The following is a 115,343-nucleotide window of genomic DNA, read 5'->3' as shown; positions in this document are numbered from 1 at the left end:
AAAGCCATGGGCACCAGCCCGACCGAGGCCTTCTACTCCCCGCTCACGCGCGCATGGGAGCTGTTTGCAGGCGGCCTGCTGGCGATCGCGTCGTCCCCATACACCAGGCCGCTCTTCGGCGCTGTCCCTGACGCGGGGCATCGATCACCCATTTCCGATCGGCTCGCGGCGTCGGGAATAGTCCTGTTGGCGGCGAGCCTGATCCTGATTTCGAGAAATACGCCATTTCCCGGGTGGGCAGCACTGCTGCCTGTCGCAGCGACCTGCATGCTCGTCGGCGCCGGGCCGTATAGCTGGGTCGCTCGACGCATTCTCTCGCATCCTTTCCTGGTTGGAATCGGGCTGATCAGCTACCCGCTCTATCTCTGGCATTGGCCTCTGCTCGTCCTGACTCGCGCCTGGATGGGCGAGGCAGGCTCCGCACCGCTTCGATCCGGCGTCATCGCGCTGAGCGCCGGTTTGGCCTGGATCACCTATCGATTTCTGGAACGTCCGATCCGGTTTGGGCAATCGCCCTTGCGGTCGGTCCCACTGCTCTGCGGTGCCTCGGCGACGCTCGCGGGAATCGGCGCCCTGACCATGACCTACGGCTGGACCTTCAAGCCGGGCGATCTGAACAGCTACGCAGCCTATTTCGATTCCTTCCGCACGGGCGTGTCGCCAGCTCGGGAAGAGCTGGTGGAAATCAATCAGAACCAATGCAACTTCTACAACTTCGAGAGTGCGCTTCCCACGCGCGTCCCTCGGGACGGCATCAGCCCGGACTGCTACACCAGCCACTCTCGCAGAGCGGTGCTGCTCTCATTCGGCGCATCTCTTCCATGGCTTACGGAAGACGCTTCCGTCCGATACGTCCCTGCTGCTCGTTTATGCGTCGGGGTGCCGTCCACACCGGATCGATCTGACCAGACTGACGACCGACTACTGCGAGATGTCCAACTCCTTTGCGCTGTCGACAATCAAAGAGGTCGTTCCTGATGTCGTGGTCATCTCATTCAACAATTCCTTCGATACGGAGTACCTGCGCGAGGTGTCTCGGGACATCAAACGGATCGGCGTGAAACGGGTGATCGTGCTCGGACTGGCGCCTCATTGGGAACCGTTCCTCTTCAAGGTGGTCATGCAGCACTATTGGCAGTTCACACCGGCACGAATCTCGACGCACCTCGACCAGCATGCGCTTGGCATCGACAAGGCATTTCGAGACGAGCTCCAGGCCAACGAACCGTTCGAGTACCAGAGCCTTCATGACTTCTTCTGCAATCGAGAAGGCTGCCTCATCTATCTCGATCGCAACCGGCGCGAGGGTCTCGTGAGCTTCGATAATGCGCACCTGCGACCGCTTGCGTCCCTCTACCTCGCCGAGCACCTGCTCACCCCGTTGATCCAACGCGACGTCCAGCCGAGGACGCGTGACGACGCGCAGCCGCACGGTGGCAGGACGGGGACTCTCGATGACCGGCCAGGAGTGCAGTGAAGATACGGCGCATTGCCGGGGGCGGATCACGAGACGTCCCGCGCAGCCCATCCACGTCCGCCTGCCATCGCCCGACCTGTCCGCTCAAAACCGCCCGCGGCTTGTTCACCGGCTCGATGCGATCGAGAATCTTGCCGAGATCGCGCCTCGCGGACGTCGTAGTCGGTCGGCAGATTGAGGCAGAGCTTCGGCGATGGATCGATGAATATGCATTGAATGCGCCGATCGTCGTTCGGAAAAAGCGGCTTGCGCCGGCCGTTCGTCACGTATAGATGGCGCCTGTCGCGAAAAGCGGTCGTTGCCTGCGGCCGAGTACAAGCCGTCCATCTGCCTTTCTGGCATGGACCGGCCCAGCGTCTCCCACACATCAATCGCCTGACGGATCGTCAGGCTCCAGCGAGCGGTCGCGCGTGTTTGCGCCATCGGCTCGCGTGGACCGGAGCGCGCCATGACCAGGGCTGTTGCCGTCATCTATCTCACCATCGTGCTCGATGCCGCCGGCATCGGGCTGATCTTTCCGATCCTGCCGGCGCTGCTGCACGACGTGACCCACACCGGCGACGTGGCGTTCCTTCTCGGCGTCATGACGGCGCTCTACGCCGCGATGCAGTTCATCTGCGCCCCGGTGCTGGGCTCGCTGAGCGATCGGCTCGGCCGGCGCCCGCTGCTGCTGGTCTCGCTGGCCGGCGCCATCGTCAACTACCTGTTCCTGGCCGCTGCGCCCGATCTCTGGATGCTCCTGCTCGGCCGCGCCATCGCCGGCGTCACCAGCGCCAACGTCTCGGTGGCCACGGCCTACATCACCGACGTCTCGCGCGAGGACGAGCGGGCCCGCCGCTTCGGCCTCCTCAATGCGATGTTCGGCATGGGATTCATCATCGGGCCCGTGCTCGGCGGCGCGCTCGGCGACCATTGGCTGCGGCTGCCGTTCGTCGTGGCGGCGACCTTGAACGGATGCAACGTCCTGCTGGCGTTGCTGATGCTGCCGGAATCGCGACCGCCGGACCCTGGCAAGATCGAGATCGCAGTTCTGAACCCGCTGCGGCCACTGCGCTGGGTGTTCGCCGTCAAGAGCCTGCTGCCGGTCGTTCTCCTCTTCTTCCTGTTCAGCGCGACCGGCGAGGCCTATGGCGTCTGCTGGGCGCTGTGGGGCGGCGACGCCTTCCACTGGAGCGGTCTTTGGATCGGCCTGTCGCTCGGCACCTTCGGGGTGTGCCAGATGCTGGCCCAAATATTCCTTCCCGGTCCGGCCGTGAGATTGCTGACCGAGCGCGGCGCCATCCTGACCGGAGTGACCTGTGTCTGCACGGCCCTCACCGCCATGGCGTTCGCCAACCAGAGCTGGATGGTGTTTGGCGCGATGCCGCTGTTCGCGCTCGGCGGCATGGGCATGCCGGCCCTGCAGTCGATCGCCACCCGGCAGGTGGACGCACATTTGCAGGGCCAGTTCCAGGGCGTGCTCGCCGCCACGGTCAGCCTCGCCTCGATCGTTGCGCCGCTCGGCTTCTCGAGCCTCTACTTCGCCGTCAGGGACGAATGGCCCGGGGCGATCTGGCTGTCGGTCGTCGCCATCTACGCGATCGCCATTCCCGTCGTCGTCACGCTGCGCCCGGCCAAGCCGGCGCCTGCGCCCTGATGCGTCGGAACCATCGCCGTCGCCGCCCGTTGGCCCGGATGCCTGAGATCGAACTCGCAAAGCCGCTCGTTCGAGCGATGCAGATCTATCGTCGCGTGGCCAGACACGATCTGGACCAGGGAGCGCGGCGCGCCCTGGCGCGGCATATCCGCGGACTGGCCGAACAAGGCGTGCATGATCCCGGCCGGCTGACCGTCTGCGGCCTCAGCTATCTGCGCAAGCTCGACCGACAACGCGACCGCGAGCGATCCTGACCTGTCGCGTCGGACACATGGCGATCGATCGTGAGCGGACCGCACCTCCGATCCGCCCGATCGCTTGGCTACATCACGCCTTTCAGTTCAGGCGAGTGCGACGGAGATGGCCGGGGCAAGCCCGGCCATGACGACGATGAAATGGCGGGCATGACTTAGATCGACTACGCGATGGCCTTCTCGCGCCCAATCAATCCTCTGCTGGTAGCGACCGCCTCAGTTCGCACTGATCGCGTGCAGATGCATCGCGAGCATCATCGGATCGTGGTGCGGCTCGGCGGAATAGGACGCATGGGCCGTTGCTTGGTCATGGTTCGCGCCGGCATCGGCGCCATTCAGCGCAGCAGCGTCGGCCTGGACATTCGCCAGCACCTGCGCGGCGCCGGCGGCATCACCCAGCTTGGTGAGGCTGGCGGCCGTCTCGGCGGCCACCGCGGAGGCGATCGCGACGGCCTGCTGCGGCGTCTGCACCGGTGCGGCGACCCCGGCGGCGTGCGGGATCTGGGCGAGCAGGGCCTGCGTGTCGGGAGTCGAGATATTGTAGCCGAGCGTCTCCAGCACCACGAGATCGATCGGCGACAGCGTCTGCGACGTGGTCGGATTGTAGAATTCGTTCAAGGGATCGCGGGCGCCCTGGATGCCGGTGTTGAGGAAGTCGGCCGGGTCCGACATCTGGCCGTAATCGGCGATCTTGGTGAGCCCGCCGTCGAGCGAGAAATACGCGGGAGGCGCCGAGCTGATGCTGTTGTTGATCAGATGCTGCCCCGGCTTGGTGAAGTCGAACAGGTCGAAGATGTCGAGATTGCCCGGCGACGGCACCCGTCCCAGCGCATGCGACAGTTCGTGCAGCGCGACGCCGACCAGCGACTGCGTCGGGATGTCGGTGTTGAAGACGGCGAAGCCGTCCTCAGTCGTCGTGCTGTTTGGATCGATGAGCCCGAGCACCTTGGCCTGAGCATTGGCGACGAACACCTGGGAATGGCCCTGCACTGCCCGCCCCGTCGGCAGGTTGTCGAACACCGTGTCGCCGGCCGCCGCGTGGTCCTGCAGATCGGTTCGGAGCTGCGCGTAGCTGGTGAGCACGCCATTGGAGACATTGGCGCCAGCCCCGCCGCCGGTGCCGGCGAAATCGATCGCGAGGTTGACCGTGGCCTGATCGGTGATCGCCGAGGACAGGATCGCCGCCGCCTGCTCGACGCCGGCGCGGAAGCTTTCGGGCGCGGCCGCGGCGGCGGCATCGAAGGTGAGGTTGAAGGTGAGCCCGCCGGTGTGAACCGAGACGGTCTCGGAGCCGTCGGCGTGTACCACCGGATCCGACACCGCGCCGGGCGGCAGCACGACAGGCGAGGCAGCCGCAGCCATATTGGTCGTCGTGTTCTTCGCCGCCGCGGCCGGATCGGGCATCATGAGGCCATCTGAGCTCAGCCCGAGCTGGTCATGGGTCAGCGTGTTCATCAGACGGACTCCTTGATCATGGCCCCCCGCGTCTCCAGCTGCGAGGCGTTCGCAGGCTGCGACCATCATCGGCAAGTGAGTGAAAAGTCTGACGCTGCCGGACCCACTTCGGGGCAGCCGTGCCACGGTTTGGATGCGGCCGGGCGGGCCCGCCATGCTCCTGCCGCGCTGGTCTCGCGCGACGAATGACGGCAATCTGCGGCAGGCGTCCGCGACGGATGCAGCCAACATCATTCAGATCGAGAGCCTCCCATGAAGATGCGCCCGCTCGGCCGTTCCGGCCTCAACGTTCCGCCCCTCTGCTTCGGCTGCAACGTGTTCGGCTGGACGGTGGACGAGGCGGCCTCGTTCCGCCTGCTCGACAAGGTGCTGGAGTCCGGCATCAACTTCCTCGACACGGCGGACGTCTATTCGCGCTGGGTGCCCGGCCACAGCGGCGGCGAGTCCGAGACCATCATCGGCAAATGGATGAAGCTGCGCGGCAATCGCGATCGTGTCATCCTCGCCACCAAGGTCGGCATGGACATGGGCGACGGCAAGGTCGGGCTGAAGGCCGACTACATCGCGCGCGCGGTGGAGGACAGCCTGCGCCGGCTGCAGACCGACGTGATCGATCTCTATCAATCGCACAAGGACGACGAGACGACGCCGCAGGAGGAGACGCTGGCGGCCTATGACAGGCTGATCAAGGCCGGCAAGGTGCGGGTCATCGGCGCCTCGAACTTCTCGGCGGAGCGGCTGCAGGCCGCGCTCGAGCTGTCGGCGAAGAGCGGCTTGCCGCGCTATGAGAGCCTGCAGCCGGAATACAGCCTCGCCGAGCGCGCATCCTACGAAGGCGCGCTGCAACGCGTCTGCGAGAACTACGGCGTCGGCGTCATCACCTTCTTCTCGCTGGCCGCCGGCTTCCTCACCGGCAAGTATCGCTCGGAGGCCGATTTCGGCAAGAGCCCGCGCGGACAGCGCGGCATCCCGAAATACATGAACGAACGCGGCATGCGCATCCTCGCCGCGCTGGACGCGGTCGCAAGGGAGACCGGAGCGCAGCAGGCCTCGATCGCGCTGGCGTGGCTGCTGGCCAAGCCCTCGGTGACGGCGCCGATCGCCAGCGCCACCAGGCCCGAGCACGTCGACACGCTGGTGGCGGCGACGGAGCTCGCGCTGACCGCGGACCAGGTCGCGCGGCTCGACGCGGCGAGCGCGTGAGCGCCGGCGCGCGGCGCCACCATTCAGCGCCAGGCGTGCGACGTTTCGACACGCACGCAGGACGGTCGTTCTCCACCGAACACGGCCTGTGATCGAGGATTCGGCGCGCTCAGCGCCGGTCCCCGATCGCAACACTCGATCACGCTCCTGCACCGCATTTTCAGCACAGCGGTGAAGCGGGCCGGGCGACTTTGCAGCATCTCGCGGATCGCCACCTCACGGCCAAACTTCGGCCGGGATCGAACTGCTAAGTCCACTGTCAATTTAGAATGTATCGAGGAAGCGTTCGGTGAATCGTGTCGCGCGCGTAACTGTTGGCGCATTCCTATTTGCATGTGTTCTGTCATCCCTCGTGGCGCTGTCTGGCAGCGCCCGAGCGCAGCAATTGCCGCAGCGCCCGCCCACCGGCGGCGCCGTCGGTACGCTGCCGGACCGCGAGGCGCTGAACTCCGGCACCGTCACCGTGATCACCGCGCCGATCGGCGGGCCGATGTCGGTCATGGGCTCCGACATGGCCGCGGTGCTCGACGAGGGCGAGAGCCTGCGCGTGCTGCCGATCCTCGGCAGGGGCTCGGCGCAGAACCTCATCGACATCATCATGTTGAAGAACATCGACATGGGCTTCGTCACCACCGACGCGCTGGAATTCGTGAAGACGGAATACAACATTCCAGACATCGCCCAGCGCGTGCGCTACATCGCGCAGCTCTTCCACAACGACGTCCACATCGTCGCGCGGCGCGAGATCCGCTCGCTGGAGGATCTCAATGGACGGCGGGTGTTCGCCGAGCGCTCGATCGGCCTGCCGGCGGCGCGCACGATCTTCCGCCGGCTCGGCATTCGCGCCGACATCGACTCCCAGACCGATCCGACCGGCGGGCTGCAGAAGCTGATCGACGGCCAGGGCGATGCCTGGATCGCATCGGTGTCGAAGGACGCGCCGATCATCAAGGGCATCAAGAACGAGGGCGGCCGGCTGCACCTCTTGACGGTCCCCTATGACCACGCGCTGCAGGACATCTATCTGCCGTCGTCGTTCTCGTCCGAGGAATATCCGAACCTGGTGCCGCCGGGCACCAAGGTCGAGACCGTCGCCGCCTCGACCGTGCTGATGGTCTACAATTGGCCGGAGAACAGCGAGCGCTATCGCCGTACGGCGCGGTTCGTCGACGCGCTGTTCGGCAAGATCCAGGTGCTGCAATCGCCGCCACGGCATCCGAAATGGCGCGACACCGTGCTGTCGGCGCCGGTGCAGGGCCTGGTCCGCTTCAAGGCGGCGCAGGAATGGCTCGATGGCGCCCGCGCGATGCAGTCGCCGGGCCAGGATGCCAACCCGGCCGAATTCCGCAAGTTTCTCGACGAGCGCAAGGCGCAGGCGCGGATGTCGCCGGACGAGGCCGCGCGACTCTACAGCGACTTCCTGAAGTGGCAGCGGAGCAGGGAGCCGCGCTGAGCGCGGGCCGCCGGAAACGACGTCCCGGCATCAAGCGCGCGGCGGCGATCCCGCCTGCTCGGCCGTGCGCCGGACGGCCGGCAATGTCGCATCCGCAGCGTCGCCTTGCGAAGGCGCGGCGCGCGCGAAGCTGAGCTCGACCGTGGTGCCGCCGCCCGGCGTCTCGCGCAGCGCGACGCGGCCCTGATGCGTCGCCATGACCTGCGACACGATCGAAAGCCCGAGCCCCATGCCTTCGCCGCGGGCGTGGCCGCGCTCGAACGGCTGCAGCAGGCGTTCGGGCTGATCGGATTGCAGGCCGGGCCCCGAATCGATCACGCGCAGGCGCGCCGCGGCGTCGACCTCGACGAGGATCGGACCGCCCGCGCCGGCATGCGCGACCGCATTCCTGATCAGGTTGGAGAGCGCGACCGCGATCGCCGGCTCCGAGCCGCGGATCCGGACCGGCGCATCGCAGCCGGCGAAGCCGATCTCGAGCCCGGAGTGCAGCGCCATCGGCACATGCTCGGCGGTGACGCGCCGCGCCAACGCGACCAGGTCGATCTCGCCCAGCTCGTCCGGCTCCAGCGAAATCCGCGCCAGTTGCAGCAGCATGGTGACGATCGACGACAGCTTCTGGTTCTCGCCGACCAGTTTCGCGCGCAGGCCGGCATCCGGCACCGCCTCCAGCATGGTGCGGGCGTTGGTCAGCGGGGTCCGCAGCTCGTGGGCGGCATTGGACAGGAAGTTGCGCTGCGCCTCGGCGGCGTGGTCGATGCGCGACAAGGCGCGGTTGAAGGCGGTGACCAGCGGCAGCAATTCGGCCGGCGCGTCCCGCTCGGGCAGCCTTCGGCCGTCGGGCACGCCGTCGATCATCTCGGCCGCGCGTGCGACCGCACGCACCGGGCGGGCGATCAGCGTCGGCACGAACAACAGCGCCGCCAGCACCGTCGCGACCAGGACCAGGATGATCGGAAGCGCGACGATGGTCGCGTCGGTCAAGGTGCCCGTCATCAGCTGCGTCGACGTGTAGGCGACGCCGCCGGTCTCGATCAAGACCTCGCCGACCGGCGTATTGCGGACCGCCATCATCCGTTTCAGGCGCCGGGTCTCGCCGTCGATCGCATAGGCCAGGAAGCTGGTGCCGTTCTGCGACGACGGACCCTTGTGCGGCCGCCATTTCGGAATCGGCCCATAGCTCACCTCACCGCTCTTGTCGGAGACGACGTACCAGAACGTCGGGAAGTCCTGCATGATCGTGTCGAGGCGGGGCGTCTGCTTCACGAGCAATTGGCCGCCAGCATCGCGAGCCACGGCCTCCTTCAGCGCATCGGCGACGTCGGCCGCACCCCAGGTGCCGTCATCGTCGCCGCCGAAGCGGATCAGCAAGGCAGCGGCGCAGATCAGCATGATGGTGGTGACGACCGCAATCAGCGTCGCGGAGAGCAGCGTGATGGAGCGGCGGATACGGCTGAGCTTCTGCCACCTCACCTGCGTCACTCGCCGCTCAGGAGATAGCCGAGGCCGCGCACCGGCCTGATCGTGGCCCTGCAATTGGCTTCGCGCAGGCGGCGGCGCAGCCGTGACACATGGGCCTCGATCGCGTTCGACTGGATCTCGTCCTCGAAGCCGTAGGCCGCGGTCTCCAAGGTCTCGCGCAGCACCACCCGCCCGCTGCGGCGAACCAGCGCCTCGAGGATCGCCAGTTCGCGCCTGGGCACCACGATCGGCGCCTGGTCGACGCAGACGGCGCGATTGACGATGTCGAAGCCCAGATTGGCGATCGAGACCATCGCGCCGCGGTCGAGAAACAGCCGGCGCAGCACCGCCCTCGCCCGTGCCACCAGCTCGATCGGCTCGAACGGCTTGGCGACGTAGTCGTCCGCGCCCTCGTCGAGCGCACGCGCGATGTCGGCGGGATCGTCGAGCGCCGTCAGCACCACGGTCGCGGGGCTCGGCTTCTGCTGCCGCAGGTCCGGCAATAGCGCCAGCCCGTCGCCGTCCGGAAGTCCGCGGTCAATCACCACGAGCTCGAAATTGCGCACCGCGATCGCCGCCCGCGCCTCGTCGAGCGTCGTGACGATGTCCGACGAGCCGAACGCCGTCGCGAGTGCATCCCGCAGCCAGAGCCCGAGCTGGGGATCATCCTCAACGACCAGAACGCGCACGCCATCCTCCCGCAACATCGACAATCGGCTGTTCCTATCATTACAGACGGATTACAATAGGATTACGTCGGCGGCGTTCTGGTACCGTTGTTTTTCAGCGCTCAATCAAAGTCGACCCGTTCTGCCAGGGCTGATCGAGCGTCCGTCGCGATATCTCAGATTGTAAGCTGAACGGCTTCTCGGCCGGCGCGATTGCAGTGGTATGACGTGCCATGCCGCGATGATCCGATTTTCGACGTCAGCCTTTCGTAATCGTCTCGGCCTAGACTGGCATTCAAATACGCGCCGAGGATTCGCCCGCATGAAGCCTGCCGCATGATCGACCGGACACACCGGGCGATCCGCCATTCTTTGTCGGCCGCGGCTGCCGATCGCGCGTCACATCCGTCGCCTCATCATTGATCAACATCGACATGTTCCATGACTTTGCGTTCTCGACCGTCGCCGAACGGTCGGATTGTCATCCGGCGGCCTGGCGCCGTCCGTTCCTGCGTTGGCTCGACGGCATCGAGGCCGGCTGGGCCGTGCCGCTGCTGCTGGTGTGCTTCGTGGCCGTGTGGACGGCCTATCTCTCGATCGCCTATGCCGGCGCTGGCCTGCATCCCGACGTGATCGAGACTTGGACATTCGGACGGCAGTTCGCCTGGGGCTACGACAAGCATCCGCCGCTGATGGGCTGGATCGCCGGCGCCTGGACCGCTCTCTTCCCTCTTTCCGACTGGTCGTTCCACCTGATGGCGATGACCAATGCGGCGTTGGCGCTGTGGTTCGTCGACCTGATTTCGCGCCGCTTCGTCGCCGGGGACAAGCGGGTGATCGTGCTGCTGCTACTGATGCTGACGCCGGCCTATCAGTTTCACGCGCAGCGCTTCAACGCGAACTCGGTGCAATTGGCGACGTGGCCGCTCGCCACCTACTGCTTCCTGCGCGCGTTCGAAACGCGAACGCTGCCCTGGGCAGCGGCCGCCGGCCTGACGGCCGCGCTCACACTGCTCGGCAAGTACTACTCGATCTTTCTGGTGATGAGCTTCGCATTCGCCGCCATGGCGCATCCGCAGCGACGCGCCTATTTCACCTCGGCGTCGCCATGGATCTCCGCGGCCGCAGGCCTCGCCGCGCTGTCGATGCATCTTGACTGGCTTGTCGGACATGACGCGGCGCCCATCCAGCACGCGCTGATGCACGCGCGCTCCACCCTGGCGACGTCGTCGCGGGATGCCCTGTTCTTCGTGCTGGGGCTCGCGGCCGCGATGGCCGTGCCGGCTGCCACCTGGCTGATCGTCGCCGGCGCCAGGATCAGGTCTTTCACCACGGAGATGGCCGCGCTGAACGGCGGCCTCCGGCTGTTGTCCTATATCGCCATCGGCACGGTCGGTCTGCCCGTCATCAACGCGCTGATCATGGGTACCGACCTGCCGTCGTTATGGGCACTGCAGGGACTGTTCCTGTTCGTCGTGGTGATCGTCTGCGGCGCAAGCTATCCGATCGCGCGCTTCCACACCGTCAACATCGCGGTGCTGACGGCCGGAATCGCCGTCCTGGCCGCGATCGTCGCGGCGCCGCTGCACGCCTTCTACCGCAACCGGCACGGCTATGAGGAAGGCCGCACCTTCTACCAGCAGACCGCGCGGGAAGCCACGCGGCAATGGCGGGAGCTGACGGGGACACCGCTCGCGCATGTCGGCGGCACCGAGAGCCTTGCGCTCGCGACCGCCTTCTACAGCGCTGATCATCCCGCTTACGGTCTGCCCATCTCAACCCACAAGGCCGGCGCGGACTCTGGCAGCGAAGGCTGGATTTCGCTGTGCTTCCGCGACCAGGCGGATTGCATCGGCGCCGCGGAAGCGGCGGCCGCCCGATCCGGCAACTACGTCAAGCGCGAGTTCGCGGTGCAGGCGCGGCTGCTCGGCTGGACAGGATGCACACGAACGGTGGTGGCATTCCTGGTGACGCGGCCGAACGAACCATAGGGTTGAGGCAACGCTGGACGCGGCAGCCTCGTCAGCTGATCGGAACATTCGGATCGAGGACAAGGTCCCGCGTCGGCGGGACCTTGTCCTCGGGCGGCGGTCTCAGTCGTTGTCCCAGGATCCGTCGGAATAGCCGTCCCGGTAGCCGGACAAATAGCCGTCGCCATAGTTGCCGTAGTCCGCGTCGTACTCATAGACGCGGTGACGACGATAGACGACCCGCGGCGGCGGATAGTCCTCGTAGCCGTAGACATAAGTGGGCGCGGAACGGGCGGTTGCCGCAGAACCGATCAGGGCTCCGATCGCCAGACCTCCGACGACGCCGGCGGCGACCGCCGCTCCGCGATTCCCGCCAGCGTTGGCCGGCGTGGCGATCGTGCCTGCGATGGTCGAGGCCATGATCATAAGCGCGCAAATTCGTTTCATTGGGTTCTCCTTGCGATCGGCTCAGCCATCGCTGCGGGAGACTCGTGGCTGCGGCTTACCGCATCATTACAGACGGCGGATGGCAGATGCACAACGAACATGTGAGCGCGAGCACCGCCGCGAGCTCGATCATGGCAGGCCGTTCGGACGTGTGGGGCTGGGACACAAACCGAACGGCCTGCTCACTGGACTCCGACGACGTTCGAAGCCATGCGGCGCCAGATCATGATGGAAGGTGCCGCAGGTGGGACGGAGCCGACCTGATCAGGCCGGGCTTTCGGGTCTGCGGCGGCGCTCCAATGTCCTTCCGATCGAACGCCACATCGAGAGACGGCGAGCAATGGCTCATCATGACACGCTGTCGATGGCAAAACCGATGTGACCTCGATCAAGGACGCGTTGAAGCTAGCGTCACGGCCTTACCGCAGGATTACAGTACGACGCGGATGATCCGGGCATCTCACCATTGCATGGCCGGGAAAAATTCCAAGGCCGGCCGTGCTGATGACCTCCGTGCTGAACACAGCGCGCGCGAGCAGCGGGATTCGATGTGATGGAAGACAACGGGCCCTACAGCGCGCTGCGGTGCTTCACGTTCCGACGGCGCAACGGCGATGTAGTTCCGTATGAGCGGCGGCGATTCAGAGCGTCCGGTGCGCGCGCTCACCGCGGCGTCGGAGATATCGCGCCCGCCTCATGCATGCCCAGGAAACTCCGCAGTTCCGCCGGCGTGCGCGCGACGCGACGAGCGTTGCGCAGATCGCTCAGCTTCTTTCCCGCGCGACGCGACGCAAAATCAGCAGGCATCGCGCTGGAATTGTTGTGCGGCTCCGCCGCCATCTGCTAGGGAGTGCGGCATCGCGCGATCAGCCGGTTGGGAGAGTGGGTGTCTCTGACACGCGAACGAATCGAAGGGCTCGCGCCTGATCAGGCCTCACTCGCCGCAGCGCTGAAGCTCGTGAAGCCTGCCAACTGGCCAATGCTGGCTGCGAGCAGCGATGCCGAGGTGCTGTGGGGCGAATGCCAGGGCTCCGGCGCGACGCCGTATCGCGTGGTCGCCGCGGCCGACGGCAGCGGCTACAAATGCACCTGCCCGAGCCGCAAGTTTCCCTGCAAGCACGTGCTGGCGGTGCTGTGGCAGCGGGTCGACAAGCCCGAGCGGTTCGAGACCACCAGCCCGCCGCAATGGGTCGAGGATTGGAGCGCGCGGCGGCGCGGCTCGAGCGGCCGCGCGCCGGGCAAGCCCAAGCCGGAGGGCAACGATGCGGGCACGCCACCGTCGCTCGATGCTGCCCTGGCAGAGGCCGCGACGATTGCTCCCGCCGACCCAAAGGCTGCTGCGCGCGCCGAGGCGCAGCGAGAGCGGATCAGGGCCGAGCGCGAGGCGGCGATCCTCGCCGGACTCGACGAGCTGGAGCGCTGGATCGCGGATCAGCTCAACCAGGGACTTGCTGATTTCGCCGCCCGCGCCGCGTCCGCCGCGCGCACGCTGTCGACGCGACTGGTCGACGCCAAGGCCGGCGGCCTCGCTGCGCGGCTCGACCAGCTCTCATCCGAACTGTTTCGCGTCGGAGAGGATCGCCGCGCCGATCTCGCCATCGAGCAGCTCGGCACCATGTCCCTGATCGCCTCGGCCTACCGGCATCAGGACCGGCTGCCGGCACCGCTGCGCGAGGATGTCCGACGCGCGGTCGGCTGGTCGCTGCGCCGCGAGGAGCTGCTGGCGGACGCCACGGCCCCGCGCGCGAGCAACGTGTGGATCGTTGCCGCCAACCTGTCCGAAGTGCAGCCGGACAAGCTGCGCAGGCTGGAGACGTGGCTCGTCAACACGGGCGATGACCCCGGCCAGCCGCGCGCCGCGGTGCTGATCGATTTCGTGCCGGTGTCCGGCGGCGGCGCCGGATTTCCGTTCGCGCCGGGGGAGATCATCGACGGCGAGGTCGTGTTCTATCCGTCGGCCGCGCCGTTGCGCGGGCTGCTGGCGAGCCGCAAGACGGCGGCGACCGCGACCTGGCCGCGGCCATCGCCGGGGCTCGCCCCAGCGCTGCAGGACTACACGGCGCGGCTCGCCGCGCTGCCGTGGCTCGATCGCTGGCCGCTGCTGCTCGCGGGCGTCACGCTTCACACCGCGGGAAAGGGTGCGCTCGTCATCGCCGACGAGGCCGGAGCTGCGATCGCGGTAGAGCGCGGCCAGTTCGACCAACTGACGCCGCTGCTCGGCCTCGAGGACCTGTCGCTGCTGTGTCTGTGGGACGGCCGCATTGCGCAGGTGCTGGCCGCCGAAACGGCGCTCGGCCGCTGGCATCACGAGAGCTGACGATGGCGAGCGCGATCGATCCCCAGAGCCATGCCCGCCTGCGCCAATCCTTCCTGCTCGGCCTGGCGCGGCAGCCCTTGATGACGCCGCCGGCGCTGGCCGAACTGTTGCCACACGGACGCGAGCCTGCGCTGCCACTCCTTGCGCTGGCCGCGCAATGGCAGCGCTTCGCCGGCGCGACGGCGCCTGTCGCCGATCCCGTCCCGGACGCCGCCCTGCGGCTGCACCAGGACGCGCGGCCCATCCTGCCCGAGGCGGCGCGGCGCGCGCTCAAGGCATTGGCGCGCAGCGTCGAGAAGTCGCTGGCGTCGAGCGCCTTGCCGCTCGCGCTGCGCCGTATCCAGACCGCCGGCTGCCGGCTGCATCCGTTCGATCTGCCGGATTTCGTGCCGCACATCAAAGCCAATGCCGAGGACCAGGGCCTCGCCGAGCGCGCTTATCTGGCGCTGATCGCCTCCGACGCCGATGACGATGCCACCAAGGGCCTGTTCTTCGAACGCATCACCATGGAGAACTGGACCACCTTCCCGAAGACGCAGCGCCGCGCCTTCGTGGCGGAGCAGCGCCGCAACAATCCCGCCGACGGCCGCGCGCTGATCGAATCGGTCTGGAAGAGCGAGCCCGCGCCGGTCCGCGCTGCGCTGCTCGATGCACTGATGGTCGGCCTCGGCCCCGATGATCGGCCGTTTCTGGAGAGCCTGAGCGCCGATCGCGCCGACAGCGTCAAGCAGATCGCCGCACAGCTCCTGACCCGGATCGCCGAACGCACCGAGCACGGCGCCCGGCTGACCGAGGCCGCGCGATGCTTCCAGCGCGCGGGCTCGTTGCTGGCCAAGATCGGCCTCGGCGCGGCGTCGACAGTGACCTTCAAGCTGCCGGCCGACGGCCTGAAATGGCAGGAGGCCGAGGCGTTGCGCGAGCGGCTGTTCGGCGGGCTGCGGCTCGCCGCGCTCGCCACGGCGGTCGGCGCGCCGCCCGAGGCGCTGATCGCTTCACTGCCGCCGTCCGAGCACCGCGTGCTCACGCTGCTGATGGATGCCGCCGCGGCCGAGGGCGATGACGACACCGTGCTGCGCATCATCGGCGCGCGCCTCTGCGGCGGTGACGCACTGCACGGATATGCGCTGATGTCCTTGGCGGCGAAGGCCCGCCAGCCACTCGCGCCGCAGGTCGCCGAACGCGTGCTCGCATCGCCGGCCTGGCAGAAGGCGATCCAGGACCTCGCCGACGCGACGACGCCGGCGGCGCAGAAGGACGACGGCCGGCTGGTGCTCATGGCTGCGCTGATGCCGCGCGCGACGATGCCCGCCTTCGTCGCCACGCTCACCCCGGTGTCCCCCGCGACCGCGCGCGCGGCCAAGGATTTCACCGACCTCGTTCTCGCGTTGCCGACGTAACGCACCATCAAACAGTCCGGAGCACGCCCATGACAAACGCTGATGCTAGCCCAAGCGACGGCCAGTTGCGCCGCTCCGCGGAAGCATTGCATGCCCACGAGCTCGAGGCGTTGGCGCAGGAGGACACGCGGGCGCGGCCGGCGCAATGGCGGCTGTCGCCACAGGCGGTCGTGACCTATCTGATGGGCGGCCGCACCAAATCGGGCGTCGAGATCACGCCGAAATATATCGGCAACCGCCGGCTGATCGAGACCGCGGTGGCGACGCTCGCGACCGACCGCGCGCTGTTGATCCTCGGCGTGCCCGGCACGGCGAAGTCGTGGGTCTCCGAACATCTCGCCGCCGCGATCTCCGGCTCGTCCGAGCTGATCGTGCAATGCACGGCCGGCACCGACGAGAACCAGATCCGCTACGGCTGGAACTACGCGCTGCTGCTCGCCAAGGGCCCCTCGCGCGAGGCCATGGTGGCGACGCCCTTGATGCGCGCGATGGAAGCGGGGCGGATCGTACGCTTCGAGGAGCTGACCCGCATGCCGTCGGACGTGCAGGACACGCTGATCACGGTGCTGTCGGAGAAGCTGATGCCGATCGCGGAGATCAACGACGCCGTTCACGCCCGGCGCGGTTTCAACATGATCGCGACGGCGAATGCGCGCGACAAGGGCGTCAACGAATTGTCCTCGGCGCTGAAGCGGCGCTTCAACGTCGTGGTGCTGCCGCTGCCGGCCGACCTCGATGAGGAGGTGAGGATCGTCACCAAGCGCGTCGGCGAAATCGGCGGCGGCCTCGAGCTGCCGAAGATCGCGCCGGCCAACCAGGAGATCATGCGCATCGTCACGGTGTTCCGTGAGCTGCGCGACGGCCAGACGCTCGACGGCCGGCTCAAGCTGAAGTCGCCGTCGGGCTCGCTGTCGACGGCGGAAGCCATCGCGGTGACCATCGGCGCCTGGGCGGAAGCCGGCCATTTCGGCTCCGGCGTGATCGATGCGCAGAGCATGGCGGCGAACCTCGTCGGCGCCATCGTCAAGGATCCGGTGCAGGACAAGGTCGTGCTGCAGGAATATCTCGAAACGGTGGTGCGCGAGCGCAAGCCGTGGGCCGATCTGTACGGCGCGATCCGCGACGTGATCTGACATGGCCGCGCCGCAACCCGATCGCCTGCATCTGCTCGGCATCCGGCATCACGGGCCGGGATCGGCGCGCGCCGTGCTATCAGCGCTCGACGCGGCCGATCCGGCCGTGGTGTTGATCGAAGGGCCGCCGGATGCCGATGAGCTGATCGCGTTCGCCGCCTCGCCCGCGATGGTGCCGCCGATCGCGCTGCTGGTCCACGCCCAGGACGATGCCGCCAATGCGAGCTTCTTTCCGTTCGCGCTGTTCTCGCCCGAATGGCAGGCGATCCGCTGGGCGCTGGCGAGGGGACGGCCGGTCCGCTTCATCGACCTGCCGGCGTCCTACCGCCTCGCCGAACGGGCCAAGCTGAAGCAGCCGGAGGGCAATGAAAGCGAGGCCGCGCCGGAGGACGCCGATGCGCCTGCGCCAGATGAGCCGGACACGGTCGATCCTGAGCTGGCGCAGATCCGGCGCGATCCGCTGGCCTATCTCGCCACCCTTGCCGGCTATGACGACAGCGAGTCCTGGTGGAATGCGATCGTCGAACAGGGGGCGCATGGTCCGGAGATCTTTGCCGCGCTGGAAGCCGCGATCGCGGCGTTGCGAGAAAAGATCGATCCGCTGCCCTACCAGCCTGCCGATGAAGCCCGGCGCGAGCTGCGCCGCGAAGCGCATATGCGCTTGGAAATCGCGGCGGCGCTCGGCGAGCAGGACGGGGCCGTCGCCGTCATCTGCGGCGCCTGGCACGTGCCGGCGCTGCGGCGGAAAGTGGCGCTGAAGGATGATCGCGCGCTGCTGAAGGGGCTGCCGCAGGTCAAGGTCACCGCCACCTGGGTGCCGTGGACGGAGACGCGCCTCGCGGCCGCGTCCGGCTATGGCGCCGGCGTAATTTCGCCGGGCTGGTACGCGCATCTTTGGCAGGGACTGCAGCACGGCCAGGCCGCCGCGCTCGACGCCACCGGCTTCACGACCCGCTGGCAGGCCCGTGTCGCGGAGCTGCTGCGGCGGCACGGGCGGCCGGCATCGACGGCATCTGTCATCGAGGCGTCCCGGCTCGCGATCACGCTGGCCGCGTTGCGCGACGTCGCTTTGCCGGGATTGGCCGAGATGCGCGAGGCGAGCCTTGCAACGCTCTGCGAGGGCGAGACGGCGCCGTTCCGCCTGATCGAGCAGCAGCTCATCATCGGGCAACGTGTCGGCGAGATCGACGACAGCGTGCCGCAGATGCCGCTCGCCGCCGATCTCGCGCGCTGGCAGCGCAAGCTGAAGCTGAAGCCCGAGGCGCTCGACACCGACATCGCGCTCGACCTGCGCAGCGAGGCAGGGCTTGCCAAGTCGCAGCTCCTACACCGGCTGGGCCTGATTCAGGTGCCGTGGGGACGGTTGCAGGGATCGGGACAGAGCCGCGGCACCTTTCGCGAGAACTGGCGCCTGCGCTGGGAGCCGGAATTCTCGGTGCGTCTGGTCGAGGCGCTGGTGCACGGCACCACCGTCGCGCAGGCTGCGGGCAATGCCGCCGTCACCAACGCACAGGCGGCGACCTCGTTGAACACCGTCGCGGCCATCGTGCGCGGCTGTCTCGAAGCGGGTCTGAGCGAGGCGGCCGAGACGACGATCGTGCTGCTGCAGCAGCGCTCGGCCGCGACAAGCGACGTTGCCGATCTCACCGAGGCCGTGCCGCCGCTCGCCGAGATCCTGCGCTACGGCACCGCGCGGGCGCTGCCGACCGAGGCGCTACGCCTGCTGGTGACCAGCCTCGTCGAGGCGATCTGTGCCGGCCTCGTCTATGCCTGCCGCAGCCTGCAGGCCGACGTCGCCGCCGATCTCCGCGGCAGGCTGGCGCGGCTCGACGTCGCGATCGGACTGATCGAGGATCGCGGCCTGCGCGACGGCTGGAGCCGCGCGCTGTTGCACGTCGCCGCCGATGCGGCGGCGCATCCGCTGTTGAAGGGCCTGGCGAACCGCGTGCTGTACGATCAGGGCATCGTGTCACCGGAGCAGACCGCGCTGGCACTGTCGCGCGCGCTGTCCCGCAGCGTGCCGACCCTGGAGGCCGGCGACTGGCTCGACGGGTTTCTCGGCCAGAGCGGCCAGGTGCTGCTGCACGACCAGATGCTGCGCCGGATCATCGACGGCTGGCTTGCTGCGATCGACGACGAGGCGTTCAACAACCTGCTGCCGGTGATGCGCCGTGCCTTCGCGAGCTTCGACCGCAACGAGCGGCGGCGCCTGCTGGACGAACTGGCCAGGCAGCGGCCGCTGGCCGTCGGCTCCACCTCCGACGCCAGCCCGCTGCTGCCGCCCGCGCCGCTGCCGGCCACCGCCGCCTGCTTCGACGCGGCCCTGCCCTTGCTGCTGACCATCCTCGGCGCCGACCGGCCGATCAAGGAGGCCAATCGATGAGCGACGACGCTGATGCCGAGCGCAACCGCCGCTGGCGCCTCGTGCTTGGCGGCGACGACCAGGCCGGCCTGTCCGATCGCGATCGGCGCCTCGATGCGGCGCTGGCCGGACTCTATGACGCCGGCTCCGGCGGCAAGCGCGGCGGCGGCCGACGCGGCGGTCTCGGCGGCTCGGCGCCGCGCGTCGCGAGCTGGCTCGGCGACATCAGGGAGTTCTTTCCGGCACCGGTCGTGCAGGTGATCCAGAAGGACGCGTTCGAGCGGCTCGGCCTGAAGGAGATGCTGCTGCAGCCCGAATTCCTCGCAGCCCTCGAAGCCGACGTGCATCTCGTCGCCGATCTGATGGCTCTGCGCTCGGTGATGCCGGAGAAGACCAAGTCGACGGCGCGCCAAGTCGTCGCCAAGGTCGTCAAGGAGCTGATGGAAAAGCTCGATGCCCGCACCACCGAGACGATCCGCGGTGCGGTAGACCGCCGCCGCCGCACCCGCCGACCGCGCGCCGGCGACATCGACTGGCCGCGCACGATCGGCAAGAACCTGCGCCACTGGCAGGCCGAGCATCGCACCATCGTGCCGGAGACATTGATCGGGCACGCGCGCGCCGCGCGCCGGACCAATCTGGAGGAGGTGATCCTGTGCGTCGACCAGTCGGGCTCGATGGGCACCTCCGTCGTCTACTCCTCGATCTTCGCCGCGGTGCTGGCCTCGATCCCGGCGATCGCGATGAAGCTCGTGGTGTTCGACACCAACATCATCGACCTCACCGAGGAGCTGGCCGATCCGGTCGAGGTGCTGTTCTCGGTGCAGCTCGGCGGCGGCACCGACATCAACCAGGCGCTGGCCTATTGCGAGCGCCTGGTGCGCGAGCCGGCGCGGACGCACATGGTGCTGATCAGCGACCTCATCGAGGGCGGCATCGCCGAGCAGATGCTGGCGCGCGCCAAGGCGCTGGTCTCGTCGGGCGTCAACCTGATCGTGCTGCTCGCGCTCAACGACGACGGCCGCCCAGCCTACGACGCCAAGCACGCCGCGATCCTGGCCGCGCTCGGCTGTCCGGTGTTCGCCTGCACGCCGCATCAGTTTCCGGAGCTGATGGCAACGGCGCTGAAGCGCCAGGACATCTGGTCGTGGGCCGCAGCACAGGACATCAAGCTGGTGCGGCCGGAGGACGTCAATCAGGCCATGTGAATGAAGCGTCTCGTTCTGTCATGCATCCTGCTGCTCGGGCGCTACGCTGTTCTGCCGGTCGTCGCGCTGGCCGGCGGATTGCTGTTCATCTGGCTGATCGCGCTGGACGACTACACGAGAGTTGCGCTCATCACCGCCCCCATCATGTTCTGCGTGGTCGCGGCCGCCGTCGCGCTGGCGCTCGGAATTCTTTTCGTGCCGGCCCGGCGCGAGCGGAGCAACGTCCTGGACGAAGCAATGGCGCCCGCGCTCTGGCGGATCTGGCAGGAGCTCGATCCAGCCTTCGCCAAGCCGACGCGCACGCTGCGGTTCGACGCCGAGTTCAATGCGTCGATCAGCGAAGCGCGCGGCTATGCCGGCATCTTCCGCCAGCACGTCACGATGACCGTCGGACTGCCGCTGCTGATGATCCTCGACGAGCGGGCAATCCGCGCCACCATCGCCCACGAGGTTGCCCATGCCGAGCTGCGTCACATCACCGGGGCCGGCAATCTGTTCGACTTTCTGCGCGCCTGCGAGAACGTTCTGCATTATGCGAACCCCGATCGCACCGTCACCGGCCGGATTGCAGCAGGGCTGCTGCGTGCCGTGCTTGGATGGGTCAACAGCGAGTATCTCGCACTCTCACGTCAGAATGAGCTGGCCGCCGACCGGCGCGCGGCCGCGCTTATGGGACCATCCGAGATGGCGCGATCGCTCGTGCTGATCGCCGGTGGCGTGGCGCGACTGCGCGAGCTGGTGTTCTCTCCCTTGGAGACCGACATGCTCGGCGCCATCAGCCTGCCGGCGACGCCGCTGCAGCGCATGTCGACCCATCTCGTCGACATCCGCGACCATGATGCGCTCACCGCTGCTGCGGCCAAGACGATCGAGGAGGAGTCCATGGAGGCCCCGAACTCGACCCACCCGCCGCTCCGTGCGAGCCTTGCCAATCTCGGCTGTGCCACGCTCCCCGCAGTCGATCCGATCGAGGCCCCGGCCATCGAGCGACTGCTCTCACCGGATGCGGCGCGCGACCTTTCGGCCCAACTCGACGCCGAGTGGCGCAAATTGGCACAGACCAGGGTCCGTCTTGGAGGCTGATATTCAGCATACCTGCCGGCGACGCCTGCCCCCGTGGAACTCGGCGCGCATCTATGCTAAGGTGCTGCCGTGCACGATCTCCGGGAGCCTTCGGTGCGACGCGCGCAGGTCAAGGTCGATGTCCAGGCCGACGAGCCGGACTGGGCACCTGCGCGACAGGACTTATGGCAGCGCATTGCCGCGCATGATTTCGAGCCGGATACGCCGTTCAACTTCACCCAGCGATTGGCGCGCGACCATGGCTGGAGCCTCGATGAGGCCCGGGCCGCGATCGAGGCCTATCGCCGCTTCTGCTTTCTCGCGATGGTTTCGCCGACGCCGGTGACGCCCAGCGAGGTGGTTGACGAGGTCTGGCACCAGCATCTGATCTATTCGCGCGACTATTGGGTGATCTGGTGCGGCGAACGGCTCCAGGCCCCGCTGCATCATGATCCGACGCCCGGCGGACCGCAGGCGCAGATGACCTACCGCCGGCAATATGCCGAGACGCTGGCACTGCATGAACGCTTCTTCGGTCCGCCCAGCCCCGATCTGTGGCCTGCGACACACATCCGCTTCGCCGGACCGCGCTATCACGTCACCGACCTCACCCATTGGCTCATTCTGCCCCGGCCCCGCGCATGGCTGCGGCGGCTGTTCAGGAGATGAATATGGCGCTCAATCCGTTCGACTGGACGGCCGGCCCATTCCTACTCGTCTACATCGTTCTCGGCGCCATCATTTTCCTCAAGGCCTTCGCCCTACGCGGCACGATCGGCCCGGCCGCGGCCAAGCCCCAGCCGCCTTTGAACGAGCTCGAGCTGGCCTATCTCGCCGGCGGCGCGCCACGTTTCGGCGATACCGTGCTGCTCGGCTTCGCTGCGAACGGCGCAGCAACCTTCACCGCCCGCGATCACAAGATAACAGTGACTGATCAGACGTCGCTGGCGGCGCTGATGGACCGTCCGCCGCGGCTCGCATTCCGCCCGGAGATGACACGGCAGGAATTCCAGCAGGCGCTTGCGCCACTTACGGCCCGCATTCAGGCGCGGCTGGAGGCTCTCGGCTATGCACCGACCGACAGCCAGATGGTGGCATTCCGCAAGGCCGTGTTGCCGTTCGTCGGCGCGCTCATCCTGTTCGGACTGATCAAGGTCCTCGTCGGCGCTTCGCGGCAACACGACGTAGGCTTTCTAATACTACTACTCGGTCTTACGGCGCTGGGCGCGGCGATGATCGCAAAGGCGCCCTCCCGCACATACGCCGGCAACGAGGTGCTGCGGAGCTATCAGGCGACGCATGCGCGCGCAGCCCGCGCCCCGCGCGAGCATGAATTGCTACTGGCCGTCGCACTGACCGGCGCGGCGGTGCTGTCCGGCACCGCCTACGCTTCGGTGCTGGCAACATCCAAGGCGCTGAGCAGCAGCGGCGGTGGTTGCGGCGGTGGCGGTTGCGGAGGAGGAGGAGGTGGTGGTGGTGGCGGCGGCTGCGGCGGCTGCAGCTGACAATCAATCGCTCTTCGCCGGTGTCACCGCCGTAGACTTTCCTGTTCGCATCCGACGCGGCATCATGCGCGTCATGAACGACGAAGCACGGCGCGGCATCGGCCATTCGACCAATCTCGTGGGACGTCCCTCGGAATGGCTGGCGAGCTGCGCCTTCAACGACAGCGCGGCGCCGCTGCACATCTGGGGCGTCACCGAGATGAACCCCAGCCTGTTCACGATGCTCGCACAGGCGGAGCATCTCAACGAGGCCGGCCAGGCCTTCTCGGCCTACATGATGGCGATGTTCGGCCTCGATCCCGAGCAACGCGCCACGACGTCCGGCGGCCAGCGGCGTTTCCGCTCGTCCTTCCTGCGGCTGATCCAGGGCTGGGGCTTCGACAGCAACGGCCCGGAGGGCGCCGTGCTCAAGGGCTGGGTCGAGAGCCGGTTCGGCCTCGGTCCGTCCTACCACAAGGAGATCATCGAACGCGTGGCAAGCCGGGCCTGGACGACCTATGTCCAGGAGAAGATGTCGAGCCGCTTCCACAACAATGCGATCTGGGTGCAGCTCGATCTGCTGTTCGAATTCTGCCAATGGGCGATCCGCCGCTTCGCCTTTCCAGGCGAGACGCATCTGACGCTGCATCGCGGCGTCAATTCGTTCGACGAGCATTGGATCGTGGCGCGAACAACGCGGCGCGAGGCGGTGGTCCGGCTCAACAACCTCGTCTCGTTCTCCTCCGACCGCGACACTGCGGGCTGCTTCGGCGACATGATCCTCACCGCGCGGATTCCCGTCAGCAAGATCGTGTTCTTCAACGGCCTGCTGTCGTCACATGCGCTGAAGGGCGAAGGCGAATACCTCGTGATCGGCGGCGACTACCGCGTGAGCGTCGACTATGTGTGAGCGGATCACAGCATGACCGCACCCGACGTCGAGGAACGCGCGCTCGCGGCCTATCTCGGCTTTGCCATCGGCGACGCACTCGGCGCCACCGTCGAGTTCATGACCCGAGGCGAGATCGTCGCGCAATACGGCGTGCATCGCGACATCATCGGCGGCGGCTGGCTCAAGCTCAGGCCGGGGGAGGTCACCGACGACACCGAGATGTCGCTGGCGCTGGGACGCTCGCTGATCCGCAAGCGCGGCTTCGACGCGCGCGACGTCTGCGAGGAGTTTGCCGCCTGGCTCCGGACCGGGCCGGCCGATGTCGGCAACACCTGCCGCCGCGGCATCCGCCGCTACGTCATGCACGGCACGGTCGAAGGCGTCTACGCCGAAGGCGACGCCGGCAATGGCGCGGCGATGCGCGTGCTGCCGGTGGCGCTCGCGACGCTCGAGGCACCGGACAACGCCGAGACGTGGACGCTGGCGCAGGCACGCGCCACGCACCATCATCCGCTGTCGGACGGCGCCTGCATCGCGCTGGTGCGCATGACTCACGCCTTGCTGCTGGGGGAGGGCCAGGACGCCGTCCGCCGCGAAGCCGATGCTCTGATCGGCAAGCACCGCGCCTTCAGCTTCGTCCCCTATCCGGGGCGGAGCTCGGCCTTCGTCGTCGACACCATGCAGACCGTGCTGCACCACTATCTTGCCGCCAACTCGTTCACCGAATGCCTTGTGCAGACCGTCAACCAGGGCGGCGATGCCGACACGACCGGTGCGCTCGCGGGCATGCTGGCCGGCGCCACCTATGGGCTGGCGGCGATTCCTGCGTGCTGGCGCGACAGGCTCGACCGCGACGTGGCGGCGGACATTGAGGTGCAGGTGCCGCGGCTACTGGCGATTGCGCGCGCGATTCGGGCCTGATGTCTTGGAGCAATGGCATCCAGACGTCGCAAAGTGTGCCGGCCGTGGCGGATCGGCTCCGACCGATCGTCGTCTCAGCCACGGCCCTCAACCATTCTGCGCCAACACCTCGCGCAGCGCGTCCGTCAGCCGCGCGAGCTCCGTCTCCGAGCCGATGGTGATACGCAGATAGTCCGCGATCCGCGGGGCGGTGAAATGGCGGACGAGCACGGCGCGCTGGCGCAACGCTGCGGACAGCGCCTGGCCGGAATGGTCCGGATGCCGGGCGAAGACGAAATTGGCGCTGGACGGCAGCACCTCGAAGCCGAGACGAACCAGCGCGGCGGTGAGGTCCGCGCGGTTCTTCATGATGACCGAGCGCGCCTGCTGGAAATGGGCGTCGTCCTCGATCGAGGCGATCGCGCCGGCCTGGGCGGGGCGGCCGAGCGGGTAGGAGTTGAAGCTGTCCTTGACCCGCGTCAGGCCTTCGATCAGCGCGGCGTCGCCGATCGCGTAGCCGACGCGGAGTCCTGCGAGCGCGCGCGATTTCGACATCGTCTGCACCACCAGCAGGTTGGGATGCTCGGAGATCAAGGGGATCGCGGTCTCGGCGCCGAAATCGACATAGGCCTCGTCGATGACGACGGCCGCGTCGCTGCGGGCAGCAACCAGCCGTGCGATCTCGGCACGCGACAGCGCAATTCCGGTCGGTGCGTTCGGATTGGCGATGATCACCGGGCCGGGACGGCCGACATAATCGTCGATACGCACGCGCATCTCGGCATCGAGCGGAACGGTCGCGTAGTCGATTCCGAGCAGCCGGCAGTAGACCGGATAGAAGCTGTAGGTCACGTCAGGGAACAGAAGCGGCGCCGGCTGCTTCAGGAGCGCCGCGAAGGCATGCGCCAGCACCTCATCCGAACCGTTGCCGACGAACACCTGCTCGGGTGAGACCTTGTGATAGGCCGCGAGGGCCTCGCGCAGCCGCGTTGCCTGGGGATCGGGATAGAGGCGCAAGGTGTCGGCCGCGGCGGCCCGTATGGCCCCGATCGCCTTCGGCGAGGGCCCGAACGGACTCTCATTGGTGTTGAGCTTGACCAGGCCCGGGATCTGCGGCTGCTCGCCGGGCACATAGGGCGACAGCCGATGAACGAGCTCGGACCAGAAGCGACTCAAGATTGCTCTCCTGCGCACCCGAGATCCGCCGATCGACGCATCGATCGGAAGCGATGGACGTGCGAACTGAACGTGGTGTGGATCATCGGCAAATGGCGCGCCCGGAACGATTCGAACGTCCGACCCTCAGATTCGTAGTCTGATGCTCTATCCAGCTGAGCTACGGGCGCGTTTTTCGCATTTGGCAGGCTCCGGGCCAGTGGCCGGATCCCGGAAGGCCGGAGCGGCAAACGCCGGCAGGCCTCGCGAAGGGCCCCTGACTAACGGCTCGGAGACCGCTTGGCAAGGCTGGAGCGGGACATTTTGCGACCATTTTTCCGCAGACGCGCCGGCGCGGTTCGGCATGGCCGGAGCGGACGGGCTTCGTTCCGACACGCCAGGAGTTCCGGGCTCGACGCCTGCGGCATCGCCCGCCGGAATGGCAGGTGAGGCCGATCGGGTTCAGGCGCTGGCGCGCTCGGTCCAGAAGGTCTGCAACTCGACAGGACGGTCGGGGATCGTGATTCGGAAGGTCGCCCCCAGGGTCCCTTCGACCAGTTGGATGTCGCCATCATGGGCCCGGACCAATTCGGCCGCAATCGCAAGGCCCAGCCCCGAGCCGCCCGGACGACCGGCACCGCGGAAGGCCTCGAACAGGTGCTCCCGCACCTTCGCCGGGACACCGGGACCCGTGTCCGAGACCTCCAGGATCGCCACCCCGCCTTCGCGGCGGCCGGTGATGCGGATCTGGCGCACGCCGGCGTCCGCCGCGAGGCTGTCCAGGGCCTGGGCGGCATTGCGCACCAGGTTGAGCAGCACGCGGAACAGCTGGTCGGGATCGGCATCGATCTTCAGCCCGCGCTCGATCGCCGCGATCCAGGTGATCGAGGCATCCGGCGACAGGCCGGCGGTCTCTCGCACCTCGGCGACGACGGGCTCGACCACCACCATGCGGCGGTCCGGCGCCGGCTCCTGGACCTTGCCGTAGGACAGCGTCGACTGGCAGAACGCGATGGCGCGCTCCAGCGAGCGCATCAGCTTCGGCGCGAAGCGCTGCACCCGCGGATCCGGCACGCTGGCGAGCTGATCCGACAGCAGCTGCGACGAGGCCAAGAGGTTGCGCAGATCGTGGTTGATCTTGGACACGGCGAGGCCGAGCGCGGCGAGCCGGCTCTTCTGATGCAGCATCGAGACGAGGTCGCGCTGCATGTCGGCGAGCTCGCGCTCGGCGACGCCGATCTCGTCGGAACGCTGGCTCGGCACGATGATTCGCGCCACGCTCTCCGGATTTTCGTGGAAGCCGACGAGGCTCGCGGTGAGACGCCGCATCGGCCGCACGAACAGGAAATGCAGGGCAAGATAGACCAGCGCCGCGGTCAGCACCGCCAGCAGCAGCGACACGCCGAGCAGGTTGCGCGAGAACCGGTACATCGCCTTGCGCAGCGGCTTCTCGTCGGTGACGACCTCGATGAACTGGGCTCGGCCGGGCGCCGGTCCGATCACCCGCATGGTGTGGTCGCCGGTCTCCGTCATCATCGTCAGCGAGTTCACGATCGACGACCACGCCGTCATGTCGCGCATGTCGAAGTCGTGGTCGATCGAGGCGGGCAGGTCGGCGCTCGCGAGCAGACGGCGCTGCTGGCCCATCTTGATGGCGACGCCGCGCGCGTTGATGGAGGTGAGGATCTGCCGCGCCAGCGAATCCGGCACCATGCCGGACGGCGCGGCGTCGAGCACCAGGGCAGCGGTATTTGCGGCCGCCAGGCGGTCGTTGAGCCGGTTGGTCCAGAAATTGGCGATCGCCGGCACGTAGATCAGCACCTCCGCGATCATCACCAGCGGAATGGTCAACAGCAGCAGCTTTCCAGACAAGCCGAGCCGCCGCGACCGTTTCGGTCGCAGGCGCTCCAGGATTGGCTGGTTGTCGCTCTCGGTCACGTATCGCCCTTGTAAGAGACACCCCACCCTTACGGGACCGCAAGATGGGACTGCACCGGAGTCCGGTCAAATTACGGATCGCTCATGTTCCGGTTTCCAAATCGTTCATAATGGAACCCGAAACTGCACGATCTCTAACGTCTTCAACCCCGCCGCGCCGAAGCCATTCTTGCCTTCGTCGTGTGCGCAGGGTCTTGTGCGCAGGGACTTGCGTTCTCGTCCTGCCTCGTGTCGTTCGCGACGCTGACCCACGGCTGGTGACGAAGGTCTTGACGAGATCTCGGCGTCGTCGATCCCTGCACCGCCTATGACGTCTTGCCGCGATTGACGAAGGCAGGACGCTCCCTTATAAGCCGCGCCAACCGTCCGCGATGACCCGGCTCGCCCGGGAGCGGCTCGATTTCAGGGCCGGCAGCGGTCCATTTCGGGCCCGTAAACATCATCGGACATCAATCGACATTTCAAGCAGGCAAGTTGTCAACTGGCAAATTGCCCGTCAGCGGAGAACGACCCGTGAAGCGGACTTATCAACCCAGCAAACTGGTGCGCAAGCGCCGTCACGGCTTCCGCGCCCGTCTCGCCACCACCGGCGGCCGCAAGGTCCTTGCCGCGCGTCGCGCCCGGGGCCGCAAGCGTCTCAGCGCCTGAAGCCAGGGCGTCTGTCCCGGAGATTTCCATCATGGATCGGCTACGGCAGCGGGCGGACTTCCTCGCCGTTGCCGATGGCGTGCGGGCGAACAGCCCTGCCTTCGTCGTCCAGCGCCGGGAACGGCCGGACCGGGGCCCGGTCCGGATCGGCTTTACCGTCACCAAGAAGAATGGCACCGCCACGGAGCGTAATCGCATCCGTCGGCGGCTGCGCGAGCTTGTGAAACGGCTCGATCCCCTGTCGATGCGGCCGCACACTGACTACGTGCTGGTCGGCCGGCGGGATGCCTTGTCACGCGACTTCCAGACCATGCTCGCCGATCTCCAGGCGACGCTCCGCCGCCTCGACCGGCCGCAGGCCAAGCCGCAGCCGCGCAAGCCGTCGGATGCGGACAAGCCAAACGCTCCCGCACCGGACGCGCATTCCCGCAAACCGGATTGAACGACGAGACGATAAGAAAACGATGACCGACAATCGCAACACCATCCTCGCCGTCATTCTGTCCGGCCTCGTGCTGATCCTTTGGCAGGTCTTCTACAACGGACCGCAGATGGAGAAGCAGCGCGCGCAGGCCCAGATGCAGGCCGAGCTCGCGAAGAAGCAGGCGCCGGCAACGCAGCCTGACAGCGCCGCGCCGTCGGCCACCCCGCAGCCGGGTGCGGCCGCGACCGGCAGCCCGAGCGCGCCGGGCGGCGCCGTGACCAGCACCGGCGTGATGCCGCGCGACACCGCCATCGCCGCCACGCCGCGCGTCAAGATCGACACACCGCGGCTGACCGGCAGCATCTCGCTCAAGGGCGCACGCATCGACGACCTGGCCTTCGTGCAGTACCGCGAGACGGTCGATCCGAAATCGCCGGCGATCGTGCTGTTCTCCCCGTCCAACACCGCCGAGCCCTATTATGCCGAGTTCGGCTGGGTGAACGCCGCCGGCGCCAAGGTGCAGGTGCCCGACCAGAACACCGTCTGGCAGCAGGACGGCTCGAATGCGCTGACGCCGTCGACCCCGGTGAAGCTGACCACCACCAACGGCGACGGCCTGACTTTCCAGCGCACCATCAGCGTCGACGATCACTATCTCTTCACCATCAAGGACGACGTCACCAACGCCGGCAACGCACCGGTGACGCTGTATCCCTACGGCCTGATCTCGCGTCACGGCACGCCGCACGTGTCGGGCTATTACATCCTGCACGAAGGCCTGATCGGCTATCTCGGCGAGAAGGGCCTGCAGGAGTTCACCTACAAGAAGATGGACGACGAGAAGGCGGCGAAGTTCGACGTCACCAATGGCTGGCTCGGCATCACCGACAAATATTGGGCGGCGGCGCTGTTGCCGATGACCGATGCGCGGCTGCAGGCAAACTATTCGTCGAAGCTGGTCGACAACCAGCATCGCTACCAGACCGACTATGTCGAGACCCCGCAGACGGTGCCGGCCGGCGGCTCGGCCAGCGTCTCCACCCGGCTGTTCGCCGGCGCCAAGGAGGCCGGCGTGGTCGGCATCAACTTCCCGATCGGCGGCCTCGGCGGCTACAATCAGAAGCTCGCGCTGAACCATTTCGATCTCCTGATCGACTGGGGCTGGTTCTACTTCCTGACCAAGCCGATGTTCCTGGCGCTCGACTTCTTCTTCCGCTTCTTCGGCAATTTCGGCGTCTCGATCCTGCTGGTGACGGTGCTGGTGAAGGCCCTGTTCTTCCCGCTGGCCAACAAGTCCTATGCCTCGATGGCCAAGATGAAGGCGATCCAGCCGCAGCTCCAGGCGCTGAAAGAGCGCTATCCGGACGACCGGATGAAGCAGCAGCAGGAGATGATGGAGATCTACAAGAAGGAGAAGATCAACCCAGTCGCCGGCTGTCTCCCGGTCGTGCTGCAGATCCCGGTGTTCTTCTCGCTCTACAAGGTTCTCTTCGTCACGATCGAGATGCGGCACGCGCCGTTCATCAGCTGGATCAAGGACCTCTCGGCGCCGGATCCGACAAACCTGTTTACGCTGTTCGGCCTGATCCCGTTCGATCCGACCCAGCTGCCGCTGTTCGGCCACTACCTCGCGCTCGGCATCTGGCCGATCATCATGGGCATCACGATGTGGTTCCAGATGAAGCTGAACCCGACGCCGCCCGACCCGACCCAGGCGATGATCTTCAACTGGATGCCGCTGATCTTCACCTTCATGCTCGCGGGCTTCCCGGCCGGCCTCGTGATCTACTGGGCCTGGAACAACACGCTTTCGGTGCTGCAGCAGGGCTTCATCATGCGCCGCAATGGCGTGAAGGTGGAGTTGTTCGACAACATCCGCGGCACGTTCAAAAAAAAAGCGGCGTGACGAGTAAGGCGGCGTGAGCCGCTGAAGCAACCAACCATCTACCGTCATGGCCGGGCTTGTCCCGGCCATCCACGTTTTGATATCCCGCGCAATGGGCGTGGATGCCCGGGTCAAGCCCGGGCATGACGAAGAGCGAGGCCTTGTCATGACCACCAGCCACGACACCGACGAGCGCCTGATCGAAAAAGGCCGCAAGCTGTTCGCCCAATCGTGGCGCTTCACCCATGCATCTCCCTCGATCGAAAGCCTGCCGCCGATGGGGGCGATCGAGGTCGCCTTCGCTGGCCGCTCCAATGTCGGCAAGTCCAGCCTGATCAACGCGCTGACCGGCCAGAACGCGCTCGCGCGCACCTCGCATACGCCGGGCCGCACCCAGGAGCTGATCTTCTTCGAGGGGCCCGAGCATGCGCCGCTGCGGCTGGTCGACATGCCCGGCTATGGATATGCCGCCGCGGCGAAGACCAAGGTCGCGTCCTGGACCGAGCTGATCCACAAATTCCTGCTCGGCCGCGCCTCGCTCGCCCGCGTCTATGTGCTGATCGATGCCCGTCATGGGCTGAAGGAAGTCGATCAGGAGATCCTCAAGACGCTGGACCGGTCCGCCGTCAGCTATCAGCTCGTCCTCACCAAGGCCGACCAGATCAAGCCGGCTGAGCTCGCAAGCCGGATCGCCGAGACCGAGGCCGCGCTCGCCAAGCATCCGGCGGCGTTTCCTCAGGTGCTGGCGACGTCGTCGCGATCCGGCACCGGCATGCCGGAGCTGCGTGCCGCCATGGTGCGGCTGCTGGAAGAGCGCAGCACATGATGACGCCGTGGCGAATCCTGGTCGCAATGGCCGGGCTGATGGGCGCCGCCGGCGTCGCGCTGGCGGCCAAGGCCGCGCACGAGCCCGACGCAGCGCGGCTCGCGACCGCCTCCACCATGCTGCTGTTCCACGCCTGCGCCCTGCTCGGCACCATCGCGCTGGCAGAGCGCGGCGTGGTTCATCGGCGCATCGGCCTGGTCACGGCGATCGGCTTCGTGCTCGGCCCGGCCCTGTTCGCCAGCGACCTCCTGATGCGGCAGTTCACCGGCGACCGGCTGTTTCCGTTCGCGGCGCCGATCGGCGGTAGCTTGCAGATCGCGAGCTGGCTCGCACTCGCGGTCTGCGCGCTGTGGCCGCGGCGGGCGTGATCCGGCGCTTTGCGCCGCGGGCGGCAATCGGCTAGAACGCGGCGCGACGCCCCCGACAGCCGAGACCTCCCAGACATGACCGACGCGACCACCATCAGCCCGCTCGATCAGGCCCGCATCCTGTCCGAAGCGCTCCCGCACATGCAGGAGTACGACGACGAAACCATCGTCATCAAATATGGCGGCCACGCCATGGGCGACGAGGACACCGCAAAAGCGTTCGCGCGCGACATCGTGCTGCTGGAGCAGACCGCGATCAATCCGGTGGTGGTGCATGGCGGCGGCCCGCAGATCGCGACCATGCTCAAGCGCCTCGGCATCGTCTCCGAATTCGCCGCCGGCCTGCGCATCACGGACGCGGCGACGATCGAGATCGTCGAGATGGTGCTGGCCGGCTCGATCAACAAGCAGCTGGTCGGCTACATCAACGAGGCCGGCGGCAAGGCCGTCGGGCTGTGCGGCAAGGACGGCAACATGGTGCGCGCGGTCAAGGCGACCCGCACCATGGTCGATCCCGACAGTCACATCGAGAAGGTGGTCGATCTCGGCTTCGTCGGCGAGCCGGACAAGGTCGATCTGACGCTGCTGAATCAGCTGATCGGCTACGAGCTGATCCCGATCCTCGCACCGCTGGCGACCTCGAAGGAAGGCCAGACCTTCAACGTGAACGCCGATACGTTCGCCGGGGCCGTGGCCGGTGCGCTGAAGGCCAAGCGCCTCCTGCTGCTCACCGACGTGCCCGGCGTGCTCGACAAGTCGAAGAAGCTGATTCCGGAATTGTCGGTGAAGGACGCACGCAAGCTGATCGCCGACGGCACCATCTCCGGCGGCATGATCCCGAAGGTCGAGACCTGCATCTACGCACTCGAACAGGGCGTGCAGGGCGTCGTCATCCTGGACGGCAAGGTGCAGCATGCCGTGCTGCTCGAGCTGTTCACCAACCAGGGCACGGGCACGCTGATCCACAAGTGAGCACTTCCCGCCAACTCTCTCCGTCATGGCCGGGCGAAAGCGCGGAGCGCGTCTTCGCAATGCAGACAGCCCGGCCATCCACGTTGTTCGGCGAGTTCGGAGCGAGAAACATGGATGCCCGGGTCAAGCCCGGGCATGACGATGGGGAGAGAGCGGGGCGTATCAAACCCTTCCGGACTCGCGCTCCGCTCAGCCTCACTGTGATCCTTCTGGCCTTGTTCGCCTCCCTCACCCCCGCCCGCGCCGACCTCAAGCTCTGCAACCGAATGAGCTACGTCGTCGAGGCCGCAATCGGCATCGACGAGAAGGCGGCAACCGCGACCCGCGGCTGGTTCCGGCTCGATCCGGCGACCTGCCGCGTGGTGCTGCAGGGGACGATGACCGCCGACCGCATTCTCCTGCATGCACGCGCGCTCAGCCTCTACGGCGCGTCGCCGCTCGCCGAGAACGGCAACGATCAGCTGTGCGTGGCGGCGGACAATTTCGTCATCGCCGCCGCCCGCCAGTGCCGCACCGGTCAGACGCCGGCGGCGTTCACGCAGGTGACGCCGAGCAAGGCCGACGACGGCACCCTGATCGCCTATCTCGCCGAGAGCGCCGAATATGACGACGAGCAGGCGCGGCTCGCCGGCATCCAGCGGCTGCTCGGCATCGCCGGCTATGACGCCTCGCCGATCGACGGCGTCGACGGGCCGAAGACGCAAGCCGCGCTCGCGGCGTTCCTGAAAAGCCGCGGGCTGTCATCCGACGTCGTGTCGCAGCCGAATTTCTTCGCGACCATGGTGGACGCGGTGCAGACGCCCTCACCCACCGGGCTGACCTGGTGCAACGACACCCCGCACAAGGTCATGGCGGCGGTCGGCACCGACGACGGCCGCACCGTGGTCAGCCGCGGCTGGTACCGCATCGATGCCGGCAAATGCCTGCATCCCGACATCACCGGGCAGCCGAAGAAGGTCTACAGCTTCGCCGAGGCGGTCGACGATGAGAACCGCACCATCAAACTGAAGAACAAGCCGCTGAACTGGGGCGGGCTGGTGCAGCTCTGCACCCGCGAGAACAAGTTCGAGACATCAGAGCAGGGCGACTGCCCGAGCCGCGGCTTCACCGCCACCGGATTCACCGCCGTCGACATCACCCGCGGCGGCAAGACGCTGCGCTTCGGGTTGCCGTGATGGGCATAGCGATGTTGCCCACGTTGCCACCACACCCACAGCTGTCATCCCGGCGAACGCCGGGATCCATAACCACCGGCCGAGGTTTGGGCCATCGGCATCAGCCATCATGCCGCAAGATAGCTTCCGCGGTATGGGTCCCGGCGTTCGCCGGGACGACAGCGGAATATGCCGCCCTAGCCGGGCATGATGACCGAAGGCAGGATGGACCGACGCCCACATGACAAAATCCCCTCGCGCCTTCGATCACGTCGACACCTGGGTGTTCGACCTCGACAACACGCTGTATCCGCATCACGTCAATCTGTGGCAGCAGGTCGATGCCAGGATCGGCGAGTTCGTCTCCAACTGGCTCAAGGTCGATGCGGAGGAGGCGCGCCGCATCCAGAAGGACTACTACCGCCGCTACGGCACCACGATGCGCGGCATGATGACCGAGCACGGCGTGCACGCCGACGACTTCCTCGCCTACGTGCACAAGATCGACCACTCGCCGCTGGAGCCGAACCCGGCGATGGGCGCGGCGATCGAGAAGCTGCCGGGGCGCAAGCTGATCCTGACCAACGGCTCGCTCGACCACGTCGACGCGGTGCTGGCGCGGCTCGGCATTGCCGCGCATTTCCACGGCGTATTCGACATCATCGCCGCCGAGTTGACGCCGAAGCCGGCGCGCGAGACCTATGACAAATTCCTCAAGCTCCATGACGTCGATCCTGCCAGGGCCACGATGTTCGAGGATCTCGCCCGCAATCTCGTCGTCCCGCACGACCTCGGCATGACGACCGTGCTGGTCGTGCCCGACGGCACCAAGGAGGTGGTGCGCGAGGACTGGGAGCTGGCGGGGCGCGATGATCCGCATGTCGATCATGTCACGGACGATCTGACCGGGTTCTTGCAGCGGCTGGTGGGGTGAAACCCGCCACGCATTGAGCTGTCATTCCGGGGCGATGCGAAGCATCGAACCCGGAATCTCGAGATTCCGGGCCTGGTCCTTCGGACCATCCCGGAATGACGGAGCATGATAAGCCGCACCTCCCGCGCGGACGGCCCCCGCCACCGATGCGTCCTTGACTCTCCGGGTCCAAATCCCGAAAAAGCCGCCCTGCCCACCATGCTCGTACACGGCCGTCCCCGGCTTTCTGCCCAGGGACCAAGCGAGGATCGACCGATGTCACTGTCCGCCCTGGAATCCACCATCAACAGCGCCTTCGATGCCCGTGATGGCGTCTCGACCACGACCAAGGGCGAGGTCCGCGACGCCGTGGAGAGCGCGCTGGAACTGCTCGACAAGGGCGAGGCCCGGGTCGCTGAGCGCGGCACTGACGGCAAGTGGAGCGTCAACCAGTGGCTCAAGAAGGCCGTGCTGCTGTCGTTCCGCCTCAACGACATGAGCGTGATCCCCGGCGGCCCCGGCCAGGCGTCGTGGTGGGACAAGGTGCCGTCGAAGTTCGAGGGCTGGGGCGAGAACCGCTTTCGCGACGCCGGCTTCCGCGCCGTGCCCGGCGCGATCGTGCGCCGCTCGGCCTACATCGCCAGGAACGTCGTGCTGATGCCGTCCTTCGTCAATCTCGGCGCCTATGTCGACGAGGCGACCATGGTCGACACTTGGTCGACGGTCGGCTCCTGCGCCCAGATCGGCAAGCGCGTGCACATCTCCGGCGGCGTCGGCATCGGCGGCGTGCTTGAGCCGCTGCAGGCCGGCCCCGTGATCATCGAGGATGACTGCTTCATCGGCGCGCGCTCGGAGGTTGCCGAGGGCGTGGTCGTACGCAAGGGGGCGGTGCTGTCGATGGGCGTTTTCCTGGGCGCGTCGACCAAGATCGTCGACCGCGAGACGGGCGAGGTTTTCGTCGGCGAGGTGCCGGAATATGCCGTCGTGGTGCCGGGCGCGCTGCCGGGCAAGCCGATGAAGAACGGCCAGATCGGCCCCTCCACCGCCTGCGCCGTCATCGTCAAGCGCGTCGACGAGCGCACCCGCTCCAAGACCTCGATCAACGAGCTGTTGCGCGACTGATTGAACCGCGGCTGCGGCCGCGGCAACGAATCTCCGGGCCGGCCAAGCCATCGGTCCGGAGGACGTCCATGGACTGGACCTGGTTTCTGTTTCGCTTCCACGGCCGGATCAACCGCGCCAAGCTCTGGCTGTCGTTGCTGGTGGTGCTCTGCTGGATGGTCTTTGCCGCCGCGCTGGTGGCGGGCGCGAGCAGGCTGCTGGGCGGCCCGACGGCCTTCAGCTTCAATCTGACCGACATCTTCGCGGTCCTCGACCCGGACACCTTTCGCGGCTTGACCCGCGCCGATATCGTCCCCGCCACGTTCCACGTCATCCTCACCCCCGTGTTCGTCTGGGTGTTTGCCGCAGGCGCCATCAAGCGGCTGCATGACCGCGACAGGAGCGGCTGGTGGACGGTTCCGTTCTTCGTCGTGCCCGGGCTGGTCAACCAGTACGCGGAGCGCATTCCCGGGACGGTCATTCCAGCGATCGTGGGCGGCGCTGGTGCGCTGCTCTCGCTGTGGGCCTTCATCGAATTGTACTGCCTTGCCGGCGATCCCTGGACCAATCGCTTCGGGCCCAACCCGTTGCCGAAGGTCCGATCCAGCGAACGCTCCGGCCAGCCAAGACCGCCCGCGCCCGCCTGGAACCAGCACAAGGAGCTGGAGTTCACCCCGCACGTTGCGAGCCCGCCGCGAGGGGAAGCGGCAATCGGCAGCACTAGCCCGCCGGCAAAATAGCATGTTAAGCGAAAGGCATGACCGATGCCCTCGCCATCACCCGCGACCTGATCCGCTGCCCCTCCGTGACCCCGGCCGATGCCGGCGCGCTCGGCGTGCTCGAGGCCCTGCTGAAAGACGCGGGCTTCACGACGCATCGCGTGACGTTCTCCGAAGCAGGCACGGCCGACATCGACAACCTCTATGCCCGCATCGGCACCGACGGGCCGCACATCACCTTCGCCGGTCACACCGATGTCGTGCCGCCCGGTGATGAAGCGGCGTGGAGCCTGCCGGCGTTCTCGGGCGAGGTGAAGGACGGCTACATCTATGGCCGCGGCGCCGTTGACATGAAGGGCGGCATCGCCTGCAGCGTCGCGGCTGCGCTCGACTATCTGCGCGATCACAGCGGACAGCCGAAGGGCTCGATCTCGTTCCTGATCACCGGCGACGAGGAGGACGTCTCGATCAACGGCACCATCAAGCTGTTGAAGTGGGCGGCCGAGCGCGGCGAGCGGTTCGACCATTGCGTGCTCGGCGAGCCGTCCAATCAAGAGGTCATGGGCGACTGCATCAAGATCGGCCGCCGCGGCTCGCAGTCCGGCACCTTGATCGTCGAGGGCAAGCAGGGCCACGTCGCCTACCCGCACCGTGCCTCCAACCCGGTGCCGGACATCTCGCGCCTGATCGTGGCCTTGTCGGACGAACCGCTCGACAACGGCAGCGCGCAGTTCCAGCCGTCGAATCTCGAATTCACCACCGTCGATGTCGGCAACACCGCCAGCAACGTCATCCCGGGCCTGGCGCGGGCGAAATTCAACATCCGCTACAATGACTGCCATACGCCGGAGACGCTGCGCGCGCTGGTCGAAGAGCGGCTGACGAAGGCCTGCGGCAATCGCATCCGCGCCCGCATCGACTGGCTGCCGTCGAACTCCAACGTGTTCCTGACCAAGCCCGGACCGTTCACCGAGCTCGCCGTCGCCGCGATCGAGAGCGTGACGGGCCGCAAGCCGGAGCTGTCGACCACCGGCGGCACCTCGGACGCGCGTTTCATTTCGAGCTACTGCCCGGTGATCGAGTTCGGCCTGGTCGGCCAGACCATGCACCAGATCGACGAGCGCGCCTCGGTCGCCGACATCGCGACCTTGACGAAGATCTATCGCGGCATTCTCGATCGCTACTTCGCGTGACCCCCTCTCTGCGCATCATTGCGAACGCAGCGAAGGAATCCAGGACGTCTCCGCGGCAGCGATATCGAGTGGAGCGGCCGCAATTAGTAGTCGACCTTCACGAGGTAAAGCCCTTCCGGCGGCGCGACGACGCCGCAGGCGGCGCGGTTGCGCGCGGCGAGCGCGGCGGCCAGATCATCGGCGGTCCAGCGACCCTGCCCGACCCACACCAGTGAGCCGACCATCGAGCGGACCTGGCTATGCAGATAGGAGCGGGCGGAGGTGAGGATGGTGATCGCATCGCCGTCCCTCACGACGTCGAGCTGATCCAGCGTCTTCTCCGGCGATTTCGCCTGGCATTCGGTATCGCGGAACGTCGTGAAGTCGTGCTTGCCGATCAGCCGCTGCGCGGCTGCATGCATTGCATCGGAATCGAGCCGCTGCGGCACCCGCCAGACGCGGCCGACCTCCAGCGCGAGGTTGGAGCGGCGATTGACGATCCGGTAACGGTAGTGCCGCCTGCGCGCGGAGAACCGCGCTTCGAAGGTGTCGGGCACGATCTCGGCGGCGAGCACCGCGACCGGGTTCGGCCGCAGATGCGCGTTGAGCGCGTCGCGCAGCTTGTCCGGGCGGAACTCCTTGGCGATGTCGCAATGCGCAACCTGGCCGGTAGCGTGGACGCCGGCGTCGGTGCGGCCCGAGCCGTGCACACGCGTGGGCACGCCGCAGGTCGCCTGCACCGCCGCTTCGAGCGCGCCCTGCACCGACGGCAAGGTCTCCTGCAGCTGCCAGCCGCAGAACGGCGCGCCGTCATATTCGATGGTGAGCTTGTAGCGGGGCATTCGGTCTATTGCTGCCGTCATCGCCCGCACAGGCGGACGATCCAGTATTCGCCGACGTCTCGGCGCGACAATGCACGTCTCGGCGTACTGGATACCCCGCTTTCGCGGGGTATGACAGCGTTACGAAAAACGAGCACCGCGATTCAATGGGGTGCCGCGCAGGAAATCCGCGGCCTTCATCGGGCCCTTGCCGGCGCGCTGCAGCTCGGTGATGCGGATCGCGCCGTCGGCGCAGGCGATGGTGAGCTGCTCGTCGAGCACGGCGCCCGGCTCGCCCGCGCCGCTGGCGAGCGCGCAGCGCAGGAACTTCAAACGCACCGCCTCGCCATCGAGCGTGACCTCGCTCCAGGCGCCGGGGAACGGCGACAGGCCGTGGATGTGCCGCAGCACCGCATGCGCCGGCTTCGTCCAATCGATCCGCGCCTCCGCCTTCTCGATCTTGGCAGCGTAGGTGACGCCCCCCTCGGCCTGCTTCGTCAACGTCAGCCCGCCGCGCTCCAGCGCCGCCATCGCGCGCACCATCAGGTCGGCACCGATCCGCGAGAGGCGATCGTGCAGATCGGACGCCGTCATCGCGTCAGTGATGGGCAGACGCTCGGCCATCGCAACGTCGCCGGTGTCGAGACCGACATCCATCTTCATGACCATCACGCCGCTTTCAGCGTCCCCTGCCATGATGGCACGGTTGATCGGCGCGGCGCCGCGCCAGCGTGGCAGCAACGAGGCGTGGAGGTTGTAGCAGCCGAGTTTCGGTGCATCGAGAATCGCCTGCGGCAGGATCATGCCATAGGCGACAACAACGGCGGCATCGGCCTCATGGGCGCGGAACCCAGCCAGCGCGTCCTCGGTCTTCAGCGTCTTCGGCGTGAGCACGGGAATGCCGAGCCGGCGCGCCTCGGTCTCGATCGGCGTCGGCACCAGCGCCAGGCCGCGGCGGCCGCCGGGTTTGGGCGCGCGCGTATAGACCGCCGCGATCTCGTGGCCGTGGCCGGCGAGTTCGAGCAGGGTCGGCACGGCGAAATCCGGCGTGCCCATGAAGATCAGGCGAAGCGGCATCTGGTGGAAGATCCTGCATTGCCGAATCCTCCGCGTCATGGCCGGGCTTGTCCCGGTCATCCACGTCGAGCTGCCTGTAACGCGCGGCGCGACGTGGATGCCCGGGTCAAGCCCGGGCATGACGGAGGAGAGAGTTGATCGTTACTCGCTGGCGCGCTTGGCGGCCTTGGCGAACTTCTTCATCACGCGGTCGCGCTTGAGCTTCGACAGATAGTCGATGAACAGCACGCCGTTGAGATGGTCGATCTCGTGCTGGATGCAGGTGGCGTAGAGCCCCTCGGCATCCTCCTCGCGAACCAGCCCGTCGAGATCGGTGAAGCGCACGCGCACCCGCGCCGGCCGCTCGACCTCCTCGTAATATTCGGGGATCGACAGGCAGCCTTCCTCGTAGACCGACAGCTCGTCCGACTTGGCAACGATCTCCGGATTGATGAAGACGCGCGGCTCGCGCTTGCCTTCGCCGTTCGCGTCGGGCTTGGCCAGATCCATGGTGATGACGCGCAGCGGCTGCGCGACCTGAATCGCTGCGAGCCCGATGCCCGGCGCGTCGTACATGGTCTGAAACATGTCGTCGACCAGCTGCCGGATCTCCGGCGTGACCTTCTCGACCGGCTTGGACACCAGCCGCAACTGCCGGTCCGGCAGGATGATGATTTCTCTTAGGGACATGGCGCGCGATTTAAGCCGCGGAACCGGCGCGGTCAATGTGAGGGTGCGCGGTTAAGACTTCGCTAACCATGAATTTCAACGCCTCGTTAACCATGATTCTTAACCTGGCCTTAACCATAAATGTTCTCTCTTCGTTCGCGAGCTTGTGCGAATCGGATAGACGGGCGTGATGACCGCCGCCAGCCAGTCCCTCAATCCTGTCGTCATCATGATCGGCGACCTTCCGGTCCGCGCCAGCGATGCGCTGATCGGATTTGGCGTGCTGGTGGTGCTGCTGCTCGTGATGATCGTGGCGGCCGTGGTGCGTTCCGGCCGGCGCGGCGCCGAGCTCGCGGCCCAGCAGGCGATGCGCAGCGATGAGATCGAACATCGGTTCAGCGAGATGATCCGCGTCCAGAGCGAGGCCTCCGGCCGGGTCGACGCGATGGCGCAGCTGCTCGCCGGCCGGCAGGTTGATCTTGCCCGCAGCGTCAACGAGCGGCTCGATGCGGTGACTCATCGCGTCGGACAGTCGATGGAGCAGAGTACGCGCCACACCATGGATAGTCTGCGCGTGCTGCACGAGCGGCTCGGCATCATCGACAATGCCCACCGTGATCTCAGCGAGCTGACGACCCAGGTCACGACCCTGCGCGACGTCCTCGCCAACAAGCAGTCGCGCGGCGCGTTCGGCCAGGCGCGGATGGAGGCGATCGTGCAGGACGGACTGCCGAAGGGCAGCTACGCGTTCCAGTACACGCTCGCCAGCGGCAAGCGGCCGGACTGCGTCGTGTTCCTGCCCGACGCGCGACCGCTGTGCATCGACGCCAAGTTTCCGTTGGAAGCCGTGACCGCGCTGCATGATGCGGAGACGGACGAGGAGAAGCGCACCGCCGCACAGCGCCTGCGTACCGACGTGCTGCGTCACGTCAACGACATCGCGGAGAAATATCTGGTGGTCGGCGAGACGCAGGACACCGCGCTGATGTTCGTGCCGTCGGAATCGGTCTATGCCGAGATCCATGATGGCTTCGACGACGTCATCCAGAAAGCGTATCGCGCGCGCGTCGTGCTGGTGTCGCCGTCGCTGCTGATGCTCGCGATCCAGGTCATGCAGCAGATCATGAAGGACGCACGCATCCGCGACGCCGCCGACCAGATCCGCAACGAGGTGATCCATCTCGGGGACGATCTCGGCCGCCTGCGCGAGCGCGTGCTCAAGCTGCAGAAGCATTTCGGCGATGTCGGCGAGGACATCCGCCAGATCCTCATCTCGGCCGACAAGATCGAGAAGCGCGCCGCGCGGATCGAGGAGCTCGACTTCAGCAAACAGGACACGCCGGTGGAGTCGCCACGCATCGCGCCAGCTACGGGCACCGCGCCGGATTTGTTTCCGCTGGCGGGACGCGTGCAGGCGGGGGAGTGATTGGGTAGCTCGCCCTTGTCGCAGCTTGAATTTTGCCAAGACTGTCATCGCCCGGCTCGCGGACGATGACAGCTGAGATGGAGAGCGTTTCTTGCGCAAATCTGCTACCACCCATCCATGACCGTACCTGAGGCTTCTTCCGACATCACCGCGACCGGCGCAAAGCCCGAGGCTGCGCCAAAAGCCCCCACCTGGCGCGAGAGCATGGCCGTCTATCTGCAGCCGCGCGTGCTCGTGGTGCTGTTCCTCGGATTTTCGTCGGGGCTGCCGCTGGCCCTGTCCGGCTCGACCTTGCAGATCTGGATGCGCGAACTCGGCGTCGACCTCGGGACCATCGGGCTATTCGCGCTCGTCGGCACGCCCTACACGCTGAAATTCCTCTGGGCGCCGCTTGTCGACGCGCTGCACGTGCCGCTGCTGACGCGCGCCTTCGGGCGGCGGCGCGGCTGGCTGGTGTTCGCGCAACTGCTGCTGATCGCCGCCATCCTGCTGCTGGCGTTGACCGACCCGGCGCACGCGCCGTTCATGGTGGCGCTGGCCGCGCTGCTGGTCGCCGCGATGTCGGCGACCCAGGACATCGTGGTCGATGCCTTCCGCGTCGAGAGCCTGCCGGAGAGTGAGCAGGCCGCGGGCATGGCGGCGTATGTCGCCGCCTACCGCATCGGCATGCTGGTCTCGACCGCCGGCGCACTGGTGGTGGTCAGTGCATTCGAGACCTCGGGGCTGACGCGTCCGTCGTCCTGGATGTGGGGCTATGTTGCGATGGCCGGACTGGTGCTGATCGGCACGATCACGGCCCTCGCGGCGACCGAGCCGGCCCAGTCGCAGCAGGCGGAGGCCGCGATGGGTGCGGACACTGCGCTCACCCGCGTGATGCATGCGGCTGCCGGAGCCTTCGTCGAGTTCCTCGGCCGACGTGATGCGCTCACGGCGCTCGCCTTCGTCGTGCTGTTCAAGTTCACTGACGCCTTCTCCGGCACGATGACCGCGCCGTTCGTGATCGATCTCGGTTTCAGCAAGGTCGACTACGCCGCGATCGTGAAAGGCGTCGGCCTCGCCGCCACGCTCGCCGGCGGCTTTGCCGGCGGCTTCGTCGCGCGGCGCTATTCGCTCGCCATCAGCCTGTGGATCGGCGGCATCGTGCAGGCGCTGGCCAACCTGTCGTTCTCATGGCTCGCCATCGTCGGCGTCAATCAGTGGGCGCTGGCGCTGGCGATCTCTGCGGAGAACCTCACCAGCGCGATCGGCACCGTGATCTTCGTCGCCTATCTCTCTGCGCTGTGCCAGAACCCGCTGCACACCGCGACCCAATATGCGCTGCTCACCGCGCTCGCCGCGGTTGGACGAACCTATCTGTCATCGGGCGCGGGCTATGTGGCGAAAGCGACCGGCTGGCCTGCATTCTTCGTCATCTGCGTGCTCGTCGCGATCCCGAGCCTCGTGCTGCTCGCTTGGCTGCAACGGCGTGGGCATTTCGATGATTTGGGGCCGGTGAAGTTGTAGCTGCCGCCTCACCGTCAACTGTCGTCACTCGCGAAGGCGGGTGACCCAGTATTCCAGAGACGTCAGCTATCCACCGAGGGGCCGCGGCGTACTGGATCGCCCGGTCGAGCCGGGCGATGACTGCAGAAGTCAGGAGGCGGCGCTCGCAGCGTCCCAAGTGTCACCGCTTCACCAAGCTCCACTTGGTCACGACCGCCTCGCTCATCTGCCCCGCATCCTGGGCGCAGGCGATCTCGTCGACCTTGACCGCGATCTGCTTGCCGAGCAGGCCCTTGAGCTGCGAGGCCTGCGCCGTGTTCGCGGTGACGAGCTGGAACGTCTCCGGTCCGGTCTCGAGATTGCACAACCCGCTCGGCGGCGGCAGGCGGCGCGGCTCGCTGGTGATCTGATAGGCGGCGGAGGGCTGGCCCGATTTGGCGCCTTTCAGCTTCAGCGCCGTCAGCTCGCCCGACAGCACGTCACCGGCATTGAGCGGACGCCCCGCCTTCTGCGGTGCCTCGCTTTGCTGCGCCAGCACCGACGGCGCCGAGAGTGCCGCCAGAATCGCGCCCAAAGCCAGCCGTTTGCCGAATCCGCGTTTCGTCATCAATTCACTTCCGTCTGTGCTTAGAACAAGGTCCGCTGCCGCATCGCGGCCGAGAGCGTGCCTTCGTCGAGATAGTCGAGCTCGCCGCCGACCGGCACGCCATGCGCCAGCCGCGTGACCTTGACGTTCGCCTCCTGCAGGAGGTCGGTGATGTAGTGCGCCGTCGTCTGGCCGTCGACCGTCGCGTTCAGAGCGAGGATGATCTCCTGCACCTCCGGCGCATGCGCGCGCTGCACCAGCGCGTCGATGGTGAGATCCTGCGGACCGACTCCGTCGAGCGGCGACAAGGTGCCGCCGAGCACGTGATAGCGGCCGTTCGAGGCCTTGGCGCGCTCCAGCGCCCAGAGGTCGGCGACATCGGCGACGACGACGATCATCGCGGGATCACGCCGCGGATCGGTGCACACCGCGCAGGGATTCTGCGTATCGATGTTGCCGCAGGTCTTGCAGACCTGGATGCGATCGATCGCGACCTGCAGCGCCGAGGCAAGCGGCACCATCAGCGCCTCGCGCTTCTTGATCAGATGCAGGGCGGCGCGCCGCGCCGAACGCGGCCCGAGGCCGGGCAGGCGCGCGAGCAGCTGGATCAGGCGTTCGATCTCAGGACCAGCGACGGCCATCAGTTCACGAATGTCATCAGGTCAACTAACCAAAACCGAAGCCGGGCGGCAGGCCGAGCTTGCCGGTGATGGCCTGCATCTTCTCCTGCATCGCGGCTTCCGCCTTGCGCCGCGCATCGCCATGCGCGGTGACCAGCAGGTCCTCCAGGATCTCGGCCTCCTCCGGCTTGAGTAGCGACGGATCGATCTTGATGCTCTTCACGTCCATCTTGGCGGTCATGCGCACGGCAACCAGACCGCCGCCCGAGATGCCCTCGACCTCGACGTTGCCGAGTTCCTCCTGCATCTCCTGCATCTTCGTCTGCAGCTGCGCCGCCTGTTTCATCATGCCGAGAAAGTCAGCCATCGGAGCACCTCATCATCAGCCATCTGGTTGAGCATGATCTCCGCGCAAACGCCTTTGGCGTTTGTCGCGAGGAAAACCGTTTTCCACTTTTCCGGATCATGCTCTAGAAATCATCATCGTCGGACTCGTCGGGCGGCTCGACAGCACTGGCGTCCGATTCGGGCGGCTCGGGGGCGAGCCGGCGCACTTCGACCACCTTGGTGCCCGGGAACCGCGCCAGGATCTCCTGTACGCGCGGATCGGCCTCCGCCGCCGCCTCTCGCTCGCTCTTGGCGCGCAGATTCTGCTCGCGCAAGGTCGCCTGACCCGGCTCGTTGGAAACGATCACCGTCCAGCGCCGCCCGGTCCAGTCTTCCAGCTTGCGGCCGAGGTCTGAGACAAGCGAGCGCTGCGCCGTCCGTTCCAGCGCGATCTCCAGCCGTCCCTCTTCGAAGCGGACCAGCCGCACGTCCATCTCCAGCGCGCTCTTGGTGATCAGGTCACGATTCTTGCCGGCCAGCGCGACGAGTTCCTGAAAGCTCGCGATGCGTAGCGCGGGCTGGTCCTGTGTTGCCGGCGCCGGCTGTGACGACATCGCCTGCGGGCGCATCGAACCGCCGACCGCGGCGAGCGTCGGGCCTTGCGCGCGCGGCGCCTGCATCGGCGCCGACGTCATCACAGGCGGCGTTCCCGCGCTCATGGTGGATGCCGGCGCAGCACGCGCTCCGCCGCCGTTCGTGACAACGGGAGATCCGCCGCCGCTCTGGTCGATCATCCGAATGGCTTCGTCGGGCGTCGGCAGATCGGCCGCGTAGGCAATCCGTACCAGCACCATTTCCGCGGCGGCGGCCGGGCGCGTCGCACCTTGGGTCTCGGCGATGCCCTTGAGTAGCATCTGCCACATCCGCGACAGCACCCGCATCGACAGCTTGGTGGCGAAGTCGCGCGCGCGCAGCCGCTCGGTCTCGCTGAAGGCGACGTTGTCGGCCGTGGCCGGCACGACCTTCACCCGGGTGACGAAGTTCACGAACTCGGCCAGATCCGACAGCACGACAACGGGGTCGGCGCCGACGTCATATTGCTCGCGGAATTCCTTGAAGGCGGCGGCGATGTCGCCGCTGGCGAGATGGTGGAACAGGTCGATCACGCGGGTGCGGTCGGCGAGGCCCAGCATCTGACGGACATCATCGGCGCGGACCTCGCCGGCGCTGTGCGCGATCGCCTGATCGAGCAGCGACAACGAATCGCGCACCGAGCCTTCGGCGGCGCGCGCGATGATGCCGAGCGCCTCGGGCTCGATCGTCACGCCTTCCTTGGTCGCGATGCCCGAAAGATGCTTCATCAGCACGTCGGCCTCGACGCGGCGCAGATCGAAGCGCTGGCAGCGCGACAGCACCGTCACCGGCACTTTGCGGATCTCGGTGGTCGCAAACACGAACTTGGCGTGCTCCGGCGGCTCCTCCAAGGTCTTCAGGAAGGCGTTGAACGCCGCTGTCGACAGCATGTGGACTTCGTCGATGATGTAGACCTTGTAGCGCGCGCTGGCCGGCGCATAGCGGACGCTGTCATTGATCTGGCGGACGTCATCGACGCCGGTGTGGGACGCCGCGTCCATCTCGAGGATGTCCATGTGCCGGCTTTCCATGATCGCCTGGCAATGGGTGCCGAGCACCGGCATATGGATGGTCGGCCCCTTCACCGAGCCGTCCGGCAGCTCGTAATTCAATGCGCGGGCGAGAATGCGGGCGGTGGTCGTCTTGCCGACGCCGCGGACGCCGGTCAGAATCCAGGCCTGCGGAATCCGGCCGGTCTCGAACGCGTTCGAGACGGTGCGCACCACGGCCTCCTGGCCGATCAGATCTGCGAAGCTGGAGGGGCGGTATTTGCGCGCCAGCACCCGGTAGGGCTTGGCGGGAGCGTCGGCGCTGTCAGGCGGAACAGGTGGGGCGCCAGCGTCGGTCATCGAGCGATCCGCAAGTGAGCATTCCAGGCCGGCATCGATCGCGATCGTCGACGCAATCAGCCGGAGCGCGGTCGAGCGCCCGCCCTGCGCGGGGTCCCCGCCATCTTTGCGCGATTCGCTCGAGAAAACAGGTAGGAGACTGACGAGCGACCCGATCCGGACCTCGTTAGGGCTGCTTCCTTCCGGACCTGACCCGGTTGGCGAGTGGCTCGTCCACCGCCAATCTCCCGCTGCCTATTTGGGGCCAAATGGTCCGGAAAGCAAGCGCGAGCTTCGCCGGCCTAGTCTACCGCCCCGCGGGCTTGTGCCGCAGCTCGGAAAGGCTTTAGGTGCCCGCGAGCTCCCCACCTGACCATCCGCCAGGAACCGCCGCATGCCCGAATCAGCCTGGTCGCTGCATCCGCAACTTGCGAAGGATACGATCGACATTGGCGACCTGCCGCTGTCCCGCGTGCTGGTGATCAAGGACGCGAACTATCCTTGGCTGCTGCTGGTGCCGCGGCGCGAGGGCGCGGTCGAGATCATCGATCTCGACGAGGTCGCGCAGGCGCAGCTGATGACCGAGATCACGCGGGCGTCACGCGCGCTCAAAGAGATCACCAAATGCGACAAGCTCAACGTCGCCGCGCTCGGCAACATGGTGCCGCAGTTGCACGTCCACATCATCGCGCGACGCACAAGTGACGTGGCCTGGCCGCGACCGGTGTGGGGCGCCGCGCCCGCTGTGCCCCACGATGCGCAGGAGGTGCAGCAGTTCATCAGCGCTATCAGGCGCAAGATCTGGCTAGGGTGAGAGATGTCGCCATTCGACTTGTTTCCGTTGGGCAAGCCGGCCTTCGTCGGCCATCCGATCGATCGCGCCGCCCATCTGCGCTTCCATGACGAGAGGCTGCTCGGCTTCGAGAGCAAGCCGTCGACGCGGGCCTATGTCGTGCATCGCGATTCGCTGGTGCTGAAGCGCGAGGGCGACAAGCTGCGCGCGCTGCTGTCGATCGACGAGGCGCTGAAATTCGGTGCCAATCCGGGAACGATCTTCCTCGGGCTGCAGGACGGCGCGGCGGTGTTCGGCATGGGCATCTCGCCGGCGGCCGTCGAGAAGCTCGCCGGGCGCGACGATGTGGCGGTCACCGAGCTGCGCGGGGTGGCGATGCAGGGCGCGATCCCCGTCGACCAGTTGGCGACGATCGCGATGGCGAAGTCCCTGGTATCATGGCATCAGCGCCACGGCTTCTGCGCAAATTGCGGCGCCAAGACCGCGATGCGCGAGGGCGGCTGGAAGCGCGAATGCCCAAGCTGCAAGACGGAGCATTTCCCGCGCACCGATCCGGTCGTGATCTCGCTGGTCGCCTCGGGCGACAAGTGCCTGCTCGGGCGGCAGAAGCAGTTTCCGGCCGGCATGTATTCCTGCCTCGCCGGCTTCGTCGAGGCGGCTGAGACGATCGAGGACGCCGTCCGGCGCGAGGTGTTCGAAGAATCGGGCATTCGCTGTACCGACGTGACCTATTACATGACCCAGCCTTGGCCCTATCCGTCGTCGTTGATGATCGGTTGCAGCGCCCGAGCGCTCAACGAAGACATCGTCATCGACCGCACCGAGCTCGAGGACGTGCGCTGGTTCAGCCGCGACGAGGCCCGGCAGATGCTGCTGCGGCAGCATCCGGACGGCTTGGCGGGACCGCATCCGTTCGCCATTGCTCATCATCTGGTCGGCCGCTGGCTGAAGGAGAACGACGAGCGGTAACAAGAAACCAGCCCGGCCCTCTGCGGAAACGGCCAGACCCGGCCGCAAAGGGCTGAACGGCCGATCCTTGCCTTGGAACGATTTTCTCTATATGAGGGTTTTACAGCCTTCCTATGGAACAAGTTTCTCCATGACCGATGTCGCCGCCCAAGGCTCCGAGGCCAATCGCCGGCTCGATGCCATTGACCGCAAGATTCTGATGGTCCTGCAGGAGGACGCATCGCTCTCCGTCGCCGAGATCGGCGATCGGGTCGGATTGTCGTCGACACCGTGCTGGAAGCGCATCCAGCGGCTGGAGGCCGATGGCGTGATCCTGCGCCGGGTGGCCCTGGTCGATCAGAACAAGATCGGGCTCGGCATCTCCGTGTTCGTGTCGGTGGAGAGTGCCGACCATTCCGAGGCCTGGCTGCGCAAATTCGCCGAGGCGGTCAGCTCGATGCCGGAGGTGATGGAGTTCTACCGGATGGCCGGCGACGTTGACTACATGCTGCGCGTCGTCGTTGCGGACATGCAGAGCTACGATGTCTTCTACAAGAAGCTGATCAGCGCGGTGCCCCTGAAGAACGTCACCTCGCGCTTCGCCATGGAGAAGATCAAGTCGGTGACGGCGCTGCCGGTGCCGCCGGTCTGAACCGAGCATTCCGGCCGCTTGGACGTTGCAGCGCCGGCGTCCCGAACTCCAGTCGTCATCCCTAACGAACGTTTACCGGAAGTTATTCCCATCCCTCTATTCTTGGATGTGATGACGTCCGGTGCAACCATACCTCAGTCTTCGCGCCCGTGGCTCAATGCCACGGCGCTTCTGATCGCGAGCTTTGTCGCGGTAGCAGCGCTGTCACTCCAAGTGCGCGCGGGGAGCGAAATCGTGGCCGTCGCTTTCCCACCTTGGTGGAGCGCGCAACACGCGATGCTCGCTGCGGCCTCGGCTGACGCCGCGCTCGTGCGCACAACGACCATTTCATCGCTGCTGGTCGTTCGTCCCGGCGAACACGACGGCTCGGCGCGGCTGCGCGAGGCCGGAGCCTGGCTCATCATCGATCCGCAGGCGGTCTCCGCCTGCCTTGCAAAATGATCTCTTTGGGGGAATCGGAAATGAACGTCGAGACCAGCGATCTGGCAACCCTCCGGCACACAACCAGCAAGCTTCTGCTGGCGGTACTCTGGGTTCACGTTCCGCTCTCCCTCATCATCGGGCTGTCGCGCGGCGACTGGCTGATGCCGACCATGCTCATGGTCGTCATGGCGGTGGTGGCGACCCTTTCCTGGCGCAGCGCCGGCGACACCTTGTCGACCCAGCTCACGGTCGCGGTCGCCGTCATGGGCGGTGTATCTGTGCTTGTCTACCAGATGTCCGGACATGCCTGGCAGATCGACATGCACATGTATTTCTTCGCCGCGCTCGCCTGTCTGGTCGCATATTGCGACTACCGGCCGATCCTGGCCGGCACCGTCGCCGTCGCGCTTCACCATCTGGTCCTGAACTTCGTCTTTCCTGCAGCGATCTACCCGGGCGGCGCTGATTTCGGCCGCGTTGTGCTGCATGCGGTCATCCTGCTGATCGAGGCCGGTGTTCTCATCGCCCTTGCGCTCAAGCTGACGCAGTTGTTCGAAACCAGCGCGCGCAAGACCGCAGAAGCCGAATCGGCGATCGCTGCCGAGGCGCGCGCCACCGCCGAGCGGTTCGAGGCCGAGCAACGCGTCAAGCAGCAGGCCGATCTTGCCCGTCGCGAGCTCGCAGAAGGCTTCGAGCGCAAGATCGGCGGCATCGTCGAGGCGGTGGCCGTCGCCGCCAACGAGATGCAGAGCCTGTCCTCGTCGATGAGCCGGAGCAGCGCGGAGTCCTCGCGCCAGACGTCGGCCGCGGCCGGCGCCTCGCAACAGGCGTCGACCAATGTCGAGACGGTCGCTGCCGCAACGGAAGAGCTGACTGCGTCGATCAACAGTATCTCACAGCAGGTGACGCGGTCGGCGGAGATCGCCGCGAAAGCGGCGGACGAAGCTCGCCGCACCAACACGGTGGTCGCGAGCCTGGCTGCCGGCACTCAGAAGATCGGCGAGGTGGTGACGCTGATCCAGACGATCGCCAGCCAGACCAACCTGCTGGCGCTGAACGCCACCATTGAGGCGGCGCGCGCCGGCGAGCACGGCAAGGGCTTTGCCGTCGTGGCAAGCGAGGTCAAGGCGCTCGCCAACCAGACCGCGAAGGCCACCGAGGAAATTTCCAGCCAGGTGCAGAGCATCCAGAGCGCAACGGGTGACGCCGTCTCCGCCATCCAGGCGATCGGGGGAACGATTGCCGAGATCGACGACATCTCCAAGGAGATCGCCACCGCGGTCGAGCAGCAGGGCCTCGCCACCGGAGAAATTTCCGGCAACGTGCAGCAGGCGGCCGAAGGCACGCGGCTGGTCAGCCAAAGCATGGGCAGCGTGACCCGTGCCTCCGACGAGACCGGCAGCGCCGCCTCGCGCCTGCTGGAGTCCGCGACCGGACTCACCTCGCAATCGACCCGGCTCAAATCCGAGGTCGATCAGTTCCTGAGCTCCCTGAGGGCCGCTTGATCCCATCGAATAGGATGGGATCAGCGCCCTAGCGGGACATCATCAGCGCGGCCTCAGATCGTCTGGTTGTAGGCGCCGACTTCGGGATGCGTCCGCAGCACCTCGTTGACCGCCTCGAACATGTCGTGCATGCGCCGCTCGGACACCGGGCTTTCGACCACGACCACAAGCTCGGGCTTGTTGGATGACGCTCGCACCAGACCCCAGCTGCCGTCCTCGACGGTGACGCGGACGCCGTTGACGGTGACGAGATCGCGGATCTTCTGCCCCGCCACCTTGCCGCCCTGCTGCTGCAGCGCCTGGAAGTGCTTCACGACAGCGTCGGCGACGCCGTATTTGACCTCGTCGCCACAATGCGGCGACATGGTCGGCGACGACCAGGTCTTTGGCAGCGCGTTCTTCAGGTCGGCCATCGACTTGCCCGGCGCCCGGTCGAGCATCTCGCAGATCGCGATCGCCGAGACCAGACCGTCGTCATAGCCTCGCCCGAACGGGCGGTTGAAGAAGAAGTGGCCCGACTTCTCGAAGCCGGCGAGCGCACCGAGCTCGTTGGTGCGGCGCTTCATGTAGGAATGGCCTGTCTTCCAGTAGGCGGTCTTTGCGCCCTGCGCCTGCAGCACCGGATCGGTCATGAACAGGCCGGTTGACTTCACGTCGACGACGAACTGCGCGTCCTTGTGGATCGCCGACATGTCGCGCGCCAGCATCACGCCGACCTTGTCGGCGAAGATCTCCTCGCCGGTATTGTCGACCACGCCGCAGCGATCGCCGTCGCCATCGAAGCCGAGGCCGACATCGGCCTCGTGCGCGAGCACGGCATCGCGGATGGCGTGCAGCATCTCCATGTCTTCGGGATTGGGATTGTATTTCGGGAAGGTGTGATCGAGCTCGGTGTCGAGCGGGACAACCTCGCAGCCGATCGCCTCCAGCACCTGCGGCGCGAACGCGCCCGCGGTGCCGTTGCCGCAGGCCGCGACCACCTTCAGCCTGCGCTTCAGCTTGGGACGGCTGGTGAGGTCGGCGATGTAGCGCGCCGGATAATTCTCATGGAACTGATAGGAGCCGCCGCTGCCATTCTTGAACGCGGCCTCGAGCACGATCTCCTTGAGCCGGGTCATCTCCTCGGGGCCGAAGGTGAGCGGGCGGTTGGCCCCCATCTTCACGCCGGTCCAGCCGTTGTCGTTGTGCGAGGCGGTCACCATGGCGACGCAGGGCACGTCGAGGTCGAACTGGGCGAAATAGGCCATCGGCGTCACGGCAAGGCCGATGTCATGCACCTTGCAGCCGGCGGCCATCAGGCCCGAGATCAGGGCGTATTTGATCGAGGCGGAGTAGCCGCGGAAATCGTGCCCGGTCACGATCTCCTGCTTGACGCCGCGTTCGGCGATCAGCGCGCCCAGCCCCATGCCGAGCGCCTGCACCCCCATCAGATTGATCTCCTTGTTGAACAGCCAACGCGCGTCATATTCGCGGAAGCCCGTCGGCTTCACCATCGGCTCGGATTCGAAGGCGTAGGTATTGGGAACCAGGACGGGCTTGGGTTTCGGAAACATCAGGAGACGGCCTCGGCAATATCACATCAATGGAAGAAGGCATTCGTGCTTAGCACGACGTCAGACAACAGTGTCAGAAGGCAGAGGAATGCAGGCAACAATCGGGCAGGACCGCTCGAGCAGGCCACCCGACGAACTATTCAATGACTGCGACTCGGGATCGGCCTGCCTGCCGGTATGTGGGGGCCGGTGACGCGCGAAACAACATTCCGCTTCGGTGCAGCCTACTGCTCCAGCACCATCTGGCCGTTGGCGTAGGCGAAACGCTTCAGCTTGGACAGGAAGGACAGGCCGAGCAGATTCTCCGACAGCGCCGTATCGGGCAGCACCAGGGCATCGACGTCACGCACGGTGAGCTCGCCGAGCTCGACCATCGCAAGCCTGGCCCGGGCGGCCTTCACGGTGCCGTTGGCCGTGGTCACGGTGGCGGTGTAGTCGCCGCGCGCCGGACGCAGGCCGAAACGGGCGGCCGAGCTCTCGTTCAGCGCGACCATCGAGGCGCCGGTATCGACCATGAAGCTGATGCGCTGGCCGTCGATGCGGCCGTCGGCGCGGAAGTGACCGCGGCGGTCGGTCGGAATGCTCAGGCTGCGCTGGCCCGCAGCAGACGGTTCCGCCGTGGCAACCCGCGCGGACGGCGTCGCGGATGCCGACGCGGGGGTCAGGCGATCGGCCAGTTGCGCCATGAAGGTGCCGAGACCGACGAGAACGGCCGCGAAGATCATTATGTTACGCATGACGCAAACGCCCGACTTTACCCCGCAACCGATTTGACCATCAAAGCCGCTGACGGGCGACTGCGAGTGACCGGCTGCCGCCGCCATTTTGGCGAAAACGATGAGTGAAGCGTTAACGACAACGACGGCGGCGGTACAATTTGCATGAGCTACGTCCCCCGCGGCTTGGCCCGCCGGGTCGGCTCGGCATGGGCCGGATCGTCGGGCCAGGGATGGCGCGGATAGCGGCCGCGCAGGTCGGTGCGGACCGCGGCATAGGAGCCGCGCCAGAAGCCGGGCAGATCGCGCGTCACCTGCACCGGCCGCTGCGCCGGCGACAGCAGCTCCAGCACCAGGGGCACCGCGCCGCGCGCGATCGAGGGATGGACGTTCAGGCCGAACAGCTCCTGCAGCCGCACCGCGATGGTGGGCCCCTGCTCGGCCTCGTAGTCGATCGCCAGCATGGTGCCGGTCGGCGCCTCGAAATGGGTCGGCGCCTCCCGGTCGAGCCGTGCGCGGAGATCCCAGGGCAGCAGCGCCATCACGGCGTCGGAGACGTCGCCGGGCGATATGTCCTTGAGCGAGGTCTTGTCGGCGAGCAGCGGCACCAGCCAGTCCTCGCGCCGCTCGGCCAGGCCCGCCTCCGACAGGTCCGGCCAACTGTCGCCTTCCGCCTTGCGCAGGAAGGTGACGCGGTCACGCCACTGCCTGGCGGCCTTCGACCAGGGCAGCCGGTCGAGCCCGGCCGCGCAGATCCCTTCCGCGAAGATGCGCGCGGTCTCCTCCGACGGCGTCAGCGCGACTGGCGCATCCGCCATGGTGATCGCATGCAGCTTGCGCCGGCGGCGCGCCCGCAACGCCATCGCGTTTTGATCGAAGCTGACCTCGTCTCTCGCTTCGATATGTGCAGCAAAATGCCGCTCGATATCCTCGATCGCCAGCGGCGCCGCCAGCAGGATGCGGCCGCTGGCCGCCGTTCCCGTCAGCTCACCGACCGCGATATACGGCACGCGCGCCAGCGACGAGGCGGGGTCGACGGCGGCGCCGCGGCCATTGGCGAGCACGAAGCTGCCATTGCCGCGATTGCGCGCGACCCGGTCGGGAAAGGCGAAGGCGAGCATCAGGCCGGTGGAGATGTCCGCGTCTCCGGCGCGGGCGGACGCGGACGACACCTGCTGCGCCCACCGCCGCGCAAGGTCGCGGGCACTTTGCGCGCGCGGCGAGCGGTCGCGGCGGAACTGATCGAGCCGCACCTCGAGATCAACGCTGTCGCCGCCCAGCCCGCGCTCGGTCAGGATGGCGGCGATGTCGGCGGCCTGCGCCGCCGCGCCGTGGTCGGCGGCATCGACGATCATCCGCGCCAGCCGCGGCGGCAGCGCCAGCGCCCGCAGCCGCCGGCCCTCGTTGGTCAGCCTGCCATCGGCATCGAGCGCATCGAGCTCGCGCAGCAGGTCCCTTGCCTCCTTCCAAGCCGGTTGCGGCGGCGGATCGAGGAAGCTCAGCGCGGAGGGGTCATTGACACCCCATTGCGCCAGGTCGAGCACCAGCGAGGACAGGTCGGCGCTGAGGATTTCCGGCTGCGTATAGGCCGCCAGCGAGGCCGTCTGCGGCTCGTCCCATAGCCGGTAGCAGACGCCAGGCTCGGTGCGGCCGGCGCGGCCGCGGCGCTGATCGACAGCGGCGCGCGAAGCCCGCACCGTCTCCAGCCTGGTGAGGCCGATGTCCGGCTCGTAGCGCGGCACCCGGGCGAGACCGGAATCGACCACGATGCGGACGCCTTCGATGGTCAGCGAAGTCTCGGCAATCGAGGTCGCCAGCACCACCTTGCGCTGCCCTTTCGGGGCGGGCGAGATGGCGCGGTCCTGGACGGCGGAATCGAGTGCGCCGAACAGCGGCACGATCTCAACGCTGGCATCATGAACGCGCTCTGCGAGCATGGTCTGGGTACGCCGGATCTCGGCCGCGCCCGGCAGGAAGGCGAGCACGGAGCCGGCATCGGCGCGCAGCGCGCTGGCGATGGTCTCGGCCATCTGGCGCTCGACCGGCGCATCCGGCTTGCGGCCGACATAACGGGTCTCGACCGGATAGGCGCGGCCCTCGCTCTCGACCACCGGCGCATTGCCGAGCAGTCTGGCGACGCGGGCGCCGTCGAGCGTCGCCGACATCACGAGGATACGGAGATCCTCGCGCAGCCCCTGCTGCGCATCGCGCGCCAATGCGAGGCCGAGATCGGCGTCGAGCGAGCGCTCGTGGAATTCGTCGAACAGCACGGCAGCGACGCCGGTCAGTTCGGGATCATCGAGGATCTGCCGGGTGAAGATGCCCTCGGTGACGACCTCGATGCGGGTCGCGCGCGAGACCTTCGAGCCGAAGCGCACGCGATAGCCGACGGTGTCGCCTACGCGCTCGCCGAGCGACTTCGCCATGCGCTCGGCCGAGGCGCGGGCCGCGATCCGGCGCGGCTCCAGCACGATGATCTTCTTGTCCCCAACCCAGACTGCATCACGCAAGGCCAGCGGCACCCGCGTGGTCTTGCCGGCGCCGGGCGGCGCCACCAGCACGGCGGTGTTGCTGCGTTCGAGCGTGCCGGACAGTTCGTCCAGCACGGCATCGATGGGCAGCGGTGTGTCGAAGCGAAGGGGCAATAGCAGTAACCCGTCATCACCCGCGAAGGCGGATGATCCAGTAAGCGCAAATCTCGCGGATCACGAAGATCGGGCGTACTGGATACCCCGCCTGCGCGGGGTATGACAATGCCATGTCAACCGCCCTTCACCGACGGCCTGCCGACGCTCTCGTAGACGAAGCCGTGGGCGGCCATCTCGTCGGGGCGGTAGACATTGCGCAAGTCGACGACGACCGGATGAGCCATCACCTCCTTGAGGCGATCGAGATCCATGGCGCGGTACTGCACCCACTCGGTGACCAGCACCATCGCATCGGCGCCGGTCGCGCACTCATAGGGATCGTCGTAGTAGGCGATCTCCGGCAGCTCCTTCTTGGCCTGCTCGATGCCGACGGGATCATGCGCGCGGACCTTGGCGCCCATGTCGAGCAGACCGGTCACCAGCGGGATCGACGGTGCCTCGCGCATGTCGTCGGTCTCCGGCTTGAAGGTGAGGCCGAGCACCGCGACCGTCTTGCCGCGCAGATTGCCGCCGACGGCATGCGCCACCTTGCGCGCCATCGCGCGCTTGCGGTTGTCGTTCACCGCCAGCACGGATTCGACGATGCGCAGCTGCGTGTCGTAGTCCTGCGCGATCTTGATCAGCGCACGCGTGTCCTTCGGGAAGCACGAACCGCCGAAGCCCGGACCGGCATGCAGGAACTTGGAGCCGATGCGGTTGTCGAGACCGATGCCGCGCGCCACCTCCTGCACGTCGGCGCCGACCTTCTCGGCGAGATCGGCGACCTCGTTGATGAAGGTGATCTTGGTGGCGAGGAACGCATTGGCGGCGTATTTGATCAGCTCGGCGGTGCGGCGCTCGGTGTACATCATCGGCGCCTGGTTCAACGACAGCGGGCGATAGATGTCGCCGAGCACCTTGCGGCCACGCTCGTCCGCGGTGCCGACGACGATGCGATCCGGCCATTTGAAATCGCGGATCGCAGCACCCTCGCGCAGGAATTCCGGATTGGAGGCGACGACGACATCGGCCGTCGGATTGGTCTCGCGGATGATGCGCTCGACCTCGTCGCCGGTGCCGACCGGCACCGTCGACTTCGTCACAACCACGGTGAAGCCGGTGAGCGAGGCCGCGATCTCGCGCGCGGCGGCATAGACGTAGGTGAGGTCGGCGTGTCCGTCGCCGCGCCGCGACGGCGTACCAACCGCGATGAAAACGGCGTCGGCCTCCGCGACCGGCTGCTTGAGGTCGGTGGTGAAATCGAGCCGCTTGGCCTTGACGTTGGCCGCGACCAGCGCATCCAGGCCGGGCTCGAAGATCGGGATTTCTCCGCGATGCAGCGCGGCGATCTTGCTCTCGTCCTTGTCCACGCAGGTCACCTGGTGACCGAAATCGGCGAAGCAGGCACCGGACACCAGACCCACATAGCCCGTGCCGATCATCGCAATTCGCATCGAAACCCATCCTTCAAGGTTAATACTTTCGCGTCTTAAACCATTTGCGGTTCAAGGGGAATTTAGAAAACGGCATGACGTTTGGATGACAAGGAGGAGTATTAACGGCTCTGCCCGACAATGCGGCAGCTCCGCGCCAAAGAGGGACAGCATGACCGCGAATGGTACGCCGAAAACGGCCGGAACCGAGACGCGCATCGACTGGGTGGACTACGCCAAGGGTATCTGCATCATCATGGTGGTGATGATGCACTCGGTGCTCGGCGTCGAGCTCGCCGCCGGCGAGACCGGCTTCATGCACGCCGTCGTCGCCTTCGCCAAGCCGTTCCGGATGCCCGACTTCTTCCTGATTTCCGGCCTGTTTCTGCCACTGGTGATCGACCGGGACTGGCGTACCTATCTCGACCGCAAGGTGGTGCATTTCGCCTACTTCTACGTGCTGTGGGTGACCATCCAGTTCGGCTTCAAGGCGCCCGGCTTCGCCGCCGCGTCCGGCTGGCCGCACGCCGGCTACCTGTACCTGGAATCCTTCATCGAGCCGTTCGGCACGCTGTGGTTCATCTATCTGCTGCCGATCTTCTTCGTCGTCATCAAACTGACACGAAAGCTGTCGGCGCCGGTGATCTGGGGCATCGCGGCCGGCCTCGAAATGGCGCACATCGTCACCGGCTGGACCGTGATCGACGAATTCTGCGCCCGCTTCGTCTACATCTATTCGGGCTATCTGTTCGCGCCTGCCATCTTCGCGCTGTCGAATCGCGCGCGGGCGCAGCCGATGCTCGCCATCGTCGGCCTGCTCGCCTGGGCGGTGATCAACCAGTCGCTGGTGAACCTCGGTGTCAGCGAATGGCCGGCTGCCTCCCTCATGCTCGGCTATGCCGGCGCCGTCGCCATCATCGTCGCCGGCACGCTGCTGGCGCGCGCGCAGCTCCTCAACGCATTGCGGTTCTGCGGCGAGCATTCGATCGTGATCTATCTCGCCTTCTTCCTGCCGATGGCGGCGACCCGCACCTTGTTGCTGAAGACGGGCGCCATCGCCGACATCGGCACGATCTCCCTGCTCGTGACCATCGCCGGCGTGCTCGGCGCGCTCGCGATCTGGCGCCTCGCGTTGCGCCTCGGCGCACGCTTCCTGTTCGAGCGCCCGATCGCATTCTGGATCGCGCCGCCGAAGCCAAGAGCCGTGTTGCAGCCGGCGGAGTAGCGTCACCGTCAGGGCACCAGAAGCAGCGCGCCACGGCTGCGGCCGCTCTCCAGATCGATATGGGCCTCGACGACCCGCGCCAGCGGATACACGGTGCCGTGGCCGACGAGATCGCCATTGGCGAGCGCGGCGAGAACCGTCGCCGCATCCCTGCGATAGTCGGCGACATCGTTGACATGGGCCATCACGCTCGGGCGTGCCAGCGACAGGCTGCGGCGCGGCCCCAGCTCCTCGACGGCAAGGCTTGGAATTGGACCGCCGGACTGACCGATGCTGGCGACCGTCCCGAACGGCCTGACGCAGGCGAGCGTTTGCGCAAGCGTCTTGCCGCCGACGCCATCGTAGGCGACATCGACGCCGCGCCCGTCGGTCAATCGCTTCACGGCATCGACAAAGTCAGCATCCCGGCCGACGATCAGATGGCGCGCGCCGGCGGCACGCGCGAGCTCCGCCTTGGCCTCCGAGCTCACCGTGCCGATGACGGTCGCGCCGCGCAGCCGAGCCATTCGCGTCAGCACCTGGCCGAGCCCGCCGGCGGCACTGTGCACCAACAGCGTCGTTCCGGCTCCGACGGCATAGGTACGATTGAGCAGCATCACCGCGGTGATGCCTTTCAGCAGGGTCGACGCAGCGCTCGCTTCAGACACGGCGTCGGGCAGCGGCATCGCGCGCCAGGCGGGCAGATTTCGCTCCGAGGCATAGGCGCCGACCGGGGCGCCGGCATAGGCGACGCGGTCGCCGACGGACAACTCTGTCACGTCCGCGCCTTTCGCCGTCACGATCCCCGCCCCTTCGACCCCAGGAATTCCATCGGGCAGCGGATAGAGGCCGCTGCGCTGATAGATATCGATGAAGTTCACGCCGATCGCGGTGTGGCGCAGCCGGATCTCGTTGGCGCCCGGCGCCGGCAGCTCAACATTCTCCAACACCAGATTCTCCGCGCCACCCGGTGCCTTCAGTCGAACGATAGCAACCATGCCCGTCTCCACACATCTTGCCTTGATCCGGACAGTGTGGTCAGCGTTGGCATTCTGCGGAATTGCTCAATTTGACTCCCCTATTGTGAATATTCGAACATGCGGATCGACTGGACCGACCTTCACCACTTCGTGACGCTGGCCCGCGAGGGCACGCTGTCGGCCGCCGCACGTGGTCTCGGCGTCGATCATGTCACGGTGGCCCGCCGGGTCGCGGCCCTGGAACGGGCCACCGGGCTGAAGCTGGTCGACCGCCGAGCGCGGGCCTATGAGCTGACCGAGGACGGCCGCCGCCTCGCCGCGGCCGCCGGCCCGATGGAGCAGGCCGCGTTCGCGATCGAGCGCGCCGTGGTCGCATCGCGTCCCGGTCTGGCCGGTGAGGTCTCGGTCAGCGCGCCGCCGACGCTCGCCAACAGGCTGATCGCGCCACGGCTGGTCGAGCTGCACCGGCGGCATCCCGCCATCATCATCAAGCTGATCGGCGAGAAGCGCAGCGCCTCGCTCAACCGACGGGAAGCCGACATCGCTCTGCGACTGTCCCGTCCCGACGAGCCCGGCCTGATCGCACGCAAGATCGGCCGCTTCGGCTTCAACCTCTACGGCGCGCCGCACTATCTCAAGGAGACGCCGCAGCATGCGCTCGGATTCATCGCCTATGATGCCAGCATGGACTCGGCACCCCAGCAGCAATGGCTGAAGGCGGTCGCCGGGCAGCGCCCGATCGTGTTTCGGAGCAGCGATCTCGAGAGCCAGGCCGCAGCGGCGCGCGCAGGGCTGGGGCTCGCCGCCCTGCCGCATTTTGTCGGCGATCATGATCCCGACCTCACCCGCTTCGAAGCCGGCGCGGCCATCAGCAGGGACATCTGGCTCATCGTTCATCGCGACCTCAGGCGCACGCCCCTCATTCGCGCCGTCATGGAGTTCCTGACCCGCTGCGTCCGACCGGACTGAGGAGCGGAAAAATCCGGTGCGCATGGCGTCGTCACGGCTGTCAATGCGAGCGAAAATCCCTACATTGCGGCCATGCCCAAAGCTCCCCAGAAAGCCGCCGCTACGCCCGCCGCCCCTGTGCCTGCCGCCGCCAAGAATTTGGCGAAGGGCGCGGCCAACGGCGACCATGTGTTCCTGGTCGACGGCTCGTCGTACATCTTCCGCGCCTATCACGCGCTGCCGCCGCTCAACCGCAAGTCCGACGGGCTGCAGGTCAATGCCGTGCTCGGCTTCTGCAACATGCTGTGGAAGCTGCTGCGCGACATGCCCGAGACCGACCGACCGACGCATCTGGCCATCGTGTTCGACAAGTCCGAGGTCACGTTCCGCAACAAGATCTACGCCGACTACAAGGCGCACCGGCCGCCGGCGCCCGACGACCTGATCCCGCAATTCGCGCTGATCCGCGAGGCCGTCCGCGCCTTCGACCTGCCGTGCCTGGAGCAGTCGGGCTTTGAGGCGGACGACCTGATCGCGACTTATGCGCGGCTTGCCTGCGAGCGCGGCGCCACCACCACCATCGTGTCCTCCGACAAGGATTTGATGCAGCTCGTCAACGACTGCGTCACGATGTACGACACGATGAAGGACCGACGCATCGGGGTCGCCGAGGTGATCGAGAAGTTCGGCGTGCCGCCGGAGAAGGTCGTCGAGGTGCAGGCGCTGGCCGGCGATTCCACCGACAACGTGCCGGGCGTGCCCGGCATCGGCATCAAGACCGCCGCGCAGTTGATCACCGACTATGGCGATCTCGAAGGCCTGCTGACGCGCGCGGGCGAGATCAAGCAGCCGAAGCGGCGCGAGGCTCTGATCGAGAACGCCGAGAAGGCGCGGATCTCGCGCCAGTTGGTGCTGCTCGACGACAAGGTCGTGCTCGATGTGCCACTCGACGACCTCGCGGTGCACGAGCCCGATCCGCGCAAGCTGATCGCCTTCCTCAAGGCGATGGAGTTCACCACGCTGACGCGCCGCGTCGCCGAGTATTCGCACATCGATCCGGCCGACGTGTCGGCGGATGAACAGTTGAAGAGTGGTGCGGGCACTGCTGCCTCTGTTTCCTCCCCCCCTGTGGGGGAGGGTCAGGGAGGGGGGCGCCCCACGAACGGTGCCGCCGCAGCCCCCCCATCCCCAACCAAGGGGGGAGGGAGCTCTAGAGGCGGTGACCCGCGCACCGACAAGTCGGCGATGAGCAAAGGCACCCCCGCCAGCCTCGCCGAGTCCAGGGCCGAGGCGGCCAAGAGCGCGCGGATCGATCGCGATAAATATCAGACCGTGCGCACCGTACCGGAGCTGAATGCGTGGCTCGCCCGCGTCCATGACTTCGGTCGGGTCACCATCGACGTCAAAGCCAGCTCGATCGATCCGATGCAGGCCAGCCTGTGCGGCATCGCGTTGGCGCTGGCGCCGAACGACGCCTGCTACATCCCGCTGGCGCATCGCCAGGCCGGCGATGGCGGCGGCCTGTTCGATGCCGGGCTCGCACCTGGCCAGATCAGGGACAGCGAGGCGCTCGCTGCCCTGACCCCCATCCTGGAATCGGCCGGCCTGCTCAAGATCGGCTTCAACATCAAGTTCACGGCCGTGATGCTGGCGCAGGCCGGCATCACCCTGACCAACACCGACGACGTGCAGCTGATGAGCTACGCGCTGGATGCCGGACGTGGATCGCAGAAGCTCGACTCGCTGTCCGAGCACGTGCTCGGACACGCCATGATCAGTGAAGGTGAGCTGATCGGGAGCGGCCGGAACAAGCTGACCTTCGAGCAGGTCGCCATCGATCGCGCGACCGCGCATTCCGCGGAAGCCGCCGATGTCATCCATCGGGTCTGGCGCGTGCTGAAGCCGCGCCTCACGGCGGAGCGCATGACCGCGGTCTACGAGACCCTGGAGCGGCCGCTGGTGTCGGTGCTGGCGCGCATGGAGCGGCGCGGCATCTCGATCGACCGCCAGGTGCTGTCGCGCCTGTCCGGCGACTTCGCCCAGACCGCGGCGCGCGTCGAGGCCGAGTTGCAGGAGCTGGCCGGCGAGCCGATCAATGTCGGCAGCCCGAAGCAGATCGGCGACATCCTGTTCGGCAAGATGGGCCTGTCGGGCGGCACCAAGACCAAGACCGGCGCCTGGTCGACCTCTGCCTCCATCCTCGATGACCTCGCCGAGCAGGGCAACGATTTCGCGCGCAAGATCCTGGAATGGCGCCAGGTCTCGAAGCTGAAATCGACCTATACCGATGCGCTGCCGACCTATGTCAACCCGCAGACGCATCGCGTGCACACCACTTACGCGCTGGCGGCGACCACCACCGGCCGGCTGTCGTCGAACGAGCCGAATCTGCAGAACATCCCGGTGCGGACCGAAGATGGCCGCAAGATCCGCCGCGCCTTCATCGCGACGCCGGGCCATAAGCTGGTGTCGGCCGACTACTCGCAGATCGAGTTGCGGCTGCTCGCGGAGATCGCCGACATCCCCGTGCTGAAACAGGCGTTCAAGGACGGGCTCGACATCCACGCGATGACGGCATCCGAGATGTTCGGCGTGCCGATCAAGGACATGCCGAGCGAGGTGCGCCGCCGCGCCAAGGCGATCAATTTCGGCATCATCTACGGCATCTCCGCGTTCGGCCTCGCCAACCAGCTCGGCATCGCCCGCGAGGAGGCATCGGCCTACATCAAGCGCTATTTCGAGCGCTTCCCCGGCATTCGCGACTACATGGACGCGACCCGGGAGTTCTGCCGCAAGCACGGCTATGTCACCACGTTGTTCGGCCGCAAGTGCCATTACCCCGAGATCAAGGCCTCCAACGCCTCGGTGCGCGCCTTCAACGAGCGCGCCGCGATCAACGCGCGGCTGCAGGGCACCGCGGCCGACATCATCCGGCGCGCCATGACCCGCGTCGAGGAGGCCCTGGCACAAAAGAAGCTGTCGGCTCAGATGCTGCTGCAGGTGCATGACGAACTGATCTTCGAGGTACCGAACGACGAGGTCGCCGCGACCTTGCCGGTGGTGCAGCACGTCATGCAGGACGCCCCCTTCCCGGCGGTGCTGCTGTCGGTGCCGCTGCATGTCGATGCGCGGGCCGCCGACAATTGGGACGAGGCGCATTGAGCTGATCGCGGTGATCTCTGCTTCGTCATCACAAGCGCCGAAATCCGTCCACGAGCGAGATGCCACCCTCCCCTGGAGGGGGAGGGTCGATCGCGCGCAAAGCGGGCGAGCGGGGTGGGGTGAGCCGCGGGCGCTGGCGCCTGTGGAGAGATCACCCCACCCCACCTCCCATTCGCTGCGCTCATGAGAGGCCACCCTCCCCCTCCAGGGGAGGGTGGGCAGCGTGCCTCGCAACGCAGCCCTCATACGCATCCGTTTGATGCTCCCTGATACGATGATCATTGGCTGCAACGCGAGCCGTAGACATGCCTCAGCCTTCTCGCAGCATGATTTGCTCGAGGGATGCATGTCGTTCGCCCTCTGAATTTTGCAGAGGGCGCAGGGAAGGCCGGGCCTCGGCTGAGGCCCGTGGCCCGCCTGCGGAAAAAAATGCAGGCGGCAGGTACCACAGGTTCAGCCGGACAGACCCGGCCCTCCCTGCGCGATGGGCTTAACGTCTGCTCCGCGCTCTCCCCGGGGACCGGCTTGTTTGCCCCCGTCACCAGCGCGACACGTGATGTCACGCAGGCTTGGCGCCAGCTTCGGGGCGCCAGGACCACACGGCTTGAACGTCCGCGAGCTGCCAATCGTCCAGCGCATCAGCACCTGACAGGCCCGCGGCCACCGCTCCCCGCCTCAACGTATCGTGACGACGCGTACGCCCCTCTGCATGAGGACGGGATGCGCTGAATAGAGCATGACTTCGGAAAAATAGCAATATAAATCTTGACGAGCGCGTTGGCCGATTCCGAGCGATGACGCCGTCCCCTGTTCACGGTCACTCGGAACGCGGCGATTTTACCCCTCGTTAGGCACGATGAGATCGCGCCTGGCCGGATGGACGGACGGTAACACGACGTGCAGCGCACCCTGGCAAGGTTGGAGAGGCACCGCACGCGAGCGATCGCTGACAGCTCCGATCATCCCCATGCCACGACTGCGCCGAGGGCGCGAACGAAGAGCTCCATGACCGCGACCTCATCCGCAGCTCACCCCAAGACGCGCGACCGGCGCGCGGTGCTGATCCTGCTGGTCGCGATGGCGCTCTACAACGGCGCCTATCTCGTCGGCTGGGCGCTGTCGTCGCCGCAGCCGGCGTTTGGCGACTTCTTCGGGCTATGGTCGTTCGGCAGATTTGCCGCGCTGTCCGGCGCCGGCATCTACGATCCGGTTGCGCTCGCGCGCTATCAGCAGACGCTGGATCCGACGCTGGGCGGCGGCGGCTTTCCCTATCCCTATCCGCCGACCTTCCTGCTGGTGCTGATACCCCTGGGCATGCTGGCGCTGCCGGTAGCCTATGTCTGCTGGATCTCGGTCACCTTCGCGCTTTATGGCCTGGCGACGCTGGGGCGCGATTGGCGCACGTTAACCTCTCTGGCGCTGCTCGCGGCGCCAACCACGCTCATCAACGCGATCACCGGCCAGAACGGTTTCCTGTCGGCGGCCTTGCTGATCGGCGGATTGCGCCTGCTCGCGTGCCACCCGATCGTTGCCGGCACGCTGCTCGGCCTGCTCGCCTACAAGCCACAATTCGTGCTGCTGATGCCGGTCGTGCTGCTGGCGTCACGCAACTGGCGCGCCATCCTCTCGGCCATCGCCACGACCGTGATCGTCGCGGTCGTCACCTGCGCTGCGCTCGATCCGTGGATCTGGCTCGAATGGATCGTGAAATTTCCGAGCTATCAGGCGCAATTGCAGGCCAACCAGGTCAGCCTCGATCACATGATGCCGACGGTCATCGCTGGCTTGCACGCGCTCGGCGCGCCGCCGCCGATCGGCTACCTGGTTCAGCTCCTGTTGTCCTGCTCCGTCGTCGTGATGGTCTGGGATGCCTGGCGACGCGGCTCAACGCAGCAGGCGATCGCGCTGGTCGCGGTCGGCAGCATCATCGCCACGCCCTATGCGATGATCTATGACATGCCGATGGTGGCGGCGGGGATTGCGATCCACTGGAAGGCGCGGAGCGACGCCGGCGAGCCGATCGCGCCGCTGGAGATCGGCCTCGTGATTGCGCTGGGAGCCTGCCTGCTCGCCATGATCGGGCACTCCGTGCCGCTCGCGGCGGCCATTCTGCTGATCCTGCTGGCGTTGAGCATCGCCGGTGTGTTCGACCGCTCCGGCAGACCGCTGCCTGCGCTGGACGTCGCGCCGCCGGCGGCGGGCTGATTGCTCTCGGTGCAATTGACCGGATGACGATGCGTGATCGTCCGCGCTAAAGCAGCGGCAGAGATCCCGATCATCGAACCAGTGATGCCGCACACATCATCCCTGCTCGCCTTCGCCCTCGTCTCGCTCGGCATGGTGCTGACACCAGGGCCGAACATGATCTATCTGATCTCGCGCGCGATCACGCAGGGTCACGTCGCGGGCCTGGTCTCGCTCGGCGGCGTTGCCGTCGGCTTTCTGGTCTACATGCTGGCGGCGGCGTTCGGCATCACGGCGCTGCTGTTTGCCGTGCCGTTCGCCTATGACGCGCTGCGCCTCGCCGGCGCTGCCTACCTGCTCTATCTGGCGTGGCAGGCGGTGAAGCCGGGTGGACGCTCGCCCTTCCAGGTGAGGACGCTCGCCATCGACAGCCCGCGCAGGCTGTTCCTGATGGGGCTCGTCACCAATCTGCTGAACCCGAAGATCGCGATGCTGTATCTGGCGCTGCTGCCGCAGTTCGTCGATCCCGCTGTTGGCAGCGTGCTGACGCAGTCGATGGTGCTTGGCGCGATCCAGATCGTGATCAGCATCGGCGTCAACGCCATGATCGCCATGGCGGCAGGATCGATTGCGCTGTTCCTGGCGACACGGCCGAGCTGGGCGCTCGTGCAGCGCTATCTGATGGGCACGGTGCTCGCGGGACTTGCGGTGCGCATGGCGCTGGAGGCGCGGCGGGGGTGATTTCCATCGGCTCCCCCGCCTTGTCCGCCGAAGCCTCTCGGCAAAGGCGGACGAGAGCGGGAGAGGGGGCACCGCGCGTGCCGAAAGATCTCGGAAGTCATCGTCGGCAAGGAACGGCCGATGAGCTTCTCAGTCCAGCTTCGCTTCCATGCCGCGCTTCACGGCGGGGCGGGCCATCAGGGTATCGTACCAGCGCTTGACGTTCGGGAAGTCGGCGAGATCCACCTTGTGGCGCGGGTGGCGCCAGGCCCAGCCGACGATGGCGAAGTCGGCGATCGAGAGAGCGCCTGCGACGAACTCGTGCTGCGCCAGCCGGCGGTCGAGCACGCCATAGAGCCGGACCGTCTCGGCCATGTAGCGCTTGAGCCCGTAGGCACGGTCCTGTTCGTTGGTCAGCGCGATGAAATGGTGCACCTGGCCGGGCATCGGGCCGAAACCGCCCATCTGCCACATCAGCCATTCATAGACCGGGATCCGCTCGGCGAGGGATTTCGGCAGGAACTGGCCGGTCTTCTCAGCCAGGTAGAGCAGGATGGCGCCGGATTCGAACACGCTGACCGGCTTGCCGTCGGGGCCGTCGGGATCGACGATCGCCGGGATCTTGTTGTTGGGGCTGATCGCCAGGAATTCCGGCGCCATCTGGGCGCCCTTGGTGATGTCGACCGGAACGACGCGGTAGGGCAGCCCCATCTCCTCCAGCGCGACCGAGATTTTGCGCCCGTTTGGGGTGTTCCAGGTGTACAGCTCGATCGTCATGCGGGGCATCCTTCCCAACCGTCCTTGCTTGGTCGCGGGCTCCCATTAGCTCGAAACTGCATCCGGCTTCAAACGTACCGTTGTTGATGGGACATCGTGGCGGCTGGTCTCCGCCGCCCGCCCCCGATAGATTGCGCCACCCAAGAATCCACCCTCAGGGGAAACGCCGTGTCCAAATCCGCCTCCCGCGCCCGCCTCCTCGAGATCATCCGCAGGCGCTCGTTCGGCCGTGGCGAGGTCACGCTGGCCTCCGGCCGCAAGAGCGATTTCTATTTCAACCTGAAGCCGACCATGATGGACCCGGAGGGCGCCACCTTGCTCGCCGAGCTCACCTATGAGGCGCTGAAGGACGAGGGCTTCGATTATATCGGCGGCCTGGAGATGGGCGCGGTGCCGCTCGCCGGCGCGATCGCCCAGATCTCCTGGATCAAGGGCCATCCGATCGCGGCCTTCTTCGTCCGCAAGAAGCCGAAGGAGCACGGCGCCAGGCTCGCGATCGAAGGCCTGACCCGCGACGAGACCCTGGCGGGAAAACGCATCGTCGTGGTCGAGGACGTCACCACCACCGGCGGCTCGGCGATGAAGGCGGTGGAAACCCTGCGCGAGGCCGGCGCCGAGGTGGCGCTGGTGTTCACCATGGTCGACCGCGAGGAAGGCGCCGCCGAGACCTTCGCCCAGGCCGGCCTGCCGTTCCGGGCGCTCTACAAGGCGCACGAATTCCTCTGAGGCGCCTGGCGCGCGGCGCAATTCGCGACCCGCGCATACCGCTCATTTACCAACGCCCGTTAAGGTTACCGCAAAGCTGATGGCGCCATGCCTTGGGCAAGGCGCGTTCGATCGCACATGATCGAGCGACGCGGGTTGCCGCGTCACGGCGTGGCTTTGCGGTGAAGATCCTGGCGATGGAGCGGGCGTTGCGTAGCGTGTTGTCGTTTCGGCGGAGGTCCCGCCACGTCGCTGTCGCGGCGACGGTCGGCCTCGTCGCGGCCGGCGCGCTGGCGCCGCGAATGGCGTCGGCCCAGGGCCTGTTCGACTTCCTGTTCGGCGGCTTCAACAAGCCGCAATCGCAGCGGCCGGCGCAAGGCGGCTTCTTCGCCGATCCGTTCGGCACCAACCCGCAGGCCCCCGCCCAGCCGCGCACCGCGAGCGGCGGATCGGGCGCAGCGTTCTGCGTGCGCACCTGCGACGGCCGCTATTTTCCGTTGACGCGGGGCCTCGCCTCGCCGGCCCAGATGTGCCAGGCGTTCTGCCCGGCCAGCCCGACCAGGATCTATTTCGGCTCCAACATCGACTACGCCACGGCGGCGAACGGCGAGCGCTATGCCGACAGCGAGAACGCGTTCGCCTATCGCCAGGCGCTGCGCGCCGACTGCACCTGCAACGGCCGCGATCCGGCCGGGCTGGCGCCGGTCGACCTGTCGCTCGACACCTCGCTGCGCCCCGGCGACGTCGTCGCCACCAGCGACGGCCTCGTCGCCTATTCGGGCACGCGCGGCAGCGGCGGCCAGCCGGCCGATTTCAAGCCGGTCGCCTCCTATCCCGGGCTGAACTCGGACATGCGGGCCAAGCTGAGCGAGATGAAGGTCGCACCGGTGCGCGCCGAGATGCTGGCGGCCGATGCGCTCGCCGCGATGCCGCCGCCGGAGGCCAGCGCCAGCAATGTCAGCGTCGCGCCGCCGCTGACGATCGCGCCGAAGCCGGCCACCGGCCGCGCCAAGCGCGCGGATGTGGATTGAGCCCGGGGACTCGTCATTGCGGGCGAGCGAAGCAATCCAGAGTCCCGACACACCACCCTGGATTGCTTCGCTGCGCTCGCAATGACGGAATGCTGACCTAGCGCGCGACGATCACGCCGATGACGTTCGGCGCTTCCAGATATTTCTCCTCGATCGCCGCCCGCGCGGCGGCGCGGTTGTCCGGCGTCAGCAGGCCGCGTTTCTCGGCCAGGATCATCCAGCAGAAGCCCCACCAATCGGTCAGCATGCCCTCGTCGTCGACCAGGTCGTAGCCCTGCTCGGCGGCGAAGATGCGCGCCCGCGCCTCGTCGAGGCCATCGAGAAAGGTGTGGTCGGTGGCCGAGAACAGATCGTCGGAAATGTCGTCGGTGGTGTAGCCCCAGACCGACATGCACACCGCATTGAACGCGCGGTCGATCTGGTCGTCGTCGACGGCCCGCCGCCGCGCGGCCTTGTGCAGCCGCGTCAGGCTGCGCGCGAAGTCGGCAATGCGGGTCAGGGCCAGGGGATCGAAGGCGATATTGGACATGGGTGTCCTCGCGGGATGCACTGATGCCGGGGGCTGGCGGATCAAATCGCTGTCAGGATAACGATCGCTTGCTAAATTGTTCTTAATTTGTTCCTGGCCGATTGTCCATCCCTTCTCAAAGGAGGCGCGCCGCTCTCATGGAGAATTCCAACACCGAAACCGATGCAGCCCTGCGCAAGCGTCTCGACTGGCTGCTGCGCGACCTATGCGTGGACTGGGGCTTTTGCAGCCGCCTCACCGCGGACGACCTGATGCTGGACGGCCAACCGCCCTCTCCGCAGGCGTTCGCCGCGGCCGTACTGCGGGCCGAAGGCATGAACGCGGAATACGAGCCGGATTGGCGCCGTCGGATCGAGCAGATGTTCGTCGCTCGCCTCACAACGTGAGCCTGGATCCCGGCTTTCGCCGGGATGACGATGGGGAGAGCCCTCAACTCCACGACGCACCTGCACCATCCTAGCGCGTTCCGCCCCCGGAACTCCGGCCCCGTTTTTGCATCATTTTCCATCACCTTGCTGTGCGGACCAGCCTTTCCCCGGGTTTCGGACCGCGCGCAACCATCGTATGCTTTTACCGGTTCCTCGTAGCATCACAGGTTTCCAAGGTGACAGATCAGCCGTCCCAGCGCAGCTTCGTAAGCACCGGCCAGCCCGTCGACGAATTGGCGGTCGCGGAGATCAAGAGCGACATCCTGGCCAAGCTTCGCCTCGCCATCGGCAAGGAGGCGAGCCAGGCGACGCAGCAGGACTGGTACCACGCCGCGGCGCTGACCTTGCGCGACCGCATCGTGCATCGCTGGCTGACCGCGGACAAGGAGAGCTACGATGCCGGGCGCAAGCGGGTCTATTATCTCAGCCTCGAATTCCTGATCGGCCGGCTGTTCACCGACGCGCTCAACAATATGGGTCTGATGAAGGTGTTCGAGACCGCGCTCGGCGATCTCGGCGTCGGCCTGATGGACCTGCGCAAATGCGAGCCCGATGCCGCGCTCGGCAATGGCGGCCTCGGCCGGCTCGCGGCCTGCTTCATGGAGAGCATGTCGACCTTGCAGATCCCGGCGATCGGCTACGGCATCCGCTATGATTTCGGCCTGTTCCGCCAGGTCATCGTCGACGGCTGGCAGCACGAATATCCCGACGTCTGGCTGTCGTTCGGCAATCCCTGGGAGTTCCAGCGCCCCGAGGTGGTCTATCACGTTCATTTCGGCGGCGGCGTCGAGCACATCGACGACAAGGGCCGGGCCCGCGCGATCTGGCATCCCGGCGAGACCGTGCAGGCGGTGGCCTATGACACGCCGATCGTCGGCTGGCGCGGCCAGCACGTGAATGCGCTCAGGCTATGGTCGGCGCGCTCGCCCGATCCGCTGAAGCTCGACGTGTTCAACTCCGGCGACTATCTCGGCGCCTCGGCAGAAGAAGCGCGCGCCGAGGCGATCTGCAAATTCCTGTATCCGAACGACGAGAGCCCGGCGGGACGCGAGCTGCGGCTGCGCCAGGAATATTTCTTCGTCTCGGCTTCGCTGCAAGATCTCGTCAAGCGCCATCTCGGCTCCGACGGCCAGTTGCGCAGCCTGGCGCAGAAGGCCGCGGTGCAGCTCAACGACACGCACCCCTCGCTCGCCGTGGCCGAGCTGATGCGGATCCTGGTCGACCTGCACAATTTCCGCTGGGACGAGGCGTGGAAGATCACCATCGCGACCTTGTCCTATACCAACCACACGCTGCTGCCCGAAGCGCTCGAGACCTGGCCGGTCGAGCTGTTCGAGCGGCTGCTGCCGCGCCATCTCGAGATCATCTATCGCATCAATGCGCAGCATCTCGCGCTCGCCGAGCAGCGCGCACCGGGTGACATCGACTACCGCGCCTCGGTGTCCCTGATCGACGAGAAGAGCGGCCGCCGCGTGCGCATGGGCCAGCTCGCCTTCGTCGGCTCGCACCGCATCAACGGCGTCTCGGCGATGCATTCCGACCTGATGAAGGAGACCGTGTTCCACGATCTCAATCATCTCTATCCCGGCCGCATCACCAACAAGACCAACGGCATCACTTTCCGCCGCTGGCTGATGCTGGCCAATCCCAAGCTGACGAACCTCTTGCGCGAGGCCTGCGGCGACGCCGTCGTCGACGATCCGACCTTGCTCTCGAGCCTCGAGAGCTACGTCGCCGACGCCGGCTTCCACCAGAAGTTCCGCGCGGTGAAGCACCACAACAAGGTGCAGCTGGCGCGTCTGATCGGCGAGCGCATGAACGTGCGCCTCGATCCGGGCGCGCTGTTCGACGTGCAGATCAAGCGCATCCACGAATACAAGCGCCAGCTCCTGAACATCCTCGAAGCGGTGGCGCTGTATCTGGACATGAAGGACGACCCGCAAGCCAACTGGGTGCCGCGGGTGAAAATCTTCGCCGGCAAGGCGGCGGCGAGCTACCGCTATGCCAAGCTGATCATCAAGCTGATCAACGACGTCGCGGAGGTCGTCAATAACGATCCCGCGATCGGCGGCAAGCTGAAGGTCGTGTTCATGGCCGACTACAATGTCAGCCTGGCGGAAACGATCATTCCCGCCGCCGACCTGTCCGAGCAGATCTCGACCGCCGGCATGGAGGCGTCCGGCACCGGCAACATGAAGCTGGCGCTGAACGGCGCGCTTACCATCGGCACGCTGGACGGCGCCAATATCGAGATCCGCGACAATGTCGGCGCCGACAACATCGCGATCTTCGGCATGGAGGCCGACGAGGTCATGCTCCGCCGCAAGCAGGGGCTGGACGCGACCGACGTGATCCACCGGTCACCGCGGCTGGCGCGCGCGATCGATGCGATCGCGTCCGGCGCGTTCTCGCCGGACGAACCCGGCCGGTTCGAGCCGATCGCCCATGCGCTGCGCCATCTCGACCACTACATGGTCTCGGCCGATTTCGATTCCTACTACGAGGCCCAGCGCGGCATCGATGCACGCTGGCAGACCGTGCCGGCCTGGACCCGCGCCTCGATCCTCAACGTCGCGCGCATGGCCTGGTTCTCCTCCGACCGCACCATCCGCGAATATGCCGACGACATCTGGAACGTGCCGGTCGGACTGGCGATGGCGCCGGTGCAAGCGCAGCGGGCGTGACGGGCCCTTCCCCTCGCCTTCAGCAATGACCCATGACGTCATTGCAGAGGCCTTCCATTGCGTTTCATCTGACGGCCATCATACGATGACCGTCGGGAGGAATGCATGACCGAACCGCCAGCTCACCTGTTCGACGAGGCCACCCGCGTCACCGCCGGCGACAGCCGCTGGCAGGGACGGACCAGCCCGGATTACTGGGCGTTCGTCGGCCCGTTTGGCGGCGTCACGGCGGCGACCGTGCTGCGCGCGTTGATCCAGCATCCGCAAATTCAGGGCGATCCGCTGGCGGTGACGGTGAACTATTGCGCGCCGATCGCGGAAGGGCCGTTCGATCTCGACGTGCGGCTGGTGAAGGCCAACCGCTCCTCGCAGCATTGGTGCGTCGAGCTGAGCCAGGGCGACTCTGACGCGGCGACGCTCGCCACCGCCGTGTTCGCCGAGCGCCGGCCGTCCTGGTCGCATCAGCCGGCCACAAAGCCCGAGGCGCCGCCGTTCGATCAGGTCAAGCGACATCCCGACACGAACATGTCCTGGACCAAGCAGTACGATTTCCGCTTCATCGAGGGCCGTCCAACGTTTGGTGCATCGTCGTCGGGGGAGCCGCACAGCAGCTATTCCCGGCTGTGGATCTCCGACCGCAAGCCGCGCAAGCTCGACTGCCTGTCGGTGCTATCGATGTCGGACGCCTTCTTCGGTCGCGTCTTCCACGCCCGCGGCGAGCTGGTGCCGTTCGGCACGGTGTCGCTGACGACCTATTTCCACGTCAGCCGGGACGAGCTCGCGGCCGAGGACATCACGCACGTGCTCGCGACCGCAGACGCCAAGGTGTTCAACCGCAGCTACCAGGACCAACACGGCGAGCTATGGTCGCCGTCCGGCCGGCTGCTCGCGACGACGACGCAGATCGCGTATTTCAAGGCGTGAAAGCCGGGACGCAAGCCAAGAAAACGGCGTCGTCCCGGCCTTGAGCCGGGACGACAGCTGTGGGTATGGCTTGAGCTCGCGCCTCTCGTGCATTGAACGGGGCGGAGCGGGAAAATGTGGGGTCAGCCGCAACGCGACCGCCCCCTTGACGTTTGCAGCCCTACTCCGCCGCCAGCTTCAGATCCGGCGCGGCGTTACGGACCTCGGCATCGACCTGGGCTTCGAACTTGGCAAAATTCTTCTGGAACATGCCGACCAGCGCGCGCGCAGTCTTGTCGAACTCGGCCTTGTCCTTCCAGGTGTTGACCGGGTCGAGGATCTCGGTCGGCACGCCCGGCAGCGCGGTCGGCACCGCGAAACCGAAATATTTGTCGGTGCGGAACTCGACGTTGCGCAAGCTGCCGTCGAGCGCCGCCGTCAGCAGCGCGCGCGTCACCTTGATCGGCATGCGCGAGCCCGTGCCATACTTGCCGCCGGTCCAGCCGGTGTTGACCAGCCAGCAGTCGACATTGTGCTCGGCGATCAGCTGCCGCAGCATGTTGCCGTAGACGGACGGATCGAGCGGCAGGAACGGCGAGCCGAAGCAGGTCGAGAATTCCGGCTGCGGCTCGGAGCCCAAGCCGCGCTCGGTGCCCGCGACCTTGGCGGTGTAGCCGGACAGGAAGTGGTACATCGCCTGCGCCGGCGAGAGCTTTGCGATCGGCGGCAGCACGCCGAAGGCGTCGGCGGCGAGCATCACGACGTTCTTCGGATGCGGCGCGCGGCCGGTGCGCGAGGCGTTCGGGATGTAGTCGAGCGGATAGGCCGAGCGGGTGTTCTCCGTCTTGGAGCCGTCGTCGAAATCGGGAACGCGCGTATCCTCATCGAGCACGACGTTCTCGAGCACCGCACCAAACCGGGTCGACGCCGCATAGATCTGCGGCTCGGCTTCCTGCGACAGCTTGATGCACTTGGCGTAGCAGCCGCCCTCGAAGTTGAACACGCCGGACGGTCCCCAGCCATGCTCGTCGTCGCCGATCAAGGTGCGGTTCGGATCGGCCGACAGCGTCGTCTTGCCGGTGCCGGACAGGCCGAAGAAGACAGCGGTGTCGCCGTTCGAACCGACATTGGCCGAGCAGTGCATCGGCATCACGCCGCGTTCGGGCAGGTAGTAGTTGAGCGTGGTGAACACGCTCTTCTTCATCTCGCCGGCATAATAGGACCCGCCGATCAGGACGATCTTGCGGGCGAAATCGATCGCGACGACGTTCTGCGAGCGCACGCCGTGGCGTTTCGGGTCGGCACGGAAGCTCGGCATGTCGATGATCGTGAGCTCCGGCACGAAGGTGTCGAGCTCGATCTTCTCGGGGCGGATCAGAAGCGTGCGGATGAACAGCGAATGCCAGGCAAGTTCGGTGAAGACGCGCGTCTTGATGCGGAAGCTCGGATCGGCGCCGCCATAGAGATCCTGCGCAAACAGGGTCTTGCCTTCGGCGTGCTTGATGAAGTCCTGATGCAGCGCCTCGAACTGCGCGGGCGTGATCGCCTGGTTGCCCGCCCACCACATCTTTTCGGTGGAGGCGTCACGCACCGTGAACTTGTCCTTCGGGCTGCGGCCGGTGAACTCGCCAGTATCCGCGCACAGCGCCCCGTCGGCCGACAGCACCGCCTCGCCCGCCGCCAGCGAATACTGATAGAGCTGGGGAGCGCCGAGATTCCAGTGCACCTGCTTGAGGTTCTTTAAGCCGAACTTGTCGGCACCGAAGGCGCCGTTGCGAATACCCGTCTCTTGCACGAAGATCCCTCCTGAGAGCCCGCATCTGTTGCGCGCAGTCGCGCGCGTTGCGCGGTGACCGTTGCCGTTACATCGCCTTATCGAAGCGCGGTCGCCGACCTAATACTGATCAACGCTGGTCTTGCCAAGACGATCCGGCCCAATTGGTTATTGGCAAACCGTGATGTACGTAGCTCATGTTTTGCCGCTCCATGCACATTCCAGCAGCAGCCGCCTGCGCCCCGCTGAGTTGCTGCAACGCAACAGATATATCAGCGCGGTTGGGTTTCACGAGAACGACGAACGACGCTCAAATCGACGAATTCGCGCCGGCAAGCGAAGACCAAGGCGAAGACCGAGCATCCGGCCAACGCCCGTCGCACCGCCTCGCTGCAACCGATCAAGGGACGCCGCCCGAGCCGACGGAATGCGTCGGTGATCAGCCGTGTCGTCGCCCACCCGATCAGCCAGCTTCCATTCACGATTGCCTCGCGCTTGCGGGATCACATAATCCCGACTTCGCCCGGCCGCGACGTCAACGAGCTCACTCGCGCCCACGCCATGGGTTTGCGCGGCGCTTGCCCTCCGCTGGACAGGGAGCGTACTCATCGAGCTTCACCGCAACTGCGTTCATGCGTGAACTTTGTCGTCTTTCGTCACGAGAGGATGAGCACAGCCATCAAAGCGGGCTCGAACTACACCTCACTTCGCGCGTGCCTCGTCAGCAAGCCGCACAAGCATCTTGCGCAACGCCCCGGGCGTGGTTACGCGCTCGGGAAACCCGAGCCGTAGCGTCTTGCCGTCGGCCATCAGATCCAATCCTTCCGGGTCACAGCCGCTACACCGCCACTCCGCGGCTTCGGCGCCGAGCAGCTTCGTCGCGTAGAGGGCGAGCGCCTCACGGTGATCTTCGTTCATGTGATCGACAGCGCCCTGCTCTGCCAGAATCAGTTCATCAGCATCGGAGATATCCGTGAGAAACTGCTCGGGCTTGAGATCGACGATGCGGCCGAATCCGGCGACGAGATGCGCGCCTGACGGACGAATCACGAAGAACGAGAAGTCGGCGAAATCCGCATAGTCCGCAGCGGACGGATGCGCATTGAGATACCGACGGCGCATCATCTCGCGATTGTCGTCGGTGGCCTGCTCGGCCTTGCCCGACAGCATGATGCGAGTTCCCTCGAGCGGATCGCCCGGCGCCCGTTCGTCGAGCATCAGCGATACGCGCGAATCGGCAAGTACATTCCTGGTGTGTACAGCTAATCGCGAGATCAGGATGATCGGAGCACCATCGGACGCGGTGGCGACGTTGACGAGGGAGCAGTAGGGATCGCCCGACCCAACCATCAAGGTCGCAAGTGCGCCCTGCCGGCTTCGGCGCAGCAGGGATTGCGTCACGCGGTTAGGGTTAAAGCTCGCAGACATCGTCTTTTCCCTCGTCCATCCAGTTGCAATGAAGGCCTTTTTTCGGCTAAACGGGCCACAAACCTGGGCGCGGCACAAGACTTTGCCATGGTATTTGTGGAACTCGGTCACACTTCAGCCCAGCTTGCATTGCTCGTTGACCATGTTCGAAGCCCAAATACGCGGCCCTTATCTTGATTCTCGAAGTCTCGGCGTAACCAGACTCTGAAAGCAGGCTCATGCCCACAATCGCCTTGGTCGATGACGACCGCAACATTCTGACATCCGTCTCCATCGCGCTCGAGGCCGAGGGTTATCGGATCATGACCTATACCGATGGTGCGTCGGCGCTCGACGGTTTTCGGACCAGCCAGCCTGACCTCGCCATCCTCGACATCAAGATGCCGCGCATGGACGGCATGGAGACGCTGCGGCGGCTGCGCCAGAAGTCCGACCTGCCGGTGATCTTCCTCACCTCCAAGGACGAGGAGATCGACGAGCTGTTCGGCCTGAAGATGGGCGCGGACGACTTCATCCGCAAACCGTTCTCGCAGCGCCTGCTGGTGGAGCGCGTCAAGGCCGTGCTGCGCCGCTCGCAGCCGAAGGATCCGACGGCTCTGCCGAAGGAGAACGACGCCAAGGCGCTCGATCGCGGCCTGCTGCGCATGGATCCGGAGCGTCACACCTGCACCTGGAAGAACGAGCCGGTCACGCTGACCGTCACCGAGTTCCTGATCCTGCAGGCGCTGGCGCAACGTCCGGGCGTGGTCAAGAGCCGCAATGCGCTGATGGACGCGGCCTATGACGACCAAGTCTATGTCGACGACCGCACCATCGACAGCCACATCAAGCGGCTGCGCAAGAAGTTCAAGATGGTCGACGAGGAGTTCGAGATGATCGAGACCCTCTACGGCGTCGGATATCGCTTCAAGGAAACCTGAAGCCCTGCGGCAAGGGACCTGAAGCATTGCCTTGCGCGACGTCATGCGAAATTGCGCGCTGACGTCGCGGTCTCGATTGGATAGGCTACGCCTCCTGCGCGTTTGTCCGAGCGCAGATGCCGGAACGGGGCCATTGTTGCGGCGAATTCGGGTGCGGCAAGTCGAGTTCTCACGGGAATTCGCCGCACAACCCCTACGAAATTCGGAATCGGAGCACTCACATTGCTCGATCGCACGCAGCTTGACCCAGCCGTGAACGCCCACGACGCCGCCGCCGCGATCGCGTCCGAGGCGGCGGACGAGACCCCGCACGTCTCCGGCTGGCAGCGTCCGCTGAGCTGGCTGCGCCGCGCCGGACAGTTCCTGTTCGCGCTGTCGTTCTCGAGCCTCACCCGCCGCATCGTCTCGCTGAACATCGCCGGCCTGCTCGCACTGGTTGCAAGCATCCTGTACCTGTCGCAGTTCCGCGCCGGCCTGATCGATGCGCGTGCGCAGAGCCTCCTGGTGCAGGCCGAGATCATCGCCGGCGCCATCGCCGCCTCGGCCACGGTGCAGACCAACACCATCACCATCGATCCCGAGCGCCTGCTCGATCTCAAGCCCGGCGAGAGCTACGGCGCGCCGGACGAATATTCGCCGCTCGACTTCCCGATCAATCCGGAACGCGTCGCGCCGGTGCTGCGCACGCTGATCTCGCCGACCAAGACGCGCGCGCGCATCTATGATCCGAATGGCGGGCTCCTGCTCGACAGCCGCAACCTGGAGAACGTGCTGCGCTTCGACCTGCCGCCGCCGTCGAGCGAGAAGCCCGGCTTCGTCGAGCGTGCGCTGATCTCGGTACGCACCTGGCTCAATCGCGGCGACCTGCCGCTGTACCGCGAATATGGCCCGGAGAACGGCAACGGCTACGAGGAAGTCGCCGACGCGCTGAAGGGCCAGAAGCGCAGCATGGTGAGGGTCAATTCGCGCGGCGAAGTGATCGTCTCGGTCGCGGTGTCGGTGCAGCGCTCGCGCACCATCCACGGCGCCCTGATGCTGTCGACGCAGGGCGACGACATCGACCAGATGGTCACCGCCGAGCGTCTTGCCATTCTGAAGGTCGGCGGCGTCGCCTCCGCCGTCATGATCGTGCTGTCGCTGCTGCTCGCCAGCACCATCGCCGGTCCGGTGCGCCGGCTCGCCGACAGTGCCGAGCGGGTCCGCCGCCGCATCAAGACCCGCGTCGAGATCCCCGACTTCACCCGCCGCCGCGACGAGATCGGCCATCTCTCCGGGGCGCTGCGCGACATGACGGACGCGCTCTACAACCGCATCGAGGCGATCGAGATGTTCGCCGCCGATGTTGCCCACGAGCTCAAGAACCCGCTGACCTCGCTGCGCTCGGCGGTCGAGACGCTGCCGCTGGCGCGCAACGACAACAGCCGCGCCCGCCTGCTCGCCGTGATCGAGCACGACGTGAAGCGGCTCGACCGGCTGATCTCCGACATTTCCGACGCCAGCCGGCTCGATGCCGAGCTGCAGCGCCAGGACATGACCCTGGTCGATCTGCGCCGGCTGCTGAACACGCTGACCTCGGTCGCCAACGAGACCAAGCTCGGAACCGACGTCACCGTCGAGGTCCGCTTCGAGGGCCGCGGCGCCAACGACACCTTCTCGGTGCCCGGTCATGATTCGCGGCTCGGCCAGGTGATCTCCAACCTTCTCTCGAACGCGCAATCGTTCTCCGCGGCCGGCGGCAAGGTGCGCATCACCTGCCGGCGCGTGCGCTCGGAGATCGAGATCACCGTCGATGATGACGGTCCCGGCATTCGCGAGGACGCCCTGCAGCGCATCTTCGAGCGGTTCTATACCGACCGGCCGCACCAGGGCTTTGGCCAGAATTCCGGGCTGGGCCTGTCGATCTCCAAGCAGATCATCGACGCCCATGGCGGGCGGATCTGGGCCGAGAACCGGCCCGGCCCTGTTGACGCCGACGGACATCCGACCTCGGCCGGGGCTCGCTTCGTCGTCCGGCTGCCGGCGTCGTGACGAACGAAACGGCGAGCATCCATGCGTCTGCCGTCCAGGTGGGGGAGCAGGCCGTCCTGATCCGGGGCCCCTCCGGTTCCGGTAAATCCCGACTCGCCTTCGATCTGATCCTCGCCGGGCGCGCGGGACAGCTGCCGCCAACGGTTCTGGTGGGCGACGACCGTGTTCATCTCGCCACACGCGGCGGGGAAATGTGGGTGAGCCCCGCGCCCGCTCTGGCCGGGCTGATCGAGATCCGCGGCCTTGGAATCCGCGCCTGCGACCATGTGTCGGAGGCGAAACTTGGGCTTGTGGTTGACCTGATGGCCGAGGACGCTGCCCGCCTGCCGAACGCCGAATCGCTTCGGATTCATCTCAACGGTATCGAATTGCCACGGATACCTGTCGGCCCGGGCTTCTCACCCCTCCCGCTGGTTGCAGCGGAACTAATTACCACTCAAGCTTTCATGCTCCGGTAATCTTTCGGCCGATTGTGTGGGGCAAATTGGTAACCATATCAGCCCCACTATCGCGACCGAGTAGACCGCCGCCCCCTCCCATTCTGTATGCCAGAATCCGGGAGACTCGCGAATATGCCCTCTTGCGCGAGGGCTCCGGATGGTCAAAGTGGCGCGTTCGTGCGGTGCACCCAAGGCGCCCGCGAGGAGTATCCGATGATTGGCCTGGTACTGGTGACCCATGGGCGCCTCGCCGACGAGTTCAGGGCGGCGCTGGAACACGTCATGGGTCCTCAAAAACAAATCGAAGCGGTCACGATTGGCGCCGACGATGATTCCGATCTCTGTCGCAGCGACATCATCGAAGCCGTGAACCGCGTCGACACCGGGGACGGTGTCGCCATTCTCACCGACATGTTCGGCGGCACGCCGTCGAACCTCGCCATCTCCTGCATGAGCCGGCCCAAGGTCGAGGTGCTCGCGGGCATCAACCTGCCCATGCTGGTGAAGCTCGCCAAGGTGCGCGAGGAGCGCTCGCTGCCCGACGCCATCGCGATGGCGCAGGAGGCGGGACGCAAATACGTCACCATCGCCAGCCGCGTGCTCGCCGGCAAATGAGCGACGAGGATGCTCAGCAGGACAACGTCGCCGGCCCGGCTGTCCCTGCCGGAGCCATCTCGCGGGAGCTGCTGATCACCAACAAGCGCGGCCTGCATGCGCGGGCCTCGGCGAAATTCGTGCAGATGGTCGAGAAGTTCCAGGCCGAGGTCTGGGTGACGCGCGGCGGCGAGACCGTCGGCGGCCGCTCGATCATGGGCCTGATGATGCTGGCGGCGGCGCCGGGAACCAAGATCCTGGTCTCCGCCACCGGGCCCGAGGCGGAGGCCGCGCTGCAGGCGATCACCGACCTGGTGAACGACAAGTTCCACGAAGAAGGCGTGTAAGGGCCTCCCGAAACGCGTTTCGCCATGCCGCAATGGGGCATTCTACCCGATTTGCGCCTATCCTCGCATCGCGACACGGTGAGGATGGCATGTCCAGTAGCACTATTCGGCTGAGCGAGACAGACCTGCGAGCCGTGGCTGAATACGCGGCCCTCTCTGCACATCCGGCGCTGGCGATCTTCGAACGCGACCGACCGGATGATCTTCGTGCACGAGCCGCAATACAGGCCGCCCGAAGCTTTGCGAGCGGCGGGAGTCGGAGCAAATCCCAACGGGATAGCGCGTGGGCGGCGCAGCGGGCGGCAATCGAAGCCCGCGATGAAGGGTTGCGCGCGGCCTATGAGGCCGCTCGCGCTGCCCTCGCCGCGGCGGGCGCGGGCTTCCTTCATCCCCTCGCGAACCCTTCCCAGGTCAAGCACATCCTCGGAGCTGCCGGCCACGCGGCGCGAGCTTTCGAAATCTCGGCCGGAGACGTTCCCGCCGTCGGCGCTGACTACCTCGCGCGATCACGGCTCCTTGCTTCTCGAGAGGTCGTGGACGTCCTCAGGCGTTATCCTGGTCCGCCGCCCGGAGGAGGCCGGGTCGGAGAGCTGATCCGCCAGCTCGATTCCCTGCTCCGGTGATCGGGAGGCCTCGCGCGCAGGAGCGCTTGGCCGGGACGACCGCGGAGCTATCCCCCCGATGCCTGAATATACACCTTCCAAACGATTGCAGGGCCCGCCTGGCCGTGGAAGAAGCGCTGCGTGGTCATGACCAGCGGCTCGGCTTTCGGGGCCTCCTTGGCCATCCAGGCCTCGCAGGCCGCGATCCGGTTGTCGGTGGTGTCGCAGATGCCGATGAACCCCTCGCGCTTGAGGTCCTCCAGCGCGCTCAGGCCGGAACTCCAGGTCTCCTCGGGCGTGGTGGGCACCGTGAACGGCCTTGGGTGGTCCGGGCTGTAGAAGGTCATCGGCGTGTTCATCTCGGCAAAGCCGGCCACCAGCGGCCAGGGCGAGCCGAATCGGGCATGCCAGGCCTTGGTCAGCTCCCGCGCCAGCTCCGAACGGGCGCCATAGCCGGTGGCGCCGTTCGGATTGGCGGCCATCTCGCGCCGGGCAATCCAGGGCGAGGCGATCAGCGTGAGCAGCGACAGGACGAGCCAGACGGCGGCGAGCCGCGGCAGCATGACCGATCGCAGCCGCAGCGCGGGAATTGCGACCAGCGCCAGCGGCACCAGGAAGAACAGCGAGATGCCCCAATCGGTCTTCATGTAGATCGTGAAGGCGAGGCCGCCGAGCGGCGGCCCGACGGCAACGATCGCCTGCACCAGCCAAACATTGATCGCCTGGCTTACATTCACGCCAGGATTGGGACCGCCGCGCCAGTTGCGGAAGGCGAATCGCGGCGGCCAGGCCATCACCAGCGCCGCCAGCGCCACCGGCAAAGCCAGCAGCGCCAGATTGTGGCCGACATAGCCGAGCACGAGCTCGGCGGCGCGGCCGCGATCCGACAGCGTATAGACATCCCCGGCATAGGTGATGGCGACGAAATCGACCCGCCACAGCCACACCAGATGCGGGATCATCGCCACCAGCATGGTGACGATCGCGACCCACGGCGCGGGCGACGCCAGGAAGCGCAACCGTTCCGGGTGCAGCAGCGCCGCAAGGCCGATGGCGCCGATCATGGTCAGCACCCAGTATTTGGTCATCAGCGCCGCCGCGCCGGCGAGGCCGAGCCACAGGCCGCAGGCGGCGCTGCGCTTTTCGAACGCGTTGAGATAGGCCAGCACCAGCAGCGGCAGGGTCAGCAGCTGGACCAGGTCGGCGTTGTACTTGAAGCCCTTGAAATTGAAGATCGGGCACAGCGCGACCATCACCACGACGAAGAAGGCGCGGCGGCGGTCGACCACCTTGAGGCTCGCGAGCCAGACGATGACGAGGCCGCTGCCGTTCACGGCCATCGCCAGCGCATAGGTCGCCCAGTCCTTGACCGGAAACACCGCGAACCACAGCCCCGCGATCCAGCCCGACAGCGGCGGATGCTTGCCGTAGCCGAGCAGGAAGCGGCTGCCCCAGGCATAGGCCTCGGCGACGTCCATATGGACGTCCTGCGCCGCCTTCAGATTGGTCAGGATCGCCGTCCACAGCACGGCATGGACGATCGCGAAGGTGACGACGACCCAGATCGACGTTGCCGGCGCCGTGGCGCGCGCCACCAGCCAGGCGGAGATTCGCCGCGGTCCGAGACGGCCGCGCATGCGCGCCGCGAGAGGCGGAAGAGAGGTACTCGACATCCGCCCTCGGTAGCCTGTTTTGGCGGCGCGGGGAATCAGCTTGCCGTGAAGAAAGCCCCTGGAAATTCAGCAATATGGTTGCTGGTGAGGGGCTTGGGGTGCTATCTGCGCGACCCATGACGACCGCCCCCATTCCCAACATCCGCAACTTCTCCATCGTCGCCCATATCGACCATGGAAAGTCCACTTTGGCCGACCGCCTGATCCAGATGACGGGCGGGCTGTCGGACCGCGAGATGGCGGGCAAGGAGCAGGTGCTCGATTCGATGGACATCGAGCGCGAGCGCGGCATCACCATCAAGGCGCAGACCGTGCGCCTGCGTTACCATGCCAAGGACGGCAAGGATTACATCTTCAACCTGATGGACACGCCCGGCCACGTCGACTTCGCCTACGAAGTCTCCCGGTCGCTGGCTGCCTGCGAAGGCTCGCTGCTGGTGGTCGACGCCAGCCAGGGCGTCGAGGCGCAGACGCTCGCCAACGTCTACCAGGCGCTCGACAACAATCACGAGATCGTCCCGGTCCTCAACAAGATCGACCTGCCGGCGGCCGAGCCCGAGAAGATCAAGCAGCAGATCGAGGACGTGATCGGCATCGACGCCTCCGACGCGGTGATGATCTCGGCCAAGACCGGCCTCGGCATTCCCGACGTGCTGGAGGCGATCGTCACCCGCCTGCCGCCGCCCAAGGGCGACCGCGAGGCGACCCTGAAGGCGCTGCTGGTCGACAGCTGGTACGACGTCTATCTCGGCGTCGTCGTGCTGGTGCGCATCGTGGACGGCGTGATGAAGAAGGGCCAGCGCGTCCGGATGATGGGCACCGGGGCCGCCTATGACGTCGAGCGCGTCGGCTTCTTCACGCCGAAGATGACGCAGGTCGACGAGCTCGGGCCCGGCGAGATCGGCTTCATCACCGCCGCGATCAAGGAGGTGGCCGACACCCGCGTCGGCGACACCATCACCGACGACCGCAAGCCGGTCTCCGAGATGCTGCCGGGCTTCAAGCCGGCGATCCCTGTCGTGTTCTGCGGCCTGTTCCCGGTCGACGCCGACGATTTCGAGACTCTTCGCGCGGCGATGGGCAAGCTCAGGCTCAACGACGCCAGCTTCTCGTTCGAGATGGAGACGTCCGCCGCGCTCGGCTTCGGCTTCCGCTGCGGCTTCCTCGGCCTCTTGCATCTGGAAATCATCCAGGAGCGTCTCTCCCGCGAGTTCGATCTCAACCTGATCGCGACCGCGCCGAGCGTCATCTACAAGATGAAGCTGACCGACGGCGAGGAGATCGAGATCCACAACCCGGTCGACATGCCCGACGTGGTCAAGATCGCCGAGATCCAGGAGCCCTGGATCGAGGCGACGATCCTGACGCCGGACGAATATCTCGGCAGCGTGCTCAAGCTCTGCCAGGACCGCCGCGGCAATCAGAAGGAGCTGACTTACGTCGGCAGCCGCGCGATGGTCAAATACGACCTGCCGCTCAACGAGGTGGTGTTCGACTTCTACGACCGGCTGAAATCGGTCTCCAAGGGCTACGCCTCGTTCGACTATCATTTGACCGACTACAAGCCGGCCGATCTCGTCAAGATGCAGATCCTCGTCAACAACGAGCCGGTCGATGCGCTGTCGATGCTGGTGCACCGGACCCGCGCCGAAGGCCGGGGACGCGCCATGGTCGAGAAGATGAAGGACCTGATTCCGCCGCACATGTTCCAGATCCCGATCCAGGCGGCGATCGGCGGCAAGGTGATCGCGCGCGAGACCGTGCGCGCGCTGCGCAAGGACGTCACCGCGAAGTGCTACGGCGGCGACATCACCCGCAAGCGCAAGCTTCTGGAGAAGCAGAAGGAAGGCAAGAAGAAGATGCGGCAATTCGGCAAGGTCGACATCCCGCAGGAAGCCTTCATCGCCGCCCTCAAGGTGGATAGCTGAGGCGCGGGCCCGCCCCCCTCTCTGGTTTCATCAGCACGATAGGCTGAAGAAAATCCGGATTCCAAAGCGGAACCAGCGCTCCCGTGCAACTACGGTATCTGTTCGTTAATGGTATCCTGAGACCCTTGCTGCAAAGCAAGGAATGCCCCGAATGTCCCGCCTCCGGTCGATCTCCGCCCGCCTGATCATCGCGCTCTCGCTGACCGTCGCCATCGCCTGTGCCGTGCTCGGCACCTTCTCCGTCATCCAGCAGCGCGCTCTGACCCGACTGGCGCTGGAGCAGCAACTCAAGCTGCAGTTCGACAGCGTGTCGGCCGGCATCGACTATGAAGGCCGCGCCGCGCTGGCGGTCAGCTCCACCCTGGCGGCGCTGCCCCCGATCGCCGACGCCTACCTCAAGGGCGACCGCGACGCGCTTGGCGCCCTGCTCGGCGGCGCCATGACGTCGCTGAAGGCGCAGGGCATTCCGCTGGTGAACGTATGGGCGCCGCCGGCCACCAATTTCTATCGCGTGCATGAGCCCAAGGTGTTCGGCGACGACACCTCGAAGCGCCGCATCACCGTGGTGCAGGCCAACCAGACCGGCCGCCTGATCGCCGGCGTCGAGCAGAGCCGGCTGTCGCTCGGCATCTTCGGCATGACCCCGATCGTGCGCGACGGCAAGGTGATCGCGACCGTCGACGTCGGCGCCGCCTTCGGCAAGGAATTCGTCGAGCGCGCCAAGCAGCGCTTCGGCATCGATCTCGCCGTCTACTGGATCAACGACGGCCAGCCGAAGCGGCTGTCCTCGACGTTCGGCGACGAGACCGTCGCCACCCCGGACGAGGTGCTCGCGGTGTTCAAGGGCACGGCGCTGCTGCGCGATGCCACCCTGGCCGGCAAGCCCGCCGCGGTCTATGCCGGGCAGATCAGGAACTACGCCGGCGACCCGATCGCCGTGCTGGAGCTGATCAAGGACACAACCGCCTATGAGGCCGCCGCCGCCAGCGCGCAGCAGCAGCTGATCATCGGCACGGTCGTAATCCTGCTGCTCGCCGTCATCGTCGCGCTGTTCGTCGCCCGCGGCATCTCGCGCCCCCTGGTCGCCATCACCGCCGTCATGCACCGGCTGTCGAGCGGCGACACCGAGGTCGCGATCCCCGGCGGCCAGCGCAAGGACGAGCTCGGCACGATGGCGCAGGCGGTCGACGTGTTCCGCCGCAACATGATCGAGACGGCCAGCCTGCGCGAGGCGCAGGAGGCGACGCAACACCGCGCCGAGCAGGAGAAGCAGGCGCTGCAGCGGCAGATGGCCGACCGGTTCGAGGCCGACGTCAAGGGCGTGGTGTCCTCGGTTGCCAAGGCCACGGCGGACATGGAGCGCGTCGTCCACGAGATCACGGTCAGCGTCAACGGCACCTCGCAGCGCGCAGCGGCCGCCGCTGCCGCGTCCGAGGAAGCCTCGAGCGGCGTGTCGACCGTCGCTGCGGCCTCCGAGGAGCTCGCCTCCTCGGTGACCGAGATCGGTCGCCAGGTCGCGCATTCCAGCAAGGTGGCCGATGCCGCGGTCGTCAAGGCGCGCCAGACCACCGAGATGGTCGGCAGCCTCGCCGCAGCCGCCGAGAGGATCGGCGATGTGTTGCGCCTGATCGACGCGATCGCGAGCCAGACCAACCTGCTGGCGCTCAACGCGACCATCGAGGCGGCGCGTGCCGGCGAGGCGGGCCGCGGCTTCGCGGTCGTGGCAGCCGAGGTCAAGGAGCTGGCCGGACAGACCGCCAAGGCGACGGAGGAGATCGCCGGCCAGGTCACCTCGATCCAGGCCGCGACGTCCGACTGCGTGACCGCCATCGGCGGCATCAGCACAACGATCCAGGAGATCAGTGGCATTGCCGCGACCATCGCCGCCGCCGTCGAGCAGCAAGACTCGGCGACGCGCGAGATCGCGCGCAGCGTCCAGCAGGCGGCGTCCGGGACCAACGAGGTATCGCAGAACGTCGTCGGCGCCAGTGACGCCGCCGAGCAGTCACGCGAGCTCGCCGACCACGTCATGGTCGCCACGCGCGACCTCGGCAAGCGTGCGAACGACCTGTTCAAGAGCGTCGACACCTTCCTCGCCGGCCTGCGCAAGGCGGCGTAGCAGGCGACTTTCGCCATCCCGCCCTCTTGGCTCGCAGCCTTCCAACGCGGCGAGCTCCAAAATCGTCGTCGTCCCCGCGTTCGCGGGAACGACGCTGGTGATGAGGTAACAGCCGGGCCCCCGCTTCAATCGCCGGTCGTGAGTGCAAAGCCCTCGTCGAGCCAGCCGGTGATGCCGCCGATCATCATCTTCACGGGCCGTCCCAGCCGCGCAAGCCGGATCGCGGCGCGGTTGGCGCCGTTGCAGTGCGGGCCGGCGCAGTAGACCACGAACAGCCTGTCCTTCGCGTACTCGGCCATCCGCTCCGCGGTCATGGTCCGGTGCGGGATGTTGATGGCGCCGGTGATGTGCCCCTTGGCAAACGAGGCCGGGCCCCTGACATCCACCAGGATGAAGTCCGGAGCTGCTGCATGCAGACTCTCGTGCACGTCCCAGCAATCGGTCTCGAATGAGAGCATCGCCTCGAAATGGGCGAGCGCCTGGGCTGACGGGGCTGCGGGCACCTCGGTGACATGGGTCGTCATCGTCTCTCTCCTGCGACGTTGCGTGAGCTCCTCCAATCTCGCGCGCTACCCGGGGCGACCCAAGTGACGGATCGGACAAAGTTCGGTAAGTTTCCGCCAATGCCCCGCGCCGCAACCCATGCTCCACACCCGAATCCGGGATTGGTCGCCGTCATCACCTATGACGGGCTGTGCACGTTCGAGTTCGGCATCGCGGTCGAAGTCTTCGGGCTGCCGCGGCCGGAGTTCGACTTCCCTTGGTACCGGTTCACGGTGGTCTCTGCCGAAGCGCGGCGTGCCCGCGCGACCGGCGGCATCGTGGTCGAGGCCGGCGCGCCCCTGTCACGCCTGAAGCAAGCCAGCACGATCATCGTTCCAGGATGGCGCGATCGCACCGAGCGGCCGCCCGAGCGCCTGCTGCGCGCCATCGCGCAGGCGGCCGCGCGCGGCGCGCGGTGCTTGTCGATCTGCTCCGGCGTGTTCGTTCTGGCCGCCGCTGGCCTGCTCGACGGCAGGCGCGCCACCACGCATTGGCGGCACATTCCCGACCTGAAGCGGCTCTATCCGAATATTCGCGTCGAAGAGGACACGCTCTATGTCGACGAGGGCAATGTCATCACCTCGGCCGGCAGCGCTGCGGGCATCGACGCCTGCCTGCATCTGGTCCGGCGCGATTTCGGCAGCAAGGTTGCGAACAGCGTTGCCCGGCGGCTGGTGATGCCGCCGCACCGGGACGGCGGGCAGGCGCAATACGTCGTCGCACCGGTCCAGGCCCGCCCGGGACGGACGATCGGCGCCGTCATGGATTGGGCACGGGGGCGACTGGAGCAGCCGATTGCGGTCAGCGCGATGGCAAAACGCGCCGGGATGAGCGAGCGGACCTTGCTGCGGTCGTTCCAGGACAGCACGGGCGCGAGCCCTGCGGCCTGGCTGCAGCAGGAGCGCATGACGCGGGCGCGGGAGCTGCTGGAGAATGCGACGCTCTCCCTGGCGGACATCTCGGCGCAGTGCGGCTACCGGTCGCTCGAAACGTTTCGCGTCGCTTTCCGGCGCATCGTCGGAACGTCGCCCGCGGCCTATCGGCGGCGCTTCGAGGCGCGTCCAACATCGGCCAACGTCGCTCGCTCAAGCCACCAGCGCGTTGCCGGGTGAGGTACCGTCCATGGCATCCCGCTGCGCCTGCAAGAGCCGGACGATGTCGACATTGGGCCGGGGCCGGCTGAACAGATAGCCCTGCCCTTCATGGCAGCCCTCGGCGCGCAGACAGCGCAGCTCCGCCTCCGTCTCGACGCCTTCGGCCGTGATGATGACGCCGAGCCCCTTGCCCAGGCTGACGATCGAGCGGACGATCGCCTGCGCCTCGCGATTGGCCGCGAGACCGCGGATGAAGGACTGATCGACCTTGATCTTGTCGAACGGAAAGCTGCGCAGATAGCTCAGGCTGGAATAGCCAGTGCCGAAATCGTCCATCGAGATGCGCACGCCCAGCGCGCGCAGCGCATGCAGGGTGGCCAGCACCTGGCCGCTCTTCTCCAGCACCAGCGTCTCGGTGATCTCGAGCTCGAGCCGGCTCGGCGGCAGGCCCGACTGCTTCAGCACGTCCATCACCAGCGACAGCACGTTGCCGACGCGGAACTGCAGCGGCGACATGTTCACGGCGACACGGACGTCGTCCGGCCATTTCGCGGCGTCGTTGCAGGCGTGCCGCAACATCGCGCGGCCGAGCGCCGAGATCAGGCCGGTCTCCTCGGCGACCGGGATGAACTCCGACGGCGGGATCATGCCGCGCTCTGGATGCGGCCAGCGCGCCAGCGCCTCGAAACCGGTGATGCGTCCGGTCGAGAGGTCGATCAGCGGCTGATAATGCGGCTGCAGCACGTCGCGCTGGATGGCCTCGCGTAGCTCGGATTCGATCTTGCGCCGGCTCTGCGCCCGCGCATCCATGCCGGATTCGAAATAGCTGAAGGAGCCGCGCGTCTCGTTCTTCGCGCGCGACAGCGCCATGTCGGCATTCTTGAGCAGCTTCTCGGCGTCGTCGCCATCGTTCGGCGCCATGGCGATGCCGATCGTAGCGCCGATCGTCACCGAGCTGCCGTCGATGAGATAGGGATCGGCGATCGCCTCCAGCAGCCGGCGGCAGAGCTGGGCCGCATCCTCCGGCCGCGCCTGCCCGCCCTGCACCACCGCGAACTCGTCGGAGTTCAGTCGCGCGACGATGTCCTCCTGACGCAGGACCGAGCGTAGCCGCTTGCCGACCCCGCGCAACAGCCGGTCGCCGACCGCGTGGCCGAGGGTATCGTTGATCGACTTGAAATTATCGAGGCCGAGCACCAGCACGGCGATCTTCTCGGAGCCGCGCCGCATCTGGGTGAGCTTGTCATCGATCTTCTGGCGCAGCAGGTTGCGGCTCGGCAGGCCGGTCAGTGCGTCGTGCTGGGCCAGGAAGGCGAGCCGCGCCTCGGCGCGCTTGCGTTCGGTGATGTCCATCAGCGCCAGCAGCACCGCGGGCTGGGCATTGTGGACGAGATGGCGCGAATAGATCGCGAGATCGATCAGGGCGCCGTCGGCGCGGACATGCTTCCAGGTGCGCGCCGCCTGCTCCTCGCTGGACTGCTCGCCTGCCCAGGGCGGCTCGCTATCATAGGCCTGCAGGCTGCGGATGCTGAGCCGCTCGAAGGCGTCCCGGCTATAGCCGTAATGCTGGGCCGCCGCTTCGTTGACGCCGAGCACGCGCCCATCATCCGTCGCGCAGACGATCATCGGCACCGGATTGCCGTCGAACAGCAGGCGGAACGACTCCTCGCGCTGCTTCAATTCGGTGATGTCGACGCGCAGGCCAACGATGCCGCCATCGCCGGTCAGACGCTCCTCGATCAGGATGGTACGGCCGTCCGACAGCTTCTGCTCGTGGCGACCGCTCGGATGGAACAGCTTTTCGAGCCGCTCGGCGATCCACTCCTCCTCGCGGCCCGCGGCTTCCGGATAGTCGCCGCGGGCAACGCCGATCCGGATCGTGTCCTGCAGCCGGGCGCCGGATTCGAACAGGTCCGAGCTGCGGTTGTAGATTTCGGCGTATTTCTTGTTCCAGAGAATGTAGCGGCCGTCGGCGTCGAGGAACACGATCCCCTCGGGAAGAATGTCGATCGCTTCGATGAGCCGATCATGCGCCTTCTTCGCCTCGGCCATCGCCGCTTCGGCGCACTTGCCGCCGATCTCATCGACGGGGGCGAGCTTGCGCAAATTGTGCCAACGCAATCTCGGGCTTGGCTTGACCGGGTGAACTGCATCGCGGGCGCTTGGCACGCGATTGCGCTTTTTTGCCGTGGGTGGCCGAACGGGCCGCATCGCGTGCCTCACTCTCCTTCTCGAACGGCAGTTTTCGGCCACGTTTCTGAAAAAATGGTATCTTGATGCAGGGCGCGACAGCCACTGGTTACGGGAACAGGTGGATGCACTCGCGCATTTGGAGAGTTGAGACTTGCGCGGAGGATCAACCAAGGGCTGCTGTACAACCAGCGATAAGTGACGTCGGTTGCCACGGGCCAGAAAAGACCCGCATACCGTGCAATGGCCCTGCGCTTATTGTTCATTTACCGAACGAACTCACGCAATTGAGCCGTGTTCAGCCGGTTCCGCCAATCCGGCAGCAGGGTTAGAGCCAGGTTAAAACGGCCCGAATGACCCGCTGTTGACGTAGAATTGGGCAACTCGGCCGGTCGGCAGACGCTACACTGGCGCCATGCATGTCCGCCTGATTCTGGTCGCCATCATCAGTTCGGCCGTCATTGCCGTGGCGGCCCCGGCCCATGCCCAGGACAAGGGCAGCGTCGAGCCAAAGGCCCTGCCGCCATTGGCGCATCCGGACGATCCGAATACGCCGGCCAAGGAGCTGTTCGCCCGGAGGATCCTGCCGTCGGCGCAACCGACCAGGGTGATCGGCACCTATAATCGCGGCTGCATCGCCGGAGCCGAGCGAATGCCGGTCAACGGCGAGGGCTGGCAGGTGATGCGGCTGTCGCGCAACCGCAATTTCGGCCATCCCAACCTGATCGCGCTGCTGAAGCGGCTGGCGACCCGCGCGCACAAGGATGCCGGCTGGCCCGGCATCCTGGTCGGCGACATCGGCCAGCCGCGCGGCGGACCAGCGCTGTCCGGCCATGCCAGCCATCAAATCGGGCTCGACGCCGACATCTGGCTGACGCCGATGCCTGACCACAGGCTGTCGCGCAACGAGCGCGAGGAGATGTCGGCGGTCATGATGGTTCGGCCTGATCGCCTCGATGTCGATCCGCGGGTGTTCACGAAGGGCCACGTCGCCGTGATCCGCGCCGCGGCCCAGGAGCCGTCGGTGCAGCGCATCTTCGTCAACGCCGCGATCAAGAAGGCGCTGTGCCGGGACGCGAGGGGGGACCGTAGCTGGCTCACCAAGGTGCGGCCGTGGTGGGGCCACGACTATCACTTCCACATCCGCATGGTGTGCCCGCCGGGCAATCCGGACTGCCACGGCCAGACCAACCAGGAGGGCGGCGATGGCTGCGGCGACCTCGACTATTGGTTCTCGGATGCGGTGCTGCATCCGCTGCCGCCGAAAGAGCCCCCTAAGCCGCCGCAACCGCTGACGATGGCGCAACTGCCGCCTGGCTGCCGAGCGGTGCTGCATGCGCCGGACGCCAAGAATTGATTCGGCCGACGCTGCCGTGATTGGGAGTCGCAGCGGCGGGACGATTGCCATAGGATGATATTGCTCGCGCCGTCAGCGCGGCGATCGAAGGGGATGACGGTCCCTCCACCTCCTGTTATCGCGGTATCAAGATGCCGCGCGCCGCTGCGCGGCGTAACAGTCGCGAGTCCGTCATGATCCTGATCCGTCCCGCCACGACCGCCTTCCTCGTTACGGTGGCCGCGAACTCGGCTGCGGTTGCCGCCGAACCGAGCGGCTGCGACAAGTTCAAATGGGACATCGCGCGCGAGCACGCCGCGCTGACCGCAGCCGACCGCGAGAAGCTCGTATCTGGCGCCGAGATGGCCGTTATTCCCGCGACCGGGATTGTGCTGGAGCTGCGTCCGACGGCTGACGCCAAGCTGGCGATGCCGCCGGAGCGCGCGCCCAGGGACGGCAGCTTCGCCGGCCTCACGCGGATCGCCGGAGCGCCCAAGGCCGGCGTCTACACCATCAGCCTGTCGGCCGCGGCCTGGATCGACGTGGTGCAGGACGGCAAGATCCTCAAGCCGGCCGGCTTCAGCGGCGCCACCGATTGCGACGGCATTCGCAAGACCATGAAGTACGAGCTGGGATCAAAGCCTTTCGTGCTGCAGGTCAGCGGCGCGCCGGAGAATGCGATCTCGATCGCCGTCCTGCCGGCGGCAGAATGACGCTCACACCCCTGCGACCGACGACCAGACACTGGCCAGCTTGCGCTTCATCCGCTCCTTGCGCGTCAGCACCGGCACATCCTCCTCGTCCTCCGGCAGACGCAGTCCGACCACGTTGACGCGGCCGCCGGAGATCGAGCGGGCGACCAGCACGATGGTGTCGAGCGCCACGGTCGCGCCTTCCTTCGGCGCGTTGTCGAGATGGATGTCGAAATAGTCGGCGAGCGTCAGCTTGTCCTCGCCCTCGCCGAGCTTGACGCCGTAGATGCCGGCGACCTCGTCGAGCGTATGCTCGGCCGAGACCATGAAGTCGCCGAGCAGATGCGGGTCGGGCGCGGCCGACGGCGGCATGTCGACGAAGAAGCGGTCGAGCGACTCGGCCTTTTCCGGCGGCGCCAGCAGATAGAGATAGTCCCCCGGCGCGATCGGCTCGGCCTCGGGCGGCGACAGAATCTGCTCGTTACGGATCACCAGGGTCGGCTTCGACCAGGACGGGATCAGGCCGCGGCGGAAGTACAGGCTCTTGGAGCGGATCGAATAGCCGACCAGCTGCTGCTCGAGCTGGCCGGGCAGATCGAGCTCGATGCGGCGCGGGCCCCGATCCGTGCGCGGCAGCGCCACGTGCAGCTTGCGCGCGGCCACGCCGAGCGTCCAGCCCTGCGCCAGCAGCGAGATGATCACGACCACGAACGCGACGTCGAAATAGAGATAGGCGCTGGACAGGCCGACCAGCAGCGGGATCGAGGCGAGGAAGATCGCGACCGCGCCGCGCAGGCCGGTCCAGGCGATGAACGCCTTCTCCCGCCAGTTGAAGCGGAACGGATAGAGGCAGACAAACACCGCAACGGGTCGCGCCACCAGCATCAGCATCAGCGCAACAGCAATCGCCGGCAGGAGGCTGTCGAGCAGCCGCTGCGGCGACACCAGCAGCCCGAGCAGCACGAACATCACGATCTGGGCGAGCCACGTCGCGGCGTCGAGGAAGGTGACGACAGAGTTGTGCGCGCGGGTCGGCCGGTTGCCGACGATGAGGCCGGCGAGATAGACCGCGAGGAAGCCGGAGCCGTGGGCGATCTGCGCCATGCCGAAGATCACCAGCGCGGCCGTGGTCACGAACGGCGCGTGGAGGCCCTGCGGCAGCGCGACCTTGTTGAGGCCGATGACGACGAGGCGGCCGCCGACGATGCCGAACAGCGTGCCGAGCACCGCCTCGCGGATCAGCTCGAACACGAAATGTCCGAACGACCCGTGACCGACCGAGATCAGCTCGACCAGCATCAGGGTGAGGAACACCGCGAACGGATCATTGCTGCCGGACTCCGCCTCCAGCGTGGCACCGACACGCGGGCGCAGCCGCAGGCCCTGGGCGTGGACCAGCAGGAACACGGCCGCCGCATCCGTCGAGGCGATGACGGCGCCGACCAGCATCGCCTCGGTCCAGCCGAGGTCGAGGGCATATTTCGCCACGGGCGCGGTGATGAAGGCGGTCATCAGCACGCCGACGGTCGCAAGCACCATCGAGGGCGCCAGCACGGTGCGGATGCTCTGGAAGCGCGTACGCAGACCGCCGTCGAACAGGATCAGCGCCAGCGCGACGGAGCCCACCAGATAGGTGGTACGGACGTCCTGAAATTCGATATGACCAGGGCCGGAATCGCCCGCCAGCATGCCGATCACCAGGAACACCAGCAGCAGCGGTGCGCCGAAGCGCAACGCCAGCAGGCTCGACAGGATGCCGGCCATCACGAGGACCGCACCGAGGAGGATCGCAATGCTGACGGCGTCGAGGGATGACATGAAAAAACGTTGATGGATCCGAGTTTTACATCCTTATCGTCGCCACACTTGCACGCCAACCGGATTTGCTCTTATCGCGGCGATATGCCCATTTTTCCATCCTTGCCCGCGTTCGGGGTATATTTCGCGGCAATCGCCTGTGACGAAAACGAACTAAATTCCGCTGATCCGGCCAACCCGCGCCACTGTTCCCCTCCGAGACCCCGCTGATGGACCTCGACCTGAAAGACGTTCTCGACTTCCTGCAGACCGTTGGCCGCTCGATCGGCGCCGAGGTCACCTCGCCGTGGTTCTATCTTCAACTCGGACTGGTGCTGAGCGGCGCCGGCATCGCCTTTGCGGCGAGCGCCGCCGTGCGTGCGCGCATCGACCTGACTTCGCTGGCGATGGGCTGGCCTGGCCCGCTGCGGCAGCTGCTACGGGTGCTGCTGGAGAGCGTCACCACGGTCGTGTTCGTGATCCTGATGCGGATCGCCCGCACCGGCATGTTGCTGTGGACCTGGCCGAGCCGCAGCTACCTGCTCGCCGTCGCGCTCAAGCTGGCGCTCGCCTGGCTCGTGATCCGGCTGATCACCTCGGTGATCCGCAGCACCTTCATCGTGCAGATCGTGTCGATCTCGGCCTGGCTGGTGGCCGCGCTCAGCATCATCGGCCAGCTCGACAACGTCGTCGACGCGCTCGATTCCATCTCTGTCGTGCTCGGCGGCCTCAGGCTGACGCCGCTGCTGGTGATCAAGCTCGGCGTGCTGCTGCTCGCGGTGCTGTGGCTGACCAACATCGCCAGCAATTTCGTCGAGAGCCGCATCACGCGCTCGACGGACCTGACGCCGTCGATCCAGGTGCTCCTGATCAAGATGGTCCGCATGGGCCTGATGATCCTCGGCGTCGCGATTGCGATCAGCGCCGTCGGCATCAACCTGTCGGCGCTCGCGATCTTCTCCGGCGCCGCCGGTGTCGGTATCGGCCTCGGCCTGCAGCGCATCGTCGCCAATTTCGTCGCGGGCATCATCCTGCTGGCCGACAAATCGGTGAAGCCGGGCGATCTCGTCACCATCGGCGACAGCTCGGGACGCATCAGCGCGATGAACACGCGCTATATCTCGGTCGCCGCCGGCGACGGCCGCGAGTTCCTGATCCCGAACGAGGACCTCGTCACCCAGAAGGTGACCAACTGGACCTACACCGACAAGAACACGCTGGTGAAGGTCAATTTCGGCACCAACTACGACGCCGATCCCCGGGTCGTCTGCAAGCTCGCCACCGAGATCGCGGCCGAGACGCCGCGCACCTTGAAATCGAAGGCGCCGAACTGCCTGCTGACCGAGTTCACCGAGGCCGGCATGAAGTTCTCGCTGACCACATGGATCGCCGACCCCAGCTACATGGACAGCGTCAAGAGCGAGGTGATGCTGGCGCTGTGGGAGGCCTTCAAGCGCGAGGGCATCAGGGTGCCGTATCCGGTGCGAGAGCTTCGCGTTCGCGGAGGTGCGCTGCCGGTGGAGACCACGCTGGAGGTGCCGACCGGCTAGGCGGCAGATCCGGCCGTGCACACCCGGCTTGCACCGGCCGGCACGATCATTAAATTAGGCGATCACCCCGCGACACCCCTGAGAACGAAACAGGCCCATGAACTATATCGAAGCGACCGACACCGCTGCGCGCAAGAACGGCCAGATCAAGCTGCACGGCCCGAGCGGCTTTGCCGGCATGCGCAAGGCCGGCGCGCTGGTGTCGAAGTGCCTCGATGCGCTCACCGACATCGTCAAGCCGGGCGTGCCGACCTCGCGGATCGACGATTTCGTCCGGGACTTCGCCTTCAGCCACGGCGCCTATCCGGCGACGCTGATGTATCGCGGCTATCGCTACTCGACCTGCACGTCGATCAACCACGTGGTCTGCCACGGCATGCCGAACGACCGGCCGCTGAAGGAAGGCGACATCATCAATGTCGACGTCACCTTCATCGTCGACGGCTGGTACGGCGATTCCAGCCGCATGTATGCGATCGGCCCGATCGCGCGCAAGGCCGAGCGGCTGATCGAGGTCACCTACGAATCGATGATGCGCGGCATCGCCGCGGTGAAGCCCGGCGCCACCACCGGCGACATCGGCCACGCGATCCAGAGCTTCGTCGAGCCGCAGGGCATGAGCGTGGTGCGCGACTTCTGCGGCCATGGTCTCGGCCGGCTGTTCCATGACGAGCCGAACATCATCCATGTCGGCCGTCCCGGCGAGGGCGTGCTGCTCAAGCCCGGCATGTTCTTCACCATCGAGCCGATGATCAATCTCGGCAAGCCGCATGTGAAGATCCTGTCCGACGGCTGGACCGCGGTGACGCGGGACCGCTCGCTGTCGGCGCAGTTCGAGCATTCGGTCGGCGTCACCGCCGACGGCGTCGAGATCTTCACGCTCTCGGAGCGCCATGGAGAGAAGCCGCTGACGCAGGTGTGAGCGGGCTCCTGGCCGAATGGCCGCCGGGCGTCCGATTGTTGCCATGCCCGGCTGATCGACTGCCGCTTCCGTCGCATGCGACTGCGGGAGGCTGCTCTGACCAACGCAACACGCCGTGGCGTTCTCGGCCTGCTCTCGGCGGGCGCAGCGCTGCTGACGCCGCCGGCGCGCGCAGCGTCGGAGACAGCTCCCGCATCGGCGAATGCCGACGACGCCTGCATCCTGACGCCGCAGTCGGAATCCGGTCCCTATTATCTCGATCCCAAGCTGGTGCGCGCCGAGATCGCCGAGGATCGGCCGGGCGTGCCGCTCAGGCTGCGCCTTCGCGTCATCGAGGCCGGCTCCTGCGCGCCACTCCCCGGCGCGCGCGTCGACATCTGGCACTGCGATGCCCGCGGCATCTATTCGGGCTATCCTGGCCAGAGCGACACTCACAAGCTCGACCAGAGCGGAAAGACGTTCCTGCGCGGCACGCAGATGGCCGACGCCGCCGGCTGGGCCGGCTTCAGGACCATCTATCCCGGCTGGTATGCCGGCCGCGCCACCCACATCCACTTCAGGGTGTTTGTCGACGAGGCCACGGTGCTGACCGGACAAACCTTCTTTCCCGAGGCGCTGAACGAGTTCATCTACACCAACGTGCCCGACTACACCGGACGGCCCAAGCAGCGACTGGTCATCAATGCCAATGACCGCGTCGCGACCGAGGCCGATCCCGATCACCGCGCGCATTGCGCGGTGAAGGAGGAGCGCGATCACTATCTGGCGACCCTCACGTTGGCCGTAAGCCGCAACCCGGCCGCCGCGGTCGAGATGCCCACTGGCAAGTTGCCACCCGCACCCTGGATCAAGGACCGGCTGGCGGCGCTGGTGCCCGGGCTCAAGCGCAGCCCGTTCTGATCATTTCGGCTCGGTGAACTGATAGGCCAGCGCCGCGAGCGGCAGCGCCGTGCCGAGCGCGGCGGCGGCCGTCCAGCCGCCATGCGCATATGCCCAGGCACCGAGGCCGGAACCCGCCGCCCCGGCGACGAAGAAGGTGGTCATATAGAGCCCGTTCAGCCGGCTGCGCTGGCCGGCGCCGAGCACGAACAGCACGCGATAGCCGAGGATGAGGCTGAGCTGCGCGCCGCAATCGATGGCGATGGCGGCGATCACCAGCGTGGCCAGCGAGCCGTTCGTTCCGAGTGGAACCGAAAGCGTCAACGCGAAGCCGATCGCGCACATCAGCATCGATGCGACGGTCGCCGGTCGCGTCCAGCCGCGATCGGCGATGCGGCCGGCGACCGGCGCCATGATCGCGCCGGCGACGCCGGCCAGCGCGAACAGGGCGATGCCGGTCTGCGACATCCGGAAATCGGACCCGGCCAGCAGCAGCGGGGACGTGGTCCAGAACACGCTGAAGCCGCCGAACAGCGCGGCCTGGTAGAGCGCGCGGCGGCGCAGCGCCGGCGTGTCGCGATAGAGCTCGACCATCGAGCCGAGCAGCTGGCCGTAGCTCAGCCGCACCTGCGGCTCACGCGGTGGCAGGGCGAGGCGCAACACCCCGGCCAGGATCACCATGGCGAGGGCCGAGGCCGCATAGATCACGTGCCAGGAGGCATGCGCCGCGACGAAGCTCGCGAGCGGCCGTGCCAGCATGATGCCGAGCATCAGGCCGGTGGTGACGTTGCCGACGGTGCGGCCGCGGATCGCCTCCGGCGCCATGTGCCCGGCATAGGGGATCAGGATCTGCACCGCGACCGAGCCGAAGCCGATCAGCAGCGCCGAGAGCAGGAATGTCGACGGGCTCGTCGCCAGGGCCGCACAACCGAGCGCGGCCGCGCCGACGATGATGGTCATGATGACGAGCTTGCGGTTCTCGATGAGATCGCCGAGCGGCACCACGAACAAGAGACCTGCGCCGTATCCGATCTGGCTCATCGTCACCAGCAGTCCCGCAAGCTGCGGCCGCAGCCCGAGGTCGGCGCTGATCGGCCCGATCAGCGGCTGCGCGTAATAGATGTTGGCGACGATCAGCCCGCAGGAAAAGGCCAATAGCAGCGTGATCCAGGCGGACAGCGAGTCGCCGGAATCGGACGTGATGGTGGTCAACGCGGATCTCTCTCGGGCGGAAACGGCAGGCCATAGGGCCTTATGAGAACAGAGGCTGTCGAGCTGTGATTTTGCATCGCAGCATTCAAGCCTGACATAGGTGCTGAGGTCCCCGGCCCCAATTCACGTCTACGTGGGCTCGGCACCGGGCAAGCCGTGATCAAAAGCGAGCGTGCCCGACGAGCCCTGCGGACGTCGAGCCCGCGCCGGCTACGGCGCGCCGCGCGCCTCCGTCTCCGTCTCGGCGGTCCGCCGGCCGCCGATCAGTCGCGGCAGCAGCATGGGCACCCGCCGGCGGTAGCGCTGGTAGGTGTCGCCGAACTGGGCGATCAGATCGCGCTCCTCGAGCTGCAGCCCGACCAGGATGTAGGCTGTGCTGAGGGCGGCGAACAGCAGGTGGCCGACCGACATCTCCGGCGTGGCCCAGAAGGCGAGCAGGAAGCCCAGCATCAGCGGGTGGCGCACCAGCCGATACAGCAGCGGCGTTCTGAAAGGCTGCGCCGTCCCGGCGCTGCCGCGGAGGGCGAGCACGGCCTGGCGGAGGCCGAACAGATCGAAATGATCGATCATGTAGGTCGAGGAGAGCGCGATCAGCCAGCCGAGCCAATGCACGCCGGTCAGCACGCCCGCTGCGACACCCTCGACGTGCCAGACCGGACTCGGGATCGGACGCCATTGCCAGAACAGCAGCAGCAGGATCAGGCTGGACAGCAGCACATAGGTGCTGCGCTCGGCCGCCGCCGGAATGATGCGCGTCAACGCGCGCTTGAACGCCGGCCGCGCCATCACGCTGTGCTGGATCGCGAACAGCGCCAGCAGCAGCGCGTCGACGACGACGGCCTCGGTCACGGCGCTGGACACGCCCACGTCGATCGACTTGGCCGTGAGATAGTTGTAATTGCCGACGAAACCGACCGCCCACACGAACGACCCAAGAAAGACGGCATAGCTCGCGACGGCGTAGAGCATGATGAGGAGACGCCCGGACATGAAGGTTTCCTTGTTGCTGCGAGGACGGCGTGGCGTTGATCGAGACGCCCGATCCTGGGATCGGTCGCGTCTCGCGCGAGCCTGAGCCCTTACCAATCGACCGTCCCCCGAGCGTCCCCCGAACGCAGCCACCCAGGTCGCACCCCCGATGGTTCAGTTCCGCGTCCGGACATTAGGCTTTCCCGAGCTGCATCGCGACGGCCAGCCGTGCCCGCTGGCGCTGCGCAAGGGCCTCGCTCTGCTGGTCTATCTGGCGGAGGCGAAAGGCCCTGTCGCGCGGGACGTCCTGGCGACGATGCTCTGGCCGGAGTGTTCCGAGGAGGTCGCGCGGGCGCGGCTGCGCCGCCTGTTGCACCGGCTCCAGCTCACACTCGGCGACGGCTGCCTCACCATCGATCGCGCGACGATTCGGTGGGCGGAAGCGGTCGAGCTGGAGGTCCAATCGGCGCTTTTCGAAACGGCGTGCGACCGCGGCGAATTCGAGCTGGCCTGCCGCCTCTATTCCAGTGACTTCCTGGACGGCTTCGCGCCCGGCGACTGTCCGCAGTTCGAGGAATGGGCGTTCTTCCGGCGTGAAGCCTTGCGCGGCCGGGCGGTCCAGGCGCTGGAGCGCGTGGTGCGGGATCGCAGCGCGGCCGGCGACCATGCCGCGGCTGCGGTCCACGCCGGACGCCTCGTCGCGTTCGACCCGCTCAGCGAGGTCTATGGCCGCGCCCTGATCCGCAGCCTGATGCTGGCCGGCGACCGCGCCGCCGCCCAGCGCCATCTCGACGCCCTGACGCAGCGCCTGCGCGACGAGCTCGGTGTCGCTCCCGAAACCGACACGCTGGCGCTGCTGGCGCAGGGCGTTGCGGCGCAAGGCGACAGCGCACCGCCGACGCGCTATGTCCTGGGCGGCGGCGTTCATCTCGCCTATCAGACCTACGGCACAGGTTCGCAGGACATTCTGCTGCTGCCCGGCTTCGTCTCGCATGTCGAGCGGATCTGGGAGGAGCCGCACTGCCGGGCCTTGCTGTCCGCGCTCGCCAGAATCGGCCGCCTGATCCTGTTCGATCGCCGCGGCATCGGGCTCTCCGACCGGGTCGGTTTCAGCCCCAGCGTGGAGGCGACGGCGCGCGACATCGCGACCGTGCTCGACGCCGCCGGCAGCCGGCGCACGGTGCTGCTCGGCGCCTCCGAGGGCGGACCGGCCTGCATCACCTTCGCGGCCGACCATCCCGAACGAGTCGCCGGGCTGATCCTGTTCGCCTCGCTCGCCAAGGGCAGCGCCGCGCCCGGCTATCCGCATGCGCTGCAGGCCAGCCAGTACGGCATCTGGCTGCGGCAGCTGGTGGCCGAATGGGGCGGCCCCGCCGGCATCGAAACATTCGCACCGAGTCTGGCTGGCGATCCCCAGGCGCGCGCCTGGTGGGCCGGACTGCTTCGCGCGGCATCCAGCCCCGGCGCCATCAAGGGCCTGCTCGAAGCCTTCAGGGATACGGACGTCCGCCACCTGCTCGCCCGGGTCGCTGCACCGACCCTGGTGCTGCACCGTCGCCACGATCGCGCCGTGCTCGTCGGGGCCGGGCGGCATCTCGCCAGCCATATCCGTCACGCGCGCTTCGTCGAGCTCGACGGCGCCGACCATTGGATGTTCGCCGGCGACCAGAGGCCGGCCCTCGCCAGCATCGACGCCTTCATCGGCAGTCTGCAGCCATAAGCAGGATCGCCCGACGGACGAGAAGGACGTCGTCCGGTGCTGCTCACGCTCGTGATCCTGTTCGGCCTCGGGCGGGTGCTGTTCTGGCTCGGCTATGCCAGCGGCGGCGCGGGCCGCGCCTTCGGCTTTGCGCTCACCTTCTACCCCACCGCGTTTTCTCTCATCGTCGGCCTCGCCATCGTGCTGACCGGACGCGCGGCCTAGCAAGGCGCGCCCTGCGGGGCGCGAGCACTTCGAGGTTGCAAAAATGCGGCGTCACGGCATGCTGACGCCGATGCCCGAGAAAGCCCCTCCTCCCAACGATACGCCGCCGGACACGCCGCACTATCACGGCCACCGTCAGCGGCTGCGCGAGCGCTTTCACAGCGCCGGTCCCGACGCGCTCAACGACTACGAGCTGCTGGAGATGGTGCTGTTCGCCGCGCTGCCGCGGCGCGACGTCAAGCCGCTGGCGAAGGCGCTGCTCAAGACGTTCGGATCGTTCGCCGAGGTGATCCACGCGCCGGAGCCGCGGCTGCGCGAGATCGACGGCGTCGGCGACGCCTCGATCACCCAGCTCAAGCTGATCGCCGCCGCCGCGCACCGCATCGCCAAGGGCGAGGTGCGGCAGAAGCACGCGCTGGCGTCATGGCAGGACGTCATCACCTATTGCCGCACCAGCATGGCGTTCGCCGACAAGGAGCAGTTCAGGCTGTTATTTCTCGACAAGCGCAACCAGCTGATCGCCGACGAGGTGCAGCAGACCGGCACCGTCGATCACACGCCGGTCTATCCGCGCGAGGTGATCAAGCGCGCGCTCGAATTGTCGGCCACTGCGATCATCCTGGTGCACAACCACCCCACTCACGTTTCCACGTGCATGTTCGGTCACGCTTAATCACCTAAAATCATTGTGTATTTCTTGATTGCGGGGTCTGGGCCGAAGTACCTTCGGAGAAAGGAACGGGAACGTAACCGTCCCCACTTACCGTCCCCAGTCGGAGCGTGCGGCGCGAGATGGCGAACATCACCGAGAGCATCATTCGGCGTGCGCTGAAGGAAGTACGGAGCGCGGGCAAGCAGCGGCTGCTAGTCGATGGCGAGGGCCACGGCACTGGCCGCCTGGCTCTCATCCTCAAGCCAATGCCTACCCGCGTCACAGCAACCTGGATGGCACAACAGTGGCGCAATGGCCGCAGGATCAAAACGACGCTTGGACGGTACCCGGCAATGTCTCTCGCCGATGCAAGAGCAATCTTCGATCGTGACTATGCTCAACTCATCCTTGACGGGCGTAGCGTCAAGGTCGCGAGAGATAAACGCCCCGGTACCGTTGCCGATCTTTTCGCTGGCTACGTTTCGTATCTGAAGAGCGAGAACAAACCATCGTGGTCCGACGTGGAGCAGCAGCTCAATAAGGCGGCCGATGTTATTGGGCGCCATGTGCCGGCCCGCGAGGTGACGCCCGACGACGTGCTCACCGTACTCCGCCCGATTTACGCGCGCGGCAAGCGATCGATGGCTGATCACGTCCGCTGCTATATTCGGGCCTCGTTCTCCTGGGCGCTCAAGTCGGAGCACGACTATCGGAGTTCGTCTCCGCGCCGGTTCAATCTCGTGTCAAATCCTGCCGTCGCCATACCGACTGAGCGAAAGGTCGCCGGAACGCGCTGGCTCGACGAAGATGAATTTTTGCGGCTCTACCGCTGGCTCGAATGTCCTGACGCGCCAGTACACCCGCCGTACACGCAGGCAGTCCGCATCATAATGCTTACCGGACAGCGCGTCGAGGAGATAGCGCGCTTGCATGTCCATCAGTGGGACGCACAGGAACACATCATCGATTGGTCCAGAACGAAAAACGGAAAGTCACACGCTATCCCCGTTCCTTCGGTGGCTGCTGATCTTATCGAGAGCATTGAACCGAATGAACACGGTTGGTTTTTCCCGTCCGCGACGGATCCAACAAGACCCGTGAGTGCGGGTACACTGTACTCGTTCATGTGGAGGCAGCGGGAGCGGGAGGTAATCCCGATCGTCACCAATCGCGACTTGAGGCGCACCTGGAAGACGCTAGCCGGCAAGGCCGGAGTGTCCAAAGAGATCCGCGATCGCATTCAGAATCATGCGCTTCACGATGTTAGCTCAAAGAGCTATGACCGCTGGAACTATATGCGCGAGAAGCGTGCCGGTATGGCCACATGGGACCGCTTCATCCGCTCGCTGCTCGCGAGAAAAGCGCACCGCCCGGCAGCCTAGAGGTTGAGAGACATGGGCCTGCCGCGACCGCTCGAGGCAGCCTACGCCATCAGCCCCACGTAGGCTTCCGCGGGCTAGGCAAGAACTCCTGTTGATTGTTGCCGGACTTCTAGACTCGCGACGTCAATCGGATGCAGCGGTTTTCTTGGTCGGCCGGATTAGCCCCTGCGCGGTCTCCGCGAAGGAACTCGTAGGAAGTCTGCAGGCTCGACTTCAAGCACTTTGGCGAGCTTCACCATAAGTTCGAGACCCACGAAACTACCGCCCGTTTCCAACTTGCTCATATAGGTCCGGTTTACGCCCGCCTCATGTGCCAACGCTTCCTGAGAGTATCCTTTCTCAGTCCTGAATCGACGGAGATTCGTGGCGAAGACATGGCGGTAATCCATGTCTAAGAAGACATTGATGTCTGTTATTGACCCACCGCTTTAAACAGACAAAAATGGCCGGCAGAATGGTCCGAAACGTGAACGGACTTAACCACGATGCCGGTACGCCAGCCTTCGCGGCGTTATCGAACCAGGGGGCAAGATGCAGGACAAGCAGTTCTCTCAAGATGGCATTATCTTCAGTTCGCCGCATTCCGAACGTTCGCTCCACCCGCCGACGGACAGCGACGCAGTTCTCCTCGCCCTTGAGGCTCAATTCGACAGCCTTGTCGCAGAATTGCTCGCTGCACAGAACGCAAGCGACACAACAGCAATTGATCCCGACGGCCGGTCGCGCGGTGGATCCGATGCTCAAGTGGGAATCGTGTCTTACACGAATGACGAAGACCGAACGGAAAAGACGGAGGCCGTCTTAGCTCGTCTTTACCCGATTGAGAGAGCAATCATGACTACCCCAGCGGGCACAATCAAGGGACTGGGCGTCAAGGCCCGTCATGCGGCCTATGTGATGTCCCACTACTGGGAGGCACCTATCGAGCAGATCGAATGGGACGCGCGAGCTATGCGTTCGCTAATTGAAGCAGTCTGCGGGCTTGCTGAGGTACTTGTGCCGGGCTGCGAGGCTAAGGGTGACGCCTCGCCTGATGCTGTGAGCATCCCGTAATGCAGGAGTAGCTTGTCGAACCGCCCACTTCCAATGGCACGCCGGACTCCGATCGAAACGGGTCGACCAACCGCGAGGCGCTCCTGCGGAAGCCGGAGGAGCTTGAAATCAGCAAGGGCGCCAGAGGCTAATGGCCCGCGCGGAGGGCAACGAGACACACCCAAAGCGTTGGTCTGCGCCGCCGAAGCGCTGGACCAGTTCCCTGCGGACCATTTTCGCAGCGAATTCTTGGAACTGTGCGGTACGACATTTGGACCGCCGTCGACGACGCTCACGCCACCGAGGATCTGGTCGAGGCTCGTGTTAGCGGGTCAAAAGGACGTCGAAATGACCGCGCTAGATTTGCAGCTCAAGGACGCGAGACTTCGACAGCAAGTGAGATCAGTCGACCTACTTGACCCACGCGCTCCAATCTGGGCCGCCCGCTTGTTGACCCAATAGAACACTTTCGCCACTGATTGACAGGTGTTGCTTTTAAGATCCAACGGAAAGCGCGTCGAACACGTTACTTCAACTATCACTGCTACGGAGAACAGATCTGCATAGTCGATATGTGACAAGCTCCGTAAACGGGATCCAGAAACGTTGATCTAGGCTCCCCAAGCATCGATAACTTGTGCGAGCGGAAACGGGGCTTTCTCCTTCGACCACTCATGGAAAGGCGCCGCGGTCTGGCTGTAAGGGCTAGGATCGGGCCTATCGAATTGCACTCGCGTCGGGATGTGGAACGCGCTGCCGAAGACTATCGCTTCGCCTGACGACAATATCGTTACCTGATCAAGCAAGCGCCTGGCCTGCATCGGGATGATGCGACGGAAGTGATCGATGTCGTCCGGATTTTGCAGACGATGGCTGATGAAATTGGCACACTGACTGATAATGGTCTGGCTAATCTCGCTCGGACGTTGGCTGGCGACGATGAGCGACAGGCCGAATTTGCGCCCTTCCTTTGCGATACGCTCAAAGGTCAGTCGCGCCAGCCGATGACCTCGATCCTCGTCCGCACGAGCCGGTCGAGCATAGTTATGCGCTTCTTCGAGGACGAGAACCCACGGATGTTTGTAGCGTGACCCAGCGGGCAAGCGTTCCCGCGCCTCCAGCAACACACGCCCGATTACGGCACACGCATAGGGCAACACTTCGTTGCTCAGCATCGAAAGATCAAGAACCGACACCTTTGGACCCGTCGCGCCCCCCAATCCGAAACGAGCGAACCAGGCGAACAAACTATCAATAGCAGTGTCAGCGTCTTCATAGTTGAGAAACGCACGCCACCTTTGGTCATCAAGGCGCGTCTTCAAACGCAGCTTAAGCGTGGTGAGATGGGCCTCCACACGGAAGGTGTCCTCCTTCGATACGGCGCGGTTAATTAGTGATGGATCAGTTAATGTCGAGCGCGCAATCGGAAGTGGAGAGTCCGCAGTGCGAGCGCCAGCCTCCGCTGTATCGCGCCCGCCAACAATCTTGGATCGGATGGCGTCCTTTAGCCTCTCTGCTTCGGCCGCGATCGCAGCCTGATTGTTCATGACCTCGGTGTTATAGTCGTTGGCGGACCGGTGTGAGGTAAACAGCCTGTCGAACGCCGTGACATCGATATCGGTGTTCGCGAGATGGCCAGAAATGGCGTCGCAATAAGAGCCGGCCGCCTTCTTCTTGATCTTTGTAAGTTCGCTGAGAAGTTGATCGAGCGCACTCATTGCATTCTGCAATGAACCGAGACTGGCCGCAGCTGTGGCATTGCCGCCCTTCGCAATCGCCCACCAGTCCTTCAACACGGGTTCCTGTGTCTGTTCCGCCGCGCTTAGCCAAGCACAAATCTCCTCCGCGTTCAGGAACCAGAGCGGGAGACCGAACTCTGTGCCATTGAGATAGATGCGATCCGGCATGCGAACCGCCGCTTTTCCGGCAGGAAAGGCTTTGGCATATTCGCCATTGATGTCGAGAATGAAGACATGCGGCTCTTCTGAGGTGCCGTCGAGCACCTTCATGGCCTTCTGAATAAGGCTAGACACCGAGAATGACTTGCCTGACCCGGTGTTGCCTACAATTGCCAAGGGCCTTGAGAACAGGTCATTGTAGGACGCTCGGACGACGTTACGCGCTTGGCCGGTCGGAAATCCTATCTTCAAGTCGCAGTCAAAGTCCCTCGAATCATAGCCCTCCGGCCTATTGCGACGGGGCGGGATTTCGAACACGGCGCGCAAGATGGCAGGCGAGCCAATTTCTGCCGGTGTATCGAGTGTTGGCAGGATGGATATACCCGGACTGAAAGACGGGTCATCGTCGGCATGCTCAATGGTGCCCAGCAACTGCACGCTGGCGGTCCGGCGCGGCTTCATGAGCTCCAGGTTGAGTTCATCGCCACTGGTGGGGTCGAAGCTCTCACGTGCCTCAAGATCGGTAATGATGCCGATGACGGTTTGGCCCGCCCCCAATGAAAAGGTCAGATACGCGTTGATCGCAATCGCAGCCTGAACCCCGTCAAGAGTCGCGCGCAGAGCCGATCTGGTTTCAGGCAGCAATTCCACCTTCACCCGGAAGCCTTGAACCGAAACAATATGGCCGATGAGACGTGGATTATCCATCTTACGCCCCCGAAGCTGGCTCAGCGGGCGATGCGGACGAAGCTATTTGCTTTTCGAATCGCCGCAGGCGCAGGAAGTCGTCCAGCCATTGCACGTCGGGCATTATCGAGCGGGCGAAATCGTCAAACGTCGCGTGTTTGAACTTGCTAGCAGCAAAAGCGGCATCCGTCGGGCACAACACGAAGGCGCGCTTGCCGAGGTCCTTATAGCGGCGCACCCGCTCGATGACCGGGCTGGCAGGATTGGGTTCGACCACGAGCATCACAAGCGACGGATTCATGAGTGCATTCTCAATAATACGGCTAACGTGATCATCGCCAAAACCGTACCCGAGAACGAGCAGGAACGTCTGGGGCACACTGAGGCGCACCTGAAAAGACCGGAAGAGATGAGCATAGGGCATCGTCAGAGTCTGCGCGAACTTGTTGGCAGTCGGCAGGATTCCAACCGATGGCGTTCCGTCGGTCAATTTGACCAGCACAGCTGCCTTCTCGTCCGGCTTCAAACCTGCATAGGTTCGGAACGGGACAAGGTTTGGGTGCCGCGCGCGCATCTCACCATCCTGTTCAAACCAATGAATTGATCCATGTAGTTTGTAAAAGTGCAGAAACTTGTCGAATCGCCGCACCCGTCCTTCGGCAACTTCACCTGGATAATAGACATCGAGCCCATAAACCGATGGATCGAAGCGAGCGTTTGCTCGGCCGGTGAAGCCGTCGAAATATTGGATGCCTAGCAACTCCAACGCCTGCTCGAACAGAGTGTCATAATTCAGCGTGAAGAGATGGGTTCGGCCAAGATTGCTGTCACGCGCGACGAGCTTGGACAAAAAAGCTAGTTGCGGCGCGATCTCGCTTGCCGACTTCGCTTTGGCGGTGTCAGGCAAGGACAGGGCGCACTCCGAGAAGATGGACATGCGCAATCGATCAACAAACCATTGGAGGTCATCAAGACTTGGAGCTGGCGTGCCCGGCCAGGTGACGCCAGAAAAAGGTGCGTCTTTTGAGTTACCAATAACAAGGGAATTGGCAACAAATGATAGCCACTGCTCGAACCCCATACTGGGCTCATCGAGCAAGTCGGCCAATGATATGGCATCCCGACGCGCCTTGATGATAGGCTCGATAGAAGCCGGCGCGTCGAAGAGAGCCTCAATCGTCTCGAAAACAGCGGTTTCAAGGTTCACCATGGTCTTCCCGCCAGCCGAAACCGACGTGCCGGATCCCGTCAGAACGATTAGGTTCTCCATACGCAACCACTCGGAGATCAGGGCCTGGAGGCGAATGCGCCCTTGCTTCTGATCAAGCCCAAGCAGCAGGTCGCCTGCATTGCCGTCCTCAGTCAGACCGATGAGCTGATACTCGATGGGTTCAGGCGCCCCTCCAGTCATGCATTTTCCCCTAAAAGCCTGCTCGCAATGGATTGATGATCTAAAGCCCAGCAAAGACTGTTTCGTTGTTCGTCACCACCACGCAGCCATTGGCACCGACGGCGGCGATGACCTTATCGAGACCGCTACAAGAGCGTCCGATAGCCTTCCTTTCCGCCATCGGCCGCACCCAGACCAAGCCGGCTTTTTCGTCGAAGGACAAAATGCGCCCGAAAACAGCGCCTACGGTCCTTCTTGACCCGCAAATCGGGCATCGAGAGGATCGAGCTTCTTACCGCGTGGCTAGACGGTCGCGTCGCCGGCTGCACGGCAAGTCCGACGCGGCTGAGTGTGGGCATGATGTCTCTCCCAGCAGGCTAAGAGGGCTTCGAGACTTGTTCGAGGACGTCCACATTGTACTGCTCTTCCATCCAGACCCACTTGAGGTTCTCACCTCGTCACGGATTCATGGAATGTCGGGGACAACCTGCAATATATTACCGCATTCAGATCAGCTTCCCGCTCCCCGACCTTGAAATACATACCAGCTATACCGATACAGGAACTACTGGGAACTGATTCGGGCAGCTTACCGACGGGACTCCGATGAACCTGCACGTTGCAGACGCGCCAGAGAGCGCGCCGATCAATGAAAAGGACCAAACTAGGCTTTGGGCATCGTTTAGCGTCGCCGTAGGCACGGAATTGCGGCCGGCAAAATCGATTCGCGGCATCTCGGGCCTCGAACATCCTGTTCAAGCCATTGCGGTGGATGACAAACGCAAGCGTGTCCTCATCGTCTCTGCCGAACAGAACGCTAGAGTCGCAGCTCTTATGCAGGTCGACGTCCAAAGTACCATGCCTGATGTGCGGGTACTGGTCGCACGCCCTGTGGTCTTAGACCTTGGTGTGATCGCGAGAAACGTCTTCAGAAACGTTGAAGACGCCCGGATCAACATCAATGAGTTCAAATCGCGGATGGAACGCTTCCAAAAGCTCGAGCCGGCCCGCAGTCAGCGCTACGTTAACCGTCAACTCAACAGAGTTGTGCAGCCCGCCGTCCTGGCATTCAAGCATGTAACATTGCCGACGCTCAACCAGATCATGGATGTTATTCAGCAAGCCGCCAACCTCGATTGGTCAGGCATCTTTGAAAATTTGACGAACGGTAACGACGATCCAACGATCTCCTTCGAACGACTACTACAAATCGACAATACGGCGATCGACCGCGAATACGGGGTCTGCCCCGTCCCTCTTTATGAGTTCAGCCCTGTGGATTGGGAGCTGTTTTTGCGGGGCGACCGACCAGACGAGATACGGCGGCGCTTGCGCGAATTGGATATTTACCAGTATTTCTTCCCTGCCCCTGACCAAGTCGCCCTAGGTGTCACGGATAAAGGGCTGACTGTCCGCGAAGACATCATTCGTGCCGTCACCGAGTGCCAGAGAATGGGACATCCTCTAGGCGACTCCGAAATAGTGCCAGCTATCACCTCGATTCCCGACTTGCTGGGTGCCTTAGGCGAAATGGGATACCTCGCCGAGGGAGAACACGGCGTCGAGATTTCTCCCATCGGCCATACCACTCGCATGGTCCTGAAGTATAGGCCCCGCGAGAGCCTGATCTCTAAGCTCATAAATCGCTTCACCGTGAATGCAAACTTAAGCGCCAGTATAAAAGACCTCTTGCCTCCGACCTGAGGGACGACCATCGTCTTGGGAAATCAACTCTCCCAGATGATTAAACACCGACGTTGGGAAATGGTAAAACATCGTCTCGTTCAAAGGCCAAGACACTCAGATAGATAGGCCGAGACGCTTGCGCTGAGAGCGCTATGGAGCCCCCGAGTGCAGCGCTGTGTCGAGCCGCGAGCGCGACAACGTTTATTTGCCTGTCTAGTTGCACTTCGCAATAAGACCCGGCCAGCTTCCGATCACCTGCCCGACGATGCCCAGAGTGAAGCAAGTGGCGCCGATAACGAACATCTTTCGGCGCCACGCCCACTCTTTTAAAAACAGTGGCTGGTAAATACGCCAGTTCTCTTTATCCGAATCAGGGTCAAAATATTCTCTACCATCCAATTCTGCAATCTGCTGTTCGTAAGCTTTTTGCAGATCGCCTATGCGCCGGTCATGTTCGCGCCTGAGTTGGTGATACCACTCCCAGGCAATGATATAGAAACCGATCAAATCGAGGATCTGCCCGACGACAGAGAACCAATCCTGGCACATGTGGAGCCTATCTCTTGAAAAATGCTAGAACGCCGAAGATGCTTCCGATAAGCGCCAGACCCAGAGTTACCCGAGATGCCCAATAATCCCAATCAGCCTTCTGCTCGGCCCGAATGTCGGCGCGCAGCTTCTGTGCGGCAGCCGCAGTCAAAACGGTCTCATCCGTTCGAGCGCCCTGCTCCCAGCTATCCTCGTCCTTCGGGACCGGCACGTGATATCTATGCGCCTGTTCGATTAGCCATTTGGATCTAAACCGGGCGATCGCAAACTCCTGCCATTGAAGCTCGCGGCCCGTCGCCCACTTGTATCGAGGCTCCTCACCGAGCTTTGCAGGGTCGTCCTCAGGCATTTCTTCGAACGCTCTGCTCGTTGCTTTATACTGCTGAAGATACTTCTTCAGTTCCCAGCGATAGCGCAGTTCCTCGATCATCCCTACCCCTGTGGAAAATGTCCTCGTCACAATCCAAGCTGGGCGACGGAGCAACTTAGCATAAATATCCTGGTCTACTGACCGATTTCTGCCTGATGCCTGCATCACCGTTCGTGTGCGGACGTCTTCCGTTACTCGAGAAGCCCCACCGAGACCATGAACAGAACGCTATAGCAGCGGGCCTTGCTCGGACCCCTCGGGCGCATTGGCTAATCCCCATGCTTACTTCAGGTATTGGCGAATTGAGATGGCGTCTTCTAGCCAGCTGGAGTGTGGCCGAGCGTTGTTATAACCGGCTTGGCTACCATCGGACGCGATGGCGGGGCTGGGCGGCGATAGCGCCTCTTTCAGCATTGCATCCGTCACCCGGCCGTTGAAGCTCGATGAAGTGATTATGCATGGGCTCGCCCGGCGCGATGCGTTATGGGGCGGCCGGATTATATTGACCTGCCGAGCTTGCTCCAACACGGCCCGGGATTTGGTCAAGATGACCCCACACGCCTAGCGTGAACGCCGGCAGCGAGAAGGAGCGCCACGGCCATCGGATCGAGCACAGCGACGAGCGCCAGCGTGAGCAGCCGGACCGCTCGCTCAAAGTCCGTTGCAGGTATACCGAGCAGCTCGGCGAGATACCGTATCGGTCCGACTTCAGCCTCGGCACGCCTGCGCTGCGCGTCAATTTTGGCCTTTTCGATCTGTAGACTAGCGAGTGCTTGGGACTCGCGCTGGCGTTCAGCCACGATATCCGCACGTTCACGGCGTTTCTGGTCGGCAAGCGTCATCGCTCCGACTGGCCGACCACTGCGCGTTGCCTCGTCGACGGCCGCGTCAATCTGGGCAATGCGTCGGTCAATGTCGGCAACCATTCGGCTCTGCATCCCGAAGCGGGCCTCGACATCTGCGGTTCTGTCGGCGAGGGCAAGATCTACTGATGCCATATGATCGAGGTGGGCACGGGTGAGAAAGCCGAACACACCGATGGCGTTCAGACCCATTAGCAGGCCAATCATCGAAACGAGAACGAACCTAAGGAGGGGCGGCGCGGAGCTCCAGTGTTCGGTGAGCCAGGCCGCAGCTACCAGCTTTCCTGCCTCCAGTACGGCACCCATAATGATGACGGGCCAGAAGGCGCCGGCAAAAATCGCCGTCAGCCCGTCAATGGAAAAGGCAGCCGAGACACACGCCAGGGCGAGAGCCACAACGAATGCAGCGAGCTTGACCCGTGTCGTGGGATGATGAGCTCCCTGCGCTTCGGACCTCTCCGTGAAGCCGGCCAACTCCGTAACGGCGCCCGGACCTGTAACGGTCTGTGTTACTGCCCCCGTTACGATGATCGCTTCAGCGTTACGGCGAATAAGGCCGGCGCGCTCCCAGGCTTTTAGGCGACGACTGGTCCGCATCCTATTCCAGCCCCATTGGCGTCCAAGCTCAGCGGCGCTTACCGTCACGTGTCCGTCGGGCTGCGAGCGTAGCCAGGCGAGTGCCTCCATATCATCGAAGGGATGAGGCGGAATGGACCCGGTCATCATAGGCATTGCTCCATGCGTTCCCGCCGCTCAAGCACGGGCGACCGAAAGGCCGGTCATTCTTCCTAAGTGGCCGGAAGGAGGAGTTTTCTACCCGGACTGGAATCGCGCATCCTGCCTACTCCTACCTGGAGAGAAACAGCGAGATGCCCGGAGGCGGTGGTGCCGACAGGAGGGCATTCTGCCGTTGCCCCGCGAAAACGGATTAAGCCCCGCGGCCACGGACTGCGCACTGTGCCGCGAAGGTGGCATGCCCGAGACCAAAGTGGAACGGCCGAATAGTGCGATGTTGCACGCGGCAGCCCGCCCTGTCACAGCCGCAATGCGCACAGTTGCAGAGCACCTGGCGCCGACCGCCACTTGGCTCAGCCTTTCGTATTGCAAACTTGCATTAACCTGAGCATTGGCTCTGCTCAATTTTCGCTTGATCCATGTTGAACTGATGCTGGCCGGCCGTCCGACCTTCTGCATCGAATTTGCGGACGAATGAGCATCGCCGATGCTGTTCGACTGTTCCGATGTATGCAGATTGATCGCCAGGAGGCCGCGCGCGAATGCCGACGGCTCCATCTAAAATCTCGCAACGATGCTGCCTGACAAGCGCTGCTCGCGTTGCTATCGGGCGTTGTGTAAGCGCGGTTCAGGATGGGATTGCAGATGGCCGAGCAGAGGCGGGTTGGATGGCAAGATAAAAGCGCCTCTCCGCGGCGTAGACTCGGCGGTCGTAAGTTTTTGAGGTTACTTATCGCAGCACGGCACTGCTCCAACACTCATAGTGTTGCTAGAGGAAGAAAGACCTGAGAGATCAATGTCCCGAATGGCACTAATCGCAGCTTAGCGAACTAGGTCGCAGAATTGGGACATACCTAGCCATGCGCGCATGGAAGGCTGCTACAGGGCTAACGGAGCCCGTCAAGGCTCGCCCTAAGCGCGCGGCGAAGCCGCTGACGGGCATTGACCGGATTGCGGCTGGCCCGGACCTTTTCCTTCGAGGCGCCAATGGCTTCTTGTGAGCGGGGCTGCACTGATCACAACGCGAAGCAGTCCCGCGGGTCAGCTTTCCCATGAAGAACAGAAACGATCCAGGTCGATCCGAGGCGACACGATTAACCCAAAGCCGACGTTTGCGGCCGCATCAGCGGATTATCCGCTTTTGACCGATTCTGTTGAAAAGTCAGCAGTTGCGACGCAGAGATATCGGTGATTCAGTCTGTCTAGTGGGCAGGACTGAAGGTCATGATGGGGC

99 protein-coding genes, 1 tRNA gene, 1 other RNA gene and 1 pseudogene (1 of these 102 running past the window's edge) are annotated in these 115,343 nt (G+C 65.7%); 65 read left to right on the top strand and 37 right to left on the bottom strand.

Annotated features, from left to right (window positions below):
• From QW887_RS30070 to QW887_RS30055, 4 genes are all read left to right on the top strand, one after another.
• A protein-coding gene (locus tag QW887_RS30070; RefSeq protein ID WP_316195703.1) for an acyltransferase crosses the window boundary here: on the top strand, positions 1-978 show its 3' portion. 579 nt of this gene lie to the left of the window's left edge; only the last 978 of its 1,557 coding nucleotides appear in the window; its start codon lies beyond the left edge, outside the window; it ends in the stop codon at positions 976-978.
• Positions 860-1,477 (top strand): SGNH hydrolase domain-containing protein, encoded by a 618-nt coding sequence (locus QW887_RS30065; protein ID WP_315715439.1) that lies wholly within the window; start codon positions 860-862, stop codon positions 1,475-1,477. The genes QW887_RS30070 and QW887_RS30065 overlap by 119 nt, the downstream gene beginning before the upstream one ends.
• A gap of 448 nt (positions 1,478-1,925) precedes the next feature.
• Positions 1,926-3,113 carry a TCR/Tet family MFS transporter gene (locus tag QW887_RS30060; protein ID WP_316195701.1) on the top strand — a complete coding sequence of 396 codons (1,188 nt, stop codon included), beginning with the start codon at positions 1,926-1,928 and terminating at the stop codon, positions 3,111-3,113.
• Positions 3,114-3,208: 95 nt separating this feature from the next.
• A complete protein-coding gene (locus QW887_RS30055; protein WP_316195700.1) occupies positions 3,209-3,367 on the top strand; it encodes a hypothetical protein in 159 nt (52 codons plus the stop codon).
• A 216-nt stretch (positions 3,368-3,583) separates the two neighbouring features.
• Here the strand turns inward: QW887_RS30055 and QW887_RS30050 are convergent, their stop codons facing one another.
• Entirely contained in the window at positions 3,584-4,822 is a 1,239-nt protein-coding gene (locus QW887_RS30050) for an NF038122 family metalloprotease (RefSeq protein WP_316167291.1), read from the bottom strand.
• Positions 4,823-5,074: 252 nt separating this feature from the next.
• Between QW887_RS30050 and QW887_RS30045 the strand changes: the two genes are divergently transcribed.
• Both QW887_RS30045 and QW887_RS30040 read left to right on the top strand, forming a co-directional pair.
• Positions 5,075-6,025: an aldo/keto reductase gene (locus QW887_RS30045; RefSeq protein ID WP_315715410.1), complete on the top strand. Its 951-nt coding sequence runs from the start codon at positions 5,075-5,077 to the stop codon at positions 6,023-6,025.
• A 340-nt stretch (positions 6,026-6,365) separates the two neighbouring features.
• Entirely contained in the window at positions 6,366-7,478 is a 1,113-nt protein-coding gene (locus tag QW887_RS30040; protein WP_409998662.1) for a TAXI family TRAP transporter solute-binding subunit, read from the top strand.
• A gap of 30 nt (positions 7,479-7,508) precedes the next feature.
• Here the strand turns inward: QW887_RS30040 and QW887_RS30035 are convergent, their stop codons facing one another.
• A complete protein-coding gene (locus QW887_RS30035; RefSeq protein ID WP_316167289.1) occupies positions 7,509-8,957 on the bottom strand; it encodes a HAMP domain-containing sensor histidine kinase in 1,449 nt (482 codons plus the stop codon).
• On the bottom strand, positions 8,954-9,625 hold the full coding sequence (locus tag QW887_RS30030; protein ID WP_315715407.1) for a response regulator transcription factor: 672 nt from the start codon (positions 9,623-9,625) through the stop codon (positions 8,954-8,956). Before QW887_RS30030 ends, QW887_RS30035 begins: the two co-directional genes overlap by 4 nt.
• Positions 9,626-10,038: 413 nt before the next feature.
• Here QW887_RS30030 and QW887_RS30025 point away from each other — a divergent pair, with 413 nt between their 5' ends.
• The gene (locus QW887_RS30025) at positions 10,039-11,595 is read left to right on the top strand and encodes a glycosyltransferase family 39 protein (protein WP_316195698.1); all 1,557 of its coding nucleotides are present in this window, start codon (positions 10,039-10,041) and stop codon (positions 11,593-11,595) included.
• 102 nt (positions 11,596-11,697) lie between these two features.
• On the opposite strand, the gene QW887_RS30020 is transcribed toward QW887_RS30025, so the two are convergent.
• Entirely contained in the window at positions 11,698-12,021 is a 324-nt protein-coding gene (locus QW887_RS30020) for a hypothetical protein (RefSeq protein ID WP_316195697.1), read from the bottom strand.
• 886 nt (positions 12,022-12,907) lie between these two features.
• Between QW887_RS30020 and QW887_RS30015 the strand changes: the two genes are divergently transcribed.
• The 10 genes from QW887_RS30015 (at position 12,908) to draG (ending at position 24,797) form a co-directional block, all read left to right on the top strand.
• On the top strand, positions 12,908-14,338 hold the full coding sequence (locus tag QW887_RS30015) for an SWIM zinc finger family protein (RefSeq protein WP_316195696.1): 1,431 nt from the start codon (positions 12,908-12,910) through the stop codon (positions 14,336-14,338).
• Between the two features lie 2 nt (positions 14,339-14,340).
• Positions 14,341-15,735, top strand: coding sequence for a DUF5691 domain-containing protein (locus QW887_RS30010; protein WP_316195695.1), 1,395 nt, complete (start codon positions 14,341-14,343; stop codon positions 15,733-15,735).
• A 29-nt stretch (positions 15,736-15,764) separates the two neighbouring features.
• The gene (locus QW887_RS30005; RefSeq protein WP_316195693.1) at positions 15,765-16,868 is read left to right on the top strand and encodes an AAA family ATPase; all 1,104 of its coding nucleotides are present in this window, start codon (positions 15,765-15,767) and stop codon (positions 16,866-16,868) included.
• 1 nt (position 16,869) lies between these two features.
• Positions 16,870-19,251, top strand: a complete 2,382-nt coding sequence (locus QW887_RS30000; RefSeq protein WP_316195691.1) for a DUF5682 family protein — start codon at positions 16,870-16,872, stop codon at positions 19,249-19,251.
• Positions 19,248-20,438 (top strand): vWA domain-containing protein, encoded by a 1,191-nt coding sequence (locus QW887_RS29995; protein WP_316195690.1) that lies wholly within the window; start codon positions 19,248-19,250, stop codon positions 20,436-20,438. Before QW887_RS30000 ends, QW887_RS29995 begins: the two co-directional genes overlap by 4 nt.
• On the top strand, positions 20,439-21,521 hold the full coding sequence (locus tag QW887_RS29990; RefSeq protein WP_316195688.1) for a M48 family metalloprotease: 1,083 nt from the start codon (positions 20,439-20,441) through the stop codon (positions 21,519-21,521).
• Positions 21,522-21,614: 93 nt separating this feature from the next.
• On the top strand, positions 21,615-22,169 hold the full coding sequence (locus QW887_RS29985; protein ID WP_315752198.1) for a hypothetical protein: 555 nt from the start codon (positions 21,615-21,617) through the stop codon (positions 22,167-22,169).
• Between the two features lie 2 nt (positions 22,170-22,171).
• Entirely contained in the window at positions 22,172-23,005 is an 834-nt protein-coding gene (locus QW887_RS29980) for a TIGR04222 domain-containing membrane protein (protein WP_316195686.1), read from the top strand.
• A gap of 64 nt (positions 23,006-23,069) precedes the next feature.
• Positions 23,070-23,894, top strand: a complete 825-nt coding sequence (locus QW887_RS29975; RefSeq protein WP_315752314.1) for an NAD(+)--dinitrogen-reductase ADP-D-ribosyltransferase — start codon at positions 23,070-23,072, stop codon at positions 23,892-23,894.
• Positions 23,895-23,906: 12 nt separating this feature from the next.
• On the top strand, positions 23,907-24,797 hold the full coding sequence (gene draG, locus QW887_RS29970; RefSeq protein ID WP_316167279.1) for an ADP-ribosyl-[dinitrogen reductase] hydrolase: 891 nt from the start codon (positions 23,907-23,909) through the stop codon (positions 24,795-24,797).
• A gap of 87 nt (positions 24,798-24,884) precedes the next feature.
• On the opposite strand, the gene hisC is transcribed toward draG, so the two are convergent.
• The 3 genes from hisC to QW887_RS29955 form a co-directional block, all read right to left on the bottom strand.
• Positions 24,885-25,952, bottom strand: coding sequence for a histidinol-phosphate transaminase (gene hisC, locus QW887_RS29965; RefSeq protein ID WP_315715393.1), 1,068 nt, complete (start codon positions 25,950-25,952; stop codon positions 24,885-24,887).
• Positions 25,953-26,045: 93 nt separating this feature from the next.
• Positions 26,046-26,122: transfer RNA gene (locus QW887_RS29960), tRNA-Arg, on the bottom strand.
• 271 nt (positions 26,123-26,393) lie between these two features.
• Positions 26,394-27,869: a HAMP domain-containing sensor histidine kinase gene (locus QW887_RS29955; RefSeq protein ID WP_315715364.1), complete on the bottom strand. Its 1,476-nt coding sequence runs from the start codon at positions 27,867-27,869 to the stop codon at positions 26,394-26,396.
• A 513-nt stretch (positions 27,870-28,382) separates the two neighbouring features.
• Between QW887_RS29955 and rpmH the strand changes: the two genes are divergently transcribed.
• From rpmH to dapE, 11 genes are all read left to right on the top strand, one after another.
• Positions 28,383-28,517: a 50S ribosomal protein L34 gene (gene rpmH, locus QW887_RS29950; RefSeq protein WP_006609582.1), complete on the top strand. Its 135-nt coding sequence runs from the start codon at positions 28,383-28,385 to the stop codon at positions 28,515-28,517.
• Between the two features lie 31 nt (positions 28,518-28,548).
• Positions 28,549-28,959 (top strand): ribonuclease P protein component, encoded by a 411-nt coding sequence (gene rnpA / locus QW887_RS29945; protein WP_315715363.1) that lies wholly within the window; start codon positions 28,549-28,551, stop codon positions 28,957-28,959.
• 22 nt (positions 28,960-28,981) lie between these two features.
• On the top strand, positions 28,982-30,847 hold the full coding sequence (gene yidC, locus QW887_RS29940; RefSeq protein ID WP_315715362.1) for a membrane protein insertase YidC: 1,866 nt from the start codon (positions 28,982-28,984) through the stop codon (positions 30,845-30,847).
• Positions 30,848-30,992: 145 nt separating this feature from the next.
• Complete coding sequence (gene yihA, locus QW887_RS29935; RefSeq protein ID WP_316192257.1) at positions 30,993-31,652, top strand: ribosome biogenesis GTP-binding protein YihA/YsxC; 660 nt, start codon at positions 30,993-30,995, stop codon at positions 31,650-31,652.
• Positions 31,649-32,020 (top strand): DUF423 domain-containing protein, encoded by a 372-nt coding sequence (locus tag QW887_RS29930; protein WP_315752203.1) that lies wholly within the window; start codon positions 31,649-31,651, stop codon positions 32,018-32,020. The genes yihA and QW887_RS29930 overlap by 4 nt, the downstream gene beginning before the upstream one ends.
• Before the next feature lie 75 nt (positions 32,021-32,095).
• The gene (gene argB, locus QW887_RS29925; RefSeq protein WP_012047096.1) at positions 32,096-32,992 is read left to right on the top strand and encodes an acetylglutamate kinase; all 897 of its coding nucleotides are present in this window, start codon (positions 32,096-32,098) and stop codon (positions 32,990-32,992) included.
• A gap of 110 nt (positions 32,993-33,102) precedes the next feature.
• Positions 33,103-34,167, top strand: a complete 1,065-nt coding sequence (locus tag QW887_RS29920; protein ID WP_316192256.1) for a DUF1036 domain-containing protein — start codon at positions 33,103-33,105, stop codon at positions 34,165-34,167.
• Between the two features lie 220 nt (positions 34,168-34,387).
• Positions 34,388-35,080 (top strand): pyrimidine 5'-nucleotidase, encoded by a 693-nt coding sequence (locus QW887_RS29915; protein ID WP_316192255.1) that lies wholly within the window; start codon positions 34,388-34,390, stop codon positions 35,078-35,080.
• 255 nt (positions 35,081-35,335) lie between these two features.
• Positions 35,336-36,181, top strand: a complete 846-nt coding sequence (gene dapD / locus QW887_RS29910) for a 2,3,4,5-tetrahydropyridine-2,6-dicarboxylate N-succinyltransferase (RefSeq protein ID WP_316186629.1) — start codon at positions 35,336-35,338, stop codon at positions 36,179-36,181.
• A gap of 68 nt (positions 36,182-36,249) precedes the next feature.
• Positions 36,250-36,900, top strand: a complete 651-nt coding sequence (locus QW887_RS29905; protein WP_315825869.1) for a DUF805 domain-containing protein — start codon at positions 36,250-36,252, stop codon at positions 36,898-36,900.
• Between the two features lie 17 nt (positions 36,901-36,917).
• Entirely contained in the window at positions 36,918-38,072 is a 1,155-nt protein-coding gene (gene dapE, locus QW887_RS29900) for a succinyl-diaminopimelate desuccinylase (protein ID WP_316195683.1), read from the top strand.
• A gap of 83 nt (positions 38,073-38,155) precedes the next feature.
• On the opposite strand, the gene truA is transcribed toward dapE, so the two are convergent.
• The 3 genes from truA to def all read right to left on the bottom strand — a co-directional run bounded on the left by truA (position 38,156) and on the right by def (position 40,618).
• Entirely contained in the window at positions 38,156-38,893 is a 738-nt protein-coding gene (gene truA, locus QW887_RS29895; RefSeq protein WP_316192254.1) for a tRNA pseudouridine(38-40) synthase TruA, read from the bottom strand.
• Positions 38,894-39,013: 120 nt separating this feature from the next.
• A complete protein-coding gene (gene fmt, locus QW887_RS29890; protein ID WP_315825867.1) occupies positions 39,014-39,949 on the bottom strand; it encodes a methionyl-tRNA formyltransferase in 936 nt (311 codons plus the stop codon).
• Positions 39,950-40,090: 141 nt separating this feature from the next.
• Positions 40,091-40,618 (bottom strand): peptide deformylase, encoded by a 528-nt coding sequence (gene def, locus QW887_RS29885; protein WP_315715353.1) that lies wholly within the window; start codon positions 40,616-40,618, stop codon positions 40,091-40,093.
• 169 nt (positions 40,619-40,787) lie between these two features.
• On the opposite strand from def, the gene QW887_RS29880 reads away from it, so the two are divergent.
• Complete coding sequence (locus tag QW887_RS29880) at positions 40,788-42,023, top strand: DNA recombination protein RmuC (protein WP_315752210.1); 1,236 nt, start codon at positions 40,788-40,790, stop codon at positions 42,021-42,023.
• A 117-nt stretch (positions 42,024-42,140) separates the two neighbouring features.
• Complete coding sequence (locus tag QW887_RS29875; RefSeq protein WP_315825865.1) at positions 42,141-43,526, top strand: AmpG family muropeptide MFS transporter; 1,386 nt, start codon at positions 42,141-42,143, stop codon at positions 43,524-43,526.
• 160 nt (positions 43,527-43,686) lie between these two features.
• Here the strand turns inward: QW887_RS29875 and QW887_RS29870 are convergent, their stop codons facing one another.
• The 5 genes from QW887_RS29870 to ffs all read right to left on the bottom strand — a co-directional run bounded on the left by QW887_RS29870 (position 43,687) and on the right by ffs (position 47,248).
• Entirely contained in the window at positions 43,687-44,112 is a 426-nt protein-coding gene (locus QW887_RS29870) for a hypothetical protein (protein ID WP_315715350.1), read from the bottom strand.
• A gap of 20 nt (positions 44,113-44,132) precedes the next feature.
• Positions 44,133-44,732, bottom strand: a complete 600-nt coding sequence (gene recR / locus QW887_RS29865) for a recombination mediator RecR (RefSeq protein WP_316195681.1) — start codon at positions 44,730-44,732, stop codon at positions 44,133-44,135.
• A 25-nt stretch (positions 44,733-44,757) separates the two neighbouring features.
• Positions 44,758-45,078: a YbaB/EbfC family nucleoid-associated protein gene (locus QW887_RS29860; protein ID WP_315715348.1), complete on the bottom strand. Its 321-nt coding sequence runs from the start codon at positions 45,076-45,078 to the stop codon at positions 44,758-44,760.
• A gap of 103 nt (positions 45,079-45,181) precedes the next feature.
• Complete coding sequence (locus QW887_RS29855; protein ID WP_315715347.1) at positions 45,182-47,020, bottom strand: DNA polymerase III subunit gamma/tau; 1,839 nt, start codon at positions 47,018-47,020, stop codon at positions 45,182-45,184.
• Between the two features lie 131 nt (positions 47,021-47,151).
• Positions 47,152-47,248, bottom strand: an RNA gene (gene ffs, locus QW887_RS29850) — signal recognition particle sRNA small type.
• Positions 47,249-47,393: 145 nt separating this feature from the next.
• Here ffs and QW887_RS29845 point away from each other — a divergent pair.
• The 5 genes from QW887_RS29845 to QW887_RS29825 all read left to right on the top strand — a co-directional run bounded on the left by QW887_RS29845 (position 47,394) and on the right by QW887_RS29825 (position 51,320).
• A complete protein-coding gene (locus tag QW887_RS29845) occupies positions 47,394-47,813 on the top strand; it encodes an HIT family protein (protein WP_315752213.1) in 420 nt (139 codons plus the stop codon).
• A gap of 3 nt (positions 47,814-47,816) precedes the next feature.
• Entirely contained in the window at positions 47,817-48,761 is a 945-nt protein-coding gene (nudC, locus tag QW887_RS29840; RefSeq protein ID WP_315752214.1) for an NAD(+) diphosphatase, read from the top strand.
• Positions 48,762-48,891: 130 nt separating this feature from the next.
• Positions 48,892-49,392 (top strand): Lrp/AsnC family transcriptional regulator, encoded by a 501-nt coding sequence (locus QW887_RS29835; protein WP_315715344.1) that lies wholly within the window; start codon positions 48,892-48,894, stop codon positions 49,390-49,392.
• A 111-nt stretch (positions 49,393-49,503) separates the two neighbouring features.
• On the top strand, positions 49,504-49,833 hold the full coding sequence (locus QW887_RS29830) for a hypothetical protein (RefSeq protein ID WP_315752316.1): 330 nt from the start codon (positions 49,504-49,506) through the stop codon (positions 49,831-49,833).
• 20 nt (positions 49,834-49,853) lie between these two features.
• Positions 49,854-51,320 carry a methyl-accepting chemotaxis protein gene (locus QW887_RS29825; protein ID WP_316167266.1) on the top strand — a complete coding sequence of 489 codons (1,467 nt, stop codon included), beginning with the start codon at positions 49,854-49,856 and terminating at the stop codon, positions 51,318-51,320.
• Between the two features lie 53 nt (positions 51,321-51,373).
• Here the strand turns inward: QW887_RS29825 and QW887_RS29820 are convergent, their stop codons facing one another.
• The 4 genes from QW887_RS29820 to QW887_RS29805 form a co-directional block, all read right to left on the bottom strand.
• The gene (locus tag QW887_RS29820; protein ID WP_316195679.1) at positions 51,374-52,873 is read right to left on the bottom strand and encodes a phosphomannomutase/phosphoglucomutase; all 1,500 of its coding nucleotides are present in this window, start codon (positions 52,871-52,873) and stop codon (positions 51,374-51,376) included.
• 224 nt (positions 52,874-53,097) lie between these two features.
• Positions 53,098-53,598, bottom strand: a complete 501-nt coding sequence (locus tag QW887_RS29815) for a TIGR02281 family clan AA aspartic protease (protein ID WP_315799204.1) — start codon at positions 53,596-53,598, stop codon at positions 53,098-53,100.
• A gap of 161 nt (positions 53,599-53,759) precedes the next feature.
• Positions 53,760-56,234: an ATP-dependent helicase HrpB gene (gene hrpB / locus QW887_RS29810; protein WP_316195677.1), complete on the bottom strand. Its 2,475-nt coding sequence runs from the start codon at positions 56,232-56,234 to the stop codon at positions 53,760-53,762.
• Between the two features lie 116 nt (positions 56,235-56,350).
• The gene (locus tag QW887_RS29805) at positions 56,351-57,670 is read right to left on the bottom strand and encodes a UDP-glucose/GDP-mannose dehydrogenase family protein (RefSeq protein ID WP_315825860.1); all 1,320 of its coding nucleotides are present in this window, start codon (positions 57,668-57,670) and stop codon (positions 56,351-56,353) included.
• A 151-nt stretch (positions 57,671-57,821) separates the two neighbouring features.
• On the opposite strand from QW887_RS29805, the gene QW887_RS29800 reads away from it, so the two are divergent.
• Complete coding sequence (locus QW887_RS29800; RefSeq protein ID WP_316195676.1) at positions 57,822-58,874, top strand: acyltransferase family protein; 1,053 nt, start codon at positions 57,822-57,824, stop codon at positions 58,872-58,874.
• A gap of 8 nt (positions 58,875-58,882) precedes the next feature.
• Here QW887_RS29800 and QW887_RS29795 read toward each other — a convergent pair whose 3' ends face one another.
• On the bottom strand, positions 58,883-59,851 hold the full coding sequence (locus QW887_RS29795; RefSeq protein ID WP_315715337.1) for a quinone oxidoreductase: 969 nt from the start codon (positions 59,849-59,851) through the stop codon (positions 58,883-58,885).
• A 99-nt stretch (positions 59,852-59,950) separates the two neighbouring features.
• On the opposite strand from QW887_RS29795, the gene QW887_RS29790 reads away from it, so the two are divergent.
• From QW887_RS29790 to QW887_RS29775, 4 genes are all read left to right on the top strand, one after another.
• On the top strand, positions 59,951-60,802 hold the full coding sequence (locus QW887_RS29790) for a LysR family transcriptional regulator (protein ID WP_316192246.1): 852 nt from the start codon (positions 59,951-59,953) through the stop codon (positions 60,800-60,802).
• A 72-nt stretch (positions 60,803-60,874) separates the two neighbouring features.
• Entirely contained in the window at positions 60,875-63,943 is a 3,069-nt protein-coding gene (gene polA, locus QW887_RS29785) for a DNA polymerase I (protein ID WP_316195673.1), read from the top strand.
• A gap of 1,005 nt (positions 63,944-64,948) precedes the next feature.
• The gene (locus tag QW887_RS29780) at positions 64,949-66,148 is read left to right on the top strand and encodes a glycosyltransferase family 87 protein (protein ID WP_315752221.1); all 1,200 of its coding nucleotides are present in this window, start codon (positions 64,949-64,951) and stop codon (positions 66,146-66,148) included.
• Between the two features lie 84 nt (positions 66,149-66,232).
• Positions 66,233-66,868 carry a LysE family translocator gene (locus QW887_RS29775; protein WP_315752222.1) on the top strand — a complete coding sequence of 212 codons (636 nt, stop codon included), beginning with the start codon at positions 66,233-66,235 and terminating at the stop codon, positions 66,866-66,868.
• Positions 66,869-66,997: 129 nt separating this feature from the next.
• Here the strand turns inward: QW887_RS29775 and QW887_RS29770 are convergent, their stop codons facing one another.
• A complete protein-coding gene (locus tag QW887_RS29770) occupies positions 66,998-67,624 on the bottom strand; it encodes a glutathione S-transferase family protein (RefSeq protein WP_315715332.1) in 627 nt (208 codons plus the stop codon).
• Between the two features lie 168 nt (positions 67,625-67,792).
• Between QW887_RS29770 and pyrE the strand changes: the two genes are divergently transcribed.
• Together pyrE and QW887_RS29760 are read left to right on the top strand one after the other, a co-directional pair.
• Positions 67,793-68,350, top strand: coding sequence for an orotate phosphoribosyltransferase (gene pyrE / locus QW887_RS29765; RefSeq protein WP_315752224.1), 558 nt, complete (start codon positions 67,793-67,795; stop codon positions 68,348-68,350).
• Between the two features lie 188 nt (positions 68,351-68,538).
• Positions 68,539-69,360, top strand: coding sequence for a DUF2865 domain-containing protein (locus QW887_RS29760; RefSeq protein WP_315752225.1), 822 nt, complete (start codon positions 68,539-68,541; stop codon positions 69,358-69,360).
• A 97-nt stretch (positions 69,361-69,457) separates the two neighbouring features.
• Here the strand turns inward: QW887_RS29760 and QW887_RS29755 are convergent, their stop codons facing one another.
• Entirely contained in the window at positions 69,458-69,889 is a 432-nt protein-coding gene (locus QW887_RS29755; protein WP_315715329.1) for a hypothetical protein, read from the bottom strand.
• A 137-nt stretch (positions 69,890-70,026) separates the two neighbouring features.
• Between QW887_RS29755 and QW887_RS29750 the strand changes: the two genes are divergently transcribed.
• The 3 genes from QW887_RS29750 (at position 70,027) to QW887_RS29740 (ending at position 73,925) form a co-directional block, all read left to right on the top strand.
• Positions 70,027-70,275, top strand: a complete 249-nt coding sequence (locus QW887_RS29750; RefSeq protein ID WP_315752226.1) for a hypothetical protein — start codon at positions 70,027-70,029, stop codon at positions 70,273-70,275.
• A gap of 218 nt (positions 70,276-70,493) precedes the next feature.
• Complete coding sequence (locus tag QW887_RS29745; RefSeq protein ID WP_316195670.1) at positions 70,494-73,001, top strand: glycogen/starch/alpha-glucan phosphorylase; 2,508 nt, start codon at positions 70,494-70,496, stop codon at positions 72,999-73,001.
• A gap of 105 nt (positions 73,002-73,106) precedes the next feature.
• Positions 73,107-73,925 carry a thioesterase family protein gene (locus QW887_RS29740; RefSeq protein ID WP_316174525.1) on the top strand — a complete coding sequence of 273 codons (819 nt, stop codon included), beginning with the start codon at positions 73,107-73,109 and terminating at the stop codon, positions 73,923-73,925.
• Positions 73,926-74,085: 160 nt separating this feature from the next.
• On the opposite strand, the gene QW887_RS29735 is transcribed toward QW887_RS29740, so the two are convergent.
• Both QW887_RS29735 and QW887_RS29730 read right to left on the bottom strand, forming a co-directional pair.
• Positions 74,086-75,699, bottom strand: coding sequence for a phosphoenolpyruvate carboxykinase (locus QW887_RS29735; protein WP_316167255.1), 1,614 nt, complete (start codon positions 75,697-75,699; stop codon positions 74,086-74,088).
• A 681-nt stretch (positions 75,700-76,380) separates the two neighbouring features.
• On the bottom strand, positions 76,381-77,106 hold the full coding sequence (locus QW887_RS29730) for a HugZ family protein (RefSeq protein ID WP_316195737.1): 726 nt from the start codon (positions 77,104-77,106) through the stop codon (positions 76,381-76,383).
• Positions 77,107-77,324: 218 nt separating this feature from the next.
• On the opposite strand from QW887_RS29730, the gene QW887_RS29725 reads away from it, so the two are divergent.
• From QW887_RS29725 to QW887_RS34970, 6 genes are all read left to right on the top strand, one after another.
• The gene (locus QW887_RS29725) at positions 77,325-78,026 is read left to right on the top strand and encodes a response regulator transcription factor (RefSeq protein ID WP_006611449.1); all 702 of its coding nucleotides are present in this window, start codon (positions 77,325-77,327) and stop codon (positions 78,024-78,026) included.
• A gap of 222 nt (positions 78,027-78,248) precedes the next feature.
• The gene (locus tag QW887_RS29720; protein WP_316174523.1) at positions 78,249-80,054 is read left to right on the top strand and encodes a sensor histidine kinase; all 1,806 of its coding nucleotides are present in this window, start codon (positions 78,249-78,251) and stop codon (positions 80,052-80,054) included.
• Positions 80,051-80,512 (top strand): HPr kinase/phosphatase C-terminal domain-containing protein, encoded by a 462-nt coding sequence (locus QW887_RS29715; RefSeq protein ID WP_316195668.1) that lies wholly within the window; start codon positions 80,051-80,053, stop codon positions 80,510-80,512. The genes QW887_RS29720 and QW887_RS29715 overlap by 4 nt, the downstream gene beginning before the upstream one ends.
• A gap of 195 nt (positions 80,513-80,707) precedes the next feature.
• Entirely contained in the window at positions 80,708-81,109 is a 402-nt protein-coding gene (locus QW887_RS29710) for a PTS sugar transporter subunit IIA (RefSeq protein ID WP_006611446.1), read from the top strand.
• On the top strand, positions 81,106-81,435 hold the full coding sequence (locus tag QW887_RS29705; RefSeq protein WP_315715321.1) for an HPr family phosphocarrier protein: 330 nt from the start codon (positions 81,106-81,108) through the stop codon (positions 81,433-81,435). The genes QW887_RS29710 and QW887_RS29705 overlap by 4 nt, the downstream gene beginning before the upstream one ends.
• Before the next feature lie 32 nt (positions 81,436-81,467).
• On the top strand, positions 81,468-82,058 hold the full coding sequence (locus QW887_RS34970; protein WP_410052630.1) for a putative immunity protein: 591 nt from the start codon (positions 81,468-81,470) through the stop codon (positions 82,056-82,058).
• 47 nt (positions 82,059-82,105) lie between these two features.
• On the opposite strand, the gene QW887_RS29700 is transcribed toward QW887_RS34970, so the two are convergent.
• Positions 82,106-83,710, bottom strand: a complete 1,605-nt coding sequence (locus tag QW887_RS29700; protein WP_316195667.1) for a glycosyltransferase family 39 protein — start codon at positions 83,708-83,710, stop codon at positions 82,106-82,108.
• 116 nt (positions 83,711-83,826) lie between these two features.
• On the opposite strand from QW887_RS29700, the gene lepA reads away from it, so the two are divergent.
• The gene (gene lepA / locus QW887_RS29695; protein ID WP_315715319.1) at positions 83,827-85,638 is read left to right on the top strand and encodes a translation elongation factor 4; all 1,812 of its coding nucleotides are present in this window, start codon (positions 83,827-83,829) and stop codon (positions 85,636-85,638) included.
• Positions 85,639-85,789: 151 nt separating this feature from the next.
• Entirely contained in the window at positions 85,790-87,757 is a 1,968-nt protein-coding gene (locus QW887_RS29690) for a methyl-accepting chemotaxis protein (RefSeq protein WP_315752234.1), read from the top strand.
• A 125-nt stretch (positions 87,758-87,882) separates the two neighbouring features.
• Here QW887_RS29690 and QW887_RS29685 read toward each other — a convergent pair whose 3' ends face one another.
• Positions 87,883-88,281, bottom strand: a complete 399-nt coding sequence (locus QW887_RS29685; RefSeq protein WP_316195665.1) for a rhodanese-like domain-containing protein — start codon at positions 88,279-88,281, stop codon at positions 87,883-87,885.
• Between the two features lie 99 nt (positions 88,282-88,380).
• Between QW887_RS29685 and ftrA the strand changes: the two genes are divergently transcribed.
• Entirely contained in the window at positions 88,381-89,412 is a 1,032-nt protein-coding gene (gene ftrA / locus QW887_RS29680) for a transcriptional regulator FtrA (protein ID WP_316174516.1), read from the top strand.
• Here ftrA and QW887_RS29675 read toward each other — a convergent pair.
• Entirely contained in the window at positions 89,386-91,605 is a 2,220-nt protein-coding gene (locus tag QW887_RS29675) for a putative bifunctional diguanylate cyclase/phosphodiesterase (protein WP_316195663.1), read from the bottom strand. The genes ftrA and QW887_RS29675 overlap by 27 nt on opposite strands.
• 394 nt (positions 91,606-91,999) lie before the next feature.
• Here QW887_RS29675 and mepA point away from each other — a divergent pair, with 394 nt between their 5' ends.
• Complete coding sequence (gene mepA, locus QW887_RS29670; RefSeq protein WP_315715314.1) at positions 92,000-92,941, top strand: penicillin-insensitive murein endopeptidase; 942 nt, start codon at positions 92,000-92,002, stop codon at positions 92,939-92,941.
• Between the two features lie 173 nt (positions 92,942-93,114).
• A complete protein-coding gene (locus QW887_RS29665) occupies positions 93,115-93,633 on the top strand; it encodes a hypothetical protein (protein ID WP_315715313.1) in 519 nt (172 codons plus the stop codon).
• A gap of 3 nt (positions 93,634-93,636) precedes the next feature.
• Here the strand turns inward: QW887_RS29665 and QW887_RS29660 are convergent, their stop codons facing one another.
• Positions 93,637-95,430, bottom strand: a complete 1,794-nt coding sequence (locus QW887_RS29660; protein WP_315715312.1) for a potassium/proton antiporter — start codon at positions 95,428-95,430, stop codon at positions 93,637-93,639.
• Positions 95,431-95,639: 209 nt separating this feature from the next.
• Here QW887_RS29660 and QW887_RS29655 point away from each other — a divergent pair, with 209 nt between their 5' ends.
• The 3 genes from QW887_RS29655 to QW887_RS29645 all read left to right on the top strand — a co-directional run bounded on the left by QW887_RS29655 (position 95,640) and on the right by QW887_RS29645 (position 98,781).
• A complete protein-coding gene (locus QW887_RS29655) occupies positions 95,640-96,959 on the top strand; it encodes a mechanosensitive ion channel family protein (RefSeq protein ID WP_315715311.1) in 1,320 nt (439 codons plus the stop codon).
• 97 nt (positions 96,960-97,056) lie between these two features.
• Positions 97,057-97,881 carry a type I methionyl aminopeptidase gene (gene map, locus QW887_RS29650; protein ID WP_315715310.1) on the top strand — a complete coding sequence of 275 codons (825 nt, stop codon included), beginning with the start codon at positions 97,057-97,059 and terminating at the stop codon, positions 97,879-97,881.
• A gap of 96 nt (positions 97,882-97,977) precedes the next feature.
• On the top strand, positions 97,978-98,781 hold the full coding sequence (locus QW887_RS29645; protein WP_315715435.1) for an intradiol ring-cleavage dioxygenase: 804 nt from the start codon (positions 97,978-97,980) through the stop codon (positions 98,779-98,781).
• On the opposite strand, the gene QW887_RS29640 is transcribed toward QW887_RS29645, so the two are convergent.
• Both QW887_RS29640 and mddA read right to left on the bottom strand, forming a co-directional pair.
• Positions 98,782-99,972 carry an MFS transporter gene (locus QW887_RS29640; RefSeq protein ID WP_315715309.1) on the bottom strand — a complete coding sequence of 397 codons (1,191 nt, stop codon included), beginning with the start codon at positions 99,970-99,972 and terminating at the stop codon, positions 98,782-98,784.
• Positions 99,973-100,182: 210 nt separating this feature from the next.
• A complete protein-coding gene (mddA, locus tag QW887_RS29635; protein WP_315715308.1) occupies positions 100,183-100,962 on the bottom strand; it encodes a methanethiol S-methyltransferase in 780 nt (259 codons plus the stop codon).
• Between the two features lie 148 nt (positions 100,963-101,110).
• On the opposite strand from mddA, the gene QW887_RS29630 reads away from it, so the two are divergent.
• The 4 genes from QW887_RS29630 (at position 101,111) to QW887_RS29615 (ending at position 104,899) form a co-directional block, all read left to right on the top strand.
• Positions 101,111-102,661: an alpha/beta fold hydrolase gene (locus tag QW887_RS29630; RefSeq protein ID WP_315715307.1), complete on the top strand. Its 1,551-nt coding sequence runs from the start codon at positions 101,111-101,113 to the stop codon at positions 102,659-102,661.
• 36 nt (positions 102,662-102,697) lie between these two features.
• Positions 102,698-102,865 (top strand): hypothetical protein, encoded by a 168-nt coding sequence (locus tag QW887_RS29625; RefSeq protein WP_315715306.1) that lies wholly within the window; start codon positions 102,698-102,700, stop codon positions 102,863-102,865.
• A 70-nt stretch (positions 102,866-102,935) separates the two neighbouring features.
• Positions 102,936-103,538, top strand: coding sequence for a RadC family protein (locus QW887_RS29620; protein WP_316167390.1), 603 nt, complete (start codon positions 102,936-102,938; stop codon positions 103,536-103,538).
• 119 nt (positions 103,539-103,657) lie between these two features.
• Positions 103,658-104,899 carry a site-specific integrase gene (locus tag QW887_RS29615; protein WP_315825842.1) on the top strand — a complete coding sequence of 414 codons (1,242 nt, stop codon included), beginning with the start codon at positions 103,658-103,660 and terminating at the stop codon, positions 104,897-104,899.
• A gap of 158 nt (positions 104,900-105,057) precedes the next feature.
• Here the strand turns inward: QW887_RS29615 and QW887_RS29610 are convergent, their stop codons facing one another.
• Positions 105,058-105,288: a helix-turn-helix transcriptional regulator gene (locus tag QW887_RS29610; protein WP_315825841.1), complete on the bottom strand. Its 231-nt coding sequence runs from the start codon at positions 105,286-105,288 to the stop codon at positions 105,058-105,060.
• A gap of 142 nt (positions 105,289-105,430) precedes the next feature.
• On the opposite strand from QW887_RS29610, the gene QW887_RS29605 reads away from it, so the two are divergent.
• On the top strand, positions 105,431-105,952 hold the full coding sequence (locus QW887_RS29605; protein ID WP_315825840.1) for a hypothetical protein: 522 nt from the start codon (positions 105,431-105,433) through the stop codon (positions 105,950-105,952).
• Between the two features lie 590 nt (positions 105,953-106,542).
• On the opposite strand, the gene QW887_RS29600 is transcribed toward QW887_RS29605, so the two are convergent.
• From QW887_RS29600 to QW887_RS29590, 3 genes and pseudogenes are all read right to left on the bottom strand, one after another.
• A complete protein-coding gene (locus QW887_RS29600) occupies positions 106,543-108,537 on the bottom strand; it encodes an ATP-binding protein (protein ID WP_315825839.1) in 1,995 nt (664 codons plus the stop codon).
• A gap of 1 nt (position 108,538) precedes the next feature.
• The gene (locus tag QW887_RS29595; RefSeq protein ID WP_315825838.1) at positions 108,539-109,927 is read right to left on the bottom strand and encodes an SIR2 family protein; all 1,389 of its coding nucleotides are present in this window, start codon (positions 109,925-109,927) and stop codon (positions 108,539-108,541) included.
• 40 nt (positions 109,928-109,967) lie between these two features.
• Positions 109,968-110,209 (bottom strand): annotated as a pseudogene (locus QW887_RS29590) (VapC toxin family PIN domain ribonuclease); the annotation flags it as partial.
• A 303-nt stretch (positions 110,210-110,512) separates the two neighbouring features.
• Here QW887_RS29590 and QW887_RS29585 point away from each other — a divergent pair.
• Complete coding sequence (locus QW887_RS29585) at positions 110,513-111,610, top strand: hypothetical protein (RefSeq protein WP_315825837.1); 1,098 nt, start codon at positions 110,513-110,515, stop codon at positions 111,608-111,610.
• A 195-nt stretch (positions 111,611-111,805) separates the two neighbouring features.
• Here the strand turns inward: QW887_RS29585 and QW887_RS29580 are convergent, their stop codons facing one another.
• From QW887_RS29580 to QW887_RS29570, 3 genes are all read right to left on the bottom strand, one after another.
• A complete protein-coding gene (locus tag QW887_RS29580) occupies positions 111,806-112,141 on the bottom strand; it encodes a hypothetical protein (protein WP_315825836.1) in 336 nt (111 codons plus the stop codon).
• Between the two features lie 7 nt (positions 112,142-112,148).
• Positions 112,149-112,571 carry a hypothetical protein gene (locus QW887_RS29575; protein WP_315825835.1) on the bottom strand — a complete coding sequence of 141 codons (423 nt, stop codon included), beginning with the start codon at positions 112,569-112,571 and terminating at the stop codon, positions 112,149-112,151.
• A gap of 482 nt (positions 112,572-113,053) precedes the next feature.
• Positions 113,054-114,100, bottom strand: a complete 1,047-nt coding sequence (locus QW887_RS29570) for a hypothetical protein (protein WP_315825834.1) — start codon at positions 114,098-114,100, stop codon at positions 113,054-113,056.
• Positions 114,101-115,343: the final 1,243 nt, after the last annotated feature.

Origin of the sequence: Bradyrhizobium sp. SZCCHNRI3052 (assembly GCF_032484895.1) — a bacterium.
Taxonomy (GTDB): Bacteria; Pseudomonadota; Alphaproteobacteria; order Rhizobiales; family Xanthobacteraceae; genus Bradyrhizobium.
The sequence above is the reverse complement of the archived record's forward strand: the minus strand, read 5'-3'. Positions and strand labels throughout refer to the sequence as shown.

Excerpts from the sequence above, each read along its gene's own strand:
- QW887_RS30060 (WP_316195701.1), top strand. The coding sequence starts at position 1,926 with ATGACCAGGGCTGTTGCCGTCATCTATCTCACCATCGTGCTCGATGCC.
- QW887_RS30050 (WP_316167291.1), bottom strand. The coding sequence starts at position 4,822 with ATGAACACGCTGACCCATGACCAGCTCGGGCTGAGCTCAGATGGCCTC.
- QW887_RS30045 (WP_315715410.1), top strand. The coding sequence starts at position 5,075 with ATGAAGATGCGCCCGCTCGGCCGTTCCGGCCTCAACGTTCCGCCCCTC.
- QW887_RS30025 (WP_316195698.1), top strand. The coding sequence starts at position 10,039 with ATGTTCCATGACTTTGCGTTCTCGACCGTCGCCGAACGGTCGGATTGT.
- QW887_RS30020 (WP_316195697.1), bottom strand. The coding sequence starts at position 12,021 with ATGAAACGAATTTGCGCGCTTATGATCATGGCCTCGACCATCGCAGGC.
- QW887_RS30010 (WP_316195695.1), top strand. The coding sequence starts at position 14,341 with ATGGCGAGCGCGATCGATCCCCAGAGCCATGCCCGCCTGCGCCAATCC.
- QW887_RS30005 (WP_316195693.1), top strand. The coding sequence starts at position 15,765 with ATGACAAACGCTGATGCTAGCCCAAGCGACGGCCAGTTGCGCCGCTCC.
- QW887_RS30000 (WP_316195691.1), top strand. The coding sequence starts at position 16,870 with ATGGCCGCGCCGCAACCCGATCGCCTGCATCTGCTCGGCATCCGGCAT.
- QW887_RS29995 (WP_316195690.1), top strand. The coding sequence starts at position 19,248 with ATGAGCGACGACGCTGATGCCGAGCGCAACCGCCGCTGGCGCCTCGTG.
- QW887_RS29990 (WP_316195688.1), top strand. The coding sequence starts at position 20,439 with ATGAAGCGTCTCGTTCTGTCATGCATCCTGCTGCTCGGGCGCTACGCT.
- QW887_RS29980 (WP_316195686.1), top strand. The coding sequence starts at position 22,172 with ATGGCGCTCAATCCGTTCGACTGGACGGCCGGCCCATTCCTACTCGTC.
- QW887_RS29975 (WP_315752314.1), top strand. The coding sequence starts at position 23,070 with ATGCGCGTCATGAACGACGAAGCACGGCGCGGCATCGGCCATTCGACC.
- draG (WP_316167279.1), top strand. The coding sequence starts at position 23,907 with ATGACCGCACCCGACGTCGAGGAACGCGCGCTCGCGGCCTATCTCGGC.
- rnpA (WP_315715363.1), top strand. The coding sequence starts at position 28,549 with ATGGATCGGCTACGGCAGCGGGCGGACTTCCTCGCCGTTGCCGATGGC.
- yidC (WP_315715362.1), top strand. The coding sequence starts at position 28,982 with ATGACCGACAATCGCAACACCATCCTCGCCGTCATTCTGTCCGGCCTC.
- yihA (WP_316192257.1), top strand. The coding sequence starts at position 30,993 with ATGACCACCAGCCACGACACCGACGAGCGCCTGATCGAAAAAGGCCGC.
- QW887_RS29930 (WP_315752203.1), top strand. The coding sequence starts at position 31,649 with ATGATGACGCCGTGGCGAATCCTGGTCGCAATGGCCGGGCTGATGGGC.
- argB (WP_012047096.1), top strand. The coding sequence starts at position 32,096 with ATGACCGACGCGACCACCATCAGCCCGCTCGATCAGGCCCGCATCCTG.
- QW887_RS29920 (WP_316192256.1), top strand. The coding sequence starts at position 33,103 with ATGGATGCCCGGGTCAAGCCCGGGCATGACGATGGGGAGAGAGCGGGG.
- QW887_RS29915 (WP_316192255.1), top strand. The coding sequence starts at position 34,388 with ATGACAAAATCCCCTCGCGCCTTCGATCACGTCGACACCTGGGTGTTC.
- dapD (WP_316186629.1), top strand. The coding sequence starts at position 35,336 with ATGTCACTGTCCGCCCTGGAATCCACCATCAACAGCGCCTTCGATGCC.
- QW887_RS29905 (WP_315825869.1), top strand. The coding sequence starts at position 36,250 with ATGGACTGGACCTGGTTTCTGTTTCGCTTCCACGGCCGGATCAACCGC.
- dapE (WP_316195683.1), top strand. The coding sequence starts at position 36,918 with ATGACCGATGCCCTCGCCATCACCCGCGACCTGATCCGCTGCCCCTCC.
- truA (WP_316192254.1), bottom strand. The coding sequence starts at position 38,893 with ATGCCCCGCTACAAGCTCACCATCGAATATGACGGCGCGCCGTTCTGC.
- fmt (WP_315825867.1), bottom strand. The coding sequence starts at position 39,949 with ATGCCGCTTCGCCTGATCTTCATGGGCACGCCGGATTTCGCCGTGCCG.
- def (WP_315715353.1), bottom strand. The coding sequence starts at position 40,618 with ATGTCCCTAAGAGAAATCATCATCCTGCCGGACCGGCAGTTGCGGCTG.
- QW887_RS29880 (WP_315752210.1), top strand. The coding sequence starts at position 40,788 with ATGACCGCCGCCAGCCAGTCCCTCAATCCTGTCGTCATCATGATCGGC.
- QW887_RS29875 (WP_315825865.1), top strand. The coding sequence starts at position 42,141 with ATGACCGTACCTGAGGCTTCTTCCGACATCACCGCGACCGGCGCAAAG.
- QW887_RS29870 (WP_315715350.1), bottom strand. The coding sequence starts at position 44,112 with ATGACGAAACGCGGATTCGGCAAACGGCTGGCTTTGGGCGCGATTCTG.
- recR (WP_316195681.1), bottom strand. The coding sequence starts at position 44,732 with ATGGCCGTCGCTGGTCCTGAGATCGAACGCCTGATCCAGCTGCTCGCG.
- QW887_RS29860 (WP_315715348.1), bottom strand. The coding sequence starts at position 45,078 with ATGGCTGACTTTCTCGGCATGATGAAACAGGCGGCGCAGCTGCAGACG.
- QW887_RS29855 (WP_315715347.1), bottom strand. The coding sequence starts at position 47,020 with ATGACCGACGCTGGCGCCCCACCTGTTCCGCCTGACAGCGCCGACGCT.
- QW887_RS29845 (WP_315752213.1), top strand. The coding sequence starts at position 47,394 with ATGCCCGAATCAGCCTGGTCGCTGCATCCGCAACTTGCGAAGGATACG.
- nudC (WP_315752214.1), top strand. The coding sequence starts at position 47,817 with ATGTCGCCATTCGACTTGTTTCCGTTGGGCAAGCCGGCCTTCGTCGGC.
- QW887_RS29835 (WP_315715344.1), top strand. The coding sequence starts at position 48,892 with ATGACCGATGTCGCCGCCCAAGGCTCCGAGGCCAATCGCCGGCTCGAT.
- QW887_RS29830 (WP_315752316.1), top strand. The coding sequence starts at position 49,504 with ATGACGTCCGGTGCAACCATACCTCAGTCTTCGCGCCCGTGGCTCAAT.
- QW887_RS29825 (WP_316167266.1), top strand. The coding sequence starts at position 49,854 with ATGAACGTCGAGACCAGCGATCTGGCAACCCTCCGGCACACAACCAGC.
- QW887_RS29820 (WP_316195679.1), bottom strand. The coding sequence starts at position 52,873 with ATGTTTCCGAAACCCAAGCCCGTCCTGGTTCCCAATACCTACGCCTTC.
- QW887_RS29815 (WP_315799204.1), bottom strand. The coding sequence starts at position 53,598 with ATGATCTTCGCGGCCGTTCTCGTCGGTCTCGGCACCTTCATGGCGCAA.
- QW887_RS29805 (WP_315825860.1), bottom strand. The coding sequence starts at position 57,670 with ATGCGAATTGCGATGATCGGCACGGGCTATGTGGGTCTGGTGTCCGGT.
- QW887_RS29800 (WP_316195676.1), top strand. The coding sequence starts at position 57,822 with ATGACCGCGAATGGTACGCCGAAAACGGCCGGAACCGAGACGCGCATC.
- QW887_RS29795 (WP_315715337.1), bottom strand. The coding sequence starts at position 59,851 with ATGGTTGCTATCGTTCGACTGAAGGCACCGGGTGGCGCGGAGAATCTG.
- QW887_RS29790 (WP_316192246.1), top strand. The coding sequence starts at position 59,951 with ATGCGGATCGACTGGACCGACCTTCACCACTTCGTGACGCTGGCCCGC.
- polA (WP_316195673.1), top strand. The coding sequence starts at position 60,875 with ATGCCCAAAGCTCCCCAGAAAGCCGCCGCTACGCCCGCCGCCCCTGTG.
- QW887_RS29780 (WP_315752221.1), top strand. The coding sequence starts at position 64,949 with ATGACCGCGACCTCATCCGCAGCTCACCCCAAGACGCGCGACCGGCGC.
- QW887_RS29775 (WP_315752222.1), top strand. The coding sequence starts at position 66,233 with ATGCCGCACACATCATCCCTGCTCGCCTTCGCCCTCGTCTCGCTCGGC.
- QW887_RS29770 (WP_315715332.1), bottom strand. The coding sequence starts at position 67,624 with ATGACGATCGAGCTGTACACCTGGAACACCCCAAACGGGCGCAAAATC.
- QW887_RS29755 (WP_315715329.1), bottom strand. The coding sequence starts at position 69,889 with ATGTCCAATATCGCCTTCGATCCCCTGGCCCTGACCCGCATTGCCGAC.
- QW887_RS29750 (WP_315752226.1), top strand. The coding sequence starts at position 70,027 with ATGGAGAATTCCAACACCGAAACCGATGCAGCCCTGCGCAAGCGTCTC.
- QW887_RS29740 (WP_316174525.1), top strand. The coding sequence starts at position 73,107 with ATGACCGAACCGCCAGCTCACCTGTTCGACGAGGCCACCCGCGTCACC.
- QW887_RS29730 (WP_316195737.1), bottom strand. The coding sequence starts at position 77,106 with ATGTCTGCGAGCTTTAACCCTAACCGCGTGACGCAATCCCTGCTGCGC.
- QW887_RS29725 (WP_006611449.1), top strand. The coding sequence starts at position 77,325 with ATGCCCACAATCGCCTTGGTCGATGACGACCGCAACATTCTGACATCC.
- QW887_RS29710 (WP_006611446.1), top strand. The coding sequence starts at position 80,708 with ATGATTGGCCTGGTACTGGTGACCCATGGGCGCCTCGCCGACGAGTTC.
- QW887_RS29705 (WP_315715321.1), top strand. The coding sequence starts at position 81,106 with ATGAGCGACGAGGATGCTCAGCAGGACAACGTCGCCGGCCCGGCTGTC.
- QW887_RS34970 (WP_410052630.1), top strand. The coding sequence starts at position 81,468 with ATGGGGCATTCTACCCGATTTGCGCCTATCCTCGCATCGCGACACGGT.
- QW887_RS29700 (WP_316195667.1), bottom strand. The coding sequence starts at position 83,710 with ATGTCGAGTACCTCTCTTCCGCCTCTCGCGGCGCGCATGCGCGGCCGT.
- lepA (WP_315715319.1), top strand. The coding sequence starts at position 83,827 with ATGACGACCGCCCCCATTCCCAACATCCGCAACTTCTCCATCGTCGCC.
- QW887_RS29690 (WP_315752234.1), top strand. The coding sequence starts at position 85,790 with ATGTCCCGCCTCCGGTCGATCTCCGCCCGCCTGATCATCGCGCTCTCG.
- QW887_RS29685 (WP_316195665.1), bottom strand. The coding sequence starts at position 88,281 with ATGACGACCCATGTCACCGAGGTGCCCGCAGCCCCGTCAGCCCAGGCG.
- ftrA (WP_316174516.1), top strand. The coding sequence starts at position 88,381 with ATGCCCCGCGCCGCAACCCATGCTCCACACCCGAATCCGGGATTGGTC.
- QW887_RS29675 (WP_316195663.1), bottom strand. The coding sequence starts at position 91,605 with ATGCGGCCCGTTCGGCCACCCACGGCAAAAAAGCGCAATCGCGTGCCA.
- mepA (WP_315715314.1), top strand. The coding sequence starts at position 92,000 with ATGCATGTCCGCCTGATTCTGGTCGCCATCATCAGTTCGGCCGTCATT.
- QW887_RS29665 (WP_315715313.1), top strand. The coding sequence starts at position 93,115 with ATGATCCTGATCCGTCCCGCCACGACCGCCTTCCTCGTTACGGTGGCC.
- QW887_RS29660 (WP_315715312.1), bottom strand. The coding sequence starts at position 95,430 with ATGTCATCCCTCGACGCCGTCAGCATTGCGATCCTCCTCGGTGCGGTC.
- QW887_RS29655 (WP_315715311.1), top strand. The coding sequence starts at position 95,640 with ATGGACCTCGACCTGAAAGACGTTCTCGACTTCCTGCAGACCGTTGGC.
- map (WP_315715310.1), top strand. The coding sequence starts at position 97,057 with ATGAACTATATCGAAGCGACCGACACCGCTGCGCGCAAGAACGGCCAG.
- mddA (WP_315715308.1), bottom strand. The coding sequence starts at position 100,962 with ATGTCCGGGCGTCTCCTCATCATGCTCTACGCCGTCGCGAGCTATGCC.
- QW887_RS29630 (WP_315715307.1), top strand. The coding sequence starts at position 101,111 with ATGGTTCAGTTCCGCGTCCGGACATTAGGCTTTCCCGAGCTGCATCGC.
- QW887_RS29620 (WP_316167390.1), top strand. The coding sequence starts at position 102,936 with ATGCCCGAGAAAGCCCCTCCTCCCAACGATACGCCGCCGGACACGCCG.
- QW887_RS29615 (WP_315825842.1), top strand. The coding sequence starts at position 103,658 with ATGGCGAACATCACCGAGAGCATCATTCGGCGTGCGCTGAAGGAAGTA.
- QW887_RS29610 (WP_315825841.1), bottom strand. The coding sequence starts at position 105,288 with ATGGATTACCGCCATGTCTTCGCCACGAATCTCCGTCGATTCAGGACT.
- QW887_RS29605 (WP_315825840.1), top strand. The coding sequence starts at position 105,431 with ATGCAGGACAAGCAGTTCTCTCAAGATGGCATTATCTTCAGTTCGCCG.
- QW887_RS29600 (WP_315825839.1), bottom strand. The coding sequence starts at position 108,537 with ATGGATAATCCACGTCTCATCGGCCATATTGTTTCGGTTCAAGGCTTC.
- QW887_RS29595 (WP_315825838.1), bottom strand. The coding sequence starts at position 109,927 with ATGACTGGAGGGGCGCCTGAACCCATCGAGTATCAGCTCATCGGTCTG.
- QW887_RS29585 (WP_315825837.1), top strand. The coding sequence starts at position 110,513 with ATGAACCTGCACGTTGCAGACGCGCCAGAGAGCGCGCCGATCAATGAA.
- QW887_RS29580 (WP_315825836.1), bottom strand. The coding sequence starts at position 112,141 with ATGTGCCAGGATTGGTTCTCTGTCGTCGGGCAGATCCTCGATTTGATC.
- QW887_RS29575 (WP_315825835.1), bottom strand. The coding sequence starts at position 112,571 with ATGATCGAGGAACTGCGCTATCGCTGGGAACTGAAGAAGTATCTTCAG.
- QW887_RS29570 (WP_315825834.1), bottom strand. The coding sequence starts at position 114,100 with ATGATGACCGGGTCCATTCCGCCTCATCCCTTCGATGATATGGAGGCA.